The following is a 112,432-nucleotide window of genomic DNA, read 5'->3' on the forward strand; positions in this document are numbered from 1 at the left end:
CCAGATCACGGTGGGCGACAAGATCGTCAGCCATGACGGCGTGAGCGCCCGCACCACCGGCAACCTGCAGCTGACCGGCGACTACGAGGAATTCGGCGAAGTCCAGGAAAACCGCATCATCGAAGGCGAGGGCATCACGGTGCACGCCGACGTATTCGGGCACATCACCTCACGCGGCGGCATCGTGCGCCTGAACCGCAACCTGATGGGCGGCAGCGCGCGCAATGCCGATGGTCCGATCCAGGTGATGGGCGTGGCCTCGAGCGCCATCATCCACAGCAGCAAGGGCGAAGTCAACGTGCAGCGCGCCGAAAACTGCACCATCTCGGGCGTGAAGGTCACGGTGGCCGAGGCCCTCAATTGCGAGATCATCGCCGACGAGGTCGAGGTGGGCCAGGCCGAAGGCTGCGCGATCGCCGCCGGGCGGGTGACGATCGGGCGCGCAGCGCCGCGCGGGCACAGCGAGATGCGGATATTCGTGCTGCGGCCGGACTGCAGCCGCATCGATGCGGCGATCGGCATGATCCGCGAGCGCATCACGCAGTTCGGCGAACTGGCCGCGCAGCGCCGCACCGCGATGCAGGACTTGTCGGCCCAGCCTGAGGTGGCCAGCTATGTCAGGCTGGCCGGGCGCGTGCGCAAGGGCGAACTGGTGCTCACGCCGGAGCAGCAGCCGATGTTCAAGAAGCTCGCAGCCGGCGCCGCGCCGGCGCTCAAGCAGATGTCGGCCTTTGCCCAGGAGCTCAAGGAGATCGAGGCCGAGCAGGAAGCGGGCGTGGCCTGCCAGGCCAAACTGGAAGCGCAGCGCGCGCAGCACAGCGCGGTGGCCGGCGCCGAGATCCTGGCGGTGGCGGGCGAGATCACGGTGCGGGCACTGGACGTCGAGCCGGAAACGGAAAGCCTGCATGCCCTGCCGGCACGCGAATTCAAGGCGCGCCTGCGCGATGCCAGCGGCGCCGAGCTGCTGTTTTCCGGCAGCACCGGCGCTTTCAGCTGGAGCACCAGCGGCCCGGCCGACGCCTGAACCACCAACCCATCAAAGGAATACCATGACGCTGCACCTGAATGCCGACCTGCAGGCCGACCGCGACCGTTTCATTGCCGCCGTCCGCGACAGCGGCGTGGCCTGGGGCCTGCAATCGGAAGATGGCTGGGCATGCTGCCAGTCGAACGAGGGCGAAGCCCAGGTGCTGGTCTTCTGGTCGAGCGAAGCCCATGCGCGCCGACACGCCCAGGGCGAGTGGGCAGCCTACCGGCCCGCCGCCATCGCATTCGAGGACTTCGTCGACACCTGGCTGCGCGGCATGCACGAAGACGGCATGCGGGCCGGAGTCAACTTCAACGCCGACATGGCGGGGGTCGAGATGGAGCCGGCCGACCTGGCGCGCGCGCTCCTGGTGCATCCCGACAGCGAAGCGCCGGCTGCTGCCGGCTAGTCGCACTGGCAGGTGTCCGGGGCCGGCCGGATCTCGGTGGTCTGGTGGAAGGTGTTCTTCCAGCCGTCCGGCTGGCGTACCCACACGCGCACGTAGCGCCCGCGAAAAGGCCTGGCCCCGGCCGCTGCCAGCTGGCTGCGGAACACGCCGGTGACGATGGCGGTCACGCCGCGGTCGAGCACCTGGACCTCGGTCGATTCAATCTCGTAGACCCGGAAATGGATGTCGTCGCGCTCGATCGCCGTGAGCAGCTCGGTCTTGCTGCGCACCCGGCCGCGGCTTTCGACGTGGTAGTACTGGCGGTCCATCAGCAGGCGCAGGGTGGCGATGTCGCGCCGCAGGATGGCGCCGGCGCGCTGGCGCTCGAGGGCCAGCAGCACGGCGTGGATCGCGCTTTCGGCGCCGGCGCTGAGCCGGTGGCTCTGGGCCCCGGCGGCGCAGGCGGCGCCCGGCAGCCCGGCCGCCGCCACGAAGGCGAGGGAGCTGGCAAATACGGTCAAACGCTTCATGGTGATTCCTTCGCCGGCGCGGGCAGGAGAGCGCCCGCATGGCACATCATAGTGCAGCGGGCCCGTCCTTGAGTCCAGCGTGGCGCATACGCGACGCCGGCCTGCTTCAGGCGCGCGCGACGTGGATCTTTTCCTTGATGTGCTTGAGGTTGGCAACGATGGTGAAGGTCATGATCACCAGCAGCGACCATGAACTCCATTTGCTCATGTGGACGCTCGACCAGGCTCCCAGCTGGTTCGGGTAGCGCCACACGCCCCAGAAGGTGCCGATGTTCTCGGCCAGCCAGATGAAGAACCCGATCAGCACGAAGGCCAGCAGCAGCGGCATCTTGCGGTCGCGGTCGAGCGGGCGGAACACCACCATGGTGCGCGAGTACAGGCCGAGCGCGCAGGCGGCCAGGTACCAGCGGTAGTCGCCGATGTAGTGGTGGGTGAAGAAGTTCACGTAGATCAGGATGGCAATGGTCCAGGCCATCCAGTGCGGCGGATGGTGGCGGATGCGCAGGTCGAACAATCGCCAGGCCTGCACGATATAGCTGCCGATGGCCGCATACATGAAGCCCGAGAACAGCGGCACGCCGAGCAGCTTGGTGTAGCCGAAGTCCGGATAGCTCCACGACTGGATGCCGCCGGACACCTTGAAGGCCTCGAGCACGAAGCCGACCGCATGGAACAGGCAGATCGCCTTGAGCTCGTCCATCGTTTCGAGTGTTGATCTCACCATCCACAGCTGGATCGCCAGCGCCACCAGCAGCAGCACGTCGTAGCGCGGAATGCCGAAGATGCCCGCACGTGGGCTCAGCATCATGGCGGCGAAGAACAGGCCGACGAACAGGCAGGCGCGCGCATTCTTGAAGCCGAAATACAGGAATTCGGCGCCGCCGCGGCGCCAGCCGCCGAGCTGGCGCGGCCTGGTGTCGAGCAGCACGTTGTCGAGCGCGAGCGTCATCGGAGAGGAGCCGGGCATTCTTTTCATTGTTGTGCGGACCTGGAAGGGAGAGCCGACGAGTGATTCGATGTTGTCACAGAAGGATCGCCGAATCAATCTCGTCGTATGATGTGGCGATGACGAGCATACACCCGGAGAAGAACGAACGCGGCGAGCCGGTAGCGATCAGCGCCCCGAGCGCGCCGACGGCGCCGGCGAACTGGCTCGACCCGGCGCTGCTTGCGACCGTCATTCCCGGCGGCGCCATGCCGGCTGCGCTGAACGGCATTGCCTTCCGCCCATGGACAGGGGCGCCGCAGGAAGATGCGGGATGGGCGGCTGTTGCAGGCCAGGATGCCGCGTTCAGTGAACCCGTGTACGAGCCGGTTGCCGGCATGGTGGTTGCGGCCGGCGTGGCGATCGAGGAAGCGGATGGGCGCATCTGGGTAGTCCATCCCTCGAATGCCTATGGCGGCTACCGCGCCACCTTCCCGAAAGGCTCGCAAGACCATGGCGTGCCGCTGCGGGCAACGGCGATTCGCGAAGCCTTCGAGGAAAGCGGCTTGCAAATCGTGCTCACGGGCTTTCTCGCCGACCTGACCCGCAGCCGCAGCCGGACCCGCTATTACTTGGCACGCCGGGTCGGCGGATGCCCGGCCGACATGGGCTGGGAGAGCCAGGCGGTATCGCTGGTGCCGCGCGCGCTGCTGCACATGGTGCTGGTCCATCCGAACGATGCGCCGCTGGTGAACTCGCTGCAGGAAACCGCCGGCAAGCTCGCCTGACCAGCTCAGGGCGCGTCCTGCGGCAGCGCGGCGTACCAGCCGGCATACGGGGTGTTGGCGGCCAGCCGGCGGTTGAAGTCCGGTGCGCCGTCAAGCCACCACACCGGCCCGCGTTCCCCAAGCGCGCGCTTGGCCGCGTCCACGGCGGCCCGGGCGCTGCGCTCGGCGTCAAGGTCGCCCGCTTTCCTGGCCGCGCCGACCTGCCTGCGCGCATCCATGAGCCGGTTCACCCACAGCTGTCGTTCGTCCGGCGCGAGTCCAGGGTTACTGGTGCGCCAGAGGCGTCCTTTCACGACGAAATATCGCCCGTCCGGCGTGCTGGGATAGGTGCGAGGGCTGGACATGGCCTGACTATACCCAAGGCACCGGCTATCCCACGCACGCCTGCCCACATACGGAACAGCCTGCCGGAACAAGGTTGCAATATTACATCTGTATATCTGTCGGGAAACTTTACATTCAATCTGGAAAGCCTCGGGCCTTGCTGGTTATGTTGCTGAATCTAAAAGAAATTTTCCTGCTGGCACGATGATTGCTATTAGGTGGAGGTGACAAAAACCATAACCCACAACTGGAAGAACACCATGAACGTCCTGAAAGCATTCGCAATCTCCGTCATCCTCGCCGGCGCCGCGGCATCGGCATCGGCATCGGTCGTGCAGACCACGGCGCCGGCCGGTTCGTATCAGCAGGGCGGCAACCAGGAACTGGGCCGCGTCACCTTCGCCGCCGGCACCAATTATGTGTCGAACCTGACCAGCTCGGTTACCCTGGTCGACCAGGGCTGGGGCGGCTCGGATCCAAGCAACGGCGTCTACGTCGGCCTGTACAACGGCGAAAACCACCTGTACAACCTGCACCTGGCCGGCGCCGGCCACGACTGGTCGACCCAGACCCGCGACTTCGGCGCGGCCGAGCTGACCGAACTCAATGCGCTGCTGATGGCGATCGACCAGTCGGGCAACCTGGCAATCTCGATGCGCATGTTCACCAATTCGTGGGGCTATCCAGGCTGGTCGCTGACCACCCGGAATGCCACCATGACCATCACCTCGTCGCAAGTTCCCGAGCCGGCATCGATCGCCCTGTTCGGCCTGGCGATGGCCGGCATGGCTGCTGCGCGCCGCCGCAAAGCAAGCAAGTAACCAGGAAACGCCCGCACTGCCCCGGCAGTGTCGAAGCGCCCAGGGGCCCGGTCGGTAAAACGACCGGGCCTTGTCGTTTGGCGCTGTGCCCGTTGCGTGCGGAAGATGCCAAGCGCCGCTCTAAGCAGCCGTTCCGGGGACGCAATGCGCTCGCCGTCCAGCGCCAGCCAAGGTGCACTAGTTGACTACAGTCAACATTACTGGAGGGCCGCGCCCTTAGGATTGGTAATGCCGATGAAAGGGAGCACCATGTCGAACCGACCGCCAGCCGTACCCCAGCAGTTCCTTGGTTTCACCCTTGGCGGGCTCGAATATGGGCTCGACTATGCAGCCGTCCAGGAGCTCAAGCTGTTCAAGTCGCTCGAACGATTTTCAAACGATGGCGAAATCGTCGGCGGGGTGGCGCTCTCGCGCGGGGTGATCATGCCGGTGGTCGACCTGCGCGCCGCCTTCTCCGCCGAATTCTCGGTGCCCGATCCCGGCACGGACGTGATCGTCGTGCGGGTCTCGGCAGGCGTGGTCGGGGTGGTGGTGGAGCGGGTGACGGGCGTGGTGCGGCTGCATCCGGAACAGGTGGCGCCGCTGCCGGGCGCCCGGGCCGATGCCGACTACCTGATTGGCCTGGGCAGCATCAAGGGACGGCGCCTGATCCTGATCGACATCGACCGCCTGATGTCGCTGGCCCCGGCCGAGCCCCGCCGGGTGGCCTAGCGGCCGCCTGGCTGTCTATCAAGCGGCCAGGCCTTCGAGCTGCTCCTGCAGCGCCATCCATTCGGTTTCCAGCTGCTCCAGGTCGCGCACCGCGAAAGCCTGGTCGGCCACCAGGGTTTTCAGGCGCTCCTTCTGGCCGGCCTCGTAGACGGCCGGGTCGAGCAGCGCGGCGTCAATGCCAGCCTTCTTCTCGTTGAGCTTGGCCATCTGTTCTTCCAGGCGCTTGACCCGGTTCTCGATCGGTTTGCGCAGCGCGGCAATGCGCTGGCGTTCGCCGGCTTCCATCCGCTTCTGGTCCTTGCGCTCGGCCGGTGGCGCAGCAGCCAGCGCGGCCCTGGCCTCGGTCGCAGCGGCCGTGATCGGCGTGGCGGCCACCGTGGGCAAGGTGACCGTGCCCTTGCCGAGCTTGGTCTTGAACAGCCATTCCTTGTAGTCGTCCAGGTCGCCGTCGAAGGGCTGGAGCTTGCCGTCGGCGACGATGATGAATTCGTCCGTGGTGGCGCGCAGCAGGTGGCGATCGTGCGATACCAGGACCACGGTGCCCTCGAACTGGGCCAGCGCAAGGGTCAATGCTTCGCGCGTTTCGAGGTCGAGGTGGTTGGTCGGTTCATCGAGCAGCAGCAAATTCGGCCGCTGCCACACGATCAGGGCCAGCGCCAGGCGCGCTTTTTCGCCGCCCGAGAAGGGTTTGATCGGGCTGCTGACCATCTCGCCGGGGAAGTTGAAGCTGCCCAGGAAGTTACGCAGCTCCTGCTCGCGCACGGTCGGCGCGATCTTGGCCAGGTGCCACAGGGGCGATTCGTCGTGGCGCAGCATCTCGACCTGGTGCTGGGCGAAATAGCCGATCGACAGGCCCTTGCCCAGGGTGGCGATGCCCTCGAGCGGCGCCAGCTCGCCGGCGATGGTCTTGATCAGGGTCGATTTGCCGGCGCCGTTCACGCCCAGCAGGCCAATGCGCTGGCCGATCTGCAGCGAGAAGTTGATGCGCTTGACGATGGTCTTGGCGCCCACCTTGTCGCCGTGCTCGTCCAGCAGGTTATAGCCGGCATTGACGTTGTCCAGCACCAGCAGCGGGTTCGGGGCGGCCAGCGGCTCGCGGAACTCGAACGAGAATTCGGCGGCGGCGCGCAGCGGCGCGAGTTCTTCCATCTTGGCCAGGGCCTTCATGCGGCTCTGGGCCTGGCGCGCCTTGGTGGCCTGGGCCTTGAAGCGGTTGATGAAGGATTCCAGGTGGGCGCGCGTGCGCTGCTGCTTTTCCATCGCACTGGCGGCCAGCACCATCGCGGCGGCGCGCTGGCGCTCGAAGCTCGAGTAGTTGCCCCCATAGCGCTTGAGCTTGCGCTCATCGATGTGCACGATGACGTTGACGATTTCATCGAGGAAGTCGCGGTCGTGCGAAATGATGACCAGGGTGCCCGGATAGCGCTTGAGCCAGTCCTCGAGCCAGATGATGGCGTCCAGGTCCAGGTGGTTGGTCGGCTCATCGAGCAGCAGCAGGTCGGAAGGGCACATCAGGGCCTGCGCCAGGTTTAGGCGCATGCGCCAGCCACCCGAGAAGCTCGCCACCGGCTGCTGCATCTGGTCGAGCGAGAAGCCCAGGCCGAGCAGCAGTTGCTCGCCGCGCGACTGCACGGTATAGGCATCGGCATCGAGCAGTGCGCCGTGCACCTCGCCCAGCGCCATGCCGTGTTCGTCCATGTCCTCGTGCGCTTCCAGGCGTTCGAGCTCGGCCTGCAGGCGGCGCAGGTTGATGTCGCCGTCGATCGCGTATTCCAGGGCCGGACGGTCCAGCGCCGGGGTCTCCTGCGCCACGTAGGCCATGCGCCACTTCGACGGGAAGTCGATCGAGCCCTGGTCGGCGTGCAGCTCGTTGCGCAGCATCGCGAACAGGCTCGACTTGCCGGCGCCGTTAGCGCCGATCAGGCCGATCTTGTCGCCCGGGTTGAGGGTAAGGTCGGCGTCCACGAACAGCGGCTTGGTGCCGCGCATCAGGCTGACGTTTTGGAATCGGATCATTGCGGGATTTTCGTTAGTACGTAGGGTGGTCGGCCTTGCCGACCGCGCGTTCAACTCACGGATGCATTGTGGCGACGCGTGAGCTGGTTGAAAGCGTGGGCAAGGGAATGTAGGCCAATGGCCTGGATTACGAATTGCCCACCCTACGGGTATCGGCCACTCATACGATGAGGGGACCGATTGATTTGTTTATTTGGCTTGCAGCTGTTCGGCAGTCAAGAGGAACACGGCGTCGTCGCCGGCACTGGTGGTGAGCCAGGTCAGGCCGAGGTGCCCGAAGGCAGCTTCCGCGTAGTCGGCTTCGTTGCCGATTTCGACCACCAGCACGCCTTCCGGCGTGAGGCGTTCGGCGGCGCCTGCGACGATCTTGCGCACCAGGTCCATGCCGTCTTCGCCGCCGGCCAGGGCGATCTGCGGCTCGCGCTGGTATTCCGGCGGCAGCTTGCCCATCGAATTGCTGTTCACGTAAGGCGGGTTCGAGACGATCAGGTTGTACTTCTTGAACGGCACATTGGTGTACAGGTCCGATTCGATCGGGTTGACGCGGCCTTCCAGCTTGTACTCGCGGATGTTGTGCTCGGCCACGGCCAGGGCATCCTTCGAGATGTCGACCGCATCGATCACGGCGTTCGGGAAAGCGTCGGCCATCATGATCGCCAGGCAGCCGCTGCCGGTGCACAGTTCCAGCACGTTTTCGATCGCTTCCGGGTCCTGCACCCACGGGCTGAAGGTCTGCGGGATCAGTTCGGCGATGAAGGAGCGCGGCACCAGCACGCGCTCGTCCACGTAGAAGTGGTAGCTGCCCAGCCACGCCTCTTTGGTGATGTAGGCGGCCGGCACGCGCTCGCTGACGCGGCGCTCGATCACCGACAGCACCTGCAGCACTTCGTCCTGCAGCAGTTTCGCGTCCAGGAAGGGCTCGAGGCGGTCCAGCGGCAGCTTCAGGGTATGCAGGACCAGGTAGGCCGCTTCGTCGAAGGCCTCGGCGCTGCCGTGGCCGAAGAACAACTTGGCGCCGTTGAAGCGGGTGATGGCATAGCGCAGCAGGTCGCGTGGCGTGCTGAAATTGGTGGTGGTCATGGCCTTCTCCTGTCCTGTTCGTTCTGTTACTGCTTGTTTTGCAACTACACCAGCAGCTGCTCCAGCGTGCGGCGATAGATATTCTTGAGGGGGTCGATGTGGCGCAGCTCGATGTGTTCGTCGATTTTGTGGATGCTGGCGTTCGGAGGCCCGAATTCTATCACTTGCGGACAGATGCGGGCGATGAAGCGCCCATCCGAGGTGCCGCCGGTGGTCGACAATTCGGTCTGCACGCCCAGCTCGTCCTGGATCGCCACGCACAGGGCGTCCGACAGCGCGCCTTTTGGGGTAAGGAAGGGCTGGCCCGACAGCGTCCATTGCAGCTCGTAGTCCAGGCTGTGGCGGTCGAGGATGGCATGCACGCGCGCCTCCAGGCCGTCGGCGGTGCTGGCAGTCGAAAAGCGGAAGTTGAATTCCAGGCTCATGCTGCCGGGGATTACGTTGTTGGCGCCGGTACCGCCCTGGATGTTCGAGACTTGCCAGCTGGTCGGCGCATAGTATTCATTGCCTTCGTCCCAGACTTCCGCGGCCAGTTCAGCCAGTGCCGGCGCGGCCTGGTGGATCGGGTTGCGCGCCAGGTGCGGATAGGCGATATGGCCCTGGATGCCCTTGATGACAAGGTGGCCCGAGAGCGAACCGCGGCGGCCGTTCTTGATCGTGTCGCCCATCACGTGGTTCGAGGTCGGCTCGCCCACCAGGCAATAATCGAGCGTCTCGCCGCGGTCTTCCAGGCGTTCGCAGACGACCACGGTGCCGTCCGTCGCCGGGCCTTCTTCGTCGCTGGTGATGAGGAAGGCGATCGAGCCCTTGTGATCCGCGTGCGCCGCGATGAATTCCTCGCAGGCGATGACCATCGCCGCGATCGAGGTCTTCATGTCCGAGGCGCCGCGGCCATACAGCTTGCCGTCGCGCCGGGTCGGCACGAAGGGCGCCGATTCCCATTGCTGCACCGGGCCGGTCGGCACCACGTCGGTGTGGCCGGCGAACACGAACACCGGGCTGGTGGTGCCCTTGCGTGCCCACAGGTTGGTCACGCCGTTCGATTCGATGGTCTCGCATACGAAACCGAGCGGTGCGAGCAGTGCGATCAGGCGCTGCTGGCAGCCCTTGTCGTGCGGAGTGACCGAGTCCAGCGCGATCAGCTCTTCGGTGAGCAGCAGGGTGCGGGAGGGCTTCATTTGGCGAACTTTGCCGCGTACTGGTCCGCCGAAAAGCCGACCGAGACCGGGCCGGCGCCGGCAAGCACCGGGCGCTTGATGACGGACGGGTTTTCCAGCATCAGTTCCAGGGCGCTCGCTTTATCAAGGATTTGCGTCCGGCGTTCGTCCGGTAAATTGCGCCAGGTCGTGCCCTTGCGGTTGACCAGGGTTTCCCAGTCGAGCTCTTCCAGCCAGCCGGCGACCAGTTCGCGCGTCAATCCCTGCTTCTTGAAGTCATGGAAGGTGAAGTCGTGGCCGTTGTCCGCCAGCCAGGTGCGGGCTTTCTTGACGGTGTCGCAGTTGGGAATGCCGTGGAGGGTAATGGTCATGGGCGTAGCTCGCTGCGCCCGCGCGAGCGCGCGGGCTGATGGTATTTTGGAAAGGCGCAAGGGTAGCACAGCCCTGCAGGCATGCACAGGCAGGCCCCTGCGAGGATTCTACACAGGGGCGGTTTTCAGGAGCGGACGGCTGGACTCAGGTGTTGAGCGTGAATTCCGTGAACGAGGCGCTGGAAGGATCGGAGCCCGGTTTTGGCTGCTCTTGCGCCTGTTGCTGACTGTCCGGCCCATTGTTGAGCAGCCAGAGCAGGTTGGTGGCCGAGTCGGCATTGGCCAGGGCTTCTTCCTGGGTCACCAGCTCGTCCTTCACCAGCTTGAGCAGCGCGGTCTCGAAGGACTGCGAGCCCGGCGACAAACTCTTGTCCATCGCATCCTTGATCTGGCCGATCTCGCCTTTTTCGATCAGGTCGGCGATATAGCGGGTGTTGAGCATGACTTCCACCGCGGCCTGGCGCTGGCCGCCGGCGGCGGACTTGATCAGGCGCTGCGAGACGATGGCTTTCACGCTCGATGACAGATCCTGCAGCAGGGCGGCGCGGTTCTCGATCGGGTAGAAGCTGATGATGCGGTTCAGCGCGTTGTAGCTGTTGTTGGCGTGCAGGGTGGCGAGCACCAGGTGGCCGGACTGCGCATAGGCCAGTGCCGCCGCCATGGTTTCCTTGTCGCGGATCTCGCCGATCAGGATGCAGTCCGGCGCCTGGCGCATGGAGTTGCGCAGGGCGGTGCCGAAGCTGGTGGCGTCGCTGCCGATCTCGCGCTGGTTGACGATCGATTTCTTGTTCTTGAAAAGATATTCGATCGGGTCTTCCAGCGTGAGGATGTGGCCGGGGCGCTGTTCGTTGCGGTGATCCAGCATCGAGGCGATGGTGGTCGACTTGCCGGAACCCGTGGCGCCCACGATCAGCAGCAGGCCGCGCTTTTCCATGATCAGTTCGGACAGCACCGGCGGCAGGCCCAGTTCGCCGATCGGCGGGATATTCGCCGGCACGAAGCGGAACACCGCGGAAATCGAGCCGCGCTGGCGGAAGGCCGACAGGCGGAAGCGCCCAAGGTTGGGCACCGACACGCCCAGGTTCAGCTCATTTTCGCGGTCCAGCTCCGTCATCTGCTCGGGCGTGGCGATTTCCGACAGCAGGGAGATGATGTTCTCGGGTTCGAGACGATGCTGGTTGATCGGGATGAGGTTCCCGTTGATCTTGATATGCACCGGAGAGTTCACGGCGAAGAACATGTCGGATGCGTTCTTCTCCTTCATCAGCTGGAACAGGCGGTCCATGGCCATGTCATCGTCTCCGGTATTGTTGTGGTGTGCGTAAGGTAGTTGACCGCGCGGCCGGCTATGCCGACCGCGCCTTCAACGAAAACATCAATCCCCGCGCAGCAAATCGTTGATCGCGGTCTTTGAACGCGTCTGCGCATCCACACGCTTGACGATCACCGCGCAGTACAGGCTGTACTTGCCATCAGGGGAAGGCAGGCTGCCCGACACCACCACGGAGCCCGACGGCACGCGGCCGTAGCTCACTTCGCCGGTTTCGCGGTTGTAGATCTTGGTCGACTGGCCGATGTACACGCCCATCGAGATCACCGAATTCTCTTCGACGATCACGCCTTCGACGATTTCCGAGCGCGCGCCGATGAAGCAGTTGTCTTCGATGATGGTCGGGTTGGCCTGCATTGGTTCGAGCACGCCGCCGATGCCGACGCCGCCCGACAGGTGGACGTTCTTGCCGATCTGGGCGCAGGAGCCGACGGTGGCCCAGGTGTCGACCATGGCGCCTTCATCGACGTAGGCGCCGATGTTGACGTAGGACGGCATCAGCACGACGTTCTTGCCGATGAAGCTGCCGCGGCGCGCCACGGCCGGCGGCACCACGCGGAAACCGCCCTTGGCGAAATCTTCCGGCGTGTAGCCGGCGAACTTGGTCGGCACCTTGTCGTAGAACTGCATCCCATCGCCACCCGACACCGGGACGTTGTTCTCGAGGCGGAAGGACAGCAGTACGGCCTTCTTGATCCACTGGTTCACGACCCAGCTGCCGGTGTCTTTCTGCGCCACGCGCAGGGTGCCGGCATCCAGGCCGGCCAGCACGTGGGCGACCGCGTCGCGCACTTCGGCAGTGGCGTTCGACGGGCTGATTTCCGCGCGCTGTTCCCACGCGGTGTCGATGATGTTCTGGAGTTGTTGGGTCATGATGGATCTTCAGTGGATAAATTGGGGGTGCTCAGGCGAGGGTCTTGCAGAACGCATTGATGCGGTTCGCCGCATCGAGGCCTTCGTCGACGCTTGCCACCAGCGCCATGCGGATACGGTTGCGCCCGGGGTTGACGCCGTGCGCTTCGCGCGCAAGGTAGCTGCCCGGCAGGACGGTGACATTATATTCGGCGTACAGGCGGCGTGCGAACTCGAGGTCGGACAGGCCGGTGCGGCGCACGTCGGCCCACAGGTAGAAACCGGCATCGGGCAGCTCGACGTCCATTACTTCACGCAGCAAGGGGGTGATGAGCCTGAACTTCTCGCGGTAGAGCGCGCGGTTTTCCTGCACGTGGTGCTCGTCGCCCCAAGCCGCGATCGAGGCTGCCTGCACCGGCGGGGACATCGCGCCGCCGCAATAGGTGCGGTACAGCAGGAATTTCTTCAGCAGCTGCGGATCGCCCGCGACGAAGCCCGAGCGCATGCCCGGCACGTTCGAGCGCTTCGACAGGCTGGAGAACACGATCAGGTTGGCGTAGCGGTGCGGACCAAGGCTGCGGCCGAGCTGGTGGGCGGCTTCGAGCGCGCCCAGCGGCGGCGTCGCGCCGAAGTAAATCTCGGAATAGCACTCGTCGGCCGCGATCGCGAAGCCGTGGCGGTCGGACAGCTCGAACAGCTGCTTCCAGTCGTCGAGCGAGAGCACGGCGCCGGTCGGGTTGCCGGGCGAGCAGACGTACAGCAGCTGCACGCGCGGCCAGATGGTGTCGGGCACGCTGCCGAAATCGGGCGCGAAGTTGCGGCCGGGTTCCGAGTTCACGTAATACGGCTCGGCGCCGGCCAGGTAGGCCGCGCCTTCGTAGATCTGGTAGAAGGGGTTGGGGCTCATCACCAGGGCGCCGCCATCAAGCTTGCCGCGCGCTGCGTCGACCACGCACTGGGCGATGGCGAACAGCGCTTCGCGCGAGCCGTTCACCGGCAACACCATGGTGGCCGGATCGACCGGCGGGATGCCGTAGCGGTGCTCGAGCCAGCTCGCGATCGCCACGCGCAGCGGCTCGCCCCCGATGGTGCTGGGGTAGCTGGACAGGCCCGCCATCGCGTGCATCAGGGCTTTTTCGATGAAGGGCGGGGTCGGGTGTTTCGGCTCGCCGATGCCCAGGCTGATCGGGCTGTAGGCGGCGTTCGGGACCACGCCGGCGAACAGCTGGCGCAGTTGTTCGAAGGGGTAGGGATGGAGCTGGTCGAGATGTGGGTTCACGTCGGTAACCGGTAGGTGCGGTGTGCGCTTTCGATATTCCGTCAATTATAGCCTCTGCAAGGATAGGCGGCAGACGCCTGCCCGCATGAGCCCGGGGCTATCAGTTTCCACCCGCGCGCCAGGCGCCGGGATTGATGCCCGACCATTCGCGGAAGGCGTGGGTGAAGGCGCTCTGTTCCTGGTAGCCCAGCAGGAAGGCGATGTCGACCAGGCTATAGGCGCCCTGGCGCAGGTAGCCGCGCGCCAGCTCGTAGCGGGCGCCGTCGAGCACCTCCTGGTAGCTGCAGCCGGCATCGGCCAGCTTGCGCTGCAGGGTGCGCGCCGACATGCCCAGCTGCCCGGCCACCGAGGGCAGCCGCGCCTGCCCGTGCGGCAGGCTGCGGATGATGGCGGCGCGCACGTCGGCTGCCACGCTGCTACCGGCTGCGCTGCGTTCGCTTAGCAGCCGCTCGGCATGCTGGCGCAGCACCGGGTACAGGCTGGGGTCGGCGTTCGGTACCGGCATGCCACGCAGCGCGGCATCGAAACGGGCCACGTTGGCCGGCGCCCCGAATTGCGGTTGCACGCCCAGCACGCGCAGGTACTCGTCGGGCGCCGTCTCGCTATGGTGGGTGAAGGCGATCTGGCGCGGACCCAGCGGGCGCCCGGCCAGCCAGCTGCCGAACACGCGGATCCCGGCGAACACGCTTTCCACCAGGTGGCGGCTGGCGCCGGGATAGTGGCTGGTCCAGGCGTAGTGCGCGTCCGCGCCTTCGACTGCCAGGGCGCTGCGGCCGAGGTCATGGGCCAGCCCCTCGTAGCGCTGCGTTTGTTCGAGCGCCTGGCCGAAGTCGCTGCAGGCCATCAGCACCAGGCCATATGCCGAGAAGGTGCCGGGCCGCACCCGCTCGCCGACGTGCAGGCCGAAATGCGGGTCACTGCCCAGGCGCGCGCCGGCGTCGAGCAGCGCGATGTAGTCGCGCGCGGCCAGCGAGTCGGGCGCGGAGTTCAGCGCATCCGCGGGCAAGCCGGCCGCCTGCGCGAGCCGCGCCGCATCGACGCCGCGGCTTGCCGCGGTCTCGATGAGCGGCTGCAGGTAGGCGCCGGTGACCCGGCTGGCGTCGGCGCAAGCGGCTGGCGCGATGGAGCAAAGCTGTGACATGAAAGCGCAATACGGTAGAGTGACGGACGCTTACTCTGGCGGGAATGACAAGGCTGAGTATAAGGGGAAAAGACGATGCGGCGGTGGAATGGCTGGGGTGACGATTCGATCGATATGCCGCTGGGTGGGCAGGCGCAGGCCTTCCTTGCCGGGCGCCTGGGGCAGGGGACGCCTCCGCGGGATGCGAGCTTCGAGGATGCTTGCGCGCGCCTGCCGCCGGGACGTCTTGCGCCGCATCCGCTGGTCGACGCCGGCGCCGCGGTGCGCCTGCTGCATGCCCTCGGCCAGAGCCTGTCGGACTGGCTGCGCCTGCGCCATGGCCGCATCGATGCTGCCCCCGATGGCGTTGCCTGTCCCGAATCCGCCGAACAGGTGCGCGAGCTGCTGGCCTTCGCGGCAAGCCAGGCCGCCGATGTGATTCCCTACGGCGGCGGCACCAGCGTCGCGGGCCACCTCGGCGTGCACCAAACGACGCGGCCGACATTGAGCATCGACATGCGCCGCATGCGCGCCCTGGTCTCGCTGGACCGCGAATCCCAGCTGGCGACCTTTGGCGCGGGCGTGACCGGGCCCGACCTGGAAGCGCAGCTGCGCGCGCACGGCTACACGCTCGGCCACTTCCCGCAATCCTTTGAATATTCGACCCTCGGCGGCTGGGTCGTGACCCGCTCCTCGGGCCAGCAGTCGCTGCGCTACGGGCGCATCGAGCAGCTGTTCGCCGGCGGCCGGGTCGAAACGCCCAGCGGCACCCTGGACATCCCGACTTTTCCGGCGTCGGCTGCCGGCATCGACCTGCGCGAGATGGTGCTCGGCTCCGAAGGCCGGCTCGGCATCGTGACCGAGGCCACGGTGCGCATCAGCCGCCTGCCCGAGCATGAAGCCTTCCACGCGGTGTACTTCCCGGACTGGGAGCGCGCCCTTGAGGCCGTGCGCGAGCTGGCGCAGGCGCGGCTGCCGCTGTCGATGCTGCGCCTGTCGAACGCCATCGAGACCACAACCATGCTGACCCTGGCGGGGCACGCGAAGCTGGTGCGCCTCTTGACGGCCTGGCTGTCGCTACGCGGCTGCGGCGATGGCAAATGCATGCTGATGATCGGCGCCAGCGGCGCGCGGTCGCAGGCCGTGCCGGCCCTGCGCGCGGCACTTGGCATCGCGCGCCGTTACCGCGGCGTGCATGCGGGGCGCGGCCTGGGCGAGCGCTGGCGCCGCAACCGCTACCGCAGCGTCTACCTGCGCAACGCGGCCTGGGCACAGGGCTATGCGATCGACACGGTGGAGACGGCGGCGGACTGGCCGCGCGTGACGCAAGCCATGGAAGGTATCGAGCACGCTGCCGCACATGCCTTGCAGGCATCCGGTGAAAAGGTGCATGCCTACACCCATCTGTCGCACCTCTACCCGCAGGGGGCGAGCGTGTATTCGACCTTCGTGTTCCGCCTGGCCGGGAATTACGAGGCCGACCTGGCGCGCTGGCGCCTGTTGAAAGACAGCGTGTCCGCGGCCATTGTCGCGGCGGGCGGCACCATCAGCCATCAGCACGGGGTCGGCGTCGATCACGCGCCCTGGCTGGCGGCGGAGAAAGGCGAGCTGGGGCTGAGTGCGATGGGCGCGCTCTTCAAGCATGTCGATCCCGATGGGCGCATGAATCCCGGCAAGCTGGTCGCGCCATGAAGCCCGAGGAATACGATTTGCTCGTAATCGGCGGCGGCATCACGGGCGCCGGCATCCTGCTGGAAGCGGCGCGGCGCGGCTTGACGGCGCTGCTGGTCGAGCAGCGCGACTTCGCCTGGGGCACCTCGAGCCGCTCGTCCAAGCTGGTGCACGGCGGCCTGCGCTACCTGGCCGAAGGCCGCCTGCGCCTGACGCGCGAATCCGTGCGCGAGCGCGAAGCGCTGCTGCGCGATGCGCCGGGCCTGGTCGAACCCCAAAGCTTCGCCTTTGCCGACTACGGCGCGAGCCGGCGCAAGCGGCGCAGTTTCCTGGCCGGTCTGGCCATCTACGACCTGATGGCGGGGCGGCGCGAATCGCACTGGGTGCGAGCCGACGATTTTGCGATGCTGGCGCCGAACATCCACCGTGCGGGCCTCGCCGGCGGTATCCGCTACCTGGATGCGAAGACCGACGACGCGCGGCTGGTGCTGCGGGTGCTGGACGAAGCGCGCAGCCATGGGGCGCAAGCGCGCAACTATGTCGCGGTCGAGTCCTTGCAGCGTGTCGAGGGCCGCGTGACCGGTGCGCTGCTGCGCGATGCGCGTACCGGCGCCGCCAGCGAGGTCGCGGCGCGCGTCGTGGTCAACGCCACCGGCGCCTGGGCCTGCGCGCTCCCCGGCCAGGGCAATGCGCCGCGCCTGCGCCCGCTGCGCGGCAGCCACGTGGTGCTGCCCGCCTGGCGCCTGCCGCTGGCACAGGCGGTCAGCCTGATGCATCCGGTTGATGGCCGGCCGGTGTTCGCCTTTCCCTGGGAAGGCGTGACCCTGGTGGGCACCACCGATGTCGACCATGCAGAAGGGCTGGCGCTGGAAGCGCGCATCACGCGCGGGGAATTCGATTACCTGATGGCCGCCCTGCGCGCGCAGTTCCCGCAATCGGACCTGCAGGACGACGACGTGCTGGCTACCTATGCCGGTGTGCGCCCGGTGCTCGACAGCGGCACCGGCGCGGCGCCCTCGAAAGAAGCGCGCGAACACCTGGTCTGGGACGAGCCGGGCCTGGTGGCAGTCACTGGCGGCAAGCTGACCACCTTCCGCGCCATCGCCCTCGACACCCTGGGCCATGTCGCGCGCCAGTTGCCGCAGTGGCGCGCCGACCTGGCGCCCCGGCCCGTCTTCGCCGCGCAGCCGGTACCGAGGGGGACGCGCGCCGTCCCCGCCGGGCTCTTGCTGCGCCTTGCAGGCCGCCACGGGCGCCATGCCCAGGCGGTGGTCGATGCCGCGCAGGCGGGCGAGCTGGAGCTCGTTCCCGGCACGCTCACGCCCTGGGCCGAGCTGCGCTGGGCCGCGCGCAGCGAAACCGTCCACCGCCTGGACGACCTGCTGCTGCGCCGCACCCGCTTGGGGCTGCAGCTGCGCGCCGGCGGCGCCGCGCACCTGGCCCGCATCCGCGCCATCTGCCAGCCGGAACTCGGCTGGAGCGATGCGCGCTGGATTGAGGAGCAAATGGCTTACCTGGCGCTGTGGCAGGCGCATTACGGCATCCCCGACACGCACGAACATGAGCCACTCCATGCTTGACCCCCTGATCCTCGCCATCGACAACGGCACCCAGAGCGTGCGCGCGCTGCTGTTCGACCTGAAAGGCGAGATCGTCGCCAAATCGCAGGTCCAGCTGCTGAACTATACGAGCGAGCACCCCGGCTGGGCCGAGCACGACCCGGAAGGCTTCTGGCAGGCGCTGTGCCAGGCCTGCCGCGAGCTGTGGACCCGGCCCGGCGCCGACCGCAGCCGCATTGCCGGCGTGGCCGTGACCACCCAGCGCGGCACCGTCATCAATGTGGACGCCGGGGGCAAACCACTGCGCCCGGCCATCACCTGGCTCGACCAGCGCCGCACCGAGACCGTGCCGCCCATCGGCCCGCTGTGGCGCACGGCCTTCCGGCTGGCGCGGGTCAGCAGCACCATCGACTACTTCCGCGGCGAGGCCGAGATCAACTGGATTCGCGCACACCAGCCGGACGTCTGGCAAGCGACCCATAAAATTCCTGCTGCTGTCGGGCTACCTGAATTACCGGCTGTGCGGGCGCTATGCCGATTCGACCGGCTCGCAGGTGGCGTATATTCCCTTCGACTACCGGCGCCGCAAGTGGGCGGGAAAGCGCGACTGGAAATGGCAGGCGCTGGCGGTCGAGCAGCGCATGCTGCCCGAGCTGTTCGCGCCCGGTACGCGCCTGGGCGAGATCAGCTTCGATGCCGCGCGGGCTACCGGCATCCCGCAAGGTTTGCCGCTGCTGGCCGCGGCCGCCGACAAGGCCTGCGAGGTCATCGGCGCCGGCTGCAGCGCGCTTCAGGTGGGCTGCCTGAGCTACGGGACCACCGCCACGATCAACACCACCACCACGCGCTATGTCGAGGTGACGCCCTTCGTACCGCCTTATCCGGCCGCCATTCCGGGCGCCTACAGCCTGGAAGTGCAGGTCTTCCGCGGCTACTGGATGGTGAGCTGGTTCAAGGAGCAGTTCGGCCACCACGAGCAATCGCGCGCCCTGCTGGAAGACGTGGCGCCCGAGCGCCTGTTCGACGAACTGGCTGATGCCGTGCCTCCGGGCTCGATGGGCTTGATGCTGCAGCCTTACTGGACCCCGGGCATCCGGGTGCCGGGGCGCGAAGCCAAGGGCGCCATCATCGGCTTCGGCGACGTCCACACCCGCGCCCACGTCTACCGCGCCATCCTGGAAGGGCTGGCCTACGCGCTGCGTGAAGGGAAGGAGCGCATCGAGCGCCGTAGCGGCACCCGGATCACCGAATTGCGTGTTTCGGGCGGCGGCTCGCAGAGCGATGCGGCGATGCAGCTCACCGCCGACATTTTTGGGCTGCCGACCTCGCGGCCGCACGTGTATGAAACCTCCGGCCTGGGCGCGGCGATCGATGCCGCCGTGGGACTGGGGCTGTATGCGGACTTTACGGCGGCGATCGCGGCGATGACGCGGGTGGGGAAGGTGTTCGAGCCGATCGCGGCCAACCATGCGGTCTACGACCGGCTGTACCGCGAGGTCTACCTGAAGATGTACCGGAGGCTGCAGCCGATGTACCGTGACATTGCGCGGATTACGGGCTATCCGAAGGTGTGAGCTGGGGCTGACTTCTGCTCACGCACACTTGGGTACCGGCGAAGGCCGGTACCCAAGTTCCTTGCGTAGCCGCGAATTCCGCACCAACCACCAAACCCTAGCGCGCCAGCGCCCGGCTCATCGCATTCCACGCATACCCGGCGCCGACCGCCAGCACCTGGTTGCGCCCCGCCGCCTTTGCATCGTACATGGCGCGGTCGGCGGCCAGGAACAGCGAGCGCAGCTCGTCGAAATTGGTGGGCACGATGGTGGCCGCGCCCACGCTGACGGTGACGAAGTCGGAGGTGGTCGAGCGCGGGTTCGGTACGCGCAGGCGCTCGACGTCGGCGCGGATCGCTTCGGCCACCTTGGCCGCGCCGGCATGCGGGGTATCGGGCAGCAGCAGCACGAATTCCTCGCCGCCGTAGCGCGCGGCCAGGTCGGTGGCGCGCAGGGCGTGGGCCTGCAGCGCACTGGCCACCGCCTGCAGGCACTGGTCGCCCGCGGCATGGCCGAGCAGGTCGTTGTACAGCTTGAAGTGGTCGACGTCGATCACCATCAGCGACAGCGGACGGGCAGAGCGCATGGCGCGCTGCCATTCGCGCTCGAGGCAGGCGTCGAAATGGCGGCGGTTGGCGATGCCGGTGAGCGGGTCGGCCAGCGCGGCGCGCTGCAGCGCATTGGCGGACTGCTTGTGGTGGGTAATGTCGTGCAGGATGGCGACCCAGAGCTGCTCGCCGGTGGTCATCGGCGACAGATTCAGGTCCATTGCGCGCAGGCCGCCGTCGGGCTGGCGCAGCAGCACTTCGCGCGTGCCGCGGCAGTGCTCCGGCATGCCGTCGTCGAGGCTGCCGAACCAGGCGGCGACCTCCATGGCGGCGGGTTCTGCCACCAACTCGGCCAGCGGCCGGCCTTCCAGTTCACGGTCGCTGTAGCCCAGGCAGCGCTCGCTGGCCGGATTGGCATACTGGATGCGGCCGTCCTGGCCGAGCAGCATCAAGCCTTCGTCCATGCCGTCGACGATCATGCGCAGGCGCTTGACCTGCTGGGTACGGGACTGGTTGGCCGAGCGGATCTGCAGCTGGGCCCGGACCCGCGCGCAGACTTCCGGCAGGCGCAGCGGCTTGGCGATATAGTCGGCGGCGCCACGGTCGAAGCCGGCGACGATATCGTCGGTGTCGGAACAGGCGCTGACGAAAATGACGGGGATGTCGGCGGTACTCGGCTGGTTCTTCAGGCGGCTGCAGGTCTCGAGACCATCCAGGCCCGGCAGCATCACGTCGAGCAGGATCAGGTCGGGCTGGACGCGGCAGGCAAGGTCGAACGCGCGTTCGCCGGAGGTGGCCACGAAGGTGCGGTAACCCTGGCCGCGCAAGATATCTTGCAGCAGCCCGAGGCTGGCGGGGGCATCGTCGACAATCAGGATCGCAGCCTGGCGCGCGGGCGCAGGTACTGCGAAAGCAGGATGATTCATGGGGTTCAGGCCGGTTCAGACTGATGAGATCATACTCCCATCATCTTCGCCTGCGGCAACTATTGTTTCCCCTGGAAACAATGCTGTTGCGGTGCTACAACTTCTGGTTGGCCCATGGCGGCTAACCGCCGGTCGTGCTGCGGGCGGCCGTGGGCGCGCCCGCAGGGTAGTGCTTACAGCATGTCCGCGATCAGCTTGCCGAGGACCGCAATGCCTTCACGGATGCGTTCCGGCGGCACCGTGACAAACGACAGGCGCAGCGTGTTGCTGGCCGGGTCGTTGGCGTAGAACGGCGCGCCCGGCACGAAGGCGACGCGTGCGGCCAGCGACTGGTCCAGCAGTTTCATGGCGTCGATGCTCTTCGGCAGGGTCACCCAGATGAACATGCCGCCTTCCGGCTTGGTCCAGGTCACGCTGCTTGGGAAGTGTTCGGTCATCGCATCGAGCATCACCTGGCACTGGTCGCCGTACAGCTTGCGGATGGTCGGGATGTGCTGGTCGAGGAAACCGTCCTTGATCACTTCGTGCACGACCATTTGCGTGAGCTGGGCGGTGTGCAGGTCGGCCGCCTGCTTGGCCAGTTCGAGGCGGCGCACCAGCGGCAGTGGGGCGCAGACGTAACCGAGGCGGATGCCGGGGGTCAGCACCTTCGAGAACGAACCCATGTAGATCACGCCGTCCGGGTTCATCGCGACCATCTTCGGCATCGGCTCGCCTTTATAGCTCAGGGCGCCGTACGGGTCGTCCTCGATCAGCGGGATGCCGAAGCGCGCGCAGGTCTCGACCAGCTCGTGGCGGCGTTCGAGCGACAGCGAACGGCCGGTCGGGTTCTGGAAGTTCGGCAGCGAGTACAGCATGCGCGCGCCGTCGGCCACGGCGGCGATCGACGAGGGCACCAGGCCATGGTCATCGGTGTCGACCGATTTGAATTCCGGACGGTAGACCGAGAAGGCCTGCAGCGCGCCGAGATAGCTCGGGGTTTCGACCAGCACGCGGCTGCCTTCGTCGACCAGGACCTTGCCCAGCAAATCGAGCGCCTGCTGCGAGCCCGAGGTCATCAGGATCTGTTCCGGCAGGATGCGGCTGCCTTCCGTGGAGAGCGAATTGGCGATCCATTCCCGCAGTGGCGCGTAGCCGTCGGTCGGGCCGTATTGCAGCGCGACCTTGCCGGCCTCCGACAGCACCTTGTCGTACGCGGCTTTCATGCGCTCGACCGGGAAAGTGGCTGGCGACGGCAGGCCGCCGGCGAAGGAGATGATCTCCGGACGCTGGGTGATTTTCAGGATTTCGCGGATGAACGAGCTTTGCAGCTGCTGCGCGCGCTCCGAAAATTGCCACTGGATGGGATTTGGATTCTCGATTTTCATACTGTTCTCACTGACAGGAAGGGGCCGCACGGTAGTGCCGGGCCATTATAAAGCACGCCGGGTAGGCGGCTTCGGGAAGAGCCGGGCCTTGTAGGCCCAGCCCGGGACCGATAGGTTCAGACAAATGCAATATTTGTCTAAACAAATGTTTTATGCCACTTCGACGATCATCTCGATTTCGACGCAGGTCCCGCGCGGCAGCGAGGCCACGCCGAAGGCCGAGCGGGCGTGCTTGCCGGCATCGCCGAACACTTCGCCGATCAGTTCCGAACAGCCATTGGTGACCAGGTGCTGCTCGTTGTATTCCGGGGTCGAGGCCACCAGGCTCATGACCTTGACGATGCGCTTGACGCGCGACAAGTCGCCGCCGACGGCTTCCTGCAGGGTGCCCATCAGGTCGATTGCGACCGAGCGCGCAGCGAGCTGGCCGTCCGCGGTGGACTTGTCACGACCCAGGATGCCGGCGTTCGGCGAGCCGTCCGCGTTCTTGGCGATGTGGCCCGAGATGAAGACGAGGTTACCCGTCTGCACATACATGACGTAGGCAGCGGCCGGGGTGGCCGGCGCGGCCAGGGTGATGTTCAGTTCTTTGAGTTTGTCGTAGACGGACATGGTTTCGATGGTTGCGGTGAATGAAGCCGATATTGTACGTCCAGCCAGCCGCGCCCGACACGTTTACCGGCAGCGCCGGGGCGGGCTGGGGCGGGGCTTGGCCGCGGCCAACCTGCCGGGTTAAAATATTGGCAACATTGCCTTTGTAAATCAGGCCTTGAAATCGCTTTCACCATCCCTATATGGCTGCAATCCGTTTAACCCTGAACCACCACGAGGAACGACATGGCTGTCGCCGAAAAAGAAACCCTTGGCTTCCAAGCAGAAGTAAAACAGCTGCTGCAACTGATGATCCACTCCTTGTATTCCAACAAGGAGATCTTCCTGCGCGAACTGATTTCGAACGCATCCGACGCGGCCGACAAGCTGCGTTTCGAGGCGATCAACAACGATGCCCTGTTCGGCAACGACCATGAGCTCAAGATCAAGGTGTCCTTCGACAAGGACGCGCGCACCATCACGATTTCGGACAACGGCATCGGCATGAGCCGCGACGAAGTCATCTCGCACCTGGGCACGATCGCCAAGTCGGGCACCAAGGAATTCTTCAGCAAGCTCTCGGGCGACCAGCAGCAGGATGCGGCCCTGATCGGCCAGTTCGGCGTGGGCTTCTATTCGGGCTTCATCGTGGCCGACAAGATCATCGTCAACACCCGCCGCGCCGGCGCGTTTGCCTCCGAAGGCGTGCGCTGGGAGTCGACCGGCGAAGGCGACTACAGCATCGAATCGATCGAAAAGGCGGGCCGCGGCACCGACGTGATCCTGCACCTGCGCGCCGGCGAGGAAGAGCTGCTGTCGTCGTGGAAGCTGAAGTCGATCATCCGCAAGTATTCGGACCACATCTCGCTGCCGATCGTGATGCAGAAGGAAGAGTGGGACGAAGAGCAGAAGCAGACCGTCCTGAAGGACGAATTCGAGACCGTTAACCAGGCCAGCGCGCTGTGGGCCCGCAACAGGGCGGACATCACGGGCGAGCAGTACAACGAGTTCTACAAGCACGTCTCGCATGACTTCCAGGAGCCGCTGGCCTATACCCATAACCGGGTCGAAGGCCGCAGCGAATACACCCAGCTGCTGTTCGTGCCCGGCCATGCGCCGTTCGACCTGTGGGACCGCAACAAGCGTGCCGGCATCAAGCTGTACGTCAAGCGCGTGTTCATCATGGACGACGCCGAGCAGCTGATGCCGACCTACCTGCGCTTCATCAAGGGCGTGATTGACTCGAGCGATTTGCCGCTGAACGTCTCGCGCGAGATCCTGCAGGAGTCGCGCGACGTGAAGGTGATCCGCGAAGGCTCGACCAAGCGCGTGCTGGGCATGCTGGAAGAAATGGCGAACTCGGACGAGCAGGCGGGCAAGGACAAGTACACGACCTTCTGGAAAGAGTTCGGCCAGGTGCTCAAGGAAGGCATCGGCGAGGACGCGACCAACAAGGACCGTATCGCCAAGCTGCTGCGCTTTGCCTCCACCAATAACGACTCAAGCGAGCAGACGGTCTCGTTCGCGGACTACATCGCGCGCCTGAAGGAAGGCCAGGACAAGATCTATTACGTCACCGCCGACAGCTTCAACGCCGCGAAGAACAGCCCGCACCTCGAGATCTTCCGCAAGAAGGGCGTCGAAGTGCTGCTCATGACCGACCGCGTGGACGAGTGGATGCTGTCTTTCCTGAGCGAATTCGACGGCAAGGAGCTGGTGTCGGTGGCCAAGGGCGGCCTGGACCTCGGTTCGCTGGAAGACGAGGCCGAGAAAAAGGAGCACGCCGAGACCGAAGCCGGCTACAAGGAACTGGTCGAGAACATGAAGACCGCCCTGGGCGACAAGGCCAAGGACGTGCGCGTGACCTTCCGCCTGACCGATTCGCCGGCCTGCCTGGTCGCGGACGAGAACGAGCTGTCGGGTAACCTGCTGCGCATGCTCAAGGCCGCCGGCCAGGATGCGCCGGAGTCCAAGCCGATCCTCGAGATCAACCCGAATCACCCCTTGGTGACGCGCCTGAAGTACCAAGACGCCGCCGGCACGCGCTTCGGCGACTGGTCGCACATCCTGTTCGACCAGGCGATGCTGGCCGAAGGCGGCAGCCTGAGCGATCCGGCGTCCTTCGTGAAACGCCTGAACGAGATGCTGCTGGCCACCGCGGCGTAAAGCGTCGTTTTGGCCGCACACACCACCGGGGCCTGCGCCCCGGTTTTTTTACGCCTGCGCCGGCGCCGCTAGAACCACGATGCGGCGCGCAGCGCGCGCCAGTCTGCCGCCACCGCGATGGCGGCGAACAGTGCGCCGGGAAGCAGGAACAGCAGGCCGGTGATGCCGATGCCGAACAGCGCAACTAGGCCGACCAGCAGGAAGGCGGCGGCGAAAATGGCCTGGATTGCTGCGAGCAGGTTCATGGTGGGCCTCATCAAAGGATGGTCTGGGGCTTGGGAATGAAGCCCAGTCCGGCGCCATCGACGTTGTGGATATAGCGCCGCTGCGCGGTCCCGGTCATTCCCGCCAGGCGCTGGTTGACGGCATGCGGGCCAATGAACCCGGGCGCGCGCGGCGCTTCCCAGGACACAGCCTGGATCGGCATGGGCCACAGGCAGAGATAAGCGAGCAGGGCGAAGGCGAAGGACATGGAATGGATTATTTTTCGTGACATGGTGTGCGCTGCCCTGGCGGCAGCGAGCGCTTACAGGTGGCGGACGTCAAGCGCTGGCGTGGTCCAGTTGTCGTTGCGGCCATCGAGGTAGCGCACCGGCGCGGCCGCCAGTTCCTGCGCCGAAGCGTCGTCGAGGCAGGCCAGCACCACCGCATGGAAGGCGCCCAGCGCTGATGACTCGCCGGTCGAGAAGGTGTTGATGCCGCACTGGCCGCAGAAATAATGGGCGTCGCGGCGGGTGGCGTAGCGGTATTCGCGCAGCGCGTCGGCACCGCTCATCAGGCGGAATCTTCTCGATGGCACCTGCGCCGCCCAGAAGCGCATCTTGGTGCAGATCGTGCAGTTGCACTTGATCGTGCCGCTTGCGAGGTCGATGTCGGCCTCGAATCGCACGCTGCCGCAATGGCAGCTGCCGTGGTAGGTTTTCATTGCCGTCCCCTGGATCCCTGACCCCGCCACGATACCGCGGACAGCCCTGGCATGAGGAGCAAATCCATGCCCCGCGGCCCATTTCATTTGTGCGGCATAAAATGCTGCCTTGCGGGTGGCGCGGGCATCGAACGCGGCGCCCTGGTGCCCGCAGCGCAGGTGATCGGGGAGCCGGGCCTGGCTAGGTAGGCCTGGCAGCCCGCCACGCTTCAAGGCCGAAATCGTAAACGGAGACCGCCTGCGCATTCCACACTTCTTCGCCGCGGTACTGCATCCCGAGCCGCTGCATGACGCGGGCGGAGTCCAGGTTGCGCGGATCGCAGATCGCCGCCAGGCGCGGCGCCTTCAGATCCTCGAACGCGAAGGCCGCCATGCGCCGCGCGCTTTCCGTCGCATAGCCGCGTCCCCAGCGGTCCGGGCGCAGGCGCCAGCCGATTTCGTGGGAATTAGCCGGGTCATGCCCGAGGTGCTGGATGCAGCCGGCGCCTACCAGCTCGCCCGACTCCTGCTCGATGAAGCTCCACCACGAATAGCCAACCGTTTGCCAGCGGCCCTGCACGCGCTCGATCATCGCAAGGGTCTCTTCCGGCGTCTCTGGCCTGCCGCCGATGAAGCGCGCAACCACAGGGTCGGCGTTCAGTACGCGCAGGCCCGCATAGTGGTCGAGGCAGATCGGCTCCAGGCGCAGGCGCGCGGTCGTCAGGATCGTCATGCGCTTACTGCCCGATCTCGTCGCAGAACGCCTGCAGCAGGCGCTCGCCTTCAGGCCAGGGACCGTGGCCGGATTCGGTGTTCACGTGGCCTGCGTCGCCGATCTCGACCAGCCGGCTGCCCCAGTTTGATGCCAGGACGTGCGCGCGCTCAGGCGTGATGTAGGGGTCGTTGGCGCTGGCCAGCACCATGCTGGGGAAGGGCAGGGCTGCCTGCGGGATCGGGGCGAAGCCGTTGACGGGCACCGGGTAGGAGGGGGCTTCGACATCGCTCGGTGCGACGAGAAAGGCGCCGGCGACTTTCAGCGGCGAGCCGCTTTGCGCCCAGTGCGCGACCAGCATGCAGCCCAGGCTGTGCGCCACCAGGATGGGCGCGCCCTGGCAGGCGGCGATGGCGGCGTCCAGCTCGGCCACCCATTCGTCGCGGTCCGGGCAGTTCCAGTCGCGGTGCGGAGCCTTGGTCCATTGCGGGTAGCGTCCCTGCCATTGGGTTTGCCAATGCCCGGAGCCGGAATTCCACAGGCCTGACACGATCAGTACGTCGCACTTCATACCGCCTCCACCCTTGGTAAAAGATCAAGGGCGATTGTACGTCGAAACGGGGCCGTGCATCAGCGGCCCTTCGGTCAGCCGCCGGGCCCGACTACGGCGGATGGCAGCACGGCGCGCTTGCCGCCTGCGCCCAGCAGCCGCTCGAACCGGGCGCGGTAGGCCTGGCGACGGCGCTCGGTCACGGCGCCCAGCGCCACCGTGGCGGCGGCGATGAGGACGCTCACGGCCAGCACGTCGATGTTCGAGCGCGGGTCGTGCGGGTAGAGCGCGAGCCAGAGTTCGATCACCAGCGCGTGCGACAGGTAGAGGGTGAAAGTATGCGAGGCAGCCAGCTGCCAGGCCGGGGCGAAGCGCAGCAGCGCGGTGAACCGGGCGTCGCGCGCACAGGCGAAGTTGGCGAGCACGATGGCGCAGACCAGGTAGTCGGACAGGAAGCGGTCGGCGCTGCCCAGCGGCAGCGCGGGGAACGGCCACCAGCAAAGGGCCGCGGCGCGCAGGCCGCCTTCGACGTCGGCCGCGGCATACAGGCCAAAAGCCAGCACGCTGGCACACCAGCCGAGGCGCGCCGTCTTGATGCCCATGAGCGGACGGCCGCTGCTCCTCCGGTAGCAGCGGCTGAGCCAGACCCCGCTCAGCCAGACCGGCAGCAACAGCCACAGCTTGTAGCCCATGAGGGCCAGCACCAGCGCGACCGCGAGCGTGCGGGGCGCGCCGCGCAGGTAGCAGGCCAGGCCGAACAGCAGGTAATACCAGGCCTCGTAGCCGAGCGACCAGTAAGGCAGCATGAAGGGCGGGACTTCGGCCAGTTGCCAGTGTTCGCCGAGGAACAGCAGGTGGAAGGGCAGGTAGAGGTAGGGTTTATCGAGCGTGTAGCCGGCCGTCGACTCGAAGCCGGTTGCCGCGCGCAGGAGCGCCGCGCACGCAAAGGCCAGCAGCAGCACCGGCAGCACCACCGAGTACAGGCGCGACAGGCGCGCCACCGCATAGGCGCGCGCGGAAGGGTTGCGCTGCGCCGTGCTGGAGGCGATCACGAAGCCCGACAGCACGAAGAAAACGATCACGGCCTCGCGGCCCATGTCCGGCAGGGCGCCCCAGGCGCCCGCGGGAATGATGCCGAAGAACTCGAAATGCGCGAGCACGACCACGACCGCGGCCAGTAGCCGGGTCAGGTCGAGATAGAGCGAAAAAGGGCGCTCGAGCGGGTCTTGTTGATATGGCATTGTTTCTGTAAATCATGACAACAATGCGATCATACACCGCTTACTGATGAGTTAGCTCAAAGTGCGGTCCGCAGCGCAAACAGCTCCGGGAACAGCACCACGTCGAGCATCTTGCGCAGGTAGCTGGCGCCCGAGGTGCCGCCGGTGCCCGTCTTGAAGCCGATGATGCGCTCGACCGTGGTCACATGGCGGAAGCGCCAGAAGCGGAAGGCCGTTTCCAGGTCGACCAGCTTCTCGGCCAGCTCGTACAGGGCCCAGTGGCGCTCGGTGTCCTGGTAGACGTTCAGCCAGGCCGCTTTCACGGATTCATCGAGCTCGGTGGGCCGGGTCCAGTCGCGCGCCAGGCGCTCGGGCGCCACCGCGAAGCCGCTGCGCGCCAGCAGCATCACCGCCTCGTCGTAGACCGAGGGCGTGTGCAGTTCGTGCGCGAGCACCGCATGCGCCTCGGGGAATTTCTCGTGCACGCCGACCAGGGTGGCGTTCTTGTTCCCCAGGATGAATTCGAGCTGGCGGTACTGGAAGGACTGGAAGCCGGACGAGGCGCCCAAATAGGGGCGGATCGCCGTGTATTCGGGCGGCGTCATGGTCGCCAGCACGTCCCAGGCGTGCACCAGTTGGTCCATGATGCGGGCCACCCGCGCCAGCATCTTGAAGGCCGGCGGCAGGTTGTTCTCGCGGATGTTGCGGCGCACCGCCTGCATCTCGTGCAGCATCAGCTTGATCCACAGCTCGCTGGTCTGGTGCTGGATGATGAACAGCATCTCGTTGTGGTTGGGCGAGAGCGGGTGCTGGGCCGACAGGATCTGGTCCAGGCCCAGGTAGTCGCCATAGCTCATCGACTCCTTGAAATCGAGTTTGGCGCCATGCCATTCGGCGGTCTTGTCGGCGCTGCTTTCATTACCTGCGCTCATCGGGCAGCCGGGGGTGGTGTTCGTTTGCTCGTTCATGCGTCCTCCTCAAGTCACTGCGCCGCGCTCGAGCGCCACGTCGTAGGCTTTGCTGTCGAGGATGTCCTTCAGGATCGCCACCGCGTCCCACACGTCGGCGTAGCCCGTGTACAGCGGCGTGAAGCCGAAGCGCATGATCTCCGGCTCGCGGTAGTCGCCGATCACGCCGCGCTCGATGAGGGCCTGCATCACCGCATAGCCGTACGGATGGGTGAAGCTGGCCTGGCTGCCGCGGCGCGCATGCTCGCGCGGGGTCACCAGCCCGAGTGGGTGGCCGGCGCAGGTGCTTTCCACCAGCTCGATGAACAAGTCGGTCAGGGCCAGCGATTTTTCGCGGATCGCGGCCATCGAGGTTTGTTCGAACACCTCGAGCCCGCATTCGACCAGGGCCAGCGACACCACCGGCTGGGTGCCGCACAGCGCGCGGCCAATGCCGTCGCAGGGCGTGAAGCCGTGCGACATCGCGAAGGGTTTCGCATGGCTCCACCAGCCGGTAAGCGGATGGGCGAAGCGCTCCTGGTGGCGTTTCGGCACCCAGATGAAGGCCGGCGCACCAGGGCCGCCGTTCAGGTATTTATAGGTGCAGCCCACTGCGAAGTCGGCTTCCGCAGCATGCAGGTCGAGCGGCACCGCGCCGGCCGAGTGGGCCAGGTCCCAGACCGCCAGCGCGCCGTTCGCGTGCGCATGGCGGGTCAGCAGGGTCATGTCGTGCTGGAAGCCGGTGCGATAGTTGACGTGGGTGAGCATCAATACGGCGCAGTCGGCATCGACCGCGCCGGGAAGTTCTTCCACGGAGTCGACCAGGCGCACCCGGTAGCCGCGCTCGAGCCATTGGGCCAGGCCTTCGGCCATATAGATATCGGTCGGGAAGTTGCTGCGCTCGGTGACGATGGTGCGGCGGGTGCTGCCTGCGCCATCGGCCTGCAGGTGCAGCGCGGCGGCCAGCGCCTTGAACAGGTTGAGCGAGGTGGTGTCGGTGACGGCGACTTCGCCATCAAGCGCGCCGATCAGGGGCGCCAGGCGGTTGCCGAGGCGCTTGGGCATGTCGAACCAGCCGGCCGTGTTCCAGCTTTTGATCAGGTCATTGCCCCATTCGCGGGCAACGACTTCCTGCGCGCGCTGCAGGGCGGCCCTGGGGCGGGCTCCGAGCGAGTTCCCGTCCAGGTAGATCACGCCGGGCGGCAGGTCGAAGCGCTCGCGCAGGGCGCGCAGCGGGTCGTTGTGGTCGCGCGCCACGCAGGCGTCGCGGGTGATGGAGATGCTCATGCGGTTTCTTTCAATGGCAGTTCACGGAGTATGGCCCGTACCGGGCTGGCATCCATGCCGGCGAATTTCAGGGGCAGGGCGACCAGTTCGTAGTCGCCTTCGGGTACGTCGTCGAGCACGATGCCTTCCAGGATGGCCATGCGCGCGGCGCGCACCGCATGGTGGGCGTCGAGCGTCTTGGAATCCTGCGGGTCGAGCGAGGCGGCATCGGTGCCGACCAGGATCGCGCCGCGGCTGGCCAGCAGTTCGATGGCCGCCGGGCTGATGGCCGGGAAGGACGGGTCCCAGGCGCCTTGCGGGGCGCAGGCATAGGTGCGCAGCAGGACGCGCGGGGGCAGGCCATCGAGCTTGTCCGCGAGGTGGCGCGGCTCGACCGCCGCCACGCCCACGCAATGGATTACGCGGCAGGCGCCAATATAGGGGCGCAGGTCGACCCGGTCGATGCTGCTGCCGGCCGGGTCGTAGTGGCTGGGGGCGTCGGTATGGGCGCCGAGGTGGGTGGTCATCGTCATGCGGCTGACCTGGACCGGGCAGCCGCCGCCGATTTGCCATGTCGGTCCGGCCTCGAAGGGCGTGTCGCCCGGCCAGACCGGGATGCCGGCCGAGATCAAGGGGCTGATGTCCCAGAGTCGTAAGGATTCCATGCACTGCCTTTGCGGATGGTTGAGGCCTGAAGCTTCGTGAGCCCCGCAGTGTAGCAAGTTCCAGGGGCTGCCGTCCCGATTTGTTGGCTCAACGACAAGGTTTCCGTAGCCTGCGAAATATTTTTAAATTTTTTTCGAAACAGCCCTAAAGTTCCCGGCGGCCCTGCCGTTACCCCTATCAGAAGCGCAGTAATGGGCCTTGAAAAAATATTTTCAACAAGCCCTCAAGTTCTTGCCAGGCGCTCCGTTAATGAAGAAGCAGGACGGTTTGAGGATGCAAAAAATTTTTTGCGCACACCCTCAAGTTCTCCTGAAGCTTGACGTAAATCGTAGCAAGCGCACGGCAGAACTACCGTCAAGCGCGTACAACTCGGCCGCATTCCGGCACCTTCTCCAGCCCTTTTCATAGGGGCGCCAGAGCGATCCAGCAGGGTTTGTCAGACAAACTCCTACGGGTCCTGTCCGTCATTATCGGACGCAAAATACAGACTTCGTCCAATTCCTCAAAAGTTGCTCCACGGTCAAAATCTATCTCATCGGCAACACGGAAGTCGCCGACACAACGGATACGGAGATAGAAATGACGATGAACGACATGATGGCTGAAATTCGCGACGCAAACCTGAGCTACCTGATGCTCGCGCAGCAGATGATCCGTGCCGACAAAGTCACCGCCATCTTCCGCCTCGGCGTCTCGGCCGACATCGCCGACCTGATCGAAGGCATGAGCAACGCCCAGATCCTCAAGCTCGCCGGTGGCAACATGATGCTGGCCCGCTTCCGCTTCGACGACACCGCCATCCTGTCGATGCTGACCAGCCACACCAAGGACCGCAGCCTGGCCCAGTCGCACGCCGCCATCCTGATGGCCGGCCAGCCAGCTGAAGAGATCGTATAATTCCCGCTACTGCGGCTCCGCCGGGGCCGCGTCGCACGTAACACGTAGGGCGGGAGCAGTATATGAGCAAGAAAAGCGTCGTATCCGAAGCGCAGGAAATCGGGCTCGCCATCGAGCTGATCAACCTGGGCGCGCGCCTCCAGCTGCTCGAAACCGAAGTCTCGCTCTCCCGCGAGCGCCTGCTCAAGCTCTACAAGGAACTCAAGGGCGTCTCCCCGCCCAAGGGGATGCTGCCGTTTTCCACGGACTGGTTCCTGACCTGGCAGCCGAACATCCATTCCTCGCTCTTCATCAATATCCATAACTTCCTGGTCGAACACGCTGGCGCTACCGGCGTCCAGGCAGTGATGAAGGCGTATAAACTCTACCTCGAACAAATGCCGCCCGAGCCGGGCGAAGAGCCGCTGCTCTCGCTCACCCGCGCCTGGACCCTGGTGCGCTTCTTCCAGAGCGGCATGCTGGTGCTGGCTCCTTGCGGCAAGTGCCAGGGCAAGTTCATCGTCAACGCGCTCGACTTGAATGCCGACTACCTGTGCGGCCTGTGCCACATGCCTTCGCGCGCCGGCAAGACGCGCAAGGCCAGGGACGCGAAAGACGCGCAGGATGCGCAGGACGCCCGCGACGCGGCGGCCAACCAGGCCGAGTGAAACCCGCAGTTTCGGCGCTGCTGCTGCAGGTCGCCGCCATCCCGCTTGCTCTTGGCGTGGTCTGGGTTCTGGCCAGTGCTGGCCTGCCGATGTCCTATTCCGTCGTCGCCCTCGTGCAGGGATTGACCGCCGCAGGCCTCACCTGGTGGCGGGGCCTGGCCAGCTGGTGGCGCGTCATCCAGCTGCTGTTCCCGCTTGGCCTGTACGGCACGGCCCAGCTGGCCATCCCGCCGTTTGTCTACCTGGCCGTCTTCCTCTTCCTGTTGCTGCTGTACTGGTCCACCTACCGCACCCAGGTGCCGTACTACCCGTCGAACCGCCACGTGTGGGATGCGGTGGCGAGTGTGCTGCCGGCTACCGGGCCGGTGCGCGTCATCGACATCGGCAGTGGCCTGGGCGGCCTGGTGTTGAACCTGCAGGCGCGCCGTCCCGGCATCGAGGCGACCGGGATCGAGCTGGCGCCGCTGCCCTGGTTCGTGAGCCGGATGCGCGCCTGGCTCGGTGGGAGCAGGGCGCGTTTCATGCGTGGCGACTATCACCTGCTCGACTTTTCTGCGTTTGATGCCGTGTTCGCCTACCTGTCGCCGGCGGCCATGCCGGCCCTGTGGCGCAAGGCCGCGCGCGAGATGCGGCCCGGGTCGCTCCTGCTCAGTTATGAATTCGTCATTGAAGATCATTTACCGAACCGTACCGTCTATCCCACAGAGGGTGGACCAGCCCTTCATATCTGGCACTTTTAGGCGACAAAACCGGCCTTTTTGCTTGCCGGTGGGCCATTCTCCCGATAGAGTGGTTCCCTGCATCAACTTTGCCTGAAATCACTTTTTTTGTTTGGCGAGCCGGAGAAACCTTTCCCGGCCTTTCTGGAGCGGGATTCCCTTGTTAGTCATTATCGGTTACGTCATCGTCTGCGCCAGTGTCTTTGGCGGCTTCGCCATGGCCGGCGGTCACCTGGCCTCGCTGTGGCAGCCGATCGAGCTCCTGATGATCGGCGGCGCCGCCGTCGGCGCCTTCTTCGTGGGTAACACCATGAAGAACGTCAAGGCGACCGCCAAGGCATTCCCGAGCATCTTCAAGGGTTCGCAGTACACGCGCGACATGTACATGGAGCTGATGGCGCTGCAGTTCGACGTGCTGTCGAAAGTGCGCAAGGAAGGCCTGATGTCGATCGAAGGCGACATCGAAGCGCCGGACGCTTCGCCGCTGTTCTCCAAATACCCGGCCGTGCTGGCCGACCATCACATCATCGAATTCATGACCGACTACCTGCGCCTGATGGTGTCGGGGAACATGGACGCGATGCAGATCGAAAACCTGATGGACAACGAGATCGAGACCCACCACCACGAAGGCGCGGTTCCCGCCCACGTGATCGCCAAGGTCGGCGATGGCCTGCCGGCCTTCGGTATCGTCGCCGCGGTGATGGGCGTGGTGCACACGATGGAATCGGTGGGCCTGCCGCCGGCCGAGCTGGGCATCCTGATCGCGAAAGCGCTGGTCGGCACCTTCCTCGGCATCCTGCTGGCCTACGCGTTCGTGAGCCCGCTCGGGAACGTCCTCGAACAAAAACTCGAAGAATCGACCAAGATGTTCCAGTGCGTGAAGGTCACGCTGCTGGCGAGCCTGAACGGCTACGCGCCGGCGCTGGCCGTCGAATTCGGCCGCAAAGTGCTGTACTCGACCGAGCGCCCGACCTTCGCCGAGCTCGAAGAACACATCAAGAAGAAGAAGTAAGCCCGTGACGCGTCTTCATTCCGATCAACCGCGCAGTAAGCTCACTACCGGGAGCGAACATGGCCGATGAAGGCATGCGCCCCATCGTCGTCAAGCGCATCAAGAAGGTCGCCGCCGGCCACCACGGCGGCGCCTGGAAGATCGCCTATGCCGACTTCGTGACCGCGATGATGGCCTTCTTCCTGCTTATGTGGCTGCTCGGCTCGACCGCCAAGGGCGACCTGGAAGGCATTTCGGAATACTTCAAGACCCCGCTGAAGGTCGCGATGGCGGGCGGCTCCGGCTCGGGCGACTCCTCGTCCGTGATCAAGGGTGGCGGCACCGACCTCACGCGCCGCAACGGCCAGGTCAAGAAGGGCGACATCGACCCGAGCGCGAAGACGTATAACCTGGAAGCCGCAAAGGCCCAGGTGGCCAAGGCCGAAGCCGAGCGCCTCGAATCGCTCAAGGCCAAGATCGAGTCGGTCATCGAGGTCAACCCGCTGCTCAAGAAGTACAAGAACCAGATGCTGCTCGATATCACCAGCGAAGGCCTGCGCATTCAGATCGTGGACGAGCAGAACCGCCCGATGTTCGCGCTGGCGCGGGCCGAAGTGCAGCCCTATACCCGCGAAATCCTGAACGTGATCGGCATGGTGCTCAACGAAGTACCGAACAAGATCGGCCTGTCGGGCCACACCGATTCGACGCCGTATGTGAGCGACGCCGGCTACAGCAACTGGGAACTGTCGGCCGACCGCGCCAACGCCTCGCGCCGCGAGCTGGTGCGCGGCGGGCTGTCGGACGACAAGGTATTGCGCGTGGTGGGCCTGGCCGCTGCCGCCCACCTCGATCGCGCCGATCCGTTCAACCCGATCAACCGCCGGATCAGCATCATCGTGATGAACAAGCGCACCGAAGATGCCGTCCAGCGCGACAACGCCAACCTCGAGGTGCCCGCGCAGCAACCCGCGGCGGCAGCGCAAGCAGCCCTCGCCGGCGCCGGCGCGCCGGTGAAGAACTAGCCGGCCAGGAGAATGAGCATGACAAGAAAAAAGATACTCGGTTCGCACGTGAAACGCCTGCTTTCGGGCGTCGCCGTGCATGGCCGCCGCCACCTGACGGAAGTCGAAACCGACCTGCTGCAGACCGAATTGCTGCTGGAAGAAGCCATCGACAAGCTCACCTGCAGCTTCATGGCGATCCACTCGGCCGTCGGCACGCGCCAGGAAGCGATCAACCGCCTGCTGGCGGGCGGCACGCCAAGCGCCGAAGACAGCGCCCACCTGGCCGACATGTCGGGTGAGATCGGCCAGCACGTGAATACGGCGATCACCAGCATGCAGTTCCAGGACATGACCAGCCAGCTGATCGACCGCACGCTGCGCCGCGTGGCCGGCCTGCGCGAATTCCTCGGCACGCTGAGCGAACATGGCGCGGACATCGCGCCGGAAACGGACAGCGATGAAATCGTCGAGCGCCTCGGCAAGGTCAGCATGGCGCTGGCGATCCAGTCGCTCGAGCTGCGCAGCATGCTGCGCAAGTCGGTTGAACAGCAACATCTCGAAAGCGGGGACATCGAGCTTTTCTGAGCTTGATGGCCACCATACCTATAACCGGATATCCGGACTTAAAACAGCAGGAGCAAAACATGGCAAAAACGATTCTCGCGGTCGACGATTCCAGTTCGCTACGCCAGATGGTGGCGTTCAGTCTCAAGGCAGCTGGCTATAACGTGGTGGAAGCCGTGGACGGCCAGGATGGCCTCGACAAGGCCAAGCTGCAGAGCGTTGACCTGGTCCTGACCGACCAGAACATGCCGCGCATGGACGGCCTGGCCCTGATCAAGACCCTGCGCACGCTGCCGGCCTACGCCAAGACCCCGATCCTGATGCTGACCACCGAATCGTCGGACGAGATGAAGGCCAAGGGCCGCGCCGCCGGCGCCAATGGCTGGCTGGTGAAACCCTTCGATCCACAGCGCCTGATCGAAGTGGTCAAAAAGGTCATCGGCTAACGCGATGACGCAGCAGGCTATTCAAGGGATTGCACCATGACGATCGACATCAGCCAGTTTTACCAGGTCTTTTTCGACGAGGCAGAAGAGCTGCTCGCCGAGATGGAGCGGCTGCTGCTGGGCGTTGACGTAGCAATGCCCGACCCGGAAGACCTGAACGCGATTTTCCGCACCGCCCACTCGGTCAAGGGCGGGGCATCGACCTTCGGCCTGACCGACATGAGCGAAGTCACGCACGTGCTCGAGTCGCTGCTGGACCGCATCCGCAAGGGTGAGATGGCGCTGACTTCGAACCATGTGGACGCCTTCCTGGCGGCCAAGGACAGCCTCAAGATGCAGCTCGACGGCCACCGCCACGGCGCGAACGTCGACCAGGAAGCCGTCGCCAATGTGCGCATGGTGCTGCACGACCTGGCCGAGGGCCTGGTGCCGCAGGCGCCGGTCGTCGCGCCGTCTTATCTCACCGCCGAAGCCAAGACCCATCATCCGGTCGAAGGCGCGCACCGCTACAAGATCGAACTGCCGCCGGTCGAGCAGCGCGACATTACCGCCCTGGTCGATGAACTGGGCCTGATGGGCCGCGCGAAAGTCACGCCGCTCGATGGCGGGCGCAGCGCGATCGTCATCACCACCCACGAAAGCCTGGACGACGTCATCGCCATCTGCTCGTTCGTGCTGAATCCCGAAGACCTGAAGATCTTCGAGGCGCCGGCCCTCACGCCGGAACAGCGCGCGCTGGAGGCGGCCGAGCGCAAGCGCATCGAGAACGACCAGGGCTATGGCTTCTTCGACTGCGACGACGAAACGTCAAACAAGGTCGAGGACGACCTGTCGGACGACGAGCGCGGCTACGGCTTCTTCCAGCCGATCGAGCAGATCCGCGCGCAAGCCGGCATCACGGACGAAGCGCCGCAGCAGGTCGTGGCGGTGCAGCGCCAGGAGCCGATCGAAGTGTCCGAGCTGGCGGCCGAGAAGAAGGCGGTCAGGAAGGACCCGGGCGCCGAATCGTCGTCGATCCGCGTCTCGGTCGAGAAGGTCGACCAGCTGATCAACCTGATCGGCGAGCTGGTGATCACCAACGCCATGCTCGAGCAGCGCAGCAGCAACCTCGACCCGATGGGGCACGAACGCCTGCTCAATTCCATCAGCCAGCTCGGGCGCAATACGCGCGAGCTGCAGGAAGCGGTCATGTCGATCCGCATGATGCCGATGGACTTCGTGTTCTCGCGCTTCCCGCGCATGGTGCGCGACCTTGCCTCGAAACTGGGCAAGAAGGTCGACTTCATCACCAATGGCGCCGCGACGGAACTGGACAAGGGCCTGATCGAACGCATCGTCGACCCGCTGACCCACCTGGTGCGCAACAGCATCGACCACGGCATCGAGATGCCGGCCGCGCGGGCAGCCGCGGGCAAGTCGGAAGCAGGGCGTCTGTTCCTGTCGGCCGGCCACCAGGGCGGCAACATCGTCATCGAAGTGGCGGACGACGGCGGGGGGCTGAACCGCGAGCGCATCCTGGCCAAGGCGCTTGAAAACGGCCTGCCGGTAGCCGACAACATGAGCGATTCGGAGGTCTGGCAGCTGATCTTCGCGCCGGGCTTCTCGACCGCAGAGCAGGTGACCGACGTTTCCGGCCGCGGCGTCGGCATGGATGTCGTCAAGCGCAACATCATGGCCATGGGCGGCACGGTCGACATCCGTTCGGCGCGCGGCTTCGGCACCACGATCTCGATCTCGCTGCCGCTGACGCTCGCCATCCTGGACGGCATGTCGATCCGCAGCGGCGACGAGATCTACATCCTGCCGCTGTCGTTTGTCGTCGAATCGCTGCAGCCGCTACCGGACGACATCCGCGAGATCGCCGGCCGCGGGCGCGTGCTGAAGGTGCGCGGCGAATACCTGCCCCTGATCCCGCTGTACCAGATGTTCGAGATCGCCCCGCGCATCACCGACCCGTCCCAAGGCATCGTCGTCATCCTCGAAACCGAGGGCAAGAAGGCGGCGCTGTTCGTGGACGAACTGGTGGGCCAGCAGCAGGTCGTGGTCAAGAACCTGGAAGCGAATTACCGCAAGGTGGCCGGCATTTCCGGCGCCACTATCCTGGGCGACGGCGGCGTTGCCCTGATCCTGGACGTGGCCGCGCTGGTGCGCTCGTCGCGCCAGCTGGTCGATGGCGCCGCCATCCTATAATCATTTACACCTCGAGGACTTGACATGTCTACTGTACAGAACACCAAGCCGGCCGGCGACGCCGCCCATGACGGCGCAGGCAGCGAATTCCTGGCCTTTACCCTCGGTTCCGAGGAATACGGCATCGACATCCTGAAGGTGCAGGAGATCCGCGGCTACGAAGCCGTGACCCGCATCGCCAACGCACCGGAATTCATCAAGGGCGTGATCAACCTGCGTGGCATCATCATCCCGGTGGTCGACATGCGCATCAAGTTCAACCTCGGCACCCCGGTCTACGACCAGTTCACCGTCGTGATCATCCTGAACATCGCCGGGCGCATCATGGGCATGGTGGTCGACAGCGTCTCGGACGTGACCACGCTCACCCCGGACCAGATCAAGCCAGCCCCGGAAATGGGCAGCGCCTTCAATTCCGACTACATGATCGGCCTGGGCACGGTGGACGAGCGCATGCTGATTTTGGTCGACATCGACAAGCTGATGTCGTCGGGCGAGATGGGTTTGATGGACAAGTTGGCAGCATGATCGTACGGTGGCCGGCGGCGCCGGCCACCGTACGAATCCGGTTTTCGGCACAAGCAACAAAGTAACGCAAGCCCGCTCACCCGGGCGCACAGCAACGAAGAGGCAAACACGTGCCGCAGCAAAAAACCGATACGGTCAAGGAATTCGATTTCACCAAAAGTGACTTCGAGCGGGTTCGCGCGCTGATCTACCAGCGCGCCGGCATCTCGCTGGCCGACAGCAAGCAGGAAATGGTCTACAGCCGCCTGGCGCGGCGCCTGCGCGCCACCGGCATCCAGTCGTTCGCGCGCTACCTCGACGACCTCGAAGGCGGGCGCATGGCGGCCGAGTGGGAGTCGTTCATCAATGCGCTCACCACCAACCTGACCTCGTTCTTCCGCGAGGCGCACCACTTCCCGCTGCTGGCGGACCACCTGCTGGCGCTCAGGCACAAGGCAGGAAGCGGCGCGCCGATCAAGATCTGGTGCTCTGCCGCCTCCACCGGCGAAGAGCCGTATTCGATCGCGATGACGGCCTGCGAAGCCTTCAACACGCCCACCCCGCCCGTGCAGATCATCGCCACCGACATCGACACCAACGTGCTGGCCACCGCCGGCGCCGGGGTCTATCCGGTGGAGCGCATGGAAAAGCTGGCACAGGAGCGCCTCAAGCGCTTCTTCATGCGCGGCAAGGGCGCCAACGAAGGCATGGCGCGCGTGCGTCCGGAGCTGCGCCAGCTGGTCACCTTCCGCCCGCTCAATTTGCTGGCCGACGGCTGGCCGCTGGAAGGGCAGTTCGACGCCATCTTTTGCCGCAACGTGATGATCTACTTCGACAAGGACACCCAGCGCAAGATCCTCGCGCGCTTCGTGCCCCTGATGAAGGCCGACGCGCTGCTGTTCGCCGGACACTCCGAGAACTTCCTGTACGTGTCGGACGCGCTGCGCCTGCGCGGCAAGACGGTGTACGAGCTTGACGGATCCGGGCGCGCCAGGGGCCAGTGAGCAGAACATGAATAACCAGTTTGCCACGAACGTCTATTACGACCGCACGTTTGATTGCGACGCGGCCAAGATCCTGCCGGGCGAGTACTACTACACCGGCAAGAACATGCTGATCGTGACCGTGCTCGGCTCCTGCGTGTCGGCCTGCATCCGCGACCGCGTCACCGGCCTGGGAGGCATGAACCACTTCATGCTGCCCGACGGCGGGGACGTGAACAACCCGGTGTCGGCCTCGATGCGCTACGGGAGCTTCGCGATGGAGATCCTGATCAACGACCTGCTCAAGGCGGGCGCGCGGCGCGAGCACCTGGAAGCCAAGGTGTTCGGCGGCGGCGCGGTGCTGCGCGGCTTCACGGCGATGAACGTGGGCGAGCGCAATGCCGCCTTCGTGATGAATTTCCTCAAGACGGAACGCATCCCGGTGCTGGCCGAAGACCTGAACGACATCTACCCGCGCAAGGTGTACTTCTTCCCCAAGACCGGCAAGGTGCTGGTGAAGAAGCTGATGCAAACCCAAAACGATACGCTGGCCAAGCGCGAACTCGACTACGCCAAGCGGCTCAAGGTCGAGCCGGTGGGCGGCGATATCGATTTGTTCTGAAAGAACGCTTCATGACCATCAAAGTACTGATCGTCGACGACTCCGCGCTGATCCGCAGCGTGATGAGCGAGATCGTCAATTCCCAGCCCGACATGGAAGTGGTGGCCACCGCCCCCGATCCGCTGGTGGCGCGCGACCTGATCAAGCGCCACAATCCCGACGTGCTGACCCTCGACGTCGAGATGCCGAAGATGGACGGCCTGGACTTCCTGGAAAAGCTGATGCGCCTGCGCCCGATGCCGGTGCTGATGGTGTCCTCGCTGACCGAGCGTGGCTCGGAAATCACGATGCGCGCGTTGGAACTGGGCGCCGTGGACTTCGTGACCAAGCCGAAGATCTCAATCCAGACCGGGATGCGCGAATATACCGAACTCATCGCCGACAAGATCCGCGCCGCTTCGCGCGCCCGGGTCCGGGCCCGCACGCTGCAGCAGGCCGCGCCTTCCAGCCAGTTGGCGGCGCTGCGCAGCCCGCTCATTTCGTCGGAAAAGCTGATCATCATCGGCGCCTCCACCGGCGGCACCGAGGCGATCCGCGAATTCCTGATGCAGATGCCCTCGGACTGCCCGGGCATCCTGATTGCCCAGCACATGCCGGAAGGCTTCACCAGCTCGTTCGCCAAGCGGCTCGATTCGCTGTGCAAGATCAGCGTCGTCGAATCCCAGGGCAACGAGCGTGTGCTGCCCGGCCACGCGTATATCGCCCCCGGCCATTCGCACCTGCTGCTGGCCCGTTCCGGCGCCAACTACATGACCCGCCTCGACCAGGGCCCGCCGGTGAACCGGCACCGCCCGTCGGTGGACGTGCTGTTTCGCAGCGCAGCCGAGGCGGCGGGCAAGAATGCCGTTGGTGTTATCCTGACCGGCATGGGCAAGGATGGCGCCGCCGGCATGCTGGACATGCGCAACGCGGGAGCGCACAATTTCGCCCAGGACGAGGCGAGCTGCGTGGTATTCGGCATGCCGCGCGAGGCGATCGCCCTCGGCGGCGCCCACGAAGTGGGGCCATTGCAGCAATTGCCGCGCATGGTGCTCGAGCATCTGGCCTCGCAAGGCAGCCGGGCGTTGCGCGTTTGACGCGGATGCTGGTGTATTGCTGCCATTTTATCGCCGTACGGCAACAAAAATGCTATTCTTGAGGCTGCTTGTCGCTGTTCGATCGACGCCGCTTGCTCGGGCCCCGAAACGGCGCCCACCATTTAAACCAAAGTAGAAGATTCAACGGAGTAATTCATGGCTGATCCAAAGATGCGTTTTCTGGTTGTTGACGATTTCTCGACGATGCGCCGCATCGTCCGGAATCTGTTGAAGGAACTGGGTTATGCCAATGTCGACGAGGCCGAAGACGGCGTGATGGGCCTGGCCAAGCTGCGCAGCGAGCAGTTCGACTTCGTGGTCTCGGACTGGAACATGCCGAACATGGACGGCCTGACCATGCTGCAGAACATTCGTGCCGACCCCGCACTGGCCAAGCTGCCGGTGCTGATGGTCACCGCCGAAGCCAAGAAGGAAAACATCATCGCCGCGGCCCAGGCCGGCGCCAGCGGCTACGTGGTCAAGCCGTTCACGGCCGCCACGCTGGACGAAAAGCTCAACAAGATCTTCGAAAAAATGGACAAGGCCGGCTGACATGATTGAGCAGACTGCCGACAGTGTCCAGGCCTCCAACGAAGAGGTCCTGAGCCGGATCGGGCACATGACGCGCGCGCTCCACGAGAACCTGCGCGGACTGGGCCTGGACAAGCTGATCGAGAAGGCGGCGAGCGAGATCCCCGACGCCCGCGACCGGCTCGACTACGTGGCGCGCCTGTCCGAGCAGGCTGCCAAGAAGGTGCTGGACGCCACCGATGCGGCCGGCCCGGTGCAGGATGCGATCGAAACCCGCTCCAGCGAGCTGTCCGCCTCGTGGCAGGCGCTGCTGGACAATGGCGCGTCCGAAGCCGAATGGCGCGCGCTGGCGCAGCGCACGGTCACGGGCCTGGACGAATCGCGTGCCGGGGCAGTGGCCACCCGCGGGCAGCTGATGGACATCATGATGGCCCAGGATTTCCAGGACCTGACCGGCCAGGTGATCGGCCGCATCACGGGTATCGCGCAGAACCTCGAGCAGCAGCTGGTGCAGGTGCTGGTCGACTTCGCACCGGACGAAATCAAGCGCGAGCTCGACAACGGCCTGCTCAACGGTCCGCAAATCAACCCGGAAGGCAAGCAGGAAGTCGTGGCCGACCAGGGTCAGGTCGACGACCTGCTCGACAGCCTCGGTTTCTGACGCGCGTCGGGCCGCGGTTTCTTTCCGGCCTCGTTACAGGTTCCACTACGCGCCCACATGCACCAAACAAACTTCATCGTCCGTGAACCGCTGCTCGATCCCAAGCAGCGGGTCATCGGCTACGAGCTGTCGTGGCAACACAACGACGGCAAGATCCCGACCGCCCAGGAACTCGAAGACCTGGTCGGCTTCGTCGCCGCGCACGTCGTGCATCCCGAACAGGGCTGGCTGCTGCGCGACAAGATCCTGTTCCTGGACGCCGTCCCGGAAATGCTCTCGCTCGACGCGCTGCACGCGCTGCCGCCCGAGCGCACCGTCCTGACCCTGCACATCCGCAAACTCACCGACCCGAACGTGCGTTCGGCGGTTGCGGCCGTGCGCGTGGGCGGCGTGGGTGTCTCGATCCGCGGGGCCGACATCAACCTGCTGGGACGCAACCTGTCGCCCTATGCTTCGTATGTCGAGGTGCAGTTTACCGGCCTGGACGTCGCGGCGCAGGCGCGCACCTATGCCGCCGCCAAACACGCGGCGATGCGCATGGTGGGCCGCCCGGTGACGACCTGGGCCGATTTCGACGCCTGCGCGGCCTTGGGGCTGGACGCGTTCGTCGGCAAGCTGCACCTGACGCCACGGCGGAGCGATGCGGTCAAGGGCATGAACGCGACCCAGAGCACCATCCTGCAGCTGATGCAGATGGTGCAGAACAACGAAGACGTGCCCAAGCTCGAGAACGTGCTCAGGCGTGATCCGGCACTGACCTACAAGCTGCTGCAATTCATTAATTCGGCAGGCTTCGGCGCCGCCCGCGAGGTGCAGTCGCTGCGCCAGGCAATCGCGCTGATGGGCTATGCGCCGCTGTACCGCTGGCTGGTGCTGCTGCTGGCCACGGCCAGCCAGAGCGGCTATTCGCCGGTGCTGATGGAAACGGCCGTGATCCGCGGCCGCCTGGCCGAACTGCTGGGTTACAAGGCGCTGGCGCGCGGGGAAGGGGAGAATCTGTTCGTCGCCGGCATGTTCTCGCTGCTCGACCGCCTGCTCGGTCTGCCGATGAAGGAAGTGCTGGAGACGGTGCCGCTGCCCGAAGAAGTGGTCAAGGCGCTGCTCAGCCGCGAAGGCATCTATGGCCCTTACCTGGCGCTGGCCGAGGCCTGCGAGCTCAATTCGAACCTGGTGGCCTCGCTGGCGGCGTCGCTCGACATCAGCCCGGAGGAAGTGAACAAGGCGCACTTGTCGGCGCTGGCGTGGGCGCAGAGCGTGGCGGCGTAAGCAAGGTGGAACTGACGGTCAAAAGCAACGTGGCGCAAACAATGCCGGTGGCATTGTTTGCGCCTGCGCGGGAATGCCGGTCTTTGGGCTGACGGAGCGTCGTTGTACCAGGGCCGTCAGCACGTCGTTCCCGCGAAGGAGGGAACCCGATTTTCGCGTCAAACAGGCAGCCCTTACCGCAGCACCGACCGCCGCTCCACCGCCCCACTGGTCACGAACCGCTCCAGCGTCTGCTTCATCTGCATCGAAATCGCCGAGAAGCTGCAGCCGATCTGCACCTGCTCGCCCAGCAGGAAGGTGCGGAAGGGGCGCATCAGACGTACTTCCAGATCGGCCGTCATGGTCAGGTTCGGGCCCAGCTCCAGGCGCACGCCTTCCAGCTTTTTCCCCACATGCAGCCCGAACACCTGCTCGGGCGTCGCGCGCAGGCCGACACCCGTTTCCGAAAAATCATAGAGCGGCAGGTCGACCAGCTTGCCGTTGCAGCGGAACACGGCCGTGTAGTTCACGCCGACGGGCGTTTCGACGCGGCGGGCGGCGCGGCGGTTCAGCACCATGCAGGACTGCGGGAATTCAGCCTGGACGTGCATCGGCTGGCCGGGCAGGGCGTTCCACTGCTGCTCGAGGTCGAATTGGAGCTTGGCATTGCCCCCCAAGGAAGCGACCAGGATCGCCTTGCCGCTCGGGGGCAGTTCGCTGCCGGTAAAGTCGAGCGCGAAATGCGGCAGTTCCGGATCCACCGAAGCGATGCGCGCCAGCAACGGCTCGATCCAGCCCGCCGGGAACACCGTGACCGCTTCGCCTGACAGCGACAGGGTGGTCAGCGCTTCGCCGATGTCGAAGGGGTCGCGCATCTCATGGGGTTCGGACTTGCCGCCGATGCGGTTGAGGGCGTCGGTTGGCTTGGGCGGGCCTTTGCGGATCTGGGGCGTAGCGATTGCGTTCACGGCGAATTCCTTGGTTGTTGCGCAGCTGCCTGGATCACTAGCGGACTGCGCGCTCAAGTATAAAGCCTTCCATCCCGATATTGCAATTTCGCAAGCATCAATATTTTTTTGTTACTTAAATTTCCAGGTTGTCGATCAGGCGGGTGGCGCCCAGCCTGGCCGCGGCCAGCACGACCAGCGGTGCGCCGGCGTCCAGGTCGGCGGCGGACGGCGCCCGCAGGTCCATTTGCTTGCGGATCGAGACATAGTCCGGGTCCCAGCCGCGCGCTGCCAGGGCTTCCATCGCGGCGCGCTCGACGGCGACCGGATCCTGCCCGCCGGCGCGCATCGCGGCGGCGACGGCGTTCAGTTGCTGGTACAGCGCCGGCGACTCGAGGCGTTCGGTCTGCGACAGGTAGCCGTTGCGCGAAGACAGCGCCAGGCCATCCTCGGCGCGGAAGGTCTCGGCGCCGATGATCTCGGTGGGCATGGCGAACTGGCGCGCCATGTTCCGGATGATCATGAGCTGCTGGTAATCCTTCTTGCCGAATACGGCCACGCGCGGCTGCACGCAAGAAAACAGCTTGGTCACGACCGTGCACACGCCGTCGAAGAAGCCGGGCCGGAACTCGCCTTCCAGCGTGTTGCCGAGGCCGTCAGGCGGGCGTACGCGGTATTCCTGGGGCTCCGGGTACATGTCCTTCTCGGTCGGCGCAAACAGCACGTAGACGCCTTCCTTCTCGAGTTTCGCCACGTCGTCCTGGAAGGTGCGCGGGTATTTGTCGAAATCCTCGTTCGGGCCGAACTGCAGGCGGTTGACGAAGATCGAGGCGACCACCGGGTCGCCATGCCTGCGCGCCAGGCGCATCAGGGACAGATGGCCTTCGTGCAGGTTGCCCATCGTCGGCACGAAGGCGGTACGCAGCTGGCCGCGCAATTGGTCGCGCAATTCGTCGATGGAGGAGATGATTTTCATGAGCTATCGGTACAAATAAAATGAGCAAATAAAGTAGCCGGCCTTCAAGCCGGAGAATAGGCCAGCCTGACATAGATCGGCGCGAATGGTTCTGCTTGCGTGATCTCGATCAAGGTTTCTTTCGCAAGTTCAAGCATGGCGACAAAGTGTACAACCACAATCGGCACCGTGTGCTGGCCGGCAAAGAGTTCGGAAAATTCGACGAAGCGCTGCGATTGCAGGGTGCGCAGGATGGCCGACATGTGCTCGCGCACCGACAATTCCTGGCGGCTGATCCGGTGGTGCTGGGTCAGCTTGGCGCGGCGCACGACATCGAGCCAGGCGCGCTGCAAGTCCCACGGATCGACTTCGGGGAGATTCGGCGCCAGGCCTTGCTCCACGAACAGCTGCGGCCGCACGAAGTCGCGGCCTTCCTGGGGCACGCTGCCCAGGTTGACCGCCGCCACCTTGATCTGTTCGTATTCCAGCAGGCGCCGCACCAGTTCCGCGCGCGGGTCGCCCACGTCCTCGACCAGCTCGTCATGGCGCTTGGGCAGCAGCATGCGCGACTTGATCTCGATCAGCATGGCCGCCATGAGCAGGTATTCGGCGGCCAGTTCCAGGTTGTGCTGGCGGATCTGCTCGACATACTTCAGGTATTGCAGGGTGACCTGCGCCATCGGGATATCGAGGATGTTGAAGTTCTGCTTGCGGATCAGGTAGAGCAGCAGGTCGAGTGGACCTTCGAAGGCGTCGAGGAAGACTTCCAGCGCATCCGGCGGAATGTACAGGTCGGTCGGCAGGCGCGTGAGCGGCTCGCCGTACAGGCGGGCGATGGCGGCGTCGGCAGGCGGCGCGGTGGCCACGTCGGGCGCGTCGTCGGGTGGCGGGATCGCCCCTTCCTGCTGGGGATCGGCCGGCAACGCGTGCTCGGCCTGCTCGGGCAGCATGGGGCGCTTTCCGCCTTATACCTTGTTCTGGTACGGGTAGGCGTTCTGGCGCAGGCGCGACTGCCTGGCGCGTTCCTGCTCGTCCAGCGACTGCGGAGCCTTGTCCCACAGCAGCGAACGGCCTTCCAGCTGGCGCTCTTCCATGCCGGGCGTCTGGGCTTTCAGTTCCTTGATGAACTTGGTGTGCTCGGATTCGTAGAGCGTGTGTTTTTTCGAGAAGATCATATTACCTAAAGAGAAGAAGGGAGGCCGGGCAGATTCTTGTGCCCCGGCGTCCGTGCGTCAAGTTTTACTTGTGGAGTTCGTTCAACTGGCGCGCGATGATGTCGTGGCTGAGCCACACGACCGGTGCGATCTTTTCCGAGGCGCCGTAGAACATCAATGGGCCGGCGCCTTCCAGCACCAGCGAGGACAAGTGGTCCGTGATCAATGCTTTCTTGTCCTTGTGCAGGGCGGTGATCGCTTCCGAGGTGCCGATCATGACCTCGGCCAGTTCCGGCGTGTTGTCCATCGGCCAGGCTTCGAAGTTGCGGAACTCGGCGCTGGTGGCGTCGTTGTTATAGCGCTCGATGGTATCCAACAGCGACTCGAGCGAGGTGCCTTCGCCCAGCAAGTCTGCGCAGATCTGCAATTGCTGGTCGGCCCAGGCGCCGCCGCCTTCCTTCTTCAGCGCAGTCAACAGCGGGAACAGCGACAGCTCGACGCCGACAAAGATGTCCGAGGAGTTGGTGCGGATTTCCGGGCAGTTGAACACGGTCGCATGGACGCCCTGGTTCCAGGCGGCCTGGGCCACCGACTCCAGGCGCATCTTGGCATAGCCCTGGGTGTAGTTGGTATAGGTCTGCCACTGGTACGTGCCGTCGATCAGGATCTCGGTGCCGTGGTAGCCGTAGGCCGTGTAGCGCACTTCGCCGCCGGCTTGGGTCACGCGCTCGCGGATCTTGCTGGATGCATCGATCAGGTATTTCAGGGTGTTGGCGGTGACTTCGTCGAAGTTCATCAGGATCAGCTTGCCCAGGTCGCTTTCCAGCAGGGCGCGCGAGGACATGAAGCGTTCGCCGCGGCCTTTGTAGATGCGGTTGGCAATGGCCAGGAAGGCCTTGATCTTCGGGATGCCGCCGGCCATGGTGTGGGCGAAGAAGACGTTCGCGCCTTCCGGGATCAGCTTGTCGATCTCGGCCATGACGGTGGCGGCCGAGCTGGTGAAGCGGCGCACGCCGGCTTCGCGGCAGCGCTCGATCTTTTCCCAGTCCAGCTTGTCTTCCTGCCAGCTCTTCAGGGTGATCTTCGAGAGCATCTCGGTCGGGTTCTGCTCGCCTTCAGGGGCGTCCATGTCGAAGCCGGCCATCATCGGCACGTTGATGATTTTTCCGCCGAGCTTTTCTTCCGCTTCCGCCAGTTCCGCCGCGTCCAGCGCGCGCAGGGTGCCGGTCTCGTCGCGACGTCCCACGGTGATGCCGACGATGGTCATGCCGGCGGCACGCGCCTCGTCGATCAGGCCGTTCACATAGCCGCGGCCGAACAGTTCGCCGAACAGGACGAACACGTCGCCCTTGCGGAACACGTTGGTGTGCGGGATATGGCGGAGAGGGGTCAGTTCAGTCATTTTCTTATCTACCTGTCTTGTATGGTCTGAAGGAGGGCGCGGGCGCATGTTTCAGAAAAACACGTCATTATAACGCTGGGGAGGGGCGTGGATTGATTTTGGGGGCGCGCCGCTGGTGCAGGGATACTGCGGTGCCGGGCAGCGAAATTGGGGGGCAATGCCAGTGGCATTGTTCCCGCCTGCGCGGGAACGACGTGCTGAAGAAGCAGCCCACAACACTGTAATTGACCTGCACACTTAAAACCGTCGTTCCCGCGAGGCGGGAACCCAGTCTACTTTGCGTATCGTTATCGAATCCGCATCCCCGGTGTCGCCCCCGCCATCGGGTCGAGCAGGTACAGCCCCGGATTCGCCTTCTCGTCCGCCGCCGAGGCGCACAGCACCATGCCTTCGGACACGCCGAACTTCATCTTGCGCGGGGCGAGGTTGGCGACCATGACAGTCAGCTTGCCGACTAGCTCTTCGGGTTTGTAGGCCGACTTGATGCCGGAGAACACGTTGCGGTGGCGGCCTTCGCCCACGTCCAGCGTCAGGCGCAGCAGCTTGCCGGCGCCTTCGACGTGCTCGCAGTTGACGATGCGGGCCACGCGCAGGTCGACCTTCAGGAAATCGTCGATCGAGATTTCAGGGGCCAGCGGCTCGATGTCGCCGGCCGCTTCCGCCGCAGGGACCGCAGCAACTTCGGCCGCAGGTGCAGCTGCGGCTGCCGGAGCGCCGGCCGGCTTGTCGAATAAATTCTCGACCATCTTCGCATCCACGCGCTGCATCAGGTGGCTGTAGGCGCCGATGCTACGGCCCAGCATGGTTTCATACACGGCCGCGCCATGGGTGTCGCCCCAGGCCAGCTCGCCGTCGCCCAGGAATTCGGCGACGCGGCTTGCCACCTGCGGCAGCACCGGCGAGAGCATGATGGTCAGCTGGCGGAACAGGATCAGCGCGGTGGTGCAGACGTCGTGCAGTTCGCCGAGTTTCGTTTCGTCCTTGGCCAGCAGCCATGGCTTGTGCTCGTCCACGTACTGGTTGACGACGTCGGTGATCTCCATGATCTCGCGCAGCGCGCGGCCGTAGTCGCGGCTGTCGAAACTGGCGGCGATGCTGGCCTGGCGCTCGGCGCCTTCGAACATCAAGGCCTTGCAGATCCAGTCCTTGGCGGTGCCGGAGAGCGTATCGGCCAGCTTGCCGTCGAATTTCTTGGCGATGAAGCCGGCGCAGCGGCTGGCGATGTTGACGTACTTGCCGATCAGGTCGCTATTCACGCGGGCGACGAAATCTTCGCCGTTGAAGTCCAGGTCTTCGACCTTGGCATTGAGCTTGAAGGCCAGGTAATAGCGCAGCCATTCCGGGTTCATGCCCAGTTCCAGGTAGCGCAGCGGCGAAATGCCGGTGCCGCGCGACTTGGACATCTTTTCGTTGTTCACGGTCAGGTGGCCGTGCACGGCGACCTTCAGGCCGTCGATGATCGGGTGGCTGGAAAAGTTCAGCATCGCCGGCCAGAACAGCAGGTGGAAGGAGACGATGTCCTTGCCGATGAAGTGGACCTGCTCGGACTGCGGGTCGTTCAGGAAGGCCTGGAAGTCGAGCCCCTTTTTGTCGAAATAGTTCTTCAGCGAGGCAAGGTAGCCGACCGGCGCATCCAGCCACACATAGAAGAACTTGCCCGGTGCATCGGGAATCGGGATGCCGAAATAGGGCGCGTCGCGGGAAATGTCCCAGTCGGCCAGCTTCTCGCCGGACTCGCCCAGCCATTCCGAGACCTTGTTGACCATTTCCGGCTGCAGGCGGCCCGGGGTGTTCAGCCATTCCTTGAGGAAGGCGAAGCAGCGCGGATCGGACAGCTTGAAGAAATACTGTTCCGACGGCTTGAGCACGGGCGTGGAGCCGGTGAACACCGAGAACGGGTTGATCAGTTCGGTCGGCTGGTAGGCGGCGCCGCAGACTTCGCAGTTGTCGCCGTACTGGTCCTTGGCGTGGCAGGTCGGGCATTCGCCCTTGATGTTGCGGTCGGCCAGGAACATGCCCTTGACCGGGTCGTAGAAGCGGTCGACGGTCTTGGTGACGATCAGGCCGGCATCGCGGAGCTTGCGGTAGATGCCCTGCGAGAGTTCGACGTTTTCCGGCGAATCGGTCGAATACCAGTTATCGAAGGCGATATGGAAGCCATCCAGGTACTGGGCGCGGCCGGCGGCGATCTTGGCGACGAATTCCTGGGGCGTGATGCCTTCCTTTTCGGCGGCGATCATGATCGGCGTGCCGTGGGTGTCGTCGGCGCAGACGAAGTGCACCTGGCGCTGTTGCCCATTGTCGCGCTGCATTCGCTGGAACCGGACCCAGATGTCGGCCTGGATGTATTCCATCATGTGGCCGATATGGAAGGCAGCATTAGCGTAGGGCAGGGCGGTGGTGACGAACAGCTTGCGGGTCATGGTCGAAGCGCTTTAGGTTTTAGGAAAGAAGCATTTTAACAGCGGATGGCCCTTGTCGCGCAGTGGGTATCGGGTGGTTTTGCCATTCGAGCAAGAGGGTGGCGTACATTTTGCGCTACACTTCGGGCCATCACATTGGAGAAATACATGAGCATCACAGAGAACGACGTCAAGGCGGCATTGTCGGCAGTGATCGACCCGAACACGGGGAAGGATTTCGTTTCTTCCAGGTCGGTCAAGAACATCAAGGTAAGCGGCGAGGACGTCGCGTTCGACGTGGAGCTGGGCTACCCGGCTGCCAGCCAGGTCGCATCGATCCGCGCCAGCGTCGTGGCCGCGGTCAAGGCGCTCCCTGGCGTCGGCAACGTGAGCGCCGGGGTGTACACCAAGATCCTGTCGCACGCGGTCCAGCGCGGCCTGAAGGTCATGCCGAACGTGAAGAACATCATCGCCGTCGCCTCGGGCAAGGGCGGGGTCGGCAAGTCGACCACCGCCGTCAACCTGGCGCTGGCACTCAGCGCCGAGGGCGCCAGCGTCGGCATCCTGGACGCCGACATCTACGGACCCTCGCAGCCGATGATGCTGGGGATTAGTGGCCGTCCGGAGAGCACGGACGGCAAGACCATGGAGCCGCTGGAGAACCACGGCGTGCAGGTCTCCTCGATCGGCTTCATGATCGATCCGGACGAGCCGATGGTCTGGCGCGGCCCGATGGTCACCGGCGCGCTGCAGCAGCTGCTCGAGCAGACCAACTGGCGCGACCTCGACTACCTGATCGTCGACATGCCGCCCGGGACCGGCGACATCCAGCTGACCTTGTCGCAGAAGGTGCCGGTCACTGGCGCCGTGATCGTCACGACGCCGCAGGACATCGCGCTGCTGGACGCGCGCAAGGGCCTCAAGATGTTCGAGAAGGTCGGCATCCCGATCATCGGCGTGGTCGAGAACATGAGCACCCATATCTGCTCGAACTGCGGCCACACCGAGGCGATTTTTGGCCAGGGCGGCGGCGAGAAGATGTGCCGCGACTTCGGCGTGGACTTCCTCGGCGCGCTGCCATTGACGCTCTCGATCCGCGAGCAGACCGACGCCGGCCGCCCGACCGTGGTGGCCGATCCGGATGGCGCGGTGGCCGCGGTCTACAAGGAGATTGCGCGCAAGGTGGCGGTCAAGGTCGCCGAGAAGGCGAAGGACATGACCAGCAAGTTTCCGAGCATCGTCGTCAAGAACGATTAAGCTTAATCAGTGCCCGCCGCGTCGATGCGGTAGGCGCAACGCCTGCTGCCTTCCAGCAGGTGCTCGATCCGCTCGACCCGCACGCCCGGCCCCAGCACCCGCCGGAAGACGTCGAGCTCGGAGCGGCAGAAGTTCTGGCAGGCGCGCGCCGCCGCGCGGATCGGGCAGTGGTTCTCGACCAGCAGCACGCTGCCGTCGCCGGTTTCTTCCGCTTGCGCCATATAGCCTTCCGCGTCGCGCAGCGCGGCAAGCGTCGCAACCCGCTGGGCGAGCGGCGCCTGCGGGTCGATCGCCGCCCGGTAGGCGGCTTCGCCGGCGACTTCGCGCGCATCGATCATCCGGTCGATCGCCGCTTCTCCAAACAGGGTGCGCACCTGCGCGACCAGGTCGACCGTCAGCGCGGCATGGCGGTCGGGGAAGCGCGCATGTCCCAGGTCGGTCAGCTGCCACAGGCGCACCGGGCGGCCGACCTTGCCCGGGGTGTCGCGATAGCTCACCAGTCCCCTGGCTTGCGCCGCTTCCAGCTGCTTGCGCACCGCCATCGAGGTCAGCTTGAGGACCGCCGCCAGCCCGTGCGCGGTCTGCGGGCCGCGGGTCTTCAGCAGCAACAGCGTCTGTTCCGCGGTATTCATGCGAACTCCTTCATGGCGATGGTCGTGCGGCTCCAGCGCCGCATCGCGATTGCCGCATAGCCGGCGAGGCAGGCGCCCACGACCAGCACCAGGCGCACGTCGATCAGTGCCAACAAGGCGCCGGCCAGCGCCATCACGATATTGGCCAGGCAAAAGGTGGTGGACAACAGGCCCATGACCGCGCCATGGCCGTGATCGGCGAACTGGTCGGCGGCCCAGCCCTGCAGCGTCGCATTATAGAAAGCATGCGGCAGCCCGAACAGGACGATGGCGGCGATGCCGACGCTCAGGCTCCCGAGACCCACGCACAGGATCGCCACGGCTGCCGTAGCCGCCTGGAGACTCGCGCGCCGGCGCGCATCCATGGCGCTGGCCCGGCCGGCAAACAGCGCGGCGCCCGTCATCACCCCGCACATGGCCATGTTGACCCAGGCGATGCCGGCGGCATCCATGCTGCCCAGTTTGACAAGCCAGAACGGGAAGAATTCGTAGAAGGCGGCGACGCCGCAGGCATAGCTGAAGTGGACGGCAAACAGGGTGCGCAGGTCCGGGTGGCGCAGCAAGGTAAAGGCATGGTGGCGGGTGGCGAGGGTCCACCAGGTGTGCGACGCCGTGCCCGTCGATTCGGTTCTCAATGCCAGTGCCGCGAGCACGGCGCCCAGTAGCAGCCCGCCAGCGGCAATATAAAAGGGCAGGGTGAGGCTGTAGCCGGCACTCAGCCCTGACAGCAGCGGCCCGGCCAGCCAGCCGAGGTGGAAGGCGCCGTTCACCCAGGACAGCGCGTGCTTGCGCAGCGGGCCGTCGAGGCGTTCGGCCAGCAGCGCGCGCAGGATGGCGCCATTGCCTTCCAACAGGCCGGTGACGAAGCGGGCGCCGAGCAGGAGCGGGTAGGACTGGATCAAGAGCGCGTAGGCGGTCACCAGGTGGCCGGCCGCCGCGCCGAGGGAGGTCAGCAGCAGCATGCGGCGCCGGCCAAGGCTGTCCGAGACCGGGCCGAGCACGGCGCTGCCCAGCAGCAGGCCGACCGGATTGATCATCAGCGCCAGGCCGAACAGCAGCGTGGGCGGCAGTCCGAAGAAGGCATTCAGGCCGTTGGGCGCGCCGGCGAACAGCGGCGGCAGCAGCGGATAGGCGACCGAGGCGCCGATCGTGGAAAGCAGTGCTAGCAGGCAGGTGCTACCGATCAGCAATCCATGTTTCATGACGTCCCCTGTTGAGAATGGAAACATGGTAAGAAGAGTTGGCAAATAAGTAAACTATTTTGTTTATTTATCGTCGCGGATTTCCGGATACGCCGCCCGCGCGCACGGCTTCCGGCGCGGCGGATGAATAATGTGGGGTATTCTTGTCATTCTGACTAAAAATGCATTTTTAACTTTCCTGTTCACTGCACGTCTCGGCTATGAATATCTCGGAATTTATTACTCGGAACATGGAACAGATCCTCGTCGAGTGGGAGGCATTCGCGATGAGCTTCGGCGCGGTGGCCGACAAGATGTCCAGCCTGGAATTGCGCGACCACGCCAAGCAGATCCTGCAATTCGTGGCCGAAGACATCCAGACCGCTGAATCGACGCAGGAGAAGCACGAGAAATCACTGGGGCAAGGCAACCCCGGGCAGGAAGGCAGCGCTTCCTCGATCCATGGCAAGCTGCGCTATGCGAGCGGCTTTACCCTGCTGCAGCTGATTGCCGAATACCGCGCTCTGCGGGCAAGCGTGCTCAAATTGTGGGAACAGGACTGCGCCGTTGTAGCCCAGGACAGTGCCCAGAACATCATGCGCTTCAACGAAGCGATCGACCAGTCCCTGTCCGAGGCCGCCGTGGCCTACTCCGACAAGGTGAACGAGACGCGGGACATTTTCCTGGCCATCCTGGGGCACGACCTGCGCAGTCCGCTGGCTGCCACGGCGACGGCGGGCGCCTACCTGTCGCGCGCCGGGGCCTTTGACGACCGTGTCCAGCAGATCGGCGTGCGGGTCAAGCGCAGCGCGGCAACAATGAACGGTATGGTCAACGACTTGCTGGGGCTGGCGCGCACGCAATTGGGTGACGGCATACCGATCGAGCGCCGCGAATGCGACCTGCTCGAAATCTGCCAATGGGCGATCGACGACGCCAATGCGGCCCATCCCCGGGCCCATTTCGAGCTGAATGCCACGGGTGTGCTGATTGGCTCCTTCGACAGCGCGCGAGTGCAGCAGTTGCTGACCAACCTCGCCAATAATGCTGCCCAATACGGCACCCCCGGTGAGCCGATCGTCATCGACATCGCCGGCGAACCCGAACGCGTGCTGTTCAAAGTGCGCAACCAGGGCCCGGTCATTCCCAAGGACGCCTTGCCGAAGTTGTTTTGCTCGCTGGTGCAATTGCCCGAGCAAGAGGGCAAGGGAAGGCCGCGCAGCAGCCTGGGCCTCGGCTTGTTCATCGCGAACCAGATCGCCCTCGCGCATGGCGGCGAAATCCACGTCGTGTCGGACAAGGCGCGGGGCACCGTGTTTACTGTCGAGCTACCCCGGCAATAGGAAGGCCACGCAGGGCGGACGGGCCTGTTTTCACAGCCGGCCGCTCTCCTGTTCGCCTCGGATCTTTTCTGCCAAGATTTGTTTCAAAATAAAGTTCCTCAATATTTCCATGCCTACACTCAATATTTAGAGCGTACCCGCGTGGGAGTGCGATGAGCGAGAACAGCAGACCGCGGTGGCGCGGGCGTTACCTGGACGCCGCCCACCTGTTCGTACCTGACCAGTTACGGCAGGAGGCGCCCGTCCTCGCGCGCGCGGAGAACGTCGTCAACGCGGCGCTGATGGCCGCCATCGCCGGGCCGGGCTATGCGCTGGCCTACTGGCTGCTCGGTTTGGAGCTGGCGGCCTTCGAGATCCTGGCCTGCTGCGCCATCATGCTGCTGGCGCCGCCGCTGCTGCGCGTGAGCGGCAGCATCGTGGCCGCGCGCGAACTGTTCCTGTGCGCGCTGTTCTTCAATTTCACCTGGCTGACCTGGCATTTGGGCGGCATCCACGCGCCCACCGCCAGCTGGCTGGTGACGGCGCCGGTGGTGGCCATGTTCCTTGGCGGCGTAGCCAGCGGCGTGTTCTGGCTTGCCATGAGCTGCGCCGCCGGCGGCGCGATCTGGGCGATGGGTGCCTTCGGCGTGGCGATGCCGGCCACGCCGCAGGTCGACATGCCGCTGCTGCACCTGGTCTGCGACATCGGGCTGTACGTGGTGGTGCTGGTGTTCGTACTGCTGTTCGAGCTGACCAAGACCGAAGGCTTCGTCAAGCTGCAGCAGGCCCTGGCGACCATCAACGAGCTGGCCATCCGCGACGAACTGACCGGCAGCCATAACCGCCGCTTCCTGCTGGGCCTGATCGAGCGCGAGAAGGAGCGCAGCGACCGCAACGGCCGCCCGTTCTGCCTGTGCCTGTTCGATATCGACTTCTTCAAGCGCATCAACGACACCTATGGGCATGCGGCCGGCGACGGGGTGCTGCGCAGCTTCGCCAAGGCGGTGCAGACCCAGATCCGCGGCACCGACGCCTTCGGGCGCTACGGCGGCGAAGAATTCCTGCTCATGCTGCCGGAGACGCCGGCGCCGGACGCGGTGGTGCTGGCCGAGCGCATCCGCAAGGCGATCGCCGCGCTGCGCTGCATCGATAACGGCAGCGAGATCACGCTGACGGTGTCGGCCGGGGTGGCCGAGTACCGGCTCGGCGAGGCGGCGGCCCAGGCCATCGCGCGCGCCGACGAGGCGCTGTACGTGGCCAAGTCGCTCGGGCGCGACCAGGTGCAGTGCCACGGGGACGACGAGCGCATGCCGGTGGTGGCCAGGGCCCAGGAGTCGTGCGATGCGCGCAGCACCGCGGCCGCCAGCACGGCCCGCCTGGAGGGTGGCGCCCAGTGCGACCAGCTCACCGGCCTGCTCAACCGCAGCCTGCTGCGCGACCGCCTGCGCCACGCCATGACCCGCGCCAATCGCAACCGCCGCCTGATCGCGCTGCTGCTCTTGAATATCAACCGCTTCAAGGAGATTAACGACGAACTCGGCTACGAGGCCGGCGACGCGCTGCTGGCCCAGGCCGGCGCCGCCATCCGGCGCTGCCTGCGTGATTCCGACACCGTGGCGCGTTGGAGCGGGGACGAATTCATCGCCTTGGTAGAAGACCTGCATTTCGACTCCGATGCCCAGGTGGTGGCCGAAAAGATCCTGGACCGCTTCGGCATGCCGCTGCAGGTGGCGGGGCGCGACTGCTTCGTCACCCTGGCCGTCGGCGTGGCCCTGTTCCCGGCGGCCGACTGCGACCTCGATGCGCTGCTCAAGCGCGCCGACATCGCCATGCGCGGTGCCAGGGGCTGGGGCGAGAACAGCGTGCAGGTGTATTCCGGCGACACCGTGCAGCCGCAGAGCGAGCGGCTGGCGCTGAAGAACGGCCTGCGCGACGCGCTGGCCCAGGGCCAGCTGTTCCTGGAGTACCAGCCGCAGTTCGACCTGGTCGACCGCCGCGTGATCGGGGTCGAGGCGCTGCTGCGCTGGCAGCATCCGGCCTTCGGGCGCATCGACCCGGGCCGCTTCATCCCGCTGGCCGAGGAAACCGGCATGATCGTGCCGATCGGCGACTGGGCGCTGCGCACCGCCTGCCTGCAGAACCGCGCTTGGCACGCCGCCGGGCTCCCCGAAATCAAGACCGCGGTGAACCTGTCGGCGCGCCAGCTCAAGGAGCCCGGCCTGCCGGCGCGCGTGCTGGCGATTCTCGCGGAGACCGGCATGCCGGCCGGCTGCCTCGACCTGGAAATCACCGAAGGCATGCTGATCGAAGACCTGGCCGCCAACTGCGCGCTGATGAGCGGACTGCGCCAGGCCGGGGTGATCGTTTCGATCGACGACTTCGGCACCGGCTATTCGAGCCTGAACTACCTGTCCGAGCTGCCCGTCGACATCCTCAAGATGGACGGCCTGTTCGTGCGCCGCCTTGGCGCCAGCGCAGGGCGCGGCCGTTCCTACGCGATTGCCGAAGCCATCGTCTCGATGGCGCACCGCCTGCGCCTGACTGTGATCGCCGAGTCGGTCGAGACGGCCGAGCAGCTGTCCGACCTGTGCGCCATGGGCTGCGACGCCGCCCAGGGTTACCTGTTCGCCCGGCCGCTGCCCCCTGGCGAAGTCGCGGCCCTGCTCGCGCGCCAGGTCGAGGCAGCGCCCCTCGTTCCCGCATGAAGCCATTTGCCATCAGATCCGGAGGATGCCGTGCTCATAGACCCGATCCAAGATTCGATCCCTGCGTCAACCCCGCCTGACCCGGCCCAGGACCTGTCCCTGCTGGCCGCCTCGGGCGCGCTTGGGGGCAGCGTCGCCCTGTACCGCCAGCCGCGCGGCCCCGACATGCTGCGCCGCTCCGGCCCGCTCGACGATTGGTGCCTGCTCCGCATGCGTCACGGCGTCTGGCCCTATGCGCGCAAGCTGGAGGGCCCGCCCACGGCCATGGCCACCGTCGAAGGCGACGGCCTGGCGGCGGCGCGCGGCATCAATTTCGCGTCGCAGGATTATTTGTCGCTGGCCTCGCACCCGGCGGTCCAGGACGCGGCCATGCACGCGCTCGCCGAATGCGGGCCGCACAGCGCCGGTTCGGCGATTTTGTTGGGGAACAGCCGCTACACGGGCGAGCTCGAAACGAAGCTGGGCGAGCTGCTGCACTGCGAGCACGTGGTGCTGTTCCCGACCGGCTGGGGCGCGGCATTCGGCGCCATCACGGCCCTGGTGCACGGAGCCGACCACGTCGTGATCGACGCCCTGGCGCACGCTTCGCTGCGCCAGGGAGCGGCGGCCGCTACCCGCAATGTCGCGACCTTCCGCCATCTCGACTGCGACCACGTGCGCGAGCTGCTGGCCAGTATTCGCGCCGTCGATACCAATGGCGCCATCCTGGTGGTGACCGAGGGCCTGTTCAGCATGGACGCGGACGGTCCCGACCTGCCGCTGATGCAATACCTGTGCCGCGAATACGGCGCCACGCTGCTGGTGGACGTGGCCCACGACCTCGGTGCGATGGGCCCGGGCGGCGGCGGGGTGATTGCGGCCCAGGGCATGCTGGGGAGAATCGACCTCGTGATGGGCGCCTTTTCCAAGACCTTCGCCTCCAATGGCGGCTTCGTGGCCTGCAACCAGCAGAGCGTGCGGCGCCAGCTGCAGCTGTTCGCGGGCACCCACATGTTCTCGAATGCGCTATCGCCGGTGCAGGCGGCCACGGTGCTGGAATGCCTGCGCATCGCCGGCAGCGCCGAGGGCGACGGCCTGCGCGCGGACGTGCTGCGCAACGCGGTCGAACTGCGCGCGCTGCTGGCCGACGAAGGCCTGAAATGTGTTGGGGACCCGTCGCCGATCGTCCCGGTGTGGACCGGCCTCGAGTCGGCCACGCGCATCGCCGGCATGCTGCTGGCGCGCGAGCAGGTCTTCGTCAACCCGATGGAATTCCCCGGCGTGCCACTGGGCGCGGCGCGCCTGCGCCTGCAGCTGATGGCCCGGCATACCCCTGGCCAGATCCGGCGCGCAGCGCGGCTCCTGGCGTCGGCGGTGCAGCGCGCCGGCACGGCGCCGCGGCCGGTGCTGCGGCAGACAACGCCGGCCTGAAGTGGGGGGCAGGGCGGCCAGGCGGGGGCGAAAGGGCGGCGAAAGGGCGCGCACCGGGAGCCGCCATGGGGCGCGCCGGTGGTGGCGGGGTAAAATAGCTTCTTTACCTTTTACGCATCTTCGCCATGACCGTCCGCACCCGCTTTGCTCCCAGCCCGACCGGCTACCTCCACCTTGGCGGCGCCCGCACCGCGCTGTATTCCTGGGCCTTTGCCCGCCACTTCGGCGGCACCTTCATCCTGCGCATCGAGGATACCGACCTGGAACGCTCGACCCCGGAAGCCGTGCAGGCGATCCTGGACGGCATGCAGTGGCTCGGCCTGGCGCACGACGAAGGCCCGTTCTACCAGATGCAGCGCATGGACCGCTACCGCGAGGTCGTCAAGACCATGCTGGAAGAGGGCAGCGCCTACCTGTGCTACTGCTCGCCGATTGAGGTCGAAGCGATGCGCGAGCGCATGCGCGCCGCCGGCGAAAAGCCGCGCTACGACGGCACCTGGCGTCCGGAACCGGGCAAGACGCTGCCTGCCGTACCGGAAGGCGTCAAGCCGGTAGTGCGCTTCAAGAATCCGCTGGATGGCGAAGTGACCTGGATCGACGTGGTCAAGGGCAGCATCACCATCGCCAACAAGGAACTCGACGACCTGGTCATCGCGCGCCCGGATGGCACCCCGACCTATAACTTCTGCGTCGCGGTGGACGACTGGGACATGAAGATCACCCACGTGCTGCGTGGCGACGACCACGTCAACAACACCCCGCGCCAGATCAACATCCTGCGCGCGCTCGGCGCCGAGCTGCCGCAGTACGGCCACCTGCCGATGATCCTGGGCGCCGATGGCCAGAAGCTGTCGAAGCGCCATGGCGCGGTGAGCGTGATGGAATACCCGGCCCAGGGCTACCTGCCGGAAGCGATGCTGAACTACCTGGCGCGACTGGGCTGGAGCCATGGCGACGACGAGATCTTCTCGATGGAACAGTTCACCGAATGGTTCAACCTGGAGCACCTGACGGCATCGGCCGCCCAGTTCAACCCGGAGAAGCTGGCCTGGCTGAACAACCACTACATCAAGCAGACCGACAACGAGCGCCTGGCCGCGCTGGTGCGGCCTGGGCTCGACGCAGAGGGCGCCCGCTTCAAAGGCGCCCCTGGCCTGCCTGGCGTGCTGGCGCTGGTGAAGGACCGCGTCCACACCATCAACGAACTGGCCGATGCCTCGATGCTGTTCTACCGCGAGCCGCAGCCGGATGCGGCCCTGCTGGCCCAGCACCTGACGGATGCGGTGCGCCCGGCCTTGGGGGCGTTCGCGGAGCGCTGCAAGGACGTCGAGTGGAACAAGGCGGCGCTGGCGGCCATGCTCAAGGAAGTGCTGGGTGCGCACGGCCTGAAGATGCCGCAGATCGCCATGCCGCTGCGCCTGATCGTGACCGGCCAGCTGCAGACGCCAGCCATCGATGCGGTGCTGGAGCTGTTCGGACGCGATGCTGTTCTGGCGCGCGTGGCGAAGTATTTGTAAGTCCGGCCTCGACTGCAAAATCGGTATTTGCGTAATGCAAGAACCCCCGCTATAATGCTCGCACTTCAGCACTGCGGGGGTATAGCTCAGCTGGGAGAGCGCTTGCATGGCATGCAAGAGGTCAGCGGTTCGATCCCGCTTACCTCCACCACTTCTGAAGTGTAGTAAGCAGTAAAGCAGTCGGAGTTGGTAGTTCCAGGTCCCCATCGTCTAGAGGCCTAGGACATCACCCTTTCACGGTGAGTACCGGGGTTCGAATCCCCGTGGGGACGCCAGGATTCTGGCAGCGTGCATCCAGCGGCACGCATTGGTAGAAGTAGGTGCAGTGTGTTAGAATGTTGTTCCCTTGGGGGGTATAGCTCAGCTGGGAGAGCGCTTGCATGGCATGCAAGAGGTCAGCGGTTCGATCCCGCTTACCTCCACCAAGTAGCGGAATAAAGTTGTTAGCAGTCCAGGGTCCCCATCGTCTAGAGGCCTAGGACATCACCCTTTCACGGTGAGTACCGGGGTTCGAATCCCCGTGGGGACGCCAAGAATTTGGCAGGTGGCCAGCGCAGAAGCACGGCGCTGCACGCAGGAAATCGTAGTAAAAAGCAGCAAGCACAGTTTTAGGTCCCCATCGTCTAGAGGCCTAGGACATCACCCTTTCACGGTGAGTACCGGGGTTCGAATCCCCGTGGGGACGCCAGTTAAGACCGGAGCAGACCAACGTGCATGCGCGTATAGGTGCTCCGGTTTTTCATTTGCGCGGCCGGTTTGCGTCGCCAACATTCTCATTCTTCCTTTACCCGATTTGCGCGTCGCGCAAGATCGTGCAGTTTTCTGTCCGGTTTCTGTATCTCGCCATCAGCGCCATGCTTACTCCCAGGGTGGACGGGGTAATTTTGGGCAATGCCCAGAATTACGAACGCCCACGCGGCGATAGTGATGACATGAACGGTCGCACAAGCGGAATTTGTAAGCGAAATTGGGCAGAACCAAGACGTATTCCTGCCCAGCCCCTCGCCAGGCGTTTCACCAACCCATCGGCCGGATCCCTCCCAGCGGCATGCCGAACGGGACGCCCGCCATCCCGGCCGCCTGTTGGGCGGCGAAACCCGCTTGATAGTTGGCGCCGTCTCCCATCGCGCCCGCCATTATCCCGGGCACCATGCCGTAGCCCGGCACCTGCCAGTTGCCGACCTGCTGGCCCGCCCCCGGCGACAGGCCGAGCGCCACCAGCGCGTCGGGCATGCCGTAACCGATCCGCGACGGGTCGGACAGGCTCAAGGGCCGTGCGCTGAGCCGAAGGATCTGGAACAGGCGCTCGACCCGCTCGGGCGAACGGGCGCGCAGCATCTGGAAGTCTGCCCGGTGCGCCAGCACCAGCGCCGCCAGCCCGGTGACGTGGGGCGCCGCCATCGAGGTGCCGTCCCATGCCGCGAAATTATTTGGCGGCACCGACGAGACGATGGCCACGCCCGGCGCGCAGACGTCCACCTGCGGACCGAAGCAGCTGAAGCGCGCGGTGAAGAAGCCTTGCGCGTCGATGTCGGTGCCGACCGTCTCGGCGTGGTAGCTGTCGGGCGGAAATTCACCGATCTTGCCGATTGCGCCGACGGCCAGCACGTGGGGCGAGGCGGCCGGGTACTGCACCGGTCCGCTGGAATTGCCCGAGGCCGCGATGCAGGCCACCCCGGCCTGCTTGGCGCGCACGATCTGGCGCTCCAGCGCCTCGGACGGGGCGCCGCCGCCCAGGCTCAGGTTGACGACGTCGATCTGGTTTTCGATGCAGTACTCGAGGGCGTCGATCAGCTGGCTGATCTGGCCGCCCGGGAACAGCTTGCACACGTGGATTTCGGCATCGGGCGCGAAGCCGCGGATGCCCCAGGCCGGGTCGCTGGCGGCGATCACGCCGGCGCAGTGCGAGCCATGGCCCAGCGTATCGGTGTTCCAGGTGTTGCGGTTGGTCGCCTTGTTGATGACGTCGAAGCCGGCCCGGATGCGGGTGAGGTTGCCGTGGGTGGTCGCGGCGCCCGAATCGATCACGGCAATCTTGATGCCCATGCCGCCGTATTGCGGGGGCACCATGTCCAGGCGCATGGCGCGCGCACCCCAGCCGAGCGTGCTCTGGCGCGGCAGGTTCAGCAGGACCGGCCAGTCGGCCAGCGCCCGCAGCACCACGACATTGGCTTCGTCCAGGCTGATGTCGGGATCATGCTGGTAGAAGCTCCAGTAGTCGGCGCGCGGCTTGACGTACATGCCGCTGATGGTATGCGGGTCGTCACCATACAGGCGCAGGTGCGCCGTGCCGTCCGGCCCGCTGATTCCCGAGCTCGGCAGCACCCCGCCGAACAGCGAGACTTCGGCATCGGCCAGCGGTGCGCCGTCTTTGCCGAGCACGGCAATGAGAATGTCGACTGTCGGCCCGCTGTAGGGCGTGAGCGAGGTGACGAGGTCGGGCCGCTGCAGCATTGGGTCGAGCAATTGCAGGTGCTGGTCGCGCTCGACCAGCAGCCGGCCCTGGCCGCGCATCTGCAGTTCGCCCGCTTTCTGGTCGGTCATGCGCGCGACGAGGATACCCTCGGTTGCGCCAGTTGTACCAGGTGCGCCCAGGCCGGCCATGGCGATGCCGGCCGAGCGGGCACCGCTTTGCACGCCGACGGTATCGACGATGTCGATGTCGCCCAGGCCCTGCAGCGCCTGCTGGACCGAGGACAGGCTCAGTGCCGGCTCGGCCGCCGCCGGCCCCAGCGCGCGCGCCAGCGAACCGAGCGCCATGGGCGCAAATGCGCCGGCGCCGGCGCCGGGCAGGGCGCGCGGCGCGACCAGGTATTTCTTCTTGCGTTCGCCCACGGCGCGGCCGCTGGTGGCTTCGCTCGGGCGGGAGGGCGCGGCGGCGTCGCCGCCGGAACGGGTATCGGTGGCGCCGTCAGGCGGCTGACCTGGCTGCTCGCCTGCTCCGCCTTGGGGTGTTTTTGGCATGGTGTTTCCTTTTGACCGGTAAGGACCCGCTAGTCGAACAGCGACAGCGGTTGGTCCGGTTCGATCGTTAACTGGTTATGGGTGCGTTGCCGGAGCTGCTCGGCAGTGTCGGGGTCGGTCTCGACCACGGCGGTATGCGGCGGCCCGGCGCTCGGTCCGATCGTGTCGACCAGCCGGATAGCGGGATGGGCGCCGAGGCTGTCGATGAACGTGGTGAGCGCGCTGTTGTCGACAGCGGCGCGCACGATGTAGCGGCTGGATGCACGGCCGGATGCGCCCCCAGGTAGCGGTCCGCTGGTGGAACTCGGCATAGGCAACTCCTCGGTAAACACGCCCCCCGTGAACGGGAGGCGCCATGGGGTGAAGATGCGGATTAATGCAGGGTCTGCTGCGCCCCGAGCTGGGCCTGCTGCGCGTAGGCCGTCCACGGATCAGCCGAGAACGGCAGCATGCCGCCCAGCTGGCCCGCCATGCCGCCGATGGTATTGCCCAGTTGCTGGTTGCCCAGCTGGCCGCCGATGAAGCCGCCGACAGGCTGGGCGACGCGCTTGATCACATTGCCGAACCAGCCTTGCGGCGCCATCTGGCCCTGCTGCTGTTCGGCTGCCAGCTGCTGCTGCAGGACGGCTTGCTGTTGCTGGACCTGCTGCAGGATTTGCTGCAGTTGCTGCTGCTGGGCCTGCAGTTGCTGCAGCTGCTGGACGATCGGATGCTGGGCCTGCTGGGCGCCCTGTGGGTCGGCGCCGAACGGCAGCAGTCCGCCCAGGCCCGACAGGCCCGCGCCGATCGCATTGCCCAGGGTCGAGTTGCCGGTCAGGTTGGCGATCAGGCCGCCGGCCGGCTTGCCGTACTGGCTGAACAGGTTGCCTACGAAGCCCTGCGGCGCCAACTGCTGCTGCTGTTGCTGCTGCTGCTGCTGCTGCTGCTGCTGCAGTTGCTGTAGCTGCTGCAATTGCTGCAATTGCTGCAGTTGTTGCAGCTGCTGGAGCTGTTGCAGCTGCTGAGGCTGGCCACCATAGGCTGCGCTGGCCGGGTCGGCGCCGAAGGGCAGCAGGCCGCCGCCCAGGCCGCCCGCCATTTCGCCGATGCGTCCGCCCAGGTTCGCGTTGCCGAAGATGCCGCCGATGCCCTTGCCGATGATCCCACCCAGCGGTGCGCCGAACATGCCGCCCAGGAAGCCCTGGGGAGCCAGTTGTTGACCGAGGCCGTACTGTTGATATTCATTCATGTTGATCTCCTTCGTGTGGTTGCGGCCGCCGATACCGGTACGGCATCCGGCTGCCGAGGCGCCTGATGCCGGCGCCCTTACGCACCGGCGCGGGCGGCTGCTGACATGGCATCCGCGCACTGGAAAGGGCAGCGTGCGAATGGAGGGCAGGGGACCGGTTGTTTGCGGCCGGGCTCCCTGCAGGTAGGCGTTGGACTAGGCCACCATGGTGAAGTTTTGGCTCAGGCCGGCTCATATCCGCCCATCGCGCCGCGGCTTGTGATGGCGCAAAAGACCTGCGCTTCACCGTTGCAAATGGCCCGGAAAATCCTACCGTCTGGCAGGGGCGAGGAGAGGTGCTCGCTTGCAGCCGGCAAGCTTCTTGGCAGGAAAAGTCGCAGATGAAATCGGTTAAAATAGGGCGCTTCGCCGCGTCCACAGCCTTCCCGTATGAGCCTGCCTGTATCACCCGCCAATCCGCATTCCCCGCCCACGCTGGCGATCTTCTGCAAGGTCGTCGATAATTTTGGCGACATCGGCATCTGCTGGCGCCTGGCGCGCCAGCTGTCGCGCGAGCATGGCATGCAGGTGACGCTGTGGGTCGACGACCTGCGCAGCTTTCGCCGCATCTCCCCGTTCGTCGACATCGAGGCAAGCGAGCAAGAGGTGGCGGGCGTGCTGGTGCGCCACTGGGCTGGGCAGGACGGGGCCTTCACCCCGGACGAGGTGGCCGACATCGTGATCGAATTCTTCGCCGTCGACCTGCCGCCTGGCTATATTGCGGCGATGGCCCAGCGCGATCCGCGCCCGGTATGGTTCAACCTGGAGGGCTTGACGGCAGAAGAATGGGTGGAAGGCTGCCACCGCCTGCCGTCGATGCATCCGCGCCTGAAGCTGACCAAGCATTTCTTCTTCCCGGGCTTCACCGCGAAGACCGGCGGCCTGCTGCACGAAGCCGGGCTGGACGAAGCACGGGCAGCATTCCAGGCTGACCCTGACGCCGTGGCCAGCTTCCTGTCGCGCTTCGGCGTCACCGGCGCCGAGCTCGATGCCCTGAAGGTGATGCTGTTCTGCTATCCGCATGCACCGGTGGCCGATTTGCTCCAGGCATGGGCGACAGGGGATGAGCCGGTCACTTGCCTGGTGCCGGAAGGCGTGGCGGCCGATGCGGTCGGCGCTTTCCTGGGCACCGCGCCGCGCGCCGGCAGCCATGCGACGCACGGCGCTCTGACGCTGCGCGTGCTGCCCTTCGTGCCCCAGGAAGACTACGACCGCCTGCTGTGGGCCTGCGACCTGAACTTCGTGCGCGGTGAAGATTCCTTCGTGCGCGCGCAATGGGCCGACCGGCCTTTCATCTGGCACATTTATCCGCAGGATGACGACTTGCATCACAAGAAGCTGCGCGCCTTCCTGGGGCGCTACACCGGGCCGAACGCGCTGGACGGGTTTGCGCTGGGCTGGAATGGCGCGGCCGCGATCGGGTCGATGCCGACCGCATGGAAGGAACTGCACGCGGCGCTGCCGCAGCTTGCCGTTCGTGCAGGAGAATGGCGCCGGCAGGTGCTGGCGCATGGTGATTTGACGACGAACCTGCTCGAATTTGCCCGCTCACTGAGGTCGGGCGGGGAAAATCCGGTATAATGCGCGGTTAGTCTGGAACGAAATACACACGATCAAACGTAGGCCCTTAGCTGTTTTGCTCCCCGGCCACCGCTGATTTAATGCAACTTACTTTTTACGCAAAACTACTATGAAATTCGCTAAAGAAATCCGTGTTGGCAACATCATTATGGTCGAGGACAAGCCGTTCATCGTGCTGCGTTCGGACGTGAACGGTTCGAGCCGCACGGGCTTCACGTACAAGTGGAAGATGAAGAATCTTCTGACCAATGCTCCGCTGGAGAACGTGTTCCGCGGCGACGACAAGTTCGACGTCGTCGTGCTGGACAAGAAGCCGGTGACCTACTCGTACTTCGCCGACCCGCTGTACGTCTTCATGGACGAAGAGTACAACCAGTTCGAAATCGAAGAAGAGAACCTGGGCGACGCGCTGCACTACCTGAAAGACGGTATGGAATGCGACGCGATCTTCTATGACGGCAAGGCCATCTCGGTCGAACTGCCGACCACCATCGCGCGCCAGGTCATCTACTCGGAGCCTGCAGTCAAGGGCAACACTTCGGGCAACGTTCTGAAGGAAGCCAAGATCGAGAACGCCATCGAAGCCCATCAGCACATCGTCATGGTGCCGCTGTTCGTGAGCCAGGATGACGTCATCGAGATCGATACCCGCACCAACGAATACAAGCGCGTCGTCCGCAACTAAGCCAACGGCCTTGTAGAAAAAACGCTGCTTTTCAAGCAGCGTTTTTTTTCGCCCCTACATCGCGTTCCTGGGCGCCTTGCGCTGATATTCTATTGCTTTCAATAAAAGCAGGAGACGCGATGGACCGCAGGGATTTCGTACGACTCGGCACGGCGGCTGCAGTCACCGGCAGTGCGACCGGCATTGCGGGAAGCGTACAGGCCAAAGCAGTGGGGCAGGACGCCATTCTCGACCTGGGGGTGCGCGAGCAGCAGGCCGCCATGGCCTCGGGCAAGCTGAGCTCGAAAGCATTGGTGTCGCGCTATCTCGCGCGCATTGCCGCGCTCGACAAGGCCGGCCCACGCCTGAATGCGGTCATCGAAACCAATCCGGACGCCTTGGCCATTGCGGCCGACCTGGACCGCGAACGCGCCGCCGGCAAGCTGCGCGGACCGCTGCACGGCATTCCCGTCCTGCTGAAAGACAATATCGCGACCGGCGACCGCATGAGCACCAGTGCCGGCTCGCTCGCCCTCGACGGGGTGCGCGCAACTAAAGATGCGCACATTGCCGCGCTGCTGCGCCAGGCGGGCGCCGTCATCATCGGCAAGACCAATTTGTCCGAATGGGCCAACATGCGCTCGACCAAGTCGGTCAGCGGCTGGAGCGGCCGCGGCGGACAGACCCGCAACCCGTACGCGCTCGACCGCAACACCAGCGGCTCCAGTTCCGGTTCGGGCGCCGCCGCGGCGGCCAGCCTCGCGACGCTCACTGTAGGCACCGAAACCGATGGCTCGATTGTCTCGCCGGCGTCCTCGTGCGGCATCGTGGGCTTCAAGCCGACCCTCGGCCTGCTCAGCCGCAGCGGCATCATCCCGATCGCCCATTCGCAGGATACGGCCGGCCCGATGACGCGCAGCGTGAGCGATGCGGCCCTGATGCTGGCCGCGATGGCCGGGCTGGATCCCGCCGACCCGGCAACCCTCGACAGCAAGGGCCGCGTCAAGGACTACGCGGCAGCGCTGCGCCCCGACGGCTTGAAGGGCAAGCGCATTGGCGTGGCTCGCAATTTCTTTGGCAGCAACGACGCGGTGGACGCCATCATCGAGAAAGAACTGGACGTGTTGCGGGCCCAGGGCGCGCTGCTGGTGGACGTGAAAGTGCCGAATACCGACAAGTATGGCGACAGTGAGCTGGAAGTGCTGCTGTACGAATTCAAGCCAGGGCTGGCGGCTTACCTGGCGAATTACGCGCCGCACGCGCCGGTGAAGAACATGGCGGACGTGATCGCCTTCAACGAGAAGCATGCCGAGCGTGAAATGCTGCATTTCAAGCAGGAGCACCTGATCGCATCGCAGGCCAAGCCGGGGCTCGATGCGCGCGAATACCGCGAAGCGCTGGCCAATGACCTGCGCTATGCGCGCGACGAAGGCATCGACGAGGTCATGAAGGAGCACCGCCTGGATGCGCTGGTGGCGCCAACCGGCGGCCCGGCCTGGCTCACCGACTACATCAACGGCGACCATTACGGCGGCAGTTTCTCGACCCCGGCGGCGGTGGCAGGCTATCCGCACATCACGGTGCCGGCCGGGTTCACGCGCGGCTTGCCGGTCGGGATCAGTTTTGTCGGCGGCGCCTGGAGCGAAGCGGCGCTGATCGCCATGGCCTACGCCTACGAACAGGCATCGCTACGCCGCCGCGCGCCGACCTTCCCGGCCAGTATCAACCTCAAGCTGTAGGCAAGGGTGCCGCCATGCCAGGTGCTAGCGGCCCGCGCCCTGTTTGGCCCTGGTGAAGACCGGCCCCCACAGCGGGTGGCCATGTTCGCCCGGGGCGAGATCGAACGACGGATCGATACGCAAGGCGCGCTCGAAGGCCTGGCGGCAGGGCGCCGGCCGGGCGGTGACGCAATAGCTGAAGGCGGTGTATTTCAGGGCGCTGACACGGTTGCGTACCGAGCCTCCATTCATGTCGCCCGAATTCAGTCGTTTGATGGCGGCGTTGTATTCGCCATCGTGGTACAGCGCAATTCCTTCGCGCAGCGCATTGTCGTCGCGGTCCGGCGCCGGCTTTTCCGCGCGCGCCGGCGCTCGCTCGGGGCGTTCGTTACGGTCGGCGCGGTCGGCACGGTCGGCACGGTCGCTGCGGGCGCGCGAACGTTCGTCCACGCGCGTATGGGAGCGCCCGGACTCGCGTCCACCCATCAGCGCATTGAGGTCCGCGCAGCCGCCCAGGGCCAGCAGGGCGAGCAGTGCGCAAGCGCGCAGGCATCTCGTTTGCAGTCGGGCGCAGGTAGTCACTCGGTGTCCTCCCCGGTAAAGTTCAGTTCGATGACCGACGCGCCACCCTTGACCGCATTCACCGTGACGATGCGCTCGGGGAAGTTGGGGTTGGCGATGCGGATGGTGTGCTGGCCAGGCGGCAGGGTGAGTCGCTTGAGCGGCGGGCTCACGCCGATGTTGGCGCCGTTGACCTCGATCGTGGCCCAGGGCTTGATGAGGAGTTTGTAGGTGGCACCGGCGCCGGCCGCTGCCTGGGCCTGCCGCGCCGCCTGGGCATTGGCCGGGACGGCGGCGGGCGGCGTGGTCGGGATTGTTGGCTGAGCCTGTCCAGGCGCCAGCGCCAGGGGCGGCGCAGTATCGGGCAGGAGAGCGGGCGCCGCGTCGGCGGGCGCGGACGCAGGCTGCGCCGGGGTGGCTGCAACCGGAGCCGGGGCTGGCTGGGCCGGCGCTTCGTCGGCCGGCAAGGCCAGCGTGACCGTATCGCGCGAATCGGCCCCGTGCAGCAAAGCCAGCAGGGCGCCCAGCGCGCCGAGCAGCACGGCGACTGCGGCGACCAGCATCAGCCAGCGCGGCAGGCGTCCGCGCTCGGTGGGCGGCGCCGGCTCTTTCAGGAAAGCGGGTTCGGGCTCGGCTGCGGCGGCAGGCGCGGCCTGGGTCGATGCTGCCTGGAAGGCCTCGAACGACTGCGCCGGCACGGCGGGCCCGAGCGGCACGATGCCGAGCAGGTTGCGTAATTGTTCGATGTTTTGGGGACGCGCTTGCGGATCCGGCGCCAGGCAGCGGTCGACGGCTGCCAGGAAGCTGTCGCTATACTCGCCCGGCGCACGGCCCAGCAGCGGGGCCGCAGGCGGGCTTTCGCGGGTGATGGCGTAGTGGACGACGGCGGCGAGATCGTGCATGTCGCCCGCCTCGGACCATGGCGCACCGGTCTCCGGCCCCGGCAGCAGCATCGGGTCGCCGGAATCGAGGATCAGCACCGTGTCGGTACTGATGGGGCGGTGCGGCATCTGCATCGCGTACTGCAGTTCGACCGACTGCAGGATCTGGCGGAACACGCGCCGGCACCAGACCTCCCCCACGAGTTCCTGGTTGAACTCGACGACCTCGCGCACGGTGCGTCCGTCGTTCTGCTGTTGCTTGGTAACTGGTGTGCTCGTCATCATGGCATGGGACCGTGCCGTGACGCGGAGGGAATCTGTGTCCTGGCTCGGTATTTGTATTTTGATAAATCATGCCAGATTTGCCCCGCATGGTGGCGTTGCTGAGCCAACCGTGCGGAGCTGTTACATCTCTGTTACAACTCAGCCGTTTGCGCGGCCAGGCCCTGCGGCAAGGCTCAGACCTCGAGGAAGCGCATCTTGAAATAGCGGCCCTTGATGCCGCCGAATTCCGGGCTGGGGGCTTTGCTGTCGTTCAATTTCGCGATGGCGGCATGCGCGGCATGGCGGTCGAGCGCGACATAGCTGTTGAACTCGGTGACGTTGATCTTGCCGACCTGTTCCTTGCTCAAGCCGGCGTCGCCGGTCAGCGCGCCGAGGATGTCGCCCGGGCGCAGTTTGGCCTTCTTGCCGCCGGAAATGCACAGCGTGACCATCGGCGCCGGCGCAGCCGCTTCCAGGTGCTCGCCCAGTTCCTCGAGCTTGTGCCAGTCGACCTTGATGTCCTGGTATTCCTCGACCAGGCGCACCCATTTCTTCTCGTTCGGCGCGGCCAGGGTCAGCGCCAGGCCGGTCTCACCGGCACGTCCGGTGCGGCCGATGCGGTGCACGTGCACTTCCGGGTCTTTCGAGACGTCGGCATTGATCACGACATCGAGGTTGGCAATATCCAGGCCGCGCGCGGCGACGTCGGTTGCGACCAGTACCGAGCAGCTGCGGTTGGCGAACAGCACCAGGATCTCGTCGCGCTCCTGCTGCTCCAGTTCGCCGTACAGCGCCAGCGCGGAAAAGCCCTGGGCGCGCAGGGTCTCGGCCAGCTCGCGGCAATGGATCTTGGTATTGCAGAAGGCGAGGGTCGAGACCGGCTGGTAATGCTTGAGCAAGCTGGCGACGGCTTCGTCGCGGCCTTCGAAGCCGACCTCGAAGAAGCGCTGCTCGATCTGGGTCGCGCTGTGCTGGCTTTCGACGGCGACTTCGAGCGGCTCGTTCAAGAATTTGGCGGTGGCGTAGCGGATGTCGTCCGGATAGGTGGCCGAGAACAGCAGGGTCTGGCGGCGCTGCGGGCAGGCGCTGACGATGCCCGCGATCTCGTCATAAAAGCCCATGTCGGTCATGCGGTCGGCTTCGTCGAGCACCAGGGTTTGGACCTTCGACAAATCGAGCGTCTGGCGTCCCAGGTGGTCGCGGATGCGGCCCGGCGTGCCGACCACGATGTGGGCGCCGTGCTCGAGCGAGGCGATTTGCGGGCGCATGGCGACGCCGCCGGTCAGGGTCAGGATCTTGACGTTGCCGACGCCGCGCGCCAGCCGGCGCAGCTCGTTGGCCACCTGGTCGGCCAGTTCGCGCGTGGGGCACATCACCAGTCCCTGAATCGCGAACCAGGCGGGATTGAGCTTGTGCAGCAGGCCGATGCCGAAGGCGGCGGTCTTGCCGCTGCCGGTCTTGGCCTGGGCGATCAGGTCGCGTCCCTCGAGCACCGACGGCAGGCAAGCGGCCTGGATCGGCGTCATCTCGTGATAGCCCAAGGTGGCGAGGTTGTCGAGGAAGCGCGGCGCGAGCGGCAGCGAAGTAAACGATTGGGTTTGCATGGTAGTCCGAGGATTGGCCAAAGGGAGACCGATGTGCGGACTACCGGGGTGCCGGCGCCCATACCGGCAAGCCGGTCAGGTCTAGGTTGTCGTCACGCCGCCAGGCAGGCAGGCCGGAGGTGTCGGTTTCTTCCAGCAGGCCGAGCAGATCCAGTTGTTCCTGCTTCAGGGAGACGCGGCGCGGCCGGGGAGTGGCGCGCTGTGGTTCGACAACGGGTGCAGGCGGGTCGACCGGCTCGAAGCCGGGCAAATCGATCGTCGCGTTGTCTTTCTTGTCTCTCATCGGCTCGTGCTGCTTTTTGCTGCCGCAGAAAACAAAAGCCCGGCTGCAGGAGTCGGGCTTTTGTACGATATTGGTTGCGGGGACAGGATTTGAACCTGTGACCTTCGGGTTATGAGCCCGACGAGCTGCCAGACTGCTCCACCCCGCGGAACAGATTATAGCGGGTATTGGGCTCGGGCGCAAACTTCGATATTTCCGGGCGCTGCAAGGACGAAACGATACGGACGTGCAGGCGTAAAGAATGACGATCGGGCGGCGGTGCAGGCCGCCGCCGGGTATGTCGACAGGAACTAAGCGGCCGCGCGCAAACGCCACAGCGAGGTGACTTCGCGCGAGCGCGCCGCGTGCAGTGGATCGTCAGCGTCGCTCGCTTTCGCATGCGTCGGGCGCACGTCGTGGCGGGCCACGACTTCCAGCCCGGCCTGGGCTATCCATCCGAGCAATTGCTCGCGCGTGCGCAGGCCGAGGTGCTCTGCCAGGTCCGACAGCACCAGCCAGCCTTCGCCGCACGGCTCCAGGTGTGCCGCCAGGCCGCCCAGGAAGCCCCTGAGCATGCGGCTGTCGGGATCGTAGATGGCGTATTCGATGGCCGAGCTTGGCTTGCCCGGCAGCCAGGGCGGATTGCACACCACCAGCGGGGCGCGGCCTTCCGGGAACAAGTCGGCCTCGAGGACCTCGACCTGGGCCGACAAGCCGAGGCGCGCGATGTTCTCGCGCGCGCAGCCAAGGGCCCGGGCATCCATGTCGGTGGCCACCACGCGCTGCAGCCCGCGACGGGCCAGCACCGCCGATAGTACGCCTGTGCCGGCGCCGATGTCGAAGGCGAGTGTCGCGCCTTGCGGCAGCGGGGCCTTGGCCACCAGCTCGACGTATTCGCCGCGCACCGGCGAGAACACGCCGTACCAGGGGTGGATGCTGGCATCCAGCGCCGGAATACTCACGCCCTTGCGGCGCCATTCGTGGGCACCGATCAGGCCCAGCAATTCGCGCAGCGAAGCGACATACGGTTCGCGCGCCGGGCCATAGGCCTCGAGGCAGGCGTCCAGCACGTCCGGCGCACGGCGCAGCGGGATCGTGTGGCCGGCCTCGAAAGGCATCAGGAGCATGGCGAGCGTACGGGCACGCTGCAGCTGCTGCAGGCGGTGGCGGTGGAACAGTTCCGTCGGCGTGGCCGCGGCCTTGCCGGGCTTGGGGCGCTTCGCGCGTTCGCTCTTGTGGTCGATCCGGCGCACCAGGGCGTTGAGCAGCTGGCGCGCGTTCTGGAAGTCGCCGCGCCAGAGCAGGGCGGTGCCGCCAAGGGCCAAGCGGTAAGCCGTATCGGCGTTCATGGTGTCGTCGGCGACGACCACCTTCTTTGGCGCCGGCCAGCCGCTTTCGGAGCGCCAGCGCGCAGAGTGCTCGGCGTCGCCTTCAAGCCATGTGATCTGGTTCATCAATGACCCATTAATGGTGGTGGTGCCAGTTGCCGTCGGTCGATTCGATATAGGACTTCACCGCGTCCGGGTTGCCGGTCGCGTGGCGCTTGACTTCGCCGCAGGCGCACATGCCCTGGTAAGGCTGGATGTGCGAGCAGGCCGAGACCTTTTGCAGGAAGACCTTGACGGGTTTGGTGCACTTGGCGCACTTGAAGGTCAGGATACGTGCTGGCTTCATATGGATTCGATCGTAAGTTTCAGGAAGAGCGGCATTCTACACCCGCCTGCCGACGGGCCTTTCATGCCACCACGACCGCGCTGCTGCCTCCGCCGGCCGGCCGCACCAGTACCTTGGTGGCGATGCGCTCGGTCATTTCCTGCACGTGCGAGATCACGCCCACCTTGCGGCCGAGCGATTGCAGCGCATCGAGGGCATCCATGGCGACACCCAGGGTTTCGGTATCCAGGCTGCCGAAGCCTTCGTCGATGAACAGCGATTCGACGCGCACCCGGTTCGAGGACAGCGAGGCCAGGCCCAGCGCCAGCGCCAGCGACACCAGGAAGGATTCACCGCCGGACAGGGAATTGACCGAGCGCACCTCGCCGCCCATGTCCTGGTCGCGCACCATCAGCGCCAGCGAGGGTGCGCCGGCGTGGATGACGCGTTCCAGGCGGTAGCGCCGCGCCAGCTGGCCGAGGTGGGCGTTGGCATAGCCGAGCAGCACGTCGAGCGTGAATTGCTGCGCGTAGTTGCGGAACTTCTTGCCGTCGCTTGATCCGATCAGCTCGGCCAGCTTGCCCCAGCGCTGCTCCTGCGCCTGCTGGCGCTCGATCTCGTCGAGCATGGCTTGCGCCTGGATGCGGCGGGCGTCGTCTTGCACCGACTTCATGCGCAATTCGGTGGCCAGGTCGTGCGCGGCGCTGCGTTCGGCCGTCAGGGCTTCGACGGCGGCGGCCACCGTGGCGGCCGACAGGCCGCTTTCCGGCTGGCCCTCGAGATGCAGCGCGCGCTGGGCGCGGCGTTCGGCCAGCACGGCGGTGGCGCTGCCGACCTGCGCGTCGAGGGCGCCCAGCGCGGCGCGTTCCTGCGCCAGCCAGGTGCCGCCCGCAAGCAGCAGCCTGCCCAGTTCGGCGGCGTCATCGACCGGGCCGAGGCCCAGGGCGAAGTGGTTGCGGCGATAGTCTTCCAGCCAGTCGGCCAGGGCCGTCGCGGCGCGCACGCCGGCGCTGTCGAGCGCGGCGATGTGCTCGTTCAGCTGGGCCAGGGCAGTGCGGGCGCTGGCCTCGCGCTGGGCCGTTTCGTTTGCGATCGCCTGGCGTGCAGCCTGGTGGTTGCGCGCGGCGGCCAGTGCGGCGCCCAGTTCGCGCTCGACCTCGGCCACCGGCCGGCCTTCCCACAGCGCCAGGCGCTGCGCGCGTTTGTCCTTGAGCTCGGTGTCGATGCGGTTGAACTCGGCGGCGACCCCGGCGCCATGACGGTCGGCCTGGGCGATGCGCTCCAGCGCACCGGCAGTCTCGGCTTCCAGCGTGGCGGCCGACGCGGCGTTGCGGGTATGCAGCGCAGTTTGCTCCTGCCACTGCGCGGCTTCCGGGGCGCGGGCATCGCGCCAGGCCGCCGGGCTGTGCCGCCATGCCGTTTGCCAGCCATCGCCACAAGCGCCGGACAATACTGGATCGAGTTCCGCCAGCACGGATGCGAGCTGGGCGGCGAGCGCTTCTTGTTGCACGGACATGGCGCGTAATTCCGTGTTCAGGCGGGCGCCGGCTTCGCGTGCGCTATCGGCGGCCTGGCGCAGGCGGGCATGCTCTTGCTGGGCCTTGTCGTATGCGGCCTGGGCCGCATCGCGCGCCTGCGCGGCGCGGCGCAGGCCGGCCGCGCGCGCATCGAGCGAAGTGATTGCACTGCGCAGGGCGTCGCGTGCTTCGGCGAACCAGGCGCTGTACAGCGCGTTGGACAGCTCAGGATTGGACAAGTCGGCAGCCGGCGCTTCGGCCGCCAGCGGATGGGCCGTCCATTCCGCTTCGAGTTCGCCAACCAACCTGTCCAATGTCGCCCGTTCACGCTCGAGCCCGCCGAGGCGTTCGGTGGCCGCTGCCAGCGTGGCGGCCTGGGTTGCCTGTACGGCTTCGTTCTCGCGCACCAGCTTGCGGCAATCGAGAACTTCCGCGCGCAGGCTGGCCAGCATTGTGCGCAGCAGGTCTTCGCGGCCGTTGTCGCGATAAGGGTGCGCGTGCGAACCGCAGACCGGGCAGGGCGTGTCGTCGTCGAGCGTGGCACGCAGTTCTTCTACGCCCGTGGCGCAGGCCAGCTCGGCCGCGCCCAGCGATTTTTCGGCCTGCTGCATCGCCGCCAGCAGGGCCGGCGCGGCGCTGCGCGCCTCGTCGAGCAGGCGGCTGGCGCCGGCGCGTGCGGTGTCGACGCGGTCGAGCTCGCTGGTGGCCTGGAGCAGCTCCTGGCGGGTCGTCACCAAGGCGGTCCAGACTTTTTCGCCTCCAGCCAGGCGTTCGCGCCGTGCATCGAGGGCGCGGCGCTCATCGTCCAGTGCTTGCGGATCGCTCGATTCGAGCGCCGCCATTGCTTCGCGCCGGGCGGAGTCGAGCGTGCCGAGCCGGGCGGTCGCGTCCGTCAATGCGAGGGTGGCGCCTTGCTCGTGCCGGGCGGCGTCCTGGGCCTGGCGGCTTGCGCCGGCCAGGGACGCTGCCGCGGCGGCTTCGGCCGATACGGCGTGCGCGGCCTGCGCCAGCAGCTTGTCCCAGCGCGGCCACTGCACCGCCATGGGTTCGAGCCGTGCATTGGCAGCCAGCCATGCCGCCGCCGTGTCGCGTCCCTTGCGCGCGCTGTCGTGTTCCGCCGATTTCGCCGCGTGGACCGCGCGCGCCTGGCGCGCCTCGGTGCGCGCGGCTTCCAGCGCACTACCTGCCTGTGCGTGCGACGGCGCCAGGGCGGCGATGGCGGCGTCCAGCGCCTTGGCGCCGTCGAGTTGCGGCGCCGCGGCCCGCAGCGCGTTGTCGGCAGCGTCGACCCCGGCCAGGGCCGCGTCGACATCGAGCACGGCCTGACGCCTTGCTTCGACGGCGACCGCAAGGCCCGCTTCGAGCTTGCCGCCGGACTCCACAGCCAGCTTGCGTTCGCCTTCCAGGCGGACCACTTCGGCCACCAGCGGACGCGCCGGCTGCACCGCATCGAGGGTGGCCAGGCGCTGGCGCCGTTCGGCGGCCTCGACCTGCGCCGCCTGTGCCTGCGCCAGCGCTTCCGCCGCCTGGGTTTCGCCGCGCTCGAGCTTGCCTGCTTCCTGGTGCCAGCGCAGCTCGTGTTCGAGCGCCGAGCGGCGCGCGTCGACGGCGTCCAGCGCCAGCTCGGCATTGACGCGGTCGGCGTCGAGTTTGCTGCGCTCTTCCAGCGGCAGCGGGGCCTGGTTGGCCAGCTGCGCGGCCAGCATGCGGGTGCGCTCCTGCTCGGCGCGGTAGCGCTCGAAGGCGCGCTTCGAGATTTCGCTGTAGATCGTGGTGCCGGTGAGGGTTTCGAGCAGCTCGCCGCGCTCGTTCTCGTCGGTCTTGAGGAAAGCCGAGAACTCGTTCTGCGCCAGCAGCACGGCGCGTGTGAACTGCTCGAAGGATAAACCGATGCGCCCGACGATCTCGGCGGCGACTTCGGTCTTGGTGCCGCCCAGCGGATCGAGCTCGGGCAGGCGGTGCAGGGTCATCTTGGACGGCTGCAACGCGCCGCCCGGCTTGCCATAGGCACGGCGCACGCTCCAGCGCGCGCGGTAGCGGAGGTTGTCGTTGCCGGCGAAATCGACTTCGGCCCAGCCTTCGGCGGCGCCGCGCCGCAGCAGGGTGCGCGGGTCGAGCGCCGAGATGGTGTCGCCGCCGACGTCGGGCAGCTGGCTGCCGGCGCGCTTGAGCAGGCGCGGGGTGGCGTCGTACAGGGCCAGGCACAGGGCGTCGAGCAGGGTGCTTTTGCCGGCGCCGGTGGGGCCGCTGATGGCGAACAGGCCGGCCGAGGCAAGCGGTTCGGTTTCGAAATCGACCTGGAATTCGCCGGCCAGCGAAGCCAGGTTCTTGCCGCTGATGCGCAGGATCCTCATGCCGCGTCTCCGCCCAGGGCATGGGTGAGTTCTGCAAATGCGGCGAGCTGGTCCGGCGGGGCTTCGTCGCCGAAGCGCTGGGCCCACAGGCGGCGGAAGATGTCGTCCGGCTGGAGCTGGGCCAGCTGGTCGAGGGTTAACGCTTCCGATGCGTTATCGGGCGCGGCGTGGCGGCGGGTCGGCTCGATCTTGGCCAGGCGCACTGGTTTGCCGGCCAGCGCCGCTTCGACGCGCGAACGCAGGCCCGGCTCGGGGCCGTCGAGCAGGACGCGCACTTCGAGGAAGGGCTGGGCATGCGGCTGCGCATCCGGGAGATCCAGCGCTTCCAGTGCAGCGAGTACCTCGTCGAGCGGCGCCGGCTTGGGGGGCACGCGCAGCAAGTCCACCGCGCGCGGCACGTAGAGCGGGGTGACCGAGGCGACCGCTGGCCCTTTTATGTCGATGCGCAGCACCTGGTGCTGGTAGCCCACTTCGGAGAAGGACAGCGGCAGCGGGCTGCCGGAATAGCGCCGGTGCTCGTGGCCGCCGACACGCTGGGCCAGGTGCAGGTGGCCCAGCGCCACATAAGCTACCGCAGGGTCGAACATGGTAGCCGGCAAGGCTTCGGTGCCGCCGATCACGATGCGGCGTTCGGAATCCTGCGAGGATTGGCCGTCGACCATGTGGCAATGGCCCATGGCGATGATGGCTTCGCCTTTTGTACAGCGCGACCGGGCCAGGGCGAAGGCCTGGCGGTAGAGCAGGGCGGTGCCGTTCAGGTAGGGGTCGAGCGCAAGGGTGTCGTCTTCGCTGACGGCGCGCGGTACGTCGCCGGGACGCAGGAAGGGCACGGCCATGCACCATGCACGTACTGCGCCGTCGCGGCCGCGCAGCGGGACCAGCAGGCGCTCGAGGTCGATACTGCCATCAAGCGTGCGGCCAACGTTGCCCACCACGATGGTGCCGTGCGCTTCGAGCAGCGGGGTGGGCGCTTCCAGCCGCCCCGGCGAATCGTGGTTGCCGGCGATGACGACCACCTGCAGATGCGGCACCCGTGCCTTGGCCTGCTGCAGGAAACGGTAGAGCTGGCGGTGTGCGGCGGCCGACGGGTTGGCGTTGTCAAAGATGTCGCCGGCGATCAGCAGCACGTCGATGTCTTCGGACGCGAGGGTGGCCACGAGCCAGTCGAGGAAGCACCCGTGCTCGTAGGTGCGCTCGAAATTGTGCAGGGTCTGGCCGAGGTGCCAGTCGGAGGTGTGCAGCAGCCGCATGGTTAAAATGGAAAGTTCTGGGTTGGCGCCTACTATATCGCAGACTGCTCGCGCGACCCAACAAATACTGTGTATTTTTACAGTAGTATTGAATCGTCATGAGAATCCTCAAATGGGCGCAAGCATGCTGAAACCGACTATCGAACTGTCCCTGAACGCCGCACGCGCCCTGCACCTGGCGGCGCAGGATATGCTGGCCCCGCGCCGCAAGCGGGCCGCGAAGGCCGACGTGCTGGCCGCGATCCGGCGCATGGGCATGCTCCAGATCGATACCATCAGCGTGGTCGCGCGCAGTCCCTACCTGGTGCTGTGGAGCCGGCTGGGCGACTACGAGCCGGCCTGGCTGGACGAACTGCTGGCCGAGGGCCGCCTGTTCGAATACTGGGCGCACGAAGCCTGCTTCCTGCCGATCGAAGACTACGGGCTGTACCGCCACCGCATGCTCGATCCGGAAGCGATGGGCTGGAAGTATTCGGCTACCTGGATGCGCGAGCGCACGCTTGAGGTCGCGGCGCTGCTGGCGCATGTGCGCGCCAACGGGCCGGTGCGCTCGTCGGATTTCGAGCGCAGCAGCGGCAAGGGCGGCGGCTGGTGGGAGTGGAAGCCGGAAAAGCGCACGCTCGAAGTGCTGTTTACGGCCGGCGAGCTGATGATCGCGCGCCGCCACAACTTCCAGCGCATCTACGACCTCGCCGAACGGGTGCACCCGGAATGGCACGACGGCCGCATGCCGGCATTGAGCGAGGTAAGGCGCAGCTTCGTGCTGCAGGCGGTGCGCGCGCTCGGGGTGGCGAAGGCATCCTGGATTCCCGATTACCACCGCACCCGGCGTCCGCATCCCGACCCGGCGGCGCTGGCCGACGAAGGCTTGCTGCTGCGCGCCCGCATCAAAGGCTGGGACGAGCCGGTCTACATCCACCCCGATCATGCGGAACTGGCGCAGCAGGCGGCCGCGGGCAGGCTGTCGCCCAGCCTGACGACCTTGCTGTCGCCCTTCGATCCGATCGTCTGGGACCGCCGCCGCGCGCTCGAGCTGTTCGGGTTCGACTACCGCCTCGAATGCTATACCCCGGCCCACAAGCGCAGGTACGGCTATTTCACGCTGCCGATCCTGCGCCGCGGCGCGCTGGTGGGCAGAGCGGACGCCAAGGCGCACCGCAAGGCAGGCGAGTTCGAGTTGCGCAGCATCGTGCTCGAGCCGGGCGTGCGGCCCAGCGACCGGCTGGTGGGCGATGTCGCGGCCGCGTTACAGCGTTGCGCGCGCTGGCACGGCTGTCCGGACGTGCGTCTCACCCATGCATTGCCGGAAGCATTTGGCCTGCGGCTGGCGGCGGCCCTTGCACCCGGGCAAGAGGCCAGGGGCCCCGCCTGAGGCCGATCGTATTTAGACAACACGGCCACCAAAACGTCTCCAAAGTCCACCGGTCCGGGCTTGCGCTACATCAAACCCGGCATGGGACATGTCTCTACACTACGAGATCCCACAGGCCAGCGACAAGAATAAATACTGCGCGCCTGCCACTAACAAAAGCTTCCCCAGCCAAGTCAATGCGGCCCGACCGGGCCCCGTGCTGGCGGCGGCATTCCGAGAGGAGACATGATGCTCACGTCAACGTATACGCTGGTCGCCCTGTCCATCGAACAGGCCAGTGCCCGCATGGCCCTGCAATCGCTGCTGGAACGCTGGCGCCCGGCCGCGGCGCGGCATGCCGCGCCCACGCCGCGCCAGTTCGAGCTGGCCTGCGATACCTTGCGCCTGGCTTTCGACAATTGCTACTGGCGCAAGCTCGACAAGTTCGTGGTGCCGGCCCTGCGCCGCGCCGGCGTCGCCGGAGAACTGTTGGCCGAACTCGATGCGCTGACCATGGCGGCGATCGAAGCCAGGGCCGACGCCCACGCGGCCGCAGCCGTGCAGGACAAAAGCTTCGGCGCCGCCCTGGAGCAATGCTGCAAGCTGCTGTTAGAGCGTCTCGACCGCGAGGAGCGCGAGCTGTTCCCGGTGGCGCGCATGCACATCCCGAGCGAATCCTGGTTCGCGATCGCCAACCATATGCTGGCCCACGACGCCTGGCAGCACGAGAATCGCAGCACCCCGCCGGCGCCAGGCAGCGCCATGCCCCAGAATTCCATGAGGCAAAGCGCTTGCGCGGCAGCCGCGCTCCACGTCACGCATTGAGCGTCGGCGGACGGGCGCCGCCTTGGTTCTTTGCTATGATGGGGGTTTTGGAAGTGCGATTTCATCATGTTCGAATTCCTATTCAAACGGCAAGGTGGCGACAAGCCGGCGGCCGGCGCTGCCGCTGAGGGATCGCCCGGCCAGGCGCCGCAGCCGGCGCAGCCTGCCGGGCCGGGCGGGGCCGCCGGCGCACCGACGCCGCGCGAACAGCAGGCCGAACAGCTCAAGCACCTGGACGGCGACGAAGAAGCCGCCGTCGCCTTCATCCTGTCTTCCGAATTTTCCGAACTGCGCCTGAGCGCGGCCGAGCTGGTCCACAGCCGGCCCCAGCTTGAGCGTGTGCACACGGCGATGCGCAACCTCGACCGGCGCGTCGCCAAGATGATGCAGTCGCGCCTCGACGCCATCCGCCACCACGAATCCGAGCTGCGCCGTGGACAGGAAGCGCTGACCCAGGCGCGCACGCTGCTGAACGACGACTTGCTGACCCCGAACCATGTGGCCGAGCTCGATCGCAAATGGGCGGTGATCGTCGCGCCCGAGCTGAATGCGCAATTCGATGCCGTCCGCGCCGAACTGGGCAAGCGCCTGGGAAACCAGGTGCAGCTGCAGCGCGCCATGATCGACCGCCTTGCCGCCCTGCGCCAGCTGGAAACGGGCGGGTTTGATGCCGCAGCCTTCGGCGAGCGCCTCGAGGCATTGGCGCGCGAACAGACCGAGGCGCTCGTTGCCCCCGGCCACGCCGCGCTGCCGCGCGCCCTGGTGGCCGATTTCGCCACAGAGCATGCGCGCCTTTGCGCCAGCTTGGCTACGCTCGAGCAAGACCAGGCCGCCATCGGCGCGCGCGAGGCCGCGCTGCTGCAGTGGCAGGCGCAGCCAATCGCTGAGCTCAAGGCAGACGCGCTGCGCAAGGAATGGCAGCGCCTGCCGGCCTTGCCCTCCAGTCCGCAGGGCGCCGAGCTGCAGCGCCGCTTCGACGAACTCATGGGGAGCCTGCCGCAGGAAGCGCGCAAACCGAAAGAGCCGGTACCGGCTGCAGGGGGTGCAGCTGCTGCCGCCGCGCAAAAACCATCGCAAAAACCCCAGAGCAAGGGCGCCGACCAGGACTTCCTCGACCGCCTCGACGCCATGGAAGCGGCCCTGCAGCAAGGTTCCCTGGGCACTGCCGCGGAACTCGACAAGTCGCTCAAGGACAGCAAGGACAAGGGTGTGCGCCTCCTGTCGGCGCAAGCCGACCGCCTGGCCCACGTGCGCGCCGAGCTCAAGCGCCTGTCGGATTGGGCGCGCTGGGGCGGCAACGTCTCGCGCGAAGAATTGATCAAGGCGGTGGAGACACTGGCCACGCAAAGCCTGGCGATGAGCGAGCTGGCCAAGAAGGTCGGCAGCATGCGCGAGCGCTGGAAGGCGCTCGACAGCCTGTCCGGCCCCGCGCCGCGCTCGCTGTGGGAGCGCTTCGACGCCGCCTGCACGATGGCCTACGCTCCGGCCGCGGCCCATTTCCGCCACCTGGCCGACGAGCGCCACGCGAATGCCGCGCGCGGCCAGGCCCTGGTCGACGAAGCGCAAGGCGAGATCGCCCGGCTCGAATCGGGCGAGGCCGACTGGAAGCATGTTTCCGGCACGGTGCAGCGGCTGCGCACTGCCTGGAGCCATCTGGGCCCGGTCGACCGCAAGGAAAAGAAGCGGCTCGACGGCTTGTTTTCCAGCGCCCTGAATACCCTCCAGCGCCCGCTGGAACAGCAGCGCAAGGGCGAGATGGAAGTGCGTGAGCAATTGATTGAAGAGGCGCTCGGGCTCGACCCGCACGACCGCCATGCGGTCGACCGGCTGCGCGACCTGCAGCACCGCTGGCAGGAACATGCGCGCGCGCTGCCGCTCGAGCGCAAGGCCGAACAGGCGCTGTGGCAACGCTTCCGCGCCGCCTGCGACGCCTTGTTTGCGGGCCGCAAGGAGCATGCACATGCCGCTGACAGTGAGCGCCGCGCCCACGAAGCCGCCAAGGAAGCCCTGTGCGCCCGTCTGGAAGCGGCCGCGCCGGAGGTCACCCCGGCCACGGCCGGCAAGCTGCTGCGCGAGGCAGCAAGCGAGTGGCAGGCGATCGGCCCGGTGCCGCGCGCCCACGAAGCGCGCATCGACAAGCGTTACCATTGCGCGCTAGCGGCGGTGCAGCATCACGCCGACGTGGCGCGCCGCGCCGCCGGGCTGGCGCTGGCGGGCGCCGTACGCGACAAGTTGCGCCTGATCCAGGCCTTGGAGGCGGCGCTGGTCAATCCGGACGCCCAGACCAACCCATCGGACTGGCGCGGGCGCTGGGGTGCGCTGTTGCCGCTCGAGAACGGCTATGAAGCCGTCCTGCGCACGCGTTTCGATGCGGCCCTCGCCGCGTGGGAGGGCGATCGCGCCGGCTATACGCGCCTCTTGGCGACCAACCGCGAGCGCCTGCTGCACGAGTTGCTGCGGCTCGAAATCGGGGCCGGCATCGACAGCGGCGCCGAGTTCGCCCGCGAGCGCCTCAAGCTGCAGGTCGAGGTGCTGCAAAGCTCGCTCAAGTCGGGTCACAAGCCTGGCCACAAGGCGGGGCAACACCAGGCGGAGAGCGGTCCCGCTGCCGAATTGCGCGCGCTGCTGGCGCTGCCGGCCCTGGCCGACGCCCGTACCGAAACCCGTATCGAGCAACTGCTCATGCGCCACGCGAAGGACGGCCGATGACAGGGGTCACCATGCCGGCAACCGGCCCTGTTAGCGACATCAGGGTGCAGCAAGCGGACTTCGACCTGTCGCGCGAGATCGTGCGCCTGCGCGAAGGCGACGGGCGGGTCGGCGCCGTGGTGAGTTTCGTCGGCACGGTGCGCGACCTCAACGAAGGCGCTTCCGTTTCCGAAATGGAGCTCGAGCACTATCCCGGCATGACGGAGCGCGCGCTGGAAGACATCGTTGCCCAGGCACGTGCGCGTTGGGAATTGTTCGGTGTGCTGGTCATCCACCGTATCGGCCCGTTGGCGCCGCTGGACCAGATCGTACTGGTCGCCTGCGCCTCCGCGCACCGCGGCGAAGCCTTCGCGGCCTGCGAATTCATCATGGATTACCTCAAGACCGACGCCCCGTTCTGGAAGAAGGAGCAAACCTTGGGCGGCGCGCGCTGGGTCGACGCCCGCAGCAGCGACGATTCGGCCAAGGCCAAGTGGGCGCGGCGGGGAAGCTGCGCTTGAGCTGGCTGGCGGTAGGTCTCGGGGCAGCCATCGGCGCCTGGCTGCGCTGGGGGCTGGGCCTCTGGCTCGGCGGCCTGCACGCCTATGTCCAGGCCGGCACGCTGGCGGCCAATCTCGTCGGCGGCTACCTGGTGGGTCTCGCGCTCGGCTTCTTCACGGCGCATCCGCACCTGCCTCCCGAGTGGCGGCTGTTTGCGATTACCGGCTTCCTCGGCGGGCTGACCACCTTCTCTACCTTCTCGGGCGAATCCGTGGTGCTGCTTCAGCGCGGCGAGTATGGCTGGGCGCTGGCGCATACGGTCCTGCACCTGCTCGGGTCGGTCTTGTTCTGCGTCGCAGGCTTTGCGACCTGGCGCGCCCTGCGCGCCTGAGCAGAAAAATGTACGCGACCTGCAAGGCCGGACCCGGCTTGACCCTTTCATCGCTGCGGTAACAGGGTGGCACGTCCCACATCTTGAAAAGCGTGCAGCCATCCCAACCTTGCTCCTCAGTTAAGAACACCACTAGGGAGCAATACCATGCGGCAAGATAAATTGACGACCAAGCTCCAGGAAGCGCTGGCGGATGCCCAGAGCCTGGCGGTCGGCAACGATAACCAATACATCGACCCGGTCCACCTGCTGGTCGCCCTGCTCAACCAGGACGACGGCGGCGCCCGTTCGCTGCTGCAGCGCGCCGGGGTCAACGTCGGAGGCCTGCAAAACGCGCTCAAGAGCGCGCTCGAACGCCTGCCGAAGGTGACCGGCACCGGCGGCGACGTGCAGGTCGGGCGCGAGCTGGTTGCGTTGATCAACCTGGCCGACCGCGAATCGCAAAAGCGCGGCGACCAGTTCCTGTCGTCCGAGATGATCCTGCTGGCCCTCACCGAAGACAAGGCCGACGCGGGCCGGCTGGCGCGCGAGCACGGCCTGACGCGCAAGGCGCTGGAGTCCGCAATCCAGGCGGTGCGCGGCGGCGATACGGTGAACTCGCAGGATGCCGAAGGCCAGCGCGAAGCGCTGAAAAAATACACGCTCGATTTGACCGAACGTGCACGCATGGGCAAGCTCGACCCGGTGATCGGCCGCGACGACGAGATCCGCCGCGCGATCCAGGTGCTGCAGCGCCGCACCAAGAACAACCCGGTCCTGATCGGCGAACCGGGCGTGGGCAAGACCGCGATCGTCGAAGGCCTGGCCCAGCGCATCGTCAATGGCGAGGTGCCCGATTCGCTCAAGGGCAAGCGCGTGCTCTCGCTCGACATGGCGGCCCTGCTGGCCGGCGCCAAGTACCGCGGCGAATTCGAGGAGCGCCTCAAGTCCGTGCTGAAGGAACTGGCGCACGACGAGGGCCAGACCATCGTCTTCATCGACGAGATCCATACGATGGTCGGCGCCGGCAAGGCCGAAGGCGCGATGGACGCCGGTAACATGCTCAAGCCCGCGCTGGCGCGTGGCGAGCTGCATTGCGTCGGCGCGACCACGCTCGATGAATACCGCAAGTACGTGGAGAAGGACGCCGCGCTGGAGCGCCGCTTCCAGAAGATCATCGTGGACGAGCCGAGCGTGGAGGCGACCATCGCCATCCTGCGCGGCCTGCAGGAAAAATACGAGCTGCACCACAAGGTCGAGATCACCGACCCGGCCATCATCGCCGCGGCCGAACTGTCGCACCGCTATATCAGCGATCGCTTCCTGCCCGACAAGGCGATCGACCTGATCGACGAAGCGGCGTCGAAGATCAAGATCGAAATCGACTCCAAGCCGGAAGTGATGGACAAGCTGGAACGCCGCCTGATCCAGCTGAAGATCGAGCGCGAAGCCGTGCGCCGGGAGACCGACGAAGCCTCGCAGCGCCGCATGGAACTGATCGGCGAGGAAATCCTGCGCCTCGAGCGGGAGTACAACGATTACGAGGAAATCCTCAAGGCGGAAAAAGCGGCGGTGCAGGGCAGCACCCACATCAAGGAAGAGATCGAGCGCACCCGCCATCAGATGGAGGAAGCCAAGCGCCAGTCCAACTGGCAGCAGGTCTCCGAGCTGCAGTATGGCCGTCTGCCGGAACTCGAGGCGCAGCTCAAGAAGGCCGAGGAAGCCGCGGCCGGTCCGGAAGGCGACGCCGCCGACCCTGGCGCGGGCCGACCCAAGCTGCTGCGCACCCAGGTCGGCGCCGAGGAAATCGCCGAAGTGGTTTCGCGCGCGACCGGCATCCCGGTGTCGCGCATGATGCAGGGCGAGCGCGACAAGCTGCTGCGCATCGAAGAAAAGCTGCACGAGCGCGTGGTGGGCCAGGACGAGGCGATCGAGGCGGTGTCGGACGCGATCCGCCGCTCGCGCGCCGGCCTGTCGGACCCGAACCGCCCGTATGGGTCCTTCATGTTCCTGGGGCCGACCGGCGTGGGCAAGACCGAGTTGTGCAAGGCGTTGGCCTCCTTCCTGTTCGACACCGAGGAGTCGATGATCCGCATCGACATGAGCGAATTCATGGAGAAGCATTCGGTGGCGAGGCTGATTGGCGCGCCGCCGGGCTATGTGGGTTACGAGGAGGGCGGTTACCTCACCGAAGCGGTGCGCCGCAAGCCCTATAGCGTGATCTTGTTGGATGAGATCGAGAAGGCGCACCCGGACGTGTTCAACGTGCTGCTGCAGGCGCTGGACGATGGCCGCATGACCGATGGCCAGGGCCGCACCGTGGACTTCAAGAACACGGTGATCGTCATGACCTCGAACCTGGGTTCGCACAAGATCCAGTCGATGGACACCGACGAACCGGGAGTCGTGAAGCTGGCCGTGATGGCCGAGGTGCGCGGGCATTTCCGCCCCGAGTTCATCAACCGGATCGACGAGATCGTGGTGTTCCATGCGCTCGACGAGAAGAACATCGGCGCCATCGCCCGCATCCAGCTGCGCCACCTGGAAGAGCGCCTGGCCAAGATGGAGATGACGCTCGACCTCGACGAAGAGTCGCTGCAGAAGATCGCCGAAGCCGGCTACGACCCGATCTACGGCGCCCGCCCGCTCAAGCGCGCGATCCAGCAGCAGATCGAGAACCCGCTCTCGAAAGCCATCCTGTCCGGCACATTCGGGCCGAAGGATACGATCCCGGTGCGGGTGCGCGGTGGGCAGCTGGTGTTCGGGGAGGGGGTGGAGCTGGCGAAGTAAGCTAGGTCAAGGGCGGCACCGCCGGAGAAAAAAGCGCGTACCTGCAAAGGCACGCGCTTTTTTTACATTGGCGACGCTTTATGGCGGCCCTCGGCGGCGCTTGCGGCTCACCGGTCCCATCAGCGCGAGGCCGGCGCCGACGATGGCAATCGACTGCGGTGCCGGGACCTGTGAGGCGGACACACCGCCAATCGTGTTGCCCGGCAGCGGGGCAGCGTCGGGGAAGGGAAGGCCATCCTTGCCGGTTTGCGTCAGGACCGGAGCGCGAATCAGTTCAGTGGCAACTAACTGTTTCCTATGAATTTTCACGATGTGAAACGATATCGCCATATGGCGGAAAATGCAGCAAAGAACGGCCTTCCCTCATTCTCATTCTAAGAAATTTCATGCCGCATCATGAAATGTCGCCTGCAAGCGCTTGAAAACAAAGGGTAAAAAATAGTTTATATGTCTTATATAAGACCTATTGTGCTGTGCACAATCTGATTTATGATTGTCTCAACGGATTCCTCTCGCAATCAGCTTTTTCATTCAGGAGAAACACCATGGCAACTCGTGAACAGCAAATCAGTGAACTCCAACAAGACTGGGACACCAATCCGCGCTGGAAAGACGTCACCCGCAATTACACCGCGGCTGACGTGGTGCGCCTGCGCGGCTCGGTCCGCATCGAGCACACGCTCGCCAAGCGCGGCGCCGAAAAGCTGTGGGACCTCGTCAACAACGAGCCGTATGTGAATGCCCTGGGTGCGCTGACCGGCAACCAGGCCATGCAGCAAGTGAAGGCCGGCCTGAAAGCCATCTACCTGTCGGGCTGGCAGGTGGCGGGCGACGCCAACGTGGCTGGCGAGATGTATCCCGACCAGTCGCTCTACCCGGCCAATTCGGTGCCGCTGGTGGTGCGCCGCATTAACAATACCTTCCAGCGCGCCGACCAGATCCAGTGGTCGGAAGGCAAGGACGACATCGATTACTTCGCGCCCATCGTGGCCGATGCGGAAGCCGGCTTCGGCGGCGTGCTGAACGCCTACGAACTGATGAAATCGATGATCGACGCCGGCGCAGCGGGCGTGCACTTTGAAGACCAGCTGGCCTCGGTAAAAAAATGCGGCCATATGGGCGGCAAGGTGCTGGTCCCGAGCCGCGAAGCCGTTGAAAAACTCAACGCCGCGCGCCTGGCCGCCGACGTGATGGGCACGCCCACCCTCGTAATCGCCCGTACCGATGCCGAAGCCGCCGACCTCTTGACCTCGGACGTGGACCCCAACGACCAGCCGTTCTGCACCGGCGAGCGCACCGTCGAGGGCTTCTACCGCGTCAAGCCGGGCGTCGAGCAGGCAATTTCGCGCGGCCTGGCCTATGCGCCCTTCGCCGACCTGGTGTGGTGCGAGACCGGCAAGCCCGACCTGGAATTCGCCAAGCGCTTCGCCGAAGCGATCCACGCCAAGTTCCCGGGCAAGATGCTGGCCTATAACTGCTCGCCTTCGTTCAACTGGAAGAAAAACCTGGACGACGCGACCATCGCCAAGTTCCAGAAAGAGCTGGGCGCCATGGGCTACAAGTTCCAGTTCATCACCCTGGCCGGCTTCCACGCGCTGAACTACAGCATGTTCAATCTTGCGCACGGCTATGCCCGCCGCGGCATGTCGGCCTTCGTCGAGCTGCAGGAAAGCGAATTCGCCGCCGCCGACAAGGGCTTTACGGCCGTGAAGCACCAGCGCGAGGTCGGCACCGGTTATTTCGATGCCGTCACCCAGACCATCCAGCAGAACCAGAGCTCGACCACCGCGCTGCATGGTTCGACGGAAGACGAGCAGTTCTTCGACGAGAAAAAGGTCGCATAAGCAGCTGCGTCCAGCAGCTTGATCCGTGCAAAACCGCAGTGCCTGCGAGGGCCTGCGGTTTTTTTCATTTCCGGAGTAATTAACGTCCGCCTCGCGATGTAGTGGATAATGGCGACAATTACGCCGCTTGAGTTCACGCGGCCCGTCTCTTTTCTCAGGAATTCCAGCTTATGTTGAGCTACCGCCACGCCTATCACGCGGGTAACCACGCCGATGTCCTCAAACACTTTGTCCAGGTCCAGTTGCACCTGTACATGAACCAGAAGGACGTGCCCTACACCTATATTGACACCCATTCGGGTGCGGGCGTGTATGCGCTCGACGGTGCGCAGGCGAGCAAGAATTCCGAATACAACACCGGCATCGGTCCGCTGTGGAATGCCACCAATATCCCGGCTGCATTGGTGCCTTACCTGGCGCTGGTCAAGGGAATGAACCCGAGCGGCAAGATGCGCTATTACCCGGGCTCGCCCTACGTGGCCGACCAGTTGTCGCGCGCCGAGGACCGCCTGCGCCTGTTCGAGCTGCACCCGTCGGATTGCCGCATCCTGGCCCAGAACTTCCGCAAGGTCGAAGAGCACAAGGCGGAGCAGGGCGAGCGCGCCCGCGGCCGTCGCGTCCTGATCGAGCATGGCGACGGTTTCCAGAGCCTCAAGAAACTGCTGCCGCCGCCGTCGCGCCGCGCCCTGGTGCTGGTCGACCCGCCTTACGAAATCAAGGACGACTACAAGAAAGTGCGCGAGGCGCTGGACGAAGCCCTCGGCCGTTTCCCGGCCGGCATCTATGCGGTCTGGTATCCGGTACTGCAGCGCATGGAGTCGCGCCAGTTCGCCGACCGCCTCAAGCGCCTGCCGGCCAAGGAATGGTTGAACGTCACGCTCACCGTGTCCACACCCGGGCCGGACGGCTTCGGCCTGGCCAGCAGCGGCATGTTCATCCTGAATCCGCCCTACACGCTGGAGCCGATGCTGCGCGAAACCCTGCCTTACCTGGTGCAGGTGCTGGGCAAGGATGCCGGCGCGCGCTTTACCATCGAGACCGGCACCCAGGTGACCGGTGCAGCGGCGCGTATGGCCGCCGACGGTCCGCGCGTGCCGGTGGGTAACGCCCGCCGCGCCAGCCCGCTGTCGGGCAAGGGCAGCCTGCGCCTGCCGGGCCAGAGCATGGTGCGCGAGGGGGAGGAAGATCCGCGCGGTGTCGGCCAGGCGGCCGGCGGCGCTGCGGCGGCTCCCAAAACCGGCGCGCGCCGGGTCTGGCATCCGGATGGCAGCGCCCAGGCCAAGCCGCAGGGGCCGGGCAGTGGTGGCGGCGGCAGCCAACGCCCGGTCGCGCCGGGCAGCAGCACCGGCTTGCGCACCAGCAGCCCGCGCAAGGATGGAGCGCGCACCGGCAGCCCGCGACCGGCCGGCACCGCTGCCGGCGCACCACGTTCGGGCGGCAAAGGCGGCAAGGGCGGCAAAGCTTAGCCACTGAGCGCCGACATGCGATTCGATGTAAAAATGCTAAGGTTTGCGTTTTTGTAGTATAGTTTCCATGCTGGCCTACCCCGCCAGCCTGGCGTGCTCACGCGCGCCTCAAACGTTTCCCAGGAGTGTTAGATGCATGCCGAATTAACGGCAGCGGCATCCGTGCCGTCCAACGATTTTTTTCTCGCACGTCAGCCGATCCTCGGCCGTGACCAGCACCTCGTAGCATTCGAGCTGCTGTTTCGTGCGGCCGGCGAGGACGACGATGCGAAGCTGACCGATAACGCTGCCGCTACGGCGGCTGTGATTTCGCACGTCTCGCAACTCGGCATGGAGCACGTGGTAGGCGAGCAATTGGCCTTTGTCAACGTGGACGAAGTCGTCCTGATGAGCGACTTCGTGCGCTTCTTGCCTCCGCATAAAGTTATCCTTGAAATCCTCGAAACCGTCAAGCCGACCCGGCAGTTGCTGGCGCGGATCGCCGAGCTCAAGGAACTCGGATTCAAGTTCGCAGTCGACGACGTGGTCGAGCATTCGCGCGAGCTCGACCGGCTGGTGGAGCTGGTGGACGTGATCAAGGTGGACGTCAAGGGCGTCCATGCCGACGAGCTCGCGGGCCTGGTGGCTTCGCTCAAGCGCACCGGCAAGAAACTGCTGGCCGAAAAGGTCGAGACGCTCGACGAATTCAGATTGTGCATGGACCTTGGCTTCGAATACTTCCAGGGCTATTATTTTGCCCGCCCGGTGATTCTGTCGGGCAAGAAGATCGCTCCGTCCGAGATGGCCATCCTGCACCTGCTGGAACTGGTCGGCTCGGACGCGGACAGCCAGGCCATCGAATCGGCCGTCAAGCGCGACGCCCTGATCAGCCTGAACCTGCTGCGCCTGGTCAACAGCCGCGCCGCGCCCGGGCCGCAGATCGAATCGCTGTCGCAGGCGCTGAGCCAGCTCGGCCGGCGCCAGCTGCAGCGCTGGCTGCAGATCCTGCTCTACACGACCGCGGGAGGCGTGGAGCTGGCTTCGCCGCTATTGCAGTTGGCCACCACGCGCGGCAAGCTGCTCGAGCTGATGACCCTGGTGGTGTGCCCGCACGACGCCGCCAGTGCCGACCGTGCTTTTACGGTGGGCATCATGTCACTGGCTGATGCGCTGTTTTCGATCCCGATGTGCGACATCCTCGACAATGTCGAGGTGGCGGACGATGTGCGTGCGGCCTTGTTGGACCGCGAAGGGCAGTTCGGGACCATGCTGAAGGTGGCGGAACTGCTCGAAGCGGCCGAAGGCGGCTGCAAGCTCGCCGGCGCGCTGCGCAAGCTGGGCTTGACGGTGGCGCAGATCCGCGAGATCGAGCTGGCGGCGTTTGACTGGGTGCGGGAGTTGACGCACGAGGTGCACTGACCGGCTGGCTTGAAACTGGCATGTGAGCAGCCTGCCGTTCATCGGTGCGTGAGAGTAGCCTGCGACCGTGAACAAATAGTTGGCTCGTCGTACGCGCCACTGGCGCCTACGACTGCCGGCGAAGGCGGGAACAATGCCAGCGGCATTGTCCCCCCTGATTTTTGCGAGTGGCCTTGATCGTCAAGCGTAGGCAGTACGCAACGGAACTGAATCCCGGCCTTCGCCGGGATGACGGTTTTACGGTTGCCGGGTAAAAACGGAGCTGGTGAAAGTTCTACTTCCTACTGCCAGCCCTGTAGCCTGTTGCCCCAACATCAGCCTACTGCCCCAAAAACAAAAAGACCGTCGGCTTCTTGTGAAAATCCGGCGCCTTCCCGGCCGCGAGAGCCGACTTCCACTTCGCCGCCGTCAAGGTCTGCACCGACTCGCTCGCCAAGGTCAAGTCCGTCGCCACGCACACCAGGGTGCTCGGCTGACACGAAGCCACCAAGGCGTCGAGCATCTGTCCATTCCGATACGGCGTCTCGATCAGCAACTGCGTCTGCTTTTCGATACGCGAGCGGGTTTCCAGCTCGCGGATGCGCTTGGTGCGCAGCGCCGCGTCGGTCGGCAAATAGCCGTTGAAGGCGAAGCTCTGGCCGTTCAGGCCGCTTGCCATGACGGCCAGCAGCAGCGAGGACGGCCCGACCAGCGGCCGCACCGCGATCCCGTGCTGGTGCGCCAGGCGCACGAGGTCGGCGCCCGGGTCGGCCACGGCCGGCACGCCGGCTTCCGACACCAGTCCCGCATCGCGTCCCGCCAGCAAGGGAGCCAGCAGCTGCGCCAGCGCGCCTGGTGGCGTGTTCACGTTCAGTTCAGCGATCTCGATTTCCTGCAGCGGCTTGGCCAAGGGATGATCGATTGCAATCAATTTCAGGAAGGCGCGGGCGGTCTTGGCGTTTTCGGCGACAAAATAGTCGAGCTTGGCGGTGACCGCCTGCACTTGCGTGGGCAGGACGGCGGCGAGGGCGCCGGGCGCGGCGTCAACGGGGCCAAGGGTGTTCGGGATCAGGTAGAGGGTGCCGGGCATCGTTCAGGAAAATTAAAAGGTTGAATCATGTGCTTACAGGCCGAACAGAGGCACGCCGGCGCGGCGCAGCATCCTGGTCAAGGCGATCAGGGGCAGGCCGGTGAGGGCGGTCGGGTCGTTCGATTCGATGCGCTCGAGCAGGGCGATGCCCAGCCCTTCGTTCTTGGCGCTGCCGGCGCAGTCATAGGGTTGCTCGATGCGCAGGTAGGCGTCGAGCTCGCCGTCGGGCAGGTCGCGGAAATCCACGAACACCTGGACGTTCTCGGTCTGCGCCGCGGCCAGGGGGTCGGCCACGCGGCTGTCCCACAGGCACAGCGCCGTATGGAAGACCACGCGCCGGCCCCGCATCAGCTGCAATTGTTCCAGCGCCCGGGCATGGCTGCCCGGCTTGCCGATCTGCAGGCCGTCGAGCGTGGCCACCTGGTCCGAGCCGATCACGAGGGCGCCGGAATGGCGTGCCGCGACGAACGCGGCTTTCTCGCGCGCGAGGCGCAGGGCGGTGTCCTGGGGCGCTTCGCCGGGGTGCGGGGTCTCGTCGATATCGGGGGCGATCGTCTCGAAGGGCAACCGCAGGCGCCCCAGCAATTCGCGCCGGTAAGCAGAACTCGAAGCAAGAATGAGGCGCGGCGGCGCGGAACTTGGTATCATATGGGGCTGTCGAAATTCGGGAACTATAAGCAAGGCAAATAGATAAGCTATCCCGGCAAGCAAACCTTATGAATGCCCGGGAATTGCCTGGCGCTGTATTAGCGCGCAACAGGCACCGGGCAAAAACGACGCAAGTCTTTGACTCTGCGGGGATAAGCCTGTTATTATCGCAGGTTTTCCGGGGATGTTTTCCAAATGAGCGCTTTTGTCATTGACGCCTTCGAGTTTTGCCGGAATGACGGACACCGCGATGGCGTGACGCCTGTGGCCGAAATGACCCGCCTGGCAGCCGATTGCGCCGACAACTCCGGCGAGATCCGCTGGTCGATGCAAGGCGGCCAGACCAAGCAAGGCTATCCGTCGCTGACCCTCGAGGTCGCCGGTCCCGTGAAGCTGGTCTGCCAGCGCTGCCTGGGCCCGATGGAATACGAGCTCGACTCGTCCACCATGCTGGTGCTCGGCAAGGACGACGAAGAGGCCGACAGCATCGAGGAAATCCTCGATGACGAGAGCATCGACGTGATTGTCGGCAGCCATGCCTGCGACATCCGCCAGTTGCTGGAAGACGAAGCCCTGCTGGCCCTGCCGCAGGCACCGAAACATGAGGTATGTCCGGACACCAAGCTCCTGGACGCCCTGAAGACCGACAAGGTCTCGCCGTTCGCCGGCTTGAAGTCCGGGCTGGCCGCGCCCAAACCAGAATAAGCAGTAACCGAATCAGTAGCAGGAACAAGTAGTGCTGTGTCACCGCAGCATGAAGCAGGACGTGTCAAACGCGTGCAGTCATCGAGTATGGCATTGAGCAGTTGAAGTAGCAGCAAACATGTAGGCAAGCGAAGGTCGAAAGACTGGAAAATTGCCAATGGGATACTCGATCTGCATGTATTTGCGCATCGGTTGTGTTAAAATTTTAGAACTTATGTATTAGGAGTCATCATGGCAGTTCAGCAGAATAAGAAGTCCCCGTCGAAGCGCGGCATGCACCGTTCGCACGATTTCCTGACCGCACCAAACCTGGCAGTCGAGCCGACCACCGGCGAAACCCACCTGCGTCACCACATCAGCCCGAACGGCTTCTACCGTGGTCGCAAAGTCCTGAAGACCAAGAACGACGAGTAATCGACGTCTTGTCCTTTAGTACCATGAAAGCGGTGCGACGTATGTTTTCTGCGTGGCGCCGCTTTTTCTTTCGCATTCCCGTTTACTGCGGCGCCTACCAGCACGCCTGTCATCCCGGATTGCGCGGTCAGCGGCCGGCCACGAGCCACGCCCCGATCCCCACTGCCGCCCGCTTTGCGTGAGCCGGCATCTCCCAGCAAATGACCATCACAATTTCCATTGACTGCATGGGTGGCGATCACGGCCCCTCAGTTACCATTCCCGCAGCCATCTCGTTTTTAAAGAAACATGCCGACGTCCACCTGATCCTGGTGGGCCGCGAAGAGACCCTGCGCGCAGAATTAAAAAAACACCGCGCCGAGGCCCATCCCCGCATCGCGCTCAGGAACGCCACTGAAGTCGTCGAGATGGACGACCCGCTCGAGATCGCGCTGCGCAAGAAAAAAGATTCCTCGATGCGCGTCGCGGTGGAGCTGGTCAAGGACGGCAGCGCCAACGCCAGCGTCTCGGCCGGCAATACCGGTGCCCTGATGGCGATCTCGCGCTATGTGCTCAAGACCATGACCGGCGTCGACCGCCCGGCGATCTGCTCGATCATGCCGAACCAGAAAAACGGCCCGACCTATATGCTCGACCTGGGCGCGAACGTCGACTGCGAGCCGCACCACCTGCACCAGTTCGCCATCATGGGCTCGGTGCTGTGCTCGGCCATGGAACACATCCCGCGCCCGACCATCGGCCTGCTCAATGTCGGCACCGAGGACATCAAGGGCAACGACATGGTCAAGGCCACCGGCGAACTGCTGCGTGCCGACCATGAGCGCGGCAAGCTCAATTTCCACGGCAATGTGGAAGGCAATGACATCTTCAAGGGCACGGTCGACGTGGTCGTCTGCGACGGCTTCGTCGGCAACGTCACGCTCAAGGCCGTCGAAGGCCTGTCGCGCTTCGTCAAGTCGGTGTTCACCGAGAACATCTTCTCGATGGCAGGTGCCTTGCTGGCCCGTAAATCGCTCAAGAAGCTCAATCCGGAACGCTATAACGGTGCCGGCCTGCTCGGCCTGAAGGGCCTGGTCTTCAAGAGCCATGGCGGGGCCAACGCCTATGCCTTCGAGTGGGCGCTCCAGCGCGCCTACGATGCGGCAAAATACGATGTACTGGAGCAGCTGTCGGCGCTGATCGCCGAACTGATGCCGACCTCGCCAGGCGAAGAGCGCCAGGCGTAACCAACCCAGCAGGATGGTGGAGCAATGACTCTGTATAGCAAGATCACCGGCACCGGCAGCTATCTGCCGGCCAATCGTGTCACCAACGACCAGCTCGCAACGCAGCTGGCCGCGCAGGGTGTCGAGACGTCCGACGAATGGATCGTGTCGCGCAGCGGCATCTCGAGCCGCCACTACGCGGCGGCGGACGAAAACTCGTCCGACCTGGCCGTGCACGCCGCGCGCAAGGCCCTGGAAATGGCCGGCAAGCAGCCCGGCGACATCGAACTGGTGATCGTCGCCAGTTCCACCCCCGACTACCACGGCAGCTTCCCGAGCACCGCCTGCATCGTGCAGCAAAAACTCGGCATGGCCAACAACAGCGCCGCCTTCGACGTGCAGGCCGTGTGCAGCGGCTTCGTCTATGCGGTCGCGACCGCCGACGCCTTCATCCGCTCCGGCATGTACAAGCGCGTGCTGGTGATCGGTTCGGAAGTATTCTCGCGCATCCTCGATTTCACCGACCGCACCACCTGTGTGCTGTTCGGCGACGGCGCCGGCGCGGTCGTGCTGGAAGCCTCGAACGAAGCAGGCATCCTGGCCACCAAGCTGCACGCCGACGGCAGCCATGCGGGCATCCTGTCGATCCCGGGCAACCTGGCCGGTGGCGCGATCGCCGGCAGCGGCTTCCTGTACATGGACGGCCCGGCCGTCTTCAAGCTGGCCGTCACCGTGCTCGAAGAAGTCGCGAAAGAAGCGCTGGCGCACGCCCAGATGCAGCCGTCGGACATCGACTGGCTGATTCCGCACCAGGCCAACCTGCGCATCATGAAGGGCACGGCCAAGAAGTTGGAGCTGCCGATGGAAAAGATGGTCGTCACCGTCGACCAGCACGGCAACACCTCGGCCGCCTCGATTCCCCTGGCGCTCGACGCAGCCGTGCGCGATGGTCGCGTCAAGAAGGGCGACAATGTCCTGATGGAAGGCGTCGGCGGCGGCTTCACCTGGGGCGCGGTGCTCGCGCGCATGTAATCGTTATGTGCCGCGGCTTCATGTTGCGGCGATACGCAGGGTGGGCGGGTTCTCCCGCCCGCGCGTTCACATCACGAACGCATTGCGGCAACGCAGATCCCGGTTGAACGCGCGGTTGGCAAAGCCAGCCGCCCTACGGGAACCGACCTACCAAGCAGAGAGAACAATAAAATGACCAACTTCGCATTCCTGTTTACCGGCCAGGGCGCCCAGGCCGTCGGCATGCTGAACGGCTTCGCCGGCAATCCGGTCGTCGAGCAAACCGTGCTCGAGGCATCCGACGCCCTCGGCTTCGACATCAAGCGGCTGATCGCCGAAGGCCCGAAGGAAGACCTCGACCTCACCACCAACACCCAGCCGGTCATGCTGACTGCGGCTGTGGCCGTGTACCGCGCCTGGATCGCCGCCGGCGGCCCGGTCCCATCGATGGTCGCCGGCCACAGCCTGGGCGAATACTCGGCCCTGGTGGCCGCGGGCGTGATCGAATTCAAGGATGCGGTGCCGCTGGTGCGCTTCCGCGCCCAGGCCATGCAGGACGCGGTGCCGGTCGGGCAGGGCGGCATGGCCGTCGTGCTGGGCCTGCAGGCCGACGAGGTGCGTGCCGTCTGCGCCGAGGCTGCCCAGGGTGAAGTAGTCGAAGCCGTCAATTTCAACGAGCCGACCCAGATCGTCATCGCCGGCCATGCGGCCGCGATCGACCGCGCCTGCGAGATCGCCAAGGCGCGAGGAGCAAAGCGCGCCATGAAGCTGTCGGTCTCGGCGCCATTCCACTCGTCCCTGCTCAAGCCTGCGTCCGACCGCTTGCGCGACTACATGGAAAACATCCACTTCTCGGCGCCACAGATCGAGTTGATCAACAACGTCGACGTGGCTATCCTGCACGATCCGGCCGCGATCAAGGACGCGCTGGTGCGCCAGGCGGCTGGCCCGGTACGTTGGGTCGAGACCATGCGGAAGATGGCCGCCAGCGGCATCACCCAGGTCATCGAATGCGCCCCGAGCAAGACCCTGGTCGGCATGGCCAAGCGCATCGACCCGGCGCTGGTGGGCGAGGCCCTGGTCGACCAGGCCGCGCTTGAACGCGTGCTGGCGTCGCTGCAGGCGGCCTGAGCCTGCCCGAACTAGATTATTACAAGAGGAAAAGCATGAACCTGCAGAACCAAGTTGCCCTCGTGACCGGCGCCTCGCGCGGTATCGGCAAAGCCATTGCACTGGAACTGGCGCGCCAGGGCGCGAAAGTCGCCGGCACCGCGACCAGCGAAGCCGGCGCCCAGGCCATCACCGATTACCTGGCTGAATTCGGCGGCAAGGGCTTCGTCCTGAACGTCACCGACGCCGCCAACTGCACCAGCGTCGTGGACGAGGTGCAAAAGGGCTTCGGCAGCCTGTCGATCCTGGTGAACAATGCCGGCATTACCCAGGACAACCTGGCCATGCGCATGAAGGATGACGAGTGGGACAGCGTCATCTCCACCAACCTGAACGCCGTGGGCCGCCTGGCGCGCCTGGTGCTGCGCGGGATGATGAAGGCCAGGCACGGCCGCATCATCAATATCACCTCGGTGGTGGGCGCCTCGGGCAACCCGGGCCAGATGAACTACGCTGCCGCCAAGGCCGGCGTGGCCGGCATGACCCGCGCCCTGGCGCGCGAGATCGGCAGCCGCAACATCACCGTCAACTGCGTGGCGCCCGGTTTCATCGACACCGACATGACCAAGGCGCTGGGCGAAGGCCAGCACGAAGCGCTGCTGGGGCAGATCCCGCTGGGCCGCCTGGGCCAGCCGGAAGACATCGCCTACGCGGTGGCTTTCCTGGCCGGTCCGCAGGCCGCGTATATCACCGGCACCGAATTGCACGTGAATGGCGGCATGTATATGAATTAATGTGCAACTATGCGGGTGTCATCGCGCTCTGCGGTGGAACCGGCGTATTCACATCTTTTAGCAGCAATTTCGGTGGAAATAGCAGGAATCGCCGAAAGTAGTTTTTCACCGCGCAAACCTGATAAAATGCGCGCACTTTCCGCAACACATACCTAATGGAGCCATAACATGTCGGATATCGAACAACGCGTTAAAAAAATCGTCGCTGAGCAGCTGGGTGTTGCAGAAGCAGACATCAAAATCGAATCCTCGTTCGTTGACGACCTCGGCGCTGACTCGCTGGATACCGTGGAACTGGTGATGGCACTGGAAGACGAGTTCGAAATGGAAATCCCTGACGAGCAGGCTGAAAAGATCACCACCGTCAAGCAAGCCATCGACTACGCAACCGCGCACGTCAAGGCCTAAAGTAGTAGCTCGCGCTTTAAAAGTTTCTGGGAGAATCGCTTGAGCCGTTCACGCAACCGCCGTGTCGTCGTCACCGGCCTGGGCTGCATTTCACCAATCGGCAACACGATTGCCGAGGCATGGGATGCGGCGCTGGCTGGCAAGTCGGGCATTGCCAACATCACCAAGTTCGATGCGTCGCAATTCACGACCCGATTCGCCGGCGAGGTGAAGAACTTCGTCGTCGAGGACTACCTGCCAGGCAAGGAAGGCCGCCATATGGATAGCTTTATCCATTACGGCATGGCCGCAGGTATCCAGGCCCTGCAGGATTCGGGCATCGTCGTCACCGACGACAACGCGGACCGGATCGGCGTGATCGTCGGCTCCGGCATCGGCGGCCTGCCGATGATCGAAGCCACCAAGGAAGAATATACGGCCAAGGGCCCGCGCCGCATTTCGCCGTTCTTCGTGCCGGCCTCGATCATCAACATGATCTCGGGCGATCTCTCGATCAAGTTCGGCCTGCGCGGCCCGAACCTGGCCATCGTCACCGCCTGCACCACCGGCCTGCATTGCATCGGCGCGGCAGCGCGCCTGATCGAGTACGGCGATGCGGACGTGATGATCGCCGGCGGTTCCGAATCCACGGTCTCGCCGCTGGGCTTGGGCGGTTTCGCCTCGGCACGCGCGCTGTCCACCCGCAACGACGACCCGGCTACCGCCTCGCGTCCGTGGGACAAGGACCGCGACGGCTTCGTGCTGGGCGAGGGCGCCGGCGTGATGGTGCTCGAAGAGTACGAACACGCGGTCGCACGCGGCGCCAGAATTTATGCGGAGGTCATCGGCTTCGGCATGAGCGCGGACGCCAACCACATCACCTCGCCGGTCGAGGATGGCAGTGGCGCGGCACGCTGCATGGTCTCGGCCCTGAGCAACGCCGGCCTGAACGCCAGCGAAGTCCACTACGTCAACGCACACGGCACCTCGACGCCGCTGGGCGACGCAGCCGAAGTGCGCGGCATCAAGCGCGTGTTCGGCGACCACGCCAAGAAGCTGGTGGTCAATTCCACCAAGTCGATGACCGGCCACCTGCTGGGCGGCGCCGGCGGCCTGGAATCGGTGTTCACCGTGCTGGCGATCCACAACCAGGTGTCGCCGCCCACCATCAACATCTTCAACCAGGACCCGGAATGCGACCTGGACTTCTGCGCCAACACGGCGCGGGACATGAAGATCGATTATGCGGTGAAGAACTCGTTCGGCTTCGGGGGGACCAACGGTACTCTCGTGTTCGCAAAAGTGTAAGTTCGCCTGAACTTAAGCCTTCCCATCCCGGTCCAACCGGGATGGGCGTCTGACAGCCTGGACCATTCGGTCCTGCGCTTCTCCTGCAGTTTCCCGCTCGAGGCTCCGGCCGGCAGCGTCCTTTCATTCCTGTTTCTCCTGTTCTCTTCGTTCCTATGTCGATCGCGATGACCGTCGTCGTTGCGCCCTCGCGCTGCCTGCGTTTGCTGCTGGCCGCCTTCGGTGCCTGCCTATGCGCGGCCGCGCTCGCCGTAGGCCTGGGGGCGCCTGCGCGCTTCGCCTGCGGGCCGCTTGTGGCGGCTGCGCTGCTGTTTGCCGGGCTATGCATGGTGCATGCGGCGTGCCTTGCTTCGGCGATGAACCGGATTGATATTTCTGGACCCGGCCAGCTACGGCTGGCGTTACAACAGGATGTGGGGATGGAAGCAGCCGGCGGCGTGCCGGTAACGCTTCTGCCCGGTTCGACGCTGTGGCCGCGGCTCATGTTGTTGCGGCTGGGTAGCGCGGACGGCACGGCGGGCCTTCCCTGCCGTGTCGTCATGGTGCTGCCCGACAGCGTGGAGCCTGGCGCATTCCGGGCCCTGGCGGTGGCGCTTGGCGGCATCGGCGGGCAGGTCGCCGGCTCATCCGTAGAACACAAAATACTTTGAACTTATTGCAGCGAGCCAACTCTCATGGAAGAGGACCGCTGCAGCCGATGGGGCGTGGTCCGTGACGACAGAACGCGAGGGTGATCAGTTGTTGGTGGAACGGGTCCAGGCCGGCGACCGGGGAGCATTCGACCTGCTCGTGGCGAAATACCAGCGTCGCCTGATGCGCCTGGTGTCGCGCCTTGTCCACGATCCGGCGGAAGCCGAGGACGTGGTACAGGAGACCTTCATCAAGGCCTATCGCGCCCTGCGTCATTTCCGCGGCGACTCAGCCTTTTACACCTGGCTGTATCGCATCGGGATCAACACGGCAAAAAATTTCCTCGTCACCCAGGGCAGACGGGCGCCGACCTCCACCGATGCCGATGCCGAAAAAGCCGAAGGCTTCGAGGACGCAGACAGCCTGCGTGATATAAATACGCCAGAGTCAATGCTGGCGAGCAAGCAGATTGCCCATACGGTGAACGCGGCGATGGAGGCATTGCCGCTGGAACTGCGCACGGCGATCGTATTGCGCGAAATAGAAGGACTCAGTTACGAGGAAATCTCTGAAGTGATGGCGTGTCCAATAGGTACCGTGCGTAGCCGGATTTTCCGCGCGCGCGAAGTCATTGCCGAGAAATTGCGCCCTTTGCTCGATTTCCCGGTTGACAAACGCCGCTAGGTCGCGGGATCGTAGACGGGCGGGTAATTTGAAGATACCGATGCGGCAAGGCAACCAGATGGACACGAATAAAAAAATACGCGAAACGATTTCGTCCTTCATGGACGACGAATTGTCCGATACCGACGCCGAGCTGGCGCTTGCCGGGCTAAGGGAGCGCGACGGCATCGAGGCCTGGCGACTCTATCACGAGATTGGCGATACCCTGCGCGCCGACACGGACGGCCCGGCCCTGTCGCCCGGCTTTGCCGCCCGCCTGGCCGAGCGGCTGGCGGCCGAGCCCGTCCCCCTGCGGCGCGAGCCGCGCAAGCCTGAGCTGCCTACCGATGCGCTGGCCGCCATCGCGCCGGCCGTGGTGGGCGGTAACGGGCCGGTGAACGGAGCGATGGCCGTGGTGGAGCCGGTGGTGCAGGAGGCGCAGCATGAGGTGCCTCCGGAAACCGGGCCTCCAGCCAAGCAGTTGTAGGGTGGGCGGGTCCTCCCGCGCGCGTTCAAGCCACGCTCGCATCGCGACACCGCATCTTCCGGTTGAACGCGCGGTCGGCGTAGCCGACCACACTACACCCCCGAGTTTGACCCGCAACACGCCCCGCGCACCCCGCGACAATTCCCCTGTTTTGGCTTACCATAAAGTCAATCTCAGCCTTCCCATTCGACCCCATGACCAGTAAAACTGCCAGCCTGATCCTGTCAGGCCTGCTGATGTCCGGCGCCAGCGCCTTTTGCACGCCTGCCGCCATCGCAGCCGCCCCGGTCCAGGCGCCTGCCGTCACCGGCCTGCCCGATTTCACCGACCTGATCGACAAGGTCGGTCCCGCCGTCGTCAACATCCGCACCACCGAACGCGTACAGCGCAACGGGGCGGTACCGGGCGAGGAAGAGATGCAGGAATTCCTGCGGCGCTTCTTCGGCGGCCAGATCCCGCGCGGGCGCCGCGGCGCGCCGCAGGTGCCGGGCGCCCCTGGCAGCGCGGAAGAGCAGCAGGTTACGCGCGGCGTCGGCTCGGGCTTCATCATTTCGGGCGACGGCTTCGTCCTGACCAATGCCCACGTGGTCGAGGGCGCCGACGAGGTCACGGTCACCCTGACCGACCGCCGCGAGTTCAAGGCCAGGGTGCTGGGGGCCGACCGCCGCTCGGATGTCGCGCTGCTCAAGCTCACCGCCACCAACCTGCCGTATCTGCGCACCGGCGACTCCAGCAAGATCCGGGTCGGCGAATGGGTGGTGGCCATCGGCTCGCCCTTCAACCTCGACAATACCGTGACCGCCGGCATCATCTCGGCCAAGTCGCGCGACACCGGCGAATACCTGCCGCTGATCCAGAGCGACGTCGCGGTCAATCCCGGCAACTCGGGCGGCCCCCTGATCAATATGCGCGGCGAAGTCATCGGCATCAACTCGCAGATCGCCACGCTCTCGGGCGCCTATAACGGCATCTCGTTCGCAGTGCCGATCGACGAAGTCATGCGCGTGGCAGACCAGCTGAAAACCACCGGCAAGGTCACGCGCGGCCGCCTGGGCGTGCAGATCAGCGAAGTCACGCGCGACGTGGCCGAGTCGCTCGGCCTGGGCAAGGCGCGCGGCGCCGAAGTGTCCAGGGTCGAAGCGGGCGGCCCGGCGGAGAAGGGCGGCATCAAGGTCGGCGACATCATCCTCAAGTTCAATGGCCAGACGATCGACACCACCCGCGACCTGCCGCGCGTGGTCGGCGCCACCAAAGTGGGCAGCCGCGCCAGCGTCACCGTCTGGCGCCGCGGCGCCCAGCTCGAGCTGCCGGTGACCATCGTCGAACTGCAGGACGAGAAAGTCGCCGCCACCCGCCCGGCGCCGAAGAAGGAGGCGCCTTCCGGTGTCGCCAATGCCCTGGGCCTGGTGGTGGGCGACATCACCCCGGCCCAGCGCGCCGAACTGGGCGTCGACGCCGGCGTGCTGGTCGAGAACGCCGACGGCGCCGCGGCCCAGGCCGGGATCCGCGTGGGCGACGTGATTTCGCAGGTCGGCAACACGCCGGTCACCGGCACTGCGCAGTTCAACGCGCTGGTCGCCAAGCTCGACCCGAAGAAGCCGGTGGCCCTCTTGGTGCGCCGCGAGAATGTCGCCCAATACGTCGTCGTGAAGCCGCGCGCATGATGCGGCTTGTACCTTTCACCCTGTATTCGCGCAGTTATTGCCACCTGTGCGAGGACATGCACCAGGCCTTGCTGGCCCTGCAGGGCCCGGGAGAGCGCTTCGAGGTGGCCGTGATCGACGTCGACGCCGACCCGGCCCTGGTGGAGCGCTTCGACGAACTGGTGCCGGTGCTGTTCGGCGACCTGGCCCGGCCGGAGCTCTGCCATTACTTCCTCGACGCGCCGGCGGCGCGCGCCTGGGTCGACGCCTGCGCGGCAGCCGCCTGACCCCGTTTGCGGCGTCGGCCCATGCCCGGGCCGGCGCGAAACCGCACAAATCCGTGCAGGCCCGGCCCAAAACCGGCTTTCTGCCTCGTTCCCGGCCCTAAACCGGGCTTTCCGCTCTGGAATCCGGTAAAATACCGGGGTCGGAAAAGCGTCTGCAGTGTGCAAGCTCTTTCTTCCGCTTGATGAAGCGCTTCGGCCGGGGACCGGCATGCTCCCCACGGAGCGCTTTTCGCATTTGATCCGTCGTATTGCGCCACGCACCGTGCCGAGTTTTGCGCCGCGTTCTGCGCCGTATTGTGGCCTCGCCGCACTGTCCGCGGCCTTTTTGGTTTTGAGCTTTGTTAATGAACAACATACGTAATTTCTCCATCATCGCCCACATCGACCACGGTAAATCGACCCTGGCCGACCGCATCATCCAGCTGTGCGGCGGGCTGTCGGATCGCGAAATGGACGCACAGGTGCTCGATTCGATGGACCTCGAGCGCGAGCGCGGCATCACCATCAAGGCCCAGACCGCGGCGCTGCAGTACAAGGCGCGCGACGGCCAGGTGTACAACCTGAACCTGATCGACACCCCGGGCCACGTCGACTTTTCCTATGAAGTCTCGCGCTCGCTGTCGGCCTGCGAAGGCGCGCTGCTGGTGGTCGATGCGAGTCAAGGCGTGGAAGCCCAGACCGTGGCGAACTGCTACACCGCGCTCGACCTGGGCGTGGAAGTGGTGCCGATCCTGAACAAGATCGACCTGCCGCACGCCGACCCGGAAAACGCCAGGAAGGAGATCGAAGACGTCATCGGCATCGATGCGGCCGACGCCACCGTGTGCTCGGCCAAGACCGGCCTGGGCGTGGAAGACGTGCTGGAAACCCTGATCGCGCGCGTGCCGCCGCCGAAAGGCGACAAGGAAGCGCCGCTGCAGGCCCTGATCGTCGACTCCTGGTACGACCCGTATGTCGGCGTCGTGATGCTGGTGCGCGTGATGAACGGCATCCTGCGCCCGAAAGACAAGATCCTCTTGATGGCGACCGGTTCCCAGAACCTGGTCGAAAGCGTCGGCGTGTTCACCCCGCGCTCGGTGCCGCTGCAGGAACTCTCGGCCGGCCAGGTGGGCTTCATCATCGCCGGCATCAAGGAACTGACCGCCGCCAAGGTGGGCGATACCGTGACCCTGGCAAACAAGCCGGCGCCCGCGCCGCTGCCGGGCTTCAAGGAAGTCCAGCCGCAGGTGTTCGCCGGCCTGTTCCCGGTGGAAGCGAACCAGTACGACGCGCTGCGCGACTCGCTGGAAAAGCTGAAACTCAACGACGCCGCCCTGATGTACGAGCCGGAAGTCTCGCAGGCGCTGGGCTTCGGCTTCCGCTGCGGCTTCCTGGGCCTGCTGCACATGGAAATCGTGCAGGAACGCCTCGAGCGCGAGTTCGACATGGACCTGATCACGACCGCGCCGACCGTCGTGTACGAGGTCGAGATGCGCGACGGTTCGATCCTGCGCGTGGACAATCCGTCGAAGATGCCGGAGCCGTCCAAGATCAACGAAGTGCGCGAGCCGATCGTCAACGTCAACCTGTACATGCCGCAAGAATACGTCGGCTCGGTCATGACCCTGTGTAACGGCAAGCGCGGCGTGCAGATGGACATGGCCTACCACGGCCGCCAGGTCAAGCTGCACTACGAGATCCCGATGGCCGAAATCGTGCTCGACTTCTTCGATCGCCTGAAGTCGACCTCGCGCGGCTATGCCTCGATGGACTACGAGTTCAAGGAATACCGCGCCGCCGACGTCGTCAAGGTCGACATGCTGATCAACAGCGAGAAGGTCGATGCGCTGGCGATCATCGTGCACCGCGCCAACGCCCCTTACCGCGGCCGCCAGGTCGCCGCCAAGATGCGCGAACTGATCCCGCGCCAGATGTTCGACGTGGCGATCCAGGCCGCGATCGGCGCGACCATCATCTCGCGTGAAAACGTCAAGGCGCTGCGCAAGAACGTGCTGGCCAAGTGCTATGGCGGCGACATCTCGCGCAAGAAAAAGCTGCTGGAAAAGCAGAAAGCCGGTAAGAAACGCATGAAACAGGTCGGTTCCGTGGAAATCCCGCAGGAAGCCTTCCTCGCCATCCTCCAGGTGGAAGACAAATAAATGGACCTGCAACCCATCCTGGGCAAATTTGCCCTGATCCTGTTCGTCTTGATGGTTATCACGGGCATCATCTGGTGCCTGGATGTATTCATCTTCGCCAAGCAGCGCCGCCGGGCAGCCGACGCGGCGCTGGCGGAATACGATGCACGCACCAACAAGCTGACCGCCGATGGCATCAAGGTCGACAGCAACGGCAAGCGCGCCGAGATCGAGGCGGCTTGCTTGCGCCAGCCGACCTGGATCGAGTACTCGGGCAGTTTCTTCCCGATCATCGCGATGGTCTTCGTGCTGCGCTCCTTCCTGTGGGAGCCGTTCAAGATCCCGTCCTCATCGATGGTGCCGACCCTGCTGGTGGGCGATTTCATCCTCGTAAACAAGTACGCCTACGGCATCCGCCTGCCGATCATCAACAAGAAGGTGATCGACATCGGCAACCCGCAGCGCGGCGACGTGATGGTGTTCAAGTATCCGAAGGACATGAGCCAGGATTACATCAAGCGGGTCATTGGCGTGCCTGGTGATACCATCAGCTACGAGAACAAGCGCCTCACCGTCAACGGCAAGCCGGTTGCCTATACCCCGATGGACGACTACCTGGACGACCAGCACCCGGTCTACCACAAGCAGTTCACCGAGAACCTGGCCGGGGAAGGCAAGGCCGTGCCGCACCAGATCCTGAACACCAATGGCAAGCAGGTGTTCGACCTCGGCGCCGTCGAGAACTTCCCGCATCGTGAAGCATGTGACTATTCCTACGATAAATTTACCTGTATCGTACCGGAGGGCAACTATTTCATGATGGGCGATAACCGCGACAACAGTGCCGACAGCCGCTATTGGGGCTTCGTACCGGACAAGAACATTGTTGGCAAGGCGATCGTCGTCTGGATGAATTTCGGCAATCCGAAACGGATTGGCGGCATCCAGTAACCGGAGAACGACAATGCGTCAGAAGCAATCCTTTACTCGCGAAGCCGGCGTTTCGCTGACCGGCCTTATCTTCGTGCTGGCGGTGCTGGGCGTGGCCGTGGTGTTCGCGCTCAAGCTGGTGCCGACCTACCTGGAATACAGCGCGGTCAAGGACGCCATGGCGCGCGCCAAGGAAGCTGGCGGCACGCCGCGCGAAATGCAGGTAGCCTTCGACAAGAGCGCCGGCGTCAACGACGTGACCGCGATCCGCGGCCGCGACCTGCTTATTACCCGCGACGGCGGCGACACGCAGATCAGCTTTGCTTACGAGAAGCGAGTGCCCCTGATGGGCAATGTGAGCCTGGTGATCGATTATGCGGGCAGCACCGAGCCGGGCGCTGCTGAGTAAGGCGAGCGGCCAGGCACCACCCGACAGGACGGCAAACGATGCTAGATAAACACACGACAGCACAATGAATCTCCAGTTATTGCAAACACGCTTGGGTTACACGTTCCGGGACATGGGCCTGCTCCAGCAAGCCCTGACCCACCGTAGCCATAACGCGCTGCATAACGAGCGCCTGGAATTTTTGGGCGACTCGATCCTGAACTGCGTCGTGGCCTCGATCCTGTACGAACGCTTCAACACCCTCGACGAAGGCGACCTGTCGCGCCTGCGCGCCAACCTCGTCAAGCAGCAGTCGCTGTTCGAGATCGCCCAGAAGCTCGAGCTGTCGCAATTCCTGCGGCTGGGGGAGGGCGAGCTGAAATCGGGGGGCTTTCGCCGTCCGTCGATCCTGGCCGATACGCTTGAAGCCCTGCTGGGCGCGATCTTCCTCGACAGCGGTTTCGATGCCGCGCGCGACGCCATCCGCGCCTTCTATATCCCGCTGCTCGACACCGTCGACCCGGCTACCCTTGGCAAGGATGCCAAGACCCTGCTGCAGGAATTCCTGCAAGCCAAACGTATCGCGCTGCCGACCTATAACGTGGTGGCCACCCATGGCGCCGCCCACAGCCAGGAATTCGAAGTCGAATGCCTGGTACCGAAACTGAACGTGCAGGTGTTCGGCCGTGGCGGCAGCCGCCGCGCCGGCGAACAGGCTGCGGCCCGCCTCGCGCTCGAGGGCGCTCAGGCCGCGCTGGTCAAGTCGCCCTCCGCCCGCAAGGCAAAGCCGCGGGCCGCCCAGCTCAAGCTGGCCGGCATCGCCACCATCCAGACGGACGCCCCTGCGCCGCCGGAACAACCAGGAACAAAGTCAGCATGAACACCGATAGTATCGACACCGGCAGCAGCACCGAAGGCGCCGGCAGCATCCCCGAACATTTCCGTTGCGGCTATATCGCCATCGTTGGCCGCCCCAACGTCGGCAAGTCGACCCTGATGAACGTGCTGATCGGCGCCAAGGTGTCGATCACCTCGCGCAAGGCCCAGACCACGCGCCACCGCATCACCGGCATCCAGACCCGCGACGATGCCCAGTTCATCTATGTCGACACGCCGGGCTTCCAGACCCGCCACGCGAACGCGCTGAACAAGACGCTGAACAAGACCGTATCGAACACGCTCACCTCGTCCGACGTGATCCTGTTCCTGGTCGAGGCCGGCACCTTCGGCCCGGCCGACCAGCAGGTGCTGGACCTGCTGCCGACCAATGTCCCGGTGGTGCTGGTCATTAACAAGTCGGACCGCGTCAAGGACAAGGCTGTGTTGATGCCCTTCGCCCAGAAAGTCGCCGCGCTGCGCGAGTTCACGGCCATCGTGCCGGTGTCGGCCAAGATGCGTTTCCAGGTCGATGCGCTGGAAAGCGAGATCAAGCGCCACCTGCCGGAAAACGCTCCGGTCTTCGGCCCGGACGACATCACCGACCGCAGCGAGAAATTCCTCGCCGCCGAGATCGTGCGCGAGAAAGTGTTCCGCCTGCTGGGCGACGAGCTGCCCTATACCAGCACGGTGATCATCGAGCAGTTCCTGCAAGAAGGTAACCTGCGCCGCATCTTCTGCGCGATCCTGGTCGAGCGCGACACGCACAAGTCGATGATCATCGGTAACAAGGGCGCCCGCCTGAAAGAAATCTCGTCCCAGTCGCGCCTGGACATGGAAAAGCTGTTCGGCGGCCCTGTGTACCTGGAGATCTGGGTCAAGGTCAAATCCGGCTGGGCCGACAACGAAGCGGGCCTGCGCGCCTACGGCTACGAGTAAGACCACAGGCGCCGGAGGACCGACCCCCACGCATGCCCAGCCACGACGACGCCATCGATACGCCCTCTGCAGACGGACAGGTGCAGCCGGCCGCCCCGGCAGCGGCCAAGCGCAGCCGCCCTCCGCTGCGCGAGACCCGCGTGACCGGCCAGCCGGGTTTCGTCCTGCACAGCTATCCCTACAAGGAAACCAGCCTGATCGTGGACATGTTCACGCGCGACTACGGCCGCGTAGGCCTGGTCGCGAAGGGCGCCAAGCGCCCGCTCTCTAAATTGCGCGGGGTGCTGCAGACCTTCCAGCCGCTGTCGGTCTCCTTCAGCGGCAAGTCCGAGCTGCGCACCCTGATCGACGCCGAATGGGTGGGCGGCATGCTGCCGCTGGAAAAAACGCCGCTGCTGTGCGGCTTCTATCTCAATGAATTGCTGGTCAAGCTCATCGCGCGCGACGACAAGCATCCGGCCTTGTTCGATCATTACGTGTCGACCCTGAACCAGCTCGCGCACGGAGAACCCGTGCCCATCGTCTTGCGAAAGTTCGAAAGGGCCTTACTTAAGGAAACAGGCGTCGCTGCCGATCTCGGCCGCTGCACGACCACCCGTGGGGCGGTCATTCCTTCTTGCGACTATGTGGTCGATCCGGAACGCGGCGCACGCGCGGCGACGATGGGCGAGGTCTGGCCTGTAGTGACTGGCAAGACCCTGCTGGACATGGAGCGCGAGGATTACGCCGACCCGGCCACCCAGGCGCAGAGCAAGCAGCTGATGCGCTTCCTGCTGGCGCACCACCTGGGCGGTGCGCCGCTCAACACGCGCCAGATCCTGATCGACCTGATGCAGTTATAAATCGAAAAACCGACCATGAGCTTCTTGCAACCCGCCGGCCCCGTCATCGACCTGGGCGTCAACATCGACCACATCGCCACCGTGCGCAATGCGCGCGGCACCGCGTATCCGGACCCGCTGCGCGCGGCGCTGCTGGCCGAGCAGGCCGGCGCCGACCTGATCACACTGCACCTGCGCGAAGACCGCCGCCACATCAAGGATGCGGACGTCATCGCGCTGCGCCCATTACTTGGCACCCGCATGAACCTGGAAGCGGCGGTCACGCGCGAGATGATCGACTTCGCCTGCCAGGTCAAGCCCCAGGACGTCTGCCTGGTGCCCGAGCGGCGCGAGGAAGTCACCACCGAGGGCGGGCTGGACGTGATCCGCTATTTCAAGGAGGTCGAAGCGGCCACCCGCCAGCTGAAAGGCGAGGGGATCCGGGTGTCGCTGTTCATCGATGCCGACGAAGCCCAGATCGAGGCGGCCAGCGCGGTGGGCGCCACCGTGATCGAACTGCACACGGGCCGCTACGCGGAAAGCGAAGGCGAGGAAGCCCTGCGCGAGATCGAGCGCATCAAGATCGGGGTGCACGCGGGCGCCTCGCGCGGCCTGCGCGTGAATGCGGGCCACGGGCTGCACTACACCAATGTGCAGCCGATCGCGGCTATTGCCGATATCCACGAGCTGAACATCGGCCACGCGATCGTCGCCCACGCGCTGTTCGCGGGCTGGGAGAACGCCGTGCGCGAGATGAAGGCGATCATGGTGGCGGCGCGCCTTGGCGTGTCCTACGCGCGCTGAGGGCACCGGGATGATCTACGGCATCGGCACCGACATCGTCCAGATCTCGCGCGTCGAGGCGGCCCTGGCGCGCAGCGGCCCCCGC

The 112,432-nt window shown here is 65.4% G+C and carries 106 protein-coding genes, 6 tRNA genes and 1 pseudogene (2 of these 113 only partly in view); 68 read left to right on the forward strand and 45 right to left on the reverse strand.

Features of this window, described 5'->3' with window-relative positions; translation table 11 throughout:
• Both AC56K1_RS01135 and AC56K1_RS01140 read left to right on the forward strand, forming a co-directional pair.
• On the forward strand, nt 1-1,024 hold the 3' portion of the coding sequence (locus AC56K1_RS01135) for a flagellar assembly protein A (protein WP_497156013.1). It extends 872 nt beyond the left edge of the window; only the last 1,024 of its 1,896 coding nucleotides appear in the window; its start codon lies beyond the left edge, outside the window; its stop codon occupies nt 1,022-1,024.
• Between the two features lie 25 nt (nt 1,025-1,049).
• Nucleotides 1,050-1,436, forward strand: a complete 387-nt coding sequence (locus AC56K1_RS01140; RefSeq protein WP_497156014.1) for a DUF2750 domain-containing protein — start codon at nt 1,050-1,052, stop codon at nt 1,434-1,436.
• Here the strand turns inward: AC56K1_RS01140 and AC56K1_RS01145 are convergent.
• Nucleotides 1,433-1,945, reverse strand: coding sequence for a nuclear transport factor 2 family protein (locus tag AC56K1_RS01145; protein WP_497156015.1), 513 nt, complete (start codon nt 1,943-1,945; stop codon nt 1,433-1,435). The two genes, AC56K1_RS01140 and AC56K1_RS01145, sit on opposite strands and share 4 nt — an antisense overlap.
• 106 nt (nt 1,946-2,051) lie before the next feature.
• Entirely contained in the window at nt 2,052-2,894 is an 843-nt protein-coding gene (locus tag AC56K1_RS01150) for a DUF817 domain-containing protein (protein WP_497156626.1), read from the reverse strand.
• Nucleotides 2,895-3,010: 116 nt separating this feature from the next.
• Here AC56K1_RS01150 and AC56K1_RS01155 point away from each other — a divergent pair, with 116 nt between their 5' ends.
• On the forward strand, nt 3,011-3,658 hold the full coding sequence (locus AC56K1_RS01155) for an NUDIX hydrolase (protein WP_497156016.1): 648 nt from the start codon (nt 3,011-3,013) through the stop codon (nt 3,656-3,658).
• A 5-nt stretch (nt 3,659-3,663) separates the two neighbouring features.
• On the opposite strand, the gene AC56K1_RS01160 is transcribed toward AC56K1_RS01155, so the two are convergent.
• Nucleotides 3,664-4,002 (reverse strand): hypothetical protein, encoded by a 339-nt coding sequence (locus tag AC56K1_RS01160; protein WP_497156017.1) that lies wholly within the window; start codon nt 4,000-4,002, stop codon nt 3,664-3,666.
• A 240-nt stretch (nt 4,003-4,242) separates the two neighbouring features.
• Here AC56K1_RS01160 and AC56K1_RS01165 point away from each other — a divergent pair, with 240 nt between their 5' ends.
• Nucleotides 4,243-4,803 carry a PEP-CTERM sorting domain-containing protein gene (locus AC56K1_RS01165; protein WP_497156018.1) on the forward strand — a complete coding sequence of 187 codons (561 nt, stop codon included), beginning with the start codon at nt 4,243-4,245 and terminating at the stop codon, nt 4,801-4,803.
• Nucleotides 4,804-5,052: 249 nt separating this feature from the next.
• Nucleotides 5,053-5,514 carry a chemotaxis protein CheW gene (locus AC56K1_RS01170; protein ID WP_497156019.1) on the forward strand — a complete coding sequence of 154 codons (462 nt, stop codon included), beginning with the start codon at nt 5,053-5,055 and terminating at the stop codon, nt 5,512-5,514.
• Between the two features lie 18 nt (nt 5,515-5,532).
• On the opposite strand, the gene AC56K1_RS01175 is transcribed toward AC56K1_RS01170, so the two are convergent.
• The 8 genes from AC56K1_RS01175 to AC56K1_RS01210 all read right to left on the reverse strand — a co-directional run bounded on the left by AC56K1_RS01175 (nt 5,533) and on the right by AC56K1_RS01210 (nt 14,740).
• On the reverse strand, nt 5,533-7,530 hold the full coding sequence (locus AC56K1_RS01175) for an ATP-binding cassette domain-containing protein (RefSeq protein ID WP_497156020.1): 1,998 nt from the start codon (nt 7,528-7,530) through the stop codon (nt 5,533-5,535).
• A gap of 189 nt (nt 7,531-7,719) precedes the next feature.
• Nucleotides 7,720-8,610 carry a 50S ribosomal protein L3 N(5)-glutamine methyltransferase gene (gene prmB / locus AC56K1_RS01180; RefSeq protein WP_497156021.1) on the reverse strand — a complete coding sequence of 297 codons (891 nt, stop codon included), beginning with the start codon at nt 8,608-8,610 and terminating at the stop codon, nt 7,720-7,722.
• A gap of 44 nt (nt 8,611-8,654) precedes the next feature.
• Complete coding sequence (gene dapE, locus AC56K1_RS01185; RefSeq protein WP_497156022.1) at nt 8,655-9,788, reverse strand: succinyl-diaminopimelate desuccinylase; 1,134 nt, start codon at nt 9,786-9,788, stop codon at nt 8,655-8,657.
• Nucleotides 9,785-10,138 (reverse strand): ArsC family reductase, encoded by a 354-nt coding sequence (locus AC56K1_RS01190; RefSeq protein WP_497156023.1) that lies wholly within the window; start codon nt 10,136-10,138, stop codon nt 9,785-9,787. The genes dapE and AC56K1_RS01190 overlap by 4 nt, the downstream gene beginning before the upstream one ends.
• Before the next feature lie 145 nt (nt 10,139-10,283).
• On the reverse strand, nt 10,284-11,429 hold the full coding sequence (locus tag AC56K1_RS01195; protein WP_497156024.1) for a PilT/PilU family type 4a pilus ATPase: 1,146 nt from the start codon (nt 11,427-11,429) through the stop codon (nt 10,284-10,286).
• Between the two features lie 84 nt (nt 11,430-11,513).
• Nucleotides 11,514-12,341, reverse strand: coding sequence for a 2,3,4,5-tetrahydropyridine-2,6-dicarboxylate N-succinyltransferase (dapD, locus tag AC56K1_RS01200; protein ID WP_497156025.1), 828 nt, complete (start codon nt 12,339-12,341; stop codon nt 11,514-11,516).
• Between the two features lie 31 nt (nt 12,342-12,372).
• The gene (gene dapC, locus AC56K1_RS01205) at nt 12,373-13,599 is read right to left on the reverse strand and encodes a succinyldiaminopimelate transaminase (RefSeq protein ID WP_497156026.1); all 1,227 of its coding nucleotides are present in this window, start codon (nt 13,597-13,599) and stop codon (nt 12,373-12,375) included.
• A gap of 100 nt (nt 13,600-13,699) precedes the next feature.
• The gene (locus tag AC56K1_RS01210; RefSeq protein ID WP_497156027.1) at nt 13,700-14,740 is read right to left on the reverse strand and encodes an AraC family transcriptional regulator; all 1,041 of its coding nucleotides are present in this window, start codon (nt 14,738-14,740) and stop codon (nt 13,700-13,702) included.
• Nucleotides 14,741-14,815: 75 nt separating this feature from the next.
• Here AC56K1_RS01210 and AC56K1_RS01215 point away from each other — a divergent pair, with 75 nt between their 5' ends.
• From AC56K1_RS01215 to AC56K1_RS01230, 4 genes and pseudogenes are all read left to right on the forward strand, one after another.
• Entirely contained in the window at nt 14,816-16,411 is a 1,596-nt protein-coding gene (locus AC56K1_RS01215) for an FAD-binding oxidoreductase (protein ID WP_497156028.1), read from the forward strand.
• Entirely contained in the window at nt 16,408-17,970 is a 1,563-nt protein-coding gene (locus AC56K1_RS01220) for a glycerol-3-phosphate dehydrogenase/oxidase (RefSeq protein ID WP_497156029.1), read from the forward strand. The genes AC56K1_RS01215 and AC56K1_RS01220 overlap by 4 nt, the downstream gene beginning before the upstream one ends.
• A pseudogene (locus AC56K1_RS01225) lies at nt 17,963-18,376 on the forward strand (FGGY family carbohydrate kinase); the annotation flags it as partial. The gene AC56K1_RS01220 and the pseudogene AC56K1_RS01225, both read left to right, overlap by 8 nt.
• A gap of 127 nt (nt 18,377-18,503) precedes the next feature.
• Nucleotides 18,504-19,523 (forward strand): FGGY-family carbohydrate kinase, encoded by a 1,020-nt coding sequence (locus AC56K1_RS01230; protein WP_497156030.1) that lies wholly within the window; start codon nt 18,504-18,506, stop codon nt 19,521-19,523.
• Between the two features lie 97 nt (nt 19,524-19,620).
• Here AC56K1_RS01230 and AC56K1_RS01235 read toward each other — a convergent pair whose 3' ends face one another.
• From AC56K1_RS01235 to AC56K1_RS01245, 3 genes are all read right to left on the reverse strand, one after another.
• Complete coding sequence (locus AC56K1_RS01235) at nt 19,621-20,976, reverse strand: diguanylate cyclase (RefSeq protein WP_497156031.1); 1,356 nt, start codon at nt 20,974-20,976, stop codon at nt 19,621-19,623.
• 173 nt (nt 20,977-21,149) lie between these two features.
• Nucleotides 21,150-22,343, reverse strand: a complete 1,194-nt coding sequence (locus AC56K1_RS01240) for an aminotransferase-like domain-containing protein (protein ID WP_497156032.1) — start codon at nt 22,341-22,343, stop codon at nt 21,150-21,152.
• A gap of 150 nt (nt 22,344-22,493) precedes the next feature.
• On the reverse strand, nt 22,494-22,955 hold the full coding sequence (locus AC56K1_RS01245) for a RidA family protein (protein ID WP_497156033.1): 462 nt from the start codon (nt 22,953-22,955) through the stop codon (nt 22,494-22,496).
• A gap of 225 nt (nt 22,956-23,180) precedes the next feature.
• Between AC56K1_RS01245 and htpG the strand changes: the two genes are divergently transcribed.
• Nucleotides 23,181-25,100, forward strand: a complete 1,920-nt coding sequence (gene htpG, locus AC56K1_RS01250; protein WP_497156034.1) for a molecular chaperone HtpG — start codon at nt 23,181-23,183, stop codon at nt 25,098-25,100.
• Between the two features lie 68 nt (nt 25,101-25,168).
• Here the strand turns inward: htpG and AC56K1_RS01255 are convergent, their stop codons facing one another.
• From AC56K1_RS01255 to kynB, 9 genes are all read right to left on the reverse strand, one after another.
• Nucleotides 25,169-25,345, reverse strand: coding sequence for a hypothetical protein (locus AC56K1_RS01255; RefSeq protein ID WP_497156035.1), 177 nt, complete (start codon nt 25,343-25,345; stop codon nt 25,169-25,171).
• Between the two features lie 11 nt (nt 25,346-25,356).
• Entirely contained in the window at nt 25,357-25,572 is a 216-nt protein-coding gene (locus tag AC56K1_RS01260; protein WP_497156036.1) for a hypothetical protein, read from the reverse strand.
• Between the two features lie 54 nt (nt 25,573-25,626).
• Nucleotides 25,627-26,025, reverse strand: a complete 399-nt coding sequence (locus AC56K1_RS01265) for a GFA family protein (RefSeq protein ID WP_497156037.1) — start codon at nt 26,023-26,025, stop codon at nt 25,627-25,629.
• Nucleotides 26,026-26,206: 181 nt separating this feature from the next.
• Nucleotides 26,207-26,737, reverse strand: a complete 531-nt coding sequence (locus tag AC56K1_RS01270; RefSeq protein WP_497156038.1) for a GNAT family N-acetyltransferase — start codon at nt 26,735-26,737, stop codon at nt 26,207-26,209.
• A gap of 4 nt (nt 26,738-26,741) precedes the next feature.
• The gene (locus AC56K1_RS01275) at nt 26,742-27,287 is read right to left on the reverse strand and encodes an RBBP9/YdeN family alpha/beta hydrolase (RefSeq protein ID WP_497156039.1); all 546 of its coding nucleotides are present in this window, start codon (nt 27,285-27,287) and stop codon (nt 26,742-26,744) included.
• 74 nt (nt 27,288-27,361) lie between these two features.
• Entirely contained in the window at nt 27,362-28,507 is a 1,146-nt protein-coding gene (locus AC56K1_RS01280) for an acyltransferase family protein (protein ID WP_497156040.1), read from the reverse strand.
• Between the two features lie 56 nt (nt 28,508-28,563).
• Nucleotides 28,564-29,454: a tryptophan 2,3-dioxygenase gene (gene kynA / locus AC56K1_RS01285; RefSeq protein ID WP_497156041.1), complete on the reverse strand. Its 891-nt coding sequence runs from the start codon at nt 29,452-29,454 to the stop codon at nt 28,564-28,566.
• Nucleotides 29,455-29,463: 9 nt separating this feature from the next.
• Nucleotides 29,464-30,720: a kynureninase gene (gene kynU / locus AC56K1_RS01290; protein WP_497156042.1), complete on the reverse strand. Its 1,257-nt coding sequence runs from the start codon at nt 30,718-30,720 to the stop codon at nt 29,464-29,466.
• On the reverse strand, nt 30,717-31,364 hold the full coding sequence (gene kynB / locus AC56K1_RS01295) for an arylformamidase (protein WP_497156043.1): 648 nt from the start codon (nt 31,362-31,364) through the stop codon (nt 30,717-30,719). Before kynB ends, kynU begins: the two co-directional genes overlap by 4 nt.
• A gap of 580 nt (nt 31,365-31,944) precedes the next feature.
• On the opposite strand from kynB, the gene flhD reads away from it, so the two are divergent.
• The 15 genes from flhD to AC56K1_RS01370 all read left to right on the forward strand — a co-directional run bounded on the left by flhD (nt 31,945) and on the right by AC56K1_RS01370 (nt 44,475).
• Entirely contained in the window at nt 31,945-32,262 is a 318-nt protein-coding gene (gene flhD, locus AC56K1_RS01300; RefSeq protein WP_171081135.1) for a flagellar transcriptional regulator FlhD, read from the forward strand.
• Nucleotides 32,263-32,324: 62 nt separating this feature from the next.
• On the forward strand, nt 32,325-32,909 hold the full coding sequence (gene flhC / locus AC56K1_RS01305; protein ID WP_497156044.1) for a flagellar transcriptional regulator FlhC: 585 nt from the start codon (nt 32,325-32,327) through the stop codon (nt 32,907-32,909).
• Nucleotides 32,906-33,649 carry an SAM-dependent methyltransferase gene (locus AC56K1_RS01310; protein ID WP_497156045.1) on the forward strand — a complete coding sequence of 248 codons (744 nt, stop codon included), beginning with the start codon at nt 32,906-32,908 and terminating at the stop codon, nt 33,647-33,649. Before flhC ends, AC56K1_RS01310 begins: the two co-directional genes overlap by 4 nt.
• A 139-nt stretch (nt 33,650-33,788) precedes the next feature.
• Complete coding sequence (gene motA / locus AC56K1_RS01315; RefSeq protein WP_497156046.1) at nt 33,789-34,643, forward strand: flagellar motor stator protein MotA; 855 nt, start codon at nt 33,789-33,791, stop codon at nt 34,641-34,643.
• A gap of 59 nt (nt 34,644-34,702) precedes the next feature.
• A complete protein-coding gene (motB, locus tag AC56K1_RS01320; protein WP_497156047.1) occupies nt 34,703-35,647 on the forward strand; it encodes a flagellar motor protein MotB in 945 nt (314 codons plus the stop codon).
• An 18-nt stretch (nt 35,648-35,665) separates the two neighbouring features.
• Nucleotides 35,666-36,214 carry a chemotaxis protein gene (locus tag AC56K1_RS01325; RefSeq protein ID WP_497156048.1) on the forward strand — a complete coding sequence of 183 codons (549 nt, stop codon included), beginning with the start codon at nt 35,666-35,668 and terminating at the stop codon, nt 36,212-36,214.
• Nucleotides 36,215-36,273: 59 nt separating this feature from the next.
• Entirely contained in the window at nt 36,274-36,639 is a 366-nt protein-coding gene (locus AC56K1_RS01330; protein ID WP_036248827.1) for a response regulator, read from the forward strand.
• Nucleotides 36,640-36,675: 36 nt separating this feature from the next.
• On the forward strand, nt 36,676-38,829 hold the full coding sequence (gene cheA, locus AC56K1_RS01335) for a chemotaxis protein CheA (protein WP_497156049.1): 2,154 nt from the start codon (nt 36,676-36,678) through the stop codon (nt 38,827-38,829).
• A 24-nt stretch (nt 38,830-38,853) separates the two neighbouring features.
• Nucleotides 38,854-39,357, forward strand: a complete 504-nt coding sequence (locus AC56K1_RS01340) for a chemotaxis protein CheW (RefSeq protein ID WP_497156050.1) — start codon at nt 38,854-38,856, stop codon at nt 39,355-39,357.
• 110 nt (nt 39,358-39,467) lie between these two features.
• On the forward strand, nt 39,468-40,340 hold the full coding sequence (locus AC56K1_RS01345; protein ID WP_497156051.1) for a CheR family methyltransferase: 873 nt from the start codon (nt 39,468-39,470) through the stop codon (nt 40,338-40,340).
• Between the two features lie 7 nt (nt 40,341-40,347).
• Nucleotides 40,348-40,941, forward strand: a complete 594-nt coding sequence (gene cheD / locus AC56K1_RS01350; RefSeq protein WP_497132573.1) for a chemoreceptor glutamine deamidase CheD — start codon at nt 40,348-40,350, stop codon at nt 40,939-40,941.
• 11 nt (nt 40,942-40,952) lie between these two features.
• On the forward strand, nt 40,953-42,017 hold the full coding sequence (locus tag AC56K1_RS01355; RefSeq protein WP_497156052.1) for a protein-glutamate methylesterase/protein-glutamine glutaminase: 1,065 nt from the start codon (nt 40,953-40,955) through the stop codon (nt 42,015-42,017).
• Nucleotides 42,018-42,173: 156 nt separating this feature from the next.
• Nucleotides 42,174-42,569, forward strand: a complete 396-nt coding sequence (gene cheY, locus AC56K1_RS01360) for a chemotaxis response regulator CheY (RefSeq protein WP_171081109.1) — start codon at nt 42,174-42,176, stop codon at nt 42,567-42,569.
• A 1-nt stretch (nt 42,570) separates the two neighbouring features.
• A complete protein-coding gene (cheZ, locus tag AC56K1_RS01365) occupies nt 42,571-43,209 on the forward strand; it encodes a protein phosphatase CheZ (protein WP_497156053.1) in 639 nt (212 codons plus the stop codon).
• Between the two features lie 57 nt (nt 43,210-43,266).
• On the forward strand, nt 43,267-44,475 hold the full coding sequence (locus tag AC56K1_RS01370) for an EAL and HDOD domain-containing protein (protein ID WP_497156054.1): 1,209 nt from the start codon (nt 43,267-43,269) through the stop codon (nt 44,473-44,475).
• A 173-nt stretch (nt 44,476-44,648) separates the two neighbouring features.
• On the opposite strand, the gene AC56K1_RS01375 is transcribed toward AC56K1_RS01370, so the two are convergent.
• The 6 genes from AC56K1_RS01375 to metG all read right to left on the reverse strand — a co-directional run bounded on the left by AC56K1_RS01375 (nt 44,649) and on the right by metG (nt 51,335).
• Nucleotides 44,649-45,422 carry a flagellar brake protein gene (locus tag AC56K1_RS01375; protein ID WP_497156055.1) on the reverse strand — a complete coding sequence of 258 codons (774 nt, stop codon included), beginning with the start codon at nt 45,420-45,422 and terminating at the stop codon, nt 44,649-44,651.
• A 115-nt stretch (nt 45,423-45,537) separates the two neighbouring features.
• The gene (gene panC, locus AC56K1_RS01380) at nt 45,538-46,377 is read right to left on the reverse strand and encodes a pantoate--beta-alanine ligase (RefSeq protein ID WP_497156056.1); all 840 of its coding nucleotides are present in this window, start codon (nt 46,375-46,377) and stop codon (nt 45,538-45,540) included.
• Between the two features lie 44 nt (nt 46,378-46,421).
• On the reverse strand, nt 46,422-47,306 hold the full coding sequence (locus AC56K1_RS01385; protein ID WP_497156057.1) for a segregation and condensation protein A: 885 nt from the start codon (nt 47,304-47,306) through the stop codon (nt 46,422-46,424).
• A gap of 15 nt (nt 47,307-47,321) precedes the next feature.
• Nucleotides 47,322-47,531, reverse strand: coding sequence for a DUF3460 family protein (locus tag AC56K1_RS01390; RefSeq protein ID WP_497156058.1), 210 nt, complete (start codon nt 47,529-47,531; stop codon nt 47,322-47,324).
• A 64-nt stretch (nt 47,532-47,595) separates the two neighbouring features.
• Nucleotides 47,596-48,912, reverse strand: a complete 1,317-nt coding sequence (locus tag AC56K1_RS01395) for an enoyl ACP reductase FabMG family protein (RefSeq protein ID WP_497156059.1) — start codon at nt 48,910-48,912, stop codon at nt 47,596-47,598.
• A gap of 287 nt (nt 48,913-49,199) precedes the next feature.
• Nucleotides 49,200-51,335 carry a methionine--tRNA ligase gene (gene metG / locus AC56K1_RS01400; protein ID WP_497156060.1) on the reverse strand — a complete coding sequence of 712 codons (2,136 nt, stop codon included), beginning with the start codon at nt 51,333-51,335 and terminating at the stop codon, nt 49,200-49,202.
• Between the two features lie 147 nt (nt 51,336-51,482).
• Here metG and apbC point away from each other — a divergent pair, with 147 nt between their 5' ends.
• Nucleotides 51,483-52,571, forward strand: a complete 1,089-nt coding sequence (apbC, locus tag AC56K1_RS01405; RefSeq protein WP_497156061.1) for an iron-sulfur cluster carrier protein ApbC — start codon at nt 51,483-51,485, stop codon at nt 52,569-52,571.
• A gap of 2 nt (nt 52,572-52,573) precedes the next feature.
• Here apbC and AC56K1_RS01410 read toward each other — a convergent pair whose 3' ends face one another.
• On the reverse strand, nt 52,574-53,203 hold the full coding sequence (locus AC56K1_RS01410) for a helix-turn-helix transcriptional regulator (RefSeq protein ID WP_497156062.1): 630 nt from the start codon (nt 53,201-53,203) through the stop codon (nt 52,574-52,576).
• Nucleotides 53,200-54,405, reverse strand: a complete 1,206-nt coding sequence (locus AC56K1_RS01415) for an MFS transporter (RefSeq protein WP_497156063.1) — start codon at nt 54,403-54,405, stop codon at nt 53,200-53,202. The genes AC56K1_RS01410 and AC56K1_RS01415 overlap by 4 nt, the downstream gene beginning before the upstream one ends.
• Nucleotides 54,406-54,635: 230 nt before the next feature.
• Between AC56K1_RS01415 and AC56K1_RS01420 the strand changes: the two genes are divergently transcribed.
• From AC56K1_RS01420 to AC56K1_RS01460, 9 genes are all read left to right on the forward strand, one after another.
• Nucleotides 54,636-55,727 (forward strand): sensor histidine kinase, encoded by a 1,092-nt coding sequence (locus AC56K1_RS01420; protein WP_497156064.1) that lies wholly within the window; start codon nt 54,636-54,638, stop codon nt 55,725-55,727.
• A gap of 152 nt (nt 55,728-55,879) precedes the next feature.
• Entirely contained in the window at nt 55,880-58,411 is a 2,532-nt protein-coding gene (locus AC56K1_RS01425) for a bifunctional diguanylate cyclase/phosphodiesterase (protein ID WP_497156065.1), read from the forward strand.
• A 30-nt stretch (nt 58,412-58,441) separates the two neighbouring features.
• A complete protein-coding gene (locus AC56K1_RS01430; RefSeq protein ID WP_497156066.1) occupies nt 58,442-59,821 on the forward strand; it encodes an aminotransferase class I/II-fold pyridoxal phosphate-dependent enzyme in 1,380 nt (459 codons plus the stop codon).
• Between the two features lie 125 nt (nt 59,822-59,946).
• A complete protein-coding gene (gltX, locus tag AC56K1_RS01435; RefSeq protein ID WP_497156067.1) occupies nt 59,947-61,338 on the forward strand; it encodes a glutamate--tRNA ligase in 1,392 nt (463 codons plus the stop codon).
• A gap of 75 nt (nt 61,339-61,413) precedes the next feature.
• Nucleotides 61,414-61,489: transfer RNA gene (locus AC56K1_RS01440), tRNA-Ala, on the forward strand.
• Nucleotides 61,490-61,537: 48 nt separating this feature from the next.
• Nucleotides 61,538-61,613, forward strand: a tRNA-Glu gene (locus AC56K1_RS01445).
• A gap of 74 nt (nt 61,614-61,687) precedes the next feature.
• Nucleotides 61,688-61,763: transfer RNA gene (locus AC56K1_RS01450), tRNA-Ala, on the forward strand.
• A gap of 31 nt (nt 61,764-61,794) precedes the next feature.
• Nucleotides 61,795-61,870 (forward strand) — tRNA-Glu (locus AC56K1_RS01455).
• 80 nt (nt 61,871-61,950) lie between these two features.
• Nucleotides 61,951-62,026: transfer RNA gene (locus AC56K1_RS01460), tRNA-Glu, on the forward strand.
• Nucleotides 62,027-62,352: 326 nt separating this feature from the next.
• Here AC56K1_RS01460 and AC56K1_RS01465 read toward each other — a convergent pair.
• The 3 genes from AC56K1_RS01465 to AC56K1_RS01475 form a co-directional block, all read right to left on the reverse strand.
• A complete protein-coding gene (locus AC56K1_RS01465) occupies nt 62,353-64,302 on the reverse strand; it encodes a S8 family serine peptidase (RefSeq protein ID WP_497156068.1) in 1,950 nt (649 codons plus the stop codon).
• 29 nt (nt 64,303-64,331) lie between these two features.
• Nucleotides 64,332-64,613, reverse strand: a complete 282-nt coding sequence (locus AC56K1_RS01470) for a hypothetical protein (protein WP_497156069.1) — start codon at nt 64,611-64,613, stop codon at nt 64,332-64,334.
• Between the two features lie 62 nt (nt 64,614-64,675).
• Nucleotides 64,676-65,530 (reverse strand): hypothetical protein, encoded by an 855-nt coding sequence (locus AC56K1_RS01475; RefSeq protein WP_497156070.1) that lies wholly within the window; start codon nt 65,528-65,530, stop codon nt 64,676-64,678.
• Between the two features lie 429 nt (nt 65,531-65,959).
• On the opposite strand from AC56K1_RS01475, the gene earP reads away from it, so the two are divergent.
• The 3 genes from earP (at nt 65,960) to AC56K1_RS01490 (ending at nt 69,553) form a co-directional block, all read left to right on the forward strand.
• Nucleotides 65,960-67,150, forward strand: coding sequence for an elongation factor P maturation arginine rhamnosyltransferase EarP (earP, locus tag AC56K1_RS01480; protein WP_497156071.1), 1,191 nt, complete (start codon nt 65,960-65,962; stop codon nt 67,148-67,150).
• Between the two features lie 109 nt (nt 67,151-67,259).
• A complete protein-coding gene (locus AC56K1_RS01485; RefSeq protein WP_497156072.1) occupies nt 67,260-67,835 on the forward strand; it encodes an elongation factor P in 576 nt (191 codons plus the stop codon).
• Nucleotides 67,836-67,954: 119 nt separating this feature from the next.
• Nucleotides 67,955-69,553 carry an amidase gene (locus tag AC56K1_RS01490; protein WP_497156073.1) on the forward strand — a complete coding sequence of 533 codons (1,599 nt, stop codon included), beginning with the start codon at nt 67,955-67,957 and terminating at the stop codon, nt 69,551-69,553.
• A 24-nt stretch (nt 69,554-69,577) separates the two neighbouring features.
• On the opposite strand, the gene AC56K1_RS01495 is transcribed toward AC56K1_RS01490, so the two are convergent.
• From AC56K1_RS01495 to AC56K1_RS01535, 9 genes are all read right to left on the reverse strand, one after another.
• Nucleotides 69,578-70,114 carry a TssQ family T6SS-associated lipoprotein gene (locus AC56K1_RS01495; RefSeq protein WP_497156074.1) on the reverse strand — a complete coding sequence of 179 codons (537 nt, stop codon included), beginning with the start codon at nt 70,112-70,114 and terminating at the stop codon, nt 69,578-69,580.
• Nucleotides 70,111-71,259 (reverse strand): serine/threonine-protein kinase, encoded by a 1,149-nt coding sequence (locus AC56K1_RS01500; RefSeq protein ID WP_497156075.1) that lies wholly within the window; start codon nt 71,257-71,259, stop codon nt 70,111-70,113. The genes AC56K1_RS01495 and AC56K1_RS01500 overlap by 4 nt, the downstream gene beginning before the upstream one ends.
• A 173-nt stretch (nt 71,260-71,432) precedes the next feature.
• A complete protein-coding gene (gene dbpA, locus AC56K1_RS01505; RefSeq protein WP_497156076.1) occupies nt 71,433-72,842 on the reverse strand; it encodes an ATP-dependent RNA helicase DbpA in 1,410 nt (469 codons plus the stop codon).
• 40 nt (nt 72,843-72,882) lie between these two features.
• Nucleotides 72,883-73,125, reverse strand: coding sequence for a hypothetical protein (locus AC56K1_RS01510; RefSeq protein ID WP_497156077.1), 243 nt, complete (start codon nt 73,123-73,125; stop codon nt 72,883-72,885).
• Between the two features lie 71 nt (nt 73,126-73,196).
• Nucleotides 73,197-73,273, reverse strand: a tRNA-Met gene (locus AC56K1_RS01515).
• Nucleotides 73,274-73,415: 142 nt separating this feature from the next.
• A complete protein-coding gene (locus tag AC56K1_RS01520; protein WP_497156078.1) occupies nt 73,416-74,558 on the reverse strand; it encodes a methyltransferase in 1,143 nt (380 codons plus the stop codon).
• A 10-nt stretch (nt 74,559-74,568) separates the two neighbouring features.
• Nucleotides 74,569-74,778, reverse strand: a complete 210-nt coding sequence (locus tag AC56K1_RS01525) for a hypothetical protein (RefSeq protein WP_497156079.1) — start codon at nt 74,776-74,778, stop codon at nt 74,569-74,571.
• 61 nt (nt 74,779-74,839) lie between these two features.
• Entirely contained in the window at nt 74,840-78,628 is a 3,789-nt protein-coding gene (locus tag AC56K1_RS01530; protein WP_497156080.1) for an AAA family ATPase, read from the reverse strand.
• On the reverse strand, nt 78,625-79,878 hold the full coding sequence (locus tag AC56K1_RS01535) for an exonuclease SbcCD subunit D C-terminal domain-containing protein (protein ID WP_497156081.1): 1,254 nt from the start codon (nt 79,876-79,878) through the stop codon (nt 78,625-78,627). Before AC56K1_RS01535 ends, AC56K1_RS01530 begins: the two co-directional genes overlap by 4 nt.
• 124 nt (nt 79,879-80,002) lie before the next feature.
• Between AC56K1_RS01535 and AC56K1_RS01540 the strand changes: the two genes are divergently transcribed.
• The 9 genes from AC56K1_RS01540 (at nt 80,003) to AC56K1_RS01580 (ending at nt 93,111) form a co-directional block, all read left to right on the forward strand.
• A complete protein-coding gene (locus AC56K1_RS01540) occupies nt 80,003-81,250 on the forward strand; it encodes a winged helix-turn-helix domain-containing protein (RefSeq protein WP_497156082.1) in 1,248 nt (415 codons plus the stop codon).
• Nucleotides 81,251-81,475: 225 nt separating this feature from the next.
• Complete coding sequence (locus tag AC56K1_RS01545) at nt 81,476-82,054, forward strand: hypothetical protein (protein WP_497156083.1); 579 nt, start codon at nt 81,476-81,478, stop codon at nt 82,052-82,054.
• Nucleotides 82,055-82,120: 66 nt separating this feature from the next.
• Nucleotides 82,121-84,763: a DUF349 domain-containing protein gene (locus AC56K1_RS01550; RefSeq protein WP_497156084.1), complete on the forward strand. Its 2,643-nt coding sequence runs from the start codon at nt 82,121-82,123 to the stop codon at nt 84,761-84,763.
• Nucleotides 84,760-85,263, forward strand: a complete 504-nt coding sequence (moaE, locus tag AC56K1_RS01555; RefSeq protein WP_497156085.1) for a molybdopterin synthase catalytic subunit MoaE — start codon at nt 84,760-84,762, stop codon at nt 85,261-85,263. The genes AC56K1_RS01550 and moaE overlap by 4 nt, the downstream gene beginning before the upstream one ends.
• Nucleotides 85,260-85,634 (forward strand): fluoride efflux transporter CrcB, encoded by a 375-nt coding sequence (gene crcB, locus AC56K1_RS01560; protein ID WP_497156086.1) that lies wholly within the window; start codon nt 85,260-85,262, stop codon nt 85,632-85,634. The genes moaE and crcB overlap by 4 nt, the downstream gene beginning before the upstream one ends.
• Nucleotides 85,635-85,781: 147 nt before the next feature.
• Nucleotides 85,782-88,403: an ATP-dependent chaperone ClpB gene (gene clpB / locus AC56K1_RS01565; protein WP_497156087.1), complete on the forward strand. Its 2,622-nt coding sequence runs from the start codon at nt 85,782-85,784 to the stop codon at nt 88,401-88,403.
• A gap of 545 nt (nt 88,404-88,948) precedes the next feature.
• On the forward strand, nt 88,949-90,247 hold the full coding sequence (aceA, locus tag AC56K1_RS01570) for an isocitrate lyase (RefSeq protein ID WP_497132043.1): 1,299 nt from the start codon (nt 88,949-88,951) through the stop codon (nt 90,245-90,247).
• A 170-nt stretch (nt 90,248-90,417) separates the two neighbouring features.
• Nucleotides 90,418-91,713, forward strand: a complete 1,296-nt coding sequence (locus tag AC56K1_RS01575) for a 23S rRNA (adenine(2030)-N(6))-methyltransferase RlmJ (protein ID WP_497156088.1) — start codon at nt 90,418-90,420, stop codon at nt 91,711-91,713.
• 132 nt (nt 91,714-91,845) lie between these two features.
• Nucleotides 91,846-93,111, forward strand: coding sequence for an EAL and HDOD domain-containing protein (locus AC56K1_RS01580; protein WP_497156089.1), 1,266 nt, complete (start codon nt 91,846-91,848; stop codon nt 93,109-93,111).
• A 319-nt stretch (nt 93,112-93,430) separates the two neighbouring features.
• On the opposite strand, the gene AC56K1_RS01585 is transcribed toward AC56K1_RS01580, so the two are convergent.
• A complete protein-coding gene (locus tag AC56K1_RS01585) occupies nt 93,431-94,180 on the reverse strand; it encodes an SAM-dependent methyltransferase (RefSeq protein ID WP_497156090.1) in 750 nt (249 codons plus the stop codon).
• A 33-nt stretch (nt 94,181-94,213) separates the two neighbouring features.
• Nucleotides 94,214-94,828: a Maf family nucleotide pyrophosphatase gene (locus AC56K1_RS01590; RefSeq protein ID WP_497156091.1), complete on the reverse strand. Its 615-nt coding sequence runs from the start codon at nt 94,826-94,828 to the stop codon at nt 94,214-94,216.
• A 195-nt stretch (nt 94,829-95,023) separates the two neighbouring features.
• On the opposite strand from AC56K1_RS01590, the gene AC56K1_RS01595 reads away from it, so the two are divergent.
• From AC56K1_RS01595 to acpS, 21 genes are all read left to right on the forward strand, one after another.
• Complete coding sequence (locus tag AC56K1_RS01595) at nt 95,024-95,533, forward strand: YceD family protein (protein ID WP_497156092.1); 510 nt, start codon at nt 95,024-95,026, stop codon at nt 95,531-95,533.
• A 231-nt stretch (nt 95,534-95,764) separates the two neighbouring features.
• A complete protein-coding gene (gene rpmF / locus AC56K1_RS01600; RefSeq protein ID WP_005666806.1) occupies nt 95,765-95,947 on the forward strand; it encodes a 50S ribosomal protein L32 in 183 nt (60 codons plus the stop codon).
• Nucleotides 95,948-96,147: 200 nt separating this feature from the next.
• Nucleotides 96,148-97,173, forward strand: a complete 1,026-nt coding sequence (plsX, locus tag AC56K1_RS01605; protein ID WP_497156093.1) for a phosphate acyltransferase PlsX — start codon at nt 96,148-96,150, stop codon at nt 97,171-97,173.
• A gap of 24 nt (nt 97,174-97,197) precedes the next feature.
• Nucleotides 97,198-98,184 carry a beta-ketoacyl-ACP synthase III gene (locus AC56K1_RS01610; RefSeq protein WP_497156094.1) on the forward strand — a complete coding sequence of 329 codons (987 nt, stop codon included), beginning with the start codon at nt 97,198-97,200 and terminating at the stop codon, nt 98,182-98,184.
• A 171-nt stretch (nt 98,185-98,355) separates the two neighbouring features.
• Nucleotides 98,356-99,294 (forward strand): ACP S-malonyltransferase, encoded by a 939-nt coding sequence (gene fabD / locus AC56K1_RS01615; protein WP_497156095.1) that lies wholly within the window; start codon nt 98,356-98,358, stop codon nt 99,292-99,294.
• Nucleotides 99,295-99,329: 35 nt separating this feature from the next.
• The gene (fabG, locus tag AC56K1_RS01620; RefSeq protein ID WP_497156096.1) at nt 99,330-100,067 is read left to right on the forward strand and encodes a 3-oxoacyl-ACP reductase FabG; all 738 of its coding nucleotides are present in this window, start codon (nt 99,330-99,332) and stop codon (nt 100,065-100,067) included.
• A 168-nt stretch (nt 100,068-100,235) separates the two neighbouring features.
• Nucleotides 100,236-100,475: an acyl carrier protein gene (gene acpP, locus AC56K1_RS01625; protein WP_020653257.1), complete on the forward strand. Its 240-nt coding sequence runs from the start codon at nt 100,236-100,238 to the stop codon at nt 100,473-100,475.
• A gap of 39 nt (nt 100,476-100,514) precedes the next feature.
• The gene (gene fabF, locus AC56K1_RS01630) at nt 100,515-101,762 is read left to right on the forward strand and encodes a beta-ketoacyl-ACP synthase II (RefSeq protein ID WP_497156097.1); all 1,248 of its coding nucleotides are present in this window, start codon (nt 100,515-100,517) and stop codon (nt 101,760-101,762) included.
• A gap of 167 nt (nt 101,763-101,929) precedes the next feature.
• Nucleotides 101,930-102,412, forward strand: coding sequence for a hypothetical protein (locus tag AC56K1_RS01635; RefSeq protein ID WP_497156098.1), 483 nt, complete (start codon nt 101,930-101,932; stop codon nt 102,410-102,412).
• Nucleotides 102,413-102,473: 61 nt separating this feature from the next.
• Nucleotides 102,474-103,076 carry an RNA polymerase sigma factor RpoE gene (gene rpoE / locus AC56K1_RS01640; RefSeq protein ID WP_497156099.1) on the forward strand — a complete coding sequence of 201 codons (603 nt, stop codon included), beginning with the start codon at nt 102,474-102,476 and terminating at the stop codon, nt 103,074-103,076.
• A 58-nt stretch (nt 103,077-103,134) separates the two neighbouring features.
• Nucleotides 103,135-103,542 (forward strand): sigma-E factor negative regulatory protein, encoded by a 408-nt coding sequence (locus AC56K1_RS01645; protein ID WP_497156100.1) that lies wholly within the window; start codon nt 103,135-103,137, stop codon nt 103,540-103,542.
• A gap of 194 nt (nt 103,543-103,736) precedes the next feature.
• Nucleotides 103,737-105,206, forward strand: a complete 1,470-nt coding sequence (locus AC56K1_RS01650) for a DegQ family serine endoprotease (protein ID WP_497156101.1) — start codon at nt 103,737-103,739, stop codon at nt 105,204-105,206.
• Entirely contained in the window at nt 105,203-105,472 is a 270-nt protein-coding gene (locus tag AC56K1_RS01655) for a glutaredoxin family protein (RefSeq protein WP_497156102.1), read from the forward strand. Before AC56K1_RS01650 ends, AC56K1_RS01655 begins: the two co-directional genes overlap by 4 nt.
• A gap of 344 nt (nt 105,473-105,816) precedes the next feature.
• Nucleotides 105,817-107,610: a translation elongation factor 4 gene (gene lepA / locus AC56K1_RS01660; protein WP_497156103.1), complete on the forward strand. Its 1,794-nt coding sequence runs from the start codon at nt 105,817-105,819 to the stop codon at nt 107,608-107,610.
• Nucleotides 107,611-108,540, forward strand: coding sequence for a signal peptidase I (lepB, locus tag AC56K1_RS01665; RefSeq protein ID WP_497132027.1), 930 nt, complete (start codon nt 107,611-107,613; stop codon nt 108,538-108,540). It begins immediately after the preceding gene.
• Nucleotides 108,541-108,553: 13 nt separating this feature from the next.
• Entirely contained in the window at nt 108,554-108,928 is a 375-nt protein-coding gene (locus tag AC56K1_RS01670; RefSeq protein WP_497156104.1) for a DUF4845 domain-containing protein, read from the forward strand.
• A 91-nt stretch (nt 108,929-109,019) separates the two neighbouring features.
• Nucleotides 109,020-109,787 (forward strand): ribonuclease III, encoded by a 768-nt coding sequence (gene rnc / locus AC56K1_RS01675; protein ID WP_497156105.1) that lies wholly within the window; start codon nt 109,020-109,022, stop codon nt 109,785-109,787.
• Nucleotides 109,784-110,722 (forward strand): GTPase Era, encoded by a 939-nt coding sequence (era, locus tag AC56K1_RS01680; RefSeq protein ID WP_497156106.1) that lies wholly within the window; start codon nt 109,784-109,786, stop codon nt 110,720-110,722. The genes rnc and era overlap by 4 nt, the downstream gene beginning before the upstream one ends.
• Before the next feature lie 32 nt (nt 110,723-110,754).
• Nucleotides 110,755-111,564: a DNA repair protein RecO gene (gene recO / locus AC56K1_RS01685; protein WP_497156107.1), complete on the forward strand. Its 810-nt coding sequence runs from the start codon at nt 110,755-110,757 to the stop codon at nt 111,562-111,564.
• A gap of 15 nt (nt 111,565-111,579) precedes the next feature.
• Nucleotides 111,580-112,347: a pyridoxine 5'-phosphate synthase gene (gene pdxJ / locus AC56K1_RS01690; protein WP_497156108.1), complete on the forward strand. Its 768-nt coding sequence runs from the start codon at nt 111,580-111,582 to the stop codon at nt 112,345-112,347.
• 10 nt (nt 112,348-112,357) lie between these two features.
• Nucleotides 112,358-112,432, forward strand: the start of a protein-coding gene (gene acpS / locus AC56K1_RS01695) for a holo-ACP synthase (protein WP_497156109.1). 327 nt of this gene lie beyond the right edge of the window; 75 of the gene's 402 nt are visible here — the first part of the coding sequence; its start codon is at nt 112,358-112,360; the stop codon falls past the right edge of the window.

This window comes from Telluria sp. ZB4P37 (genome assembly GCF_059685855.1).

Coding starts and splice junctions, on each gene's coding strand:
- AC56K1_RS01140 (WP_497156014.1), top strand. CDS start 1,050: ATGACGCTGCACCTGAATGCCGACCTGCAGGCCGACCGCGACCGTTTC.
- AC56K1_RS01145 (WP_497156015.1), bottom strand. CDS start 1,945: ATGAAGCGTTTGACCGTATTTGCCAGCTCCCTCGCCTTCGTGGCGGCG.
- AC56K1_RS01150 (WP_497156626.1), bottom strand. CDS start 2,894: ATGACGCTCGCGCTCGACAACGTGCTGCTCGACACCAGGCCGCGCCAG.
- AC56K1_RS01155 (WP_497156016.1), top strand. CDS start 3,011: ATGACGAGCATACACCCGGAGAAGAACGAACGCGGCGAGCCGGTAGCG.
- AC56K1_RS01160 (WP_497156017.1), bottom strand. CDS start 4,002: ATGTCCAGCCCTCGCACCTATCCCAGCACGCCGGACGGGCGATATTTC.
- AC56K1_RS01165 (WP_497156018.1), top strand. CDS start 4,243: ATGAACGTCCTGAAAGCATTCGCAATCTCCGTCATCCTCGCCGGCGCC.
- AC56K1_RS01170 (WP_497156019.1), top strand. CDS start 5,053: ATGTCGAACCGACCGCCAGCCGTACCCCAGCAGTTCCTTGGTTTCACC.
- AC56K1_RS01175 (WP_497156020.1), bottom strand. CDS start 7,530: ATGATCCGATTCCAAAACGTCAGCCTGATGCGCGGCACCAAGCCGCTG.
- prmB (WP_497156021.1), bottom strand. CDS start 8,610: ATGACCACCACCAATTTCAGCACGCCACGCGACCTGCTGCGCTATGCC.
- dapE (WP_497156022.1), bottom strand. CDS start 9,788: ATGAAGCCCTCCCGCACCCTGCTGCTCACCGAAGAGCTGATCGCGCTG.
- AC56K1_RS01190 (WP_497156023.1), bottom strand. CDS start 10,138: ATGACCATTACCCTCCACGGCATTCCCAACTGCGACACCGTCAAGAAA.
- AC56K1_RS01195 (WP_497156024.1), bottom strand. CDS start 11,429: ATGGCCATGGACCGCCTGTTCCAGCTGATGAAGGAGAAGAACGCATCC.
- dapD (WP_497156025.1), bottom strand. CDS start 12,341: ATGACCCAACAACTCCAGAACATCATCGACACCGCGTGGGAACAGCGC.
- AC56K1_RS01210 (WP_497156027.1), bottom strand. CDS start 14,740: ATGTCACAGCTTTGCTCCATCGCGCCAGCCGCTTGCGCCGACGCCAGC.
- AC56K1_RS01215 (WP_497156028.1), top strand. CDS start 14,816: ATGCGGCGGTGGAATGGCTGGGGTGACGATTCGATCGATATGCCGCTG.
- AC56K1_RS01220 (WP_497156029.1), top strand. CDS start 16,408: ATGAAGCCCGAGGAATACGATTTGCTCGTAATCGGCGGCGGCATCACG.
- AC56K1_RS01235 (WP_497156031.1), bottom strand. CDS start 20,976: ATGAATCATCCTGCTTTCGCAGTACCTGCGCCCGCGCGCCAGGCTGCG.
- AC56K1_RS01240 (WP_497156032.1), bottom strand. CDS start 22,343: ATGAAAATCGAGAATCCAAATCCCATCCAGTGGCAATTTTCGGAGCGC.
- AC56K1_RS01245 (WP_497156033.1), bottom strand. CDS start 22,955: ATGTCCGTCTACGACAAACTCAAAGAACTGAACATCACCCTGGCCGCG.
- htpG (WP_497156034.1), top strand. CDS start 23,181: ATGGCTGTCGCCGAAAAAGAAACCCTTGGCTTCCAAGCAGAAGTAAAA.
- AC56K1_RS01255 (WP_497156035.1), bottom strand. CDS start 25,345: ATGAACCTGCTCGCAGCAATCCAGGCCATTTTCGCCGCCGCCTTCCTG.
- AC56K1_RS01260 (WP_497156036.1), bottom strand. CDS start 25,572: ATGTCCTTCGCCTTCGCCCTGCTCGCTTATCTCTGCCTGTGGCCCATG.
- AC56K1_RS01265 (WP_497156037.1), bottom strand. CDS start 26,025: ATGAAAACCTACCACGGCAGCTGCCATTGCGGCAGCGTGCGATTCGAG.
- AC56K1_RS01270 (WP_497156038.1), bottom strand. CDS start 26,737: ATGACGATCCTGACGACCGCGCGCCTGCGCCTGGAGCCGATCTGCCTC.
- AC56K1_RS01275 (WP_497156039.1), bottom strand. CDS start 27,287: ATGAAGTGCGACGTACTGATCGTGTCAGGCCTGTGGAATTCCGGCTCC.
- AC56K1_RS01280 (WP_497156040.1), bottom strand. CDS start 28,507: ATGCCATATCAACAAGACCCGCTCGAGCGCCCTTTTTCGCTCTATCTC.
- kynA (WP_497156041.1), bottom strand. CDS start 29,454: ATGAACGAGCAAACGAACACCACCCCCGGCTGCCCGATGAGCGCAGGT.
- kynU (WP_497156042.1), bottom strand. CDS start 30,720: ATGAGCATCTCCATCACCCGCGACGCCTGCGTGGCGCGCGACCACAAC.
- kynB (WP_497156043.1), bottom strand. CDS start 31,364: ATGGAATCCTTACGACTCTGGGACATCAGCCCCTTGATCTCGGCCGGC.
- flhD (WP_171081135.1), top strand. CDS start 31,945: ATGACGATGAACGACATGATGGCTGAAATTCGCGACGCAAACCTGAGC.
- flhC (WP_497156044.1), top strand. CDS start 32,325: ATGAGCAAGAAAAGCGTCGTATCCGAAGCGCAGGAAATCGGGCTCGCC.
- motB (WP_497156047.1), top strand. CDS start 34,703: ATGGCCGATGAAGGCATGCGCCCCATCGTCGTCAAGCGCATCAAGAAG.
- AC56K1_RS01325 (WP_497156048.1), top strand. CDS start 35,666: ATGACAAGAAAAAAGATACTCGGTTCGCACGTGAAACGCCTGCTTTCG.
- AC56K1_RS01330 (WP_036248827.1), top strand. CDS start 36,274: ATGGCAAAAACGATTCTCGCGGTCGACGATTCCAGTTCGCTACGCCAG.
- cheA (WP_497156049.1), top strand. CDS start 36,676: ATGACGATCGACATCAGCCAGTTTTACCAGGTCTTTTTCGACGAGGCA.
- AC56K1_RS01340 (WP_497156050.1), top strand. CDS start 38,854: ATGTCTACTGTACAGAACACCAAGCCGGCCGGCGACGCCGCCCATGAC.
- cheD (WP_497132573.1), top strand. CDS start 40,348: ATGAATAACCAGTTTGCCACGAACGTCTATTACGACCGCACGTTTGAT.
- AC56K1_RS01355 (WP_497156052.1), top strand. CDS start 40,953: ATGACCATCAAAGTACTGATCGTCGACGACTCCGCGCTGATCCGCAGC.
- cheY (WP_171081109.1), top strand. CDS start 42,174: ATGGCTGATCCAAAGATGCGTTTTCTGGTTGTTGACGATTTCTCGACG.
- cheZ (WP_497156053.1), top strand. CDS start 42,571: ATGATTGAGCAGACTGCCGACAGTGTCCAGGCCTCCAACGAAGAGGTC.
- AC56K1_RS01370 (WP_497156054.1), top strand. CDS start 43,267: ATGCACCAAACAAACTTCATCGTCCGTGAACCGCTGCTCGATCCCAAG.
- panC (WP_497156056.1), bottom strand. CDS start 46,377: ATGAAAATCATCTCCTCCATCGACGAATTGCGCGACCAATTGCGCGGC.
- AC56K1_RS01385 (WP_497156057.1), bottom strand. CDS start 47,306: ATGCTGCCCGAGCAGGCCGAGCACGCGTTGCCGGCCGATCCCCAGCAG.
- AC56K1_RS01390 (WP_497156058.1), bottom strand. CDS start 47,531: ATGATCTTCTCGAAAAAACACACGCTCTACGAATCCGAGCACACCAAG.
- AC56K1_RS01395 (WP_497156059.1), bottom strand. CDS start 48,912: ATGACTGAACTGACCCCTCTCCGCCATATCCCGCACACCAACGTGTTC.
- metG (WP_497156060.1), bottom strand. CDS start 51,335: ATGACCCGCAAGCTGTTCGTCACCACCGCCCTGCCCTACGCTAATGCT.
- apbC (WP_497156061.1), top strand. CDS start 51,483: ATGAGCATCACAGAGAACGACGTCAAGGCGGCATTGTCGGCAGTGATC.
- AC56K1_RS01410 (WP_497156062.1), bottom strand. CDS start 53,203: ATGAATACCGCGGAACAGACGCTGTTGCTGCTGAAGACCCGCGGCCCG.
- AC56K1_RS01415 (WP_497156063.1), bottom strand. CDS start 54,405: ATGAAACATGGATTGCTGATCGGTAGCACCTGCCTGCTAGCACTGCTT.
- AC56K1_RS01420 (WP_497156064.1), top strand. CDS start 54,636: ATGGAACAGATCCTCGTCGAGTGGGAGGCATTCGCGATGAGCTTCGGC.
- AC56K1_RS01425 (WP_497156065.1), top strand. CDS start 55,880: ATGAGCGAGAACAGCAGACCGCGGTGGCGCGGGCGTTACCTGGACGCC.
- gltX (WP_497156067.1), top strand. CDS start 59,947: ATGACCGTCCGCACCCGCTTTGCTCCCAGCCCGACCGGCTACCTCCAC.
- AC56K1_RS01465 (WP_497156068.1), bottom strand. CDS start 64,302: ATGCCAAAAACACCCCAAGGCGGAGCAGGCGAGCAGCCAGGTCAGCCG.
- AC56K1_RS01470 (WP_497156069.1), bottom strand. CDS start 64,613: ATGCCGAGTTCCACCAGCGGACCGCTACCTGGGGGCGCATCCGGCCGT.
- AC56K1_RS01475 (WP_497156070.1), bottom strand. CDS start 65,530: ATGAATGAATATCAACAGTACGGCCTCGGTCAACAACTGGCTCCCCAG.
- earP (WP_497156071.1), top strand. CDS start 65,960: ATGAGCCTGCCTGTATCACCCGCCAATCCGCATTCCCCGCCCACGCTG.
- AC56K1_RS01485 (WP_497156072.1), top strand. CDS start 67,260: ATGAAATTCGCTAAAGAAATCCGTGTTGGCAACATCATTATGGTCGAG.
- AC56K1_RS01490 (WP_497156073.1), top strand. CDS start 67,955: ATGGACCGCAGGGATTTCGTACGACTCGGCACGGCGGCTGCAGTCACC.
- AC56K1_RS01500 (WP_497156075.1), bottom strand. CDS start 71,259: ATGATGACGAGCACACCAGTTACCAAGCAACAGCAGAACGACGGACGC.
- dbpA (WP_497156076.1), bottom strand. CDS start 72,842: ATGCAAACCCAATCGTTTACTTCGCTGCCGCTCGCGCCGCGCTTCCTC.
- AC56K1_RS01510 (WP_497156077.1), bottom strand. CDS start 73,125: ATGAGAGACAAGAAAGACAACGCGACGATCGATTTGCCCGGCTTCGAG.
- AC56K1_RS01520 (WP_497156078.1), bottom strand. CDS start 74,558: ATGAACCAGATCACATGGCTTGAAGGCGACGCCGAGCACTCTGCGCGC.
- AC56K1_RS01525 (WP_497156079.1), bottom strand. CDS start 74,778: ATGAAGCCAGCACGTATCCTGACCTTCAAGTGCGCCAAGTGCACCAAA.
- AC56K1_RS01530 (WP_497156080.1), bottom strand. CDS start 78,628: ATGAGGATCCTGCGCATCAGCGGCAAGAACCTGGCTTCGCTGGCCGGC.
- AC56K1_RS01535 (WP_497156081.1), bottom strand. CDS start 79,878: ATGCGGCTGCTGCACACCTCCGACTGGCACCTCGGCCAGACCCTGCAC.
- AC56K1_RS01540 (WP_497156082.1), top strand. CDS start 80,003: ATGCTGAAACCGACTATCGAACTGTCCCTGAACGCCGCACGCGCCCTG.
- AC56K1_RS01545 (WP_497156083.1), top strand. CDS start 81,476: ATGATGCTCACGTCAACGTATACGCTGGTCGCCCTGTCCATCGAACAG.
- AC56K1_RS01550 (WP_497156084.1), top strand. CDS start 82,121: ATGTTCGAATTCCTATTCAAACGGCAAGGTGGCGACAAGCCGGCGGCC.
- moaE (WP_497156085.1), top strand. CDS start 84,760: ATGACAGGGGTCACCATGCCGGCAACCGGCCCTGTTAGCGACATCAGG.
- clpB (WP_497156087.1), top strand. CDS start 85,782: ATGCGGCAAGATAAATTGACGACCAAGCTCCAGGAAGCGCTGGCGGAT.
- aceA (WP_497132043.1), top strand. CDS start 88,949: ATGGCAACTCGTGAACAGCAAATCAGTGAACTCCAACAAGACTGGGAC.
- AC56K1_RS01575 (WP_497156088.1), top strand. CDS start 90,418: ATGTTGAGCTACCGCCACGCCTATCACGCGGGTAACCACGCCGATGTC.
- AC56K1_RS01580 (WP_497156089.1), top strand. CDS start 91,846: ATGCATGCCGAATTAACGGCAGCGGCATCCGTGCCGTCCAACGATTTT.
- AC56K1_RS01585 (WP_497156090.1), bottom strand. CDS start 94,180: ATGCCCGGCACCCTCTACCTGATCCCGAACACCCTTGGCCCCGTTGAC.
- AC56K1_RS01590 (WP_497156091.1), bottom strand. CDS start 94,828: ATGATACCAAGTTCCGCGCCGCCGCGCCTCATTCTTGCTTCGAGTTCT.
- AC56K1_RS01595 (WP_497156092.1), top strand. CDS start 95,024: ATGAGCGCTTTTGTCATTGACGCCTTCGAGTTTTGCCGGAATGACGGA.
- rpmF (WP_005666806.1), top strand. CDS start 95,765: ATGGCAGTTCAGCAGAATAAGAAGTCCCCGTCGAAGCGCGGCATGCAC.
- plsX (WP_497156093.1), top strand. CDS start 96,148: ATGACCATCACAATTTCCATTGACTGCATGGGTGGCGATCACGGCCCC.
- AC56K1_RS01610 (WP_497156094.1), top strand. CDS start 97,198: ATGACTCTGTATAGCAAGATCACCGGCACCGGCAGCTATCTGCCGGCC.
- fabD (WP_497156095.1), top strand. CDS start 98,356: ATGACCAACTTCGCATTCCTGTTTACCGGCCAGGGCGCCCAGGCCGTC.
- fabG (WP_497156096.1), top strand. CDS start 99,330: ATGAACCTGCAGAACCAAGTTGCCCTCGTGACCGGCGCCTCGCGCGGT.
- acpP (WP_020653257.1), top strand. CDS start 100,236: ATGTCGGATATCGAACAACGCGTTAAAAAAATCGTCGCTGAGCAGCTG.
- AC56K1_RS01635 (WP_497156098.1), top strand. CDS start 101,930: ATGACCGTCGTCGTTGCGCCCTCGCGCTGCCTGCGTTTGCTGCTGGCC.
- AC56K1_RS01645 (WP_497156100.1), top strand. CDS start 103,135: ATGGACACGAATAAAAAAATACGCGAAACGATTTCGTCCTTCATGGAC.
- AC56K1_RS01650 (WP_497156101.1), top strand. CDS start 103,737: ATGACCAGTAAAACTGCCAGCCTGATCCTGTCAGGCCTGCTGATGTCC.
- AC56K1_RS01655 (WP_497156102.1), top strand. CDS start 105,203: ATGATGCGGCTTGTACCTTTCACCCTGTATTCGCGCAGTTATTGCCAC.
- lepA (WP_497156103.1), top strand. CDS start 105,817: ATGAACAACATACGTAATTTCTCCATCATCGCCCACATCGACCACGGT.
- lepB (WP_497132027.1), top strand. CDS start 107,611: ATGGACCTGCAACCCATCCTGGGCAAATTTGCCCTGATCCTGTTCGTC.
- AC56K1_RS01670 (WP_497156104.1), top strand. CDS start 108,554: ATGCGTCAGAAGCAATCCTTTACTCGCGAAGCCGGCGTTTCGCTGACC.
- era (WP_497156106.1), top strand. CDS start 109,784: ATGAACACCGATAGTATCGACACCGGCAGCAGCACCGAAGGCGCCGGC.
- recO (WP_497156107.1), top strand. CDS start 110,755: ATGCCCAGCCACGACGACGCCATCGATACGCCCTCTGCAGACGGACAG.
- pdxJ (WP_497156108.1), top strand. CDS start 111,580: ATGAGCTTCTTGCAACCCGCCGGCCCCGTCATCGACCTGGGCGTCAAC.